The sequence below is a fragment of the Staphylococcus sp. HMSC06C11 genome (genome assembly GCF_001808345.1).
GTDB lineage: Bacteria > Bacillota > Bacilli > Staphylococcales > Staphylococcaceae > Staphylococcus > Staphylococcus capitis.
This window is the reverse complement of the sequence record NZ_KV793038.1, coordinates 179,014-294,356: the sequence shown is the minus strand read 5'-3', so window position 1 is coordinate 294,356 and position 115,343 is coordinate 179,014. Positions and strand designations below refer to the sequence as shown.

Annotated in this window: 109 protein-coding genes, 1 other RNA gene and 2 riboswitches (1 of these 112 running past the window's edge); of the genes, 97 read left to right on the top strand and 13 right to left on the bottom strand. The window is 32.4% G+C overall.

Annotation, left to right across the window (positions count from 1 at the left end; all coding sequences use genetic code 11):
- From HMPREF3154_RS04830 to gcvPB, 26 genes are all read left to right on the top strand, one after another.
- Positions 1-313: the 3' portion of a tRNA (adenine(22)-N(1))-methyltransferase gene (locus HMPREF3154_RS04830; RefSeq protein WP_030063902.1), read on the top strand. Its footprint begins 380 nt before the window's first position; only the last 313 of its 693 coding nucleotides appear in the window; its start codon lies beyond the left edge, outside the window; its stop codon occupies positions 311-313.
- Positions 300-1,400: a Nif3-like dinuclear metal center hexameric protein gene (locus HMPREF3154_RS04825; RefSeq protein WP_070474418.1), complete on the top strand. Its 1,101-nt coding sequence runs from the start codon at positions 300-302 to the stop codon at positions 1,398-1,400. The genes HMPREF3154_RS04830 and HMPREF3154_RS04825 overlap by 14 nt, the downstream gene beginning before the upstream one ends.
- Before the next feature lie 35 nt (positions 1,401-1,435).
- Complete coding sequence (locus HMPREF3154_RS04820) at positions 1,436-2,779, top strand: DEAD/DEAH box helicase (RefSeq protein ID WP_023350193.1); 1,344 nt, start codon at positions 1,436-1,438, stop codon at positions 2,777-2,779.
- Positions 2,780-2,788: 9 nt separating this feature from the next.
- Positions 2,789-3,679: a deoxyribonuclease IV gene (locus HMPREF3154_RS04815; RefSeq protein ID WP_002433664.1), complete on the top strand. Its 891-nt coding sequence runs from the start codon at positions 2,789-2,791 to the stop codon at positions 3,677-3,679.
- 137 nt (positions 3,680-3,816) lie between these two features.
- Complete coding sequence (locus HMPREF3154_RS04810) at positions 3,817-4,620, top strand: metal ABC transporter ATP-binding protein (RefSeq protein ID WP_087671590.1); 804 nt, start codon at positions 3,817-3,819, stop codon at positions 4,618-4,620.
- 30 nt (positions 4,621-4,650) lie between these two features.
- On the top strand, positions 4,651-5,514 hold the full coding sequence (locus HMPREF3154_RS04805) for a metal ABC transporter permease (RefSeq protein WP_002453342.1): 864 nt from the start codon (positions 4,651-4,653) through the stop codon (positions 5,512-5,514).
- Complete coding sequence (locus HMPREF3154_RS04800) at positions 5,501-5,917, top strand: Fur family transcriptional regulator (protein WP_002433544.1); 417 nt, start codon at positions 5,501-5,503, stop codon at positions 5,915-5,917. The genes HMPREF3154_RS04805 and HMPREF3154_RS04800 overlap by 14 nt, the downstream gene beginning before the upstream one ends.
- Before the next feature lie 273 nt (positions 5,918-6,190).
- The gene (locus HMPREF3154_RS04795; protein WP_002433778.1) at positions 6,191-6,790 is read left to right on the top strand and encodes a superoxide dismutase; all 600 of its coding nucleotides are present in this window, start codon (positions 6,191-6,193) and stop codon (positions 6,788-6,790) included.
- Positions 6,791-6,909: 119 nt separating this feature from the next.
- The gene (locus HMPREF3154_RS04790; RefSeq protein WP_037549245.1) at positions 6,910-9,045 is read left to right on the top strand and encodes a peptidoglycan D,D-transpeptidase FtsI family protein; all 2,136 of its coding nucleotides are present in this window, start codon (positions 6,910-6,912) and stop codon (positions 9,043-9,045) included.
- Positions 9,046-9,142: 97 nt separating this feature from the next.
- The gene (rpmG, locus tag HMPREF3154_RS04785) at positions 9,143-9,292 is read left to right on the top strand and encodes a 50S ribosomal protein L33 (RefSeq protein ID WP_002433802.1); all 150 of its coding nucleotides are present in this window, start codon (positions 9,143-9,145) and stop codon (positions 9,290-9,292) included.
- Between the two features lie 148 nt (positions 9,293-9,440).
- Positions 9,441-9,992 carry a 5-formyltetrahydrofolate cyclo-ligase gene (locus HMPREF3154_RS04780; protein ID WP_030063896.1) on the top strand — a complete coding sequence of 184 codons (552 nt, stop codon included), beginning with the start codon at positions 9,441-9,443 and terminating at the stop codon, positions 9,990-9,992.
- Entirely contained in the window at positions 9,993-11,456 is a 1,464-nt protein-coding gene (locus tag HMPREF3154_RS04775; RefSeq protein WP_023350197.1) for a rhomboid family intramembrane serine protease, read from the top strand.
- The gene (locus tag HMPREF3154_RS04770) at positions 11,437-11,640 is read left to right on the top strand and encodes a YqgQ family protein (protein WP_002433937.1); all 204 of its coding nucleotides are present in this window, start codon (positions 11,437-11,439) and stop codon (positions 11,638-11,640) included. The genes HMPREF3154_RS04775 and HMPREF3154_RS04770 overlap by 20 nt, the downstream gene beginning before the upstream one ends.
- Positions 11,637-12,623: an ROK family glucokinase gene (locus HMPREF3154_RS04765; RefSeq protein ID WP_023350198.1), complete on the top strand. Its 987-nt coding sequence runs from the start codon at positions 11,637-11,639 to the stop codon at positions 12,621-12,623. Before HMPREF3154_RS04770 ends, HMPREF3154_RS04765 begins: the two co-directional genes overlap by 4 nt.
- Complete coding sequence (locus tag HMPREF3154_RS04760; RefSeq protein WP_002433945.1) at positions 12,623-12,949, top strand: MTH1187 family thiamine-binding protein; 327 nt, start codon at positions 12,623-12,625, stop codon at positions 12,947-12,949. The genes HMPREF3154_RS04765 and HMPREF3154_RS04760 overlap by 1 nt, the downstream gene beginning before the upstream one ends.
- Positions 12,949-13,572, top strand: a complete 624-nt coding sequence (locus HMPREF3154_RS04755; RefSeq protein WP_023350199.1) for an MBL fold metallo-hydrolase — start codon at positions 12,949-12,951, stop codon at positions 13,570-13,572. Before HMPREF3154_RS04760 ends, HMPREF3154_RS04755 begins: the two co-directional genes overlap by 1 nt.
- A 57-nt stretch (positions 13,573-13,629) precedes the next feature.
- Entirely contained in the window at positions 13,630-14,604 is a 975-nt protein-coding gene (comGA, locus tag HMPREF3154_RS04750; protein WP_070474415.1) for a competence type IV pilus ATPase ComGA, read from the top strand.
- Positions 14,576-15,643 carry a competence type IV pilus assembly protein ComGB gene (comGB, locus tag HMPREF3154_RS04745; protein WP_023350201.1) on the top strand — a complete coding sequence of 356 codons (1,068 nt, stop codon included), beginning with the start codon at positions 14,576-14,578 and terminating at the stop codon, positions 15,641-15,643. Before comGA ends, comGB begins: the two co-directional genes overlap by 29 nt.
- 18 nt (positions 15,644-15,661) lie before the next feature.
- The gene (comGC, locus tag HMPREF3154_RS04740) at positions 15,662-15,973 is read left to right on the top strand and encodes a competence type IV pilus major pilin ComGC (protein WP_029625707.1); all 312 of its coding nucleotides are present in this window, start codon (positions 15,662-15,664) and stop codon (positions 15,971-15,973) included.
- Entirely contained in the window at positions 15,951-16,400 is a 450-nt protein-coding gene (comGD, locus tag HMPREF3154_RS04735; protein WP_023350202.1) for a competence type IV pilus minor pilin ComGD, read from the top strand. The genes comGC and comGD overlap by 23 nt, the downstream gene beginning before the upstream one ends.
- Positions 16,387-16,686 (top strand): hypothetical protein, encoded by a 300-nt coding sequence (locus HMPREF3154_RS04730; protein ID WP_023350203.1) that lies wholly within the window; start codon positions 16,387-16,389, stop codon positions 16,684-16,686. Before comGD ends, HMPREF3154_RS04730 begins: the two co-directional genes overlap by 14 nt.
- Entirely contained in the window at positions 16,604-17,095 is a 492-nt protein-coding gene (gene comGF, locus HMPREF3154_RS04725) for a competence type IV pilus minor pilin ComGF (protein WP_037560565.1), read from the top strand. The genes HMPREF3154_RS04730 and comGF overlap by 83 nt, the downstream gene beginning before the upstream one ends.
- A 169-nt stretch (positions 17,096-17,264) precedes the next feature.
- Positions 17,265-17,774: a shikimate kinase gene (locus HMPREF3154_RS04720; protein WP_029625706.1), complete on the top strand. Its 510-nt coding sequence runs from the start codon at positions 17,265-17,267 to the stop codon at positions 17,772-17,774.
- Positions 17,771-17,908, top strand: a riboswitch (glycine riboswitch). Its footprint overlaps the gene before it by 4 nt.
- Positions 17,909-17,982: 74 nt before the next feature.
- The gene (gene gcvT / locus HMPREF3154_RS04715) at positions 17,983-19,074 is read left to right on the top strand and encodes a glycine cleavage system aminomethyltransferase GcvT (RefSeq protein WP_023350205.1); all 1,092 of its coding nucleotides are present in this window, start codon (positions 17,983-17,985) and stop codon (positions 19,072-19,074) included.
- Between the two features lie 18 nt (positions 19,075-19,092).
- Positions 19,093-20,439: an aminomethyl-transferring glycine dehydrogenase subunit GcvPA gene (gcvPA, locus tag HMPREF3154_RS04710; protein ID WP_023350206.1), complete on the top strand. Its 1,347-nt coding sequence runs from the start codon at positions 19,093-19,095 to the stop codon at positions 20,437-20,439.
- Positions 20,432-21,916, top strand: coding sequence for an aminomethyl-transferring glycine dehydrogenase subunit GcvPB (gene gcvPB / locus HMPREF3154_RS04705; protein WP_023350207.1), 1,485 nt, complete (start codon positions 20,432-20,434; stop codon positions 21,914-21,916). The genes gcvPA and gcvPB overlap by 8 nt, the downstream gene beginning before the upstream one ends.
- Positions 21,917-22,145: 229 nt before the next feature.
- Here gcvPB and HMPREF3154_RS04700 read toward each other — a convergent pair whose 3' ends face one another.
- Positions 22,146-22,532 (bottom strand): rhodanese-like domain-containing protein, encoded by a 387-nt coding sequence (locus HMPREF3154_RS04700; RefSeq protein ID WP_002433796.1) that lies wholly within the window; start codon positions 22,530-22,532, stop codon positions 22,146-22,148.
- A gap of 161 nt (positions 22,533-22,693) precedes the next feature.
- On the opposite strand from HMPREF3154_RS04700, the gene HMPREF3154_RS04695 reads away from it, so the two are divergent.
- Entirely contained in the window at positions 22,694-23,524 is an 831-nt protein-coding gene (locus tag HMPREF3154_RS04695) for a lipoate--protein ligase family protein (RefSeq protein WP_023350208.1), read from the top strand.
- Between the two features lie 55 nt (positions 23,525-23,579).
- Here the strand turns inward: HMPREF3154_RS04695 and HMPREF3154_RS04690 are convergent, their stop codons facing one another.
- Together HMPREF3154_RS04690 and HMPREF3154_RS04685 are read right to left on the bottom strand one after the other, a co-directional pair.
- A complete protein-coding gene (locus tag HMPREF3154_RS04690; RefSeq protein ID WP_002433847.1) occupies positions 23,580-23,798 on the bottom strand; it encodes an SA1362 family protein in 219 nt (72 codons plus the stop codon).
- A 13-nt stretch (positions 23,799-23,811) separates the two neighbouring features.
- Positions 23,812-24,393, bottom strand: a complete 582-nt coding sequence (locus HMPREF3154_RS04685) for a hypothetical protein (RefSeq protein WP_030059019.1) — start codon at positions 24,391-24,393, stop codon at positions 23,812-23,814.
- A gap of 104 nt (positions 24,394-24,497) precedes the next feature.
- Here HMPREF3154_RS04685 and HMPREF3154_RS04680 point away from each other — a divergent pair, with 104 nt between their 5' ends.
- The 17 genes from HMPREF3154_RS04680 to HMPREF3154_RS04600 all read left to right on the top strand — a co-directional run bounded on the left by HMPREF3154_RS04680 (position 24,498) and on the right by HMPREF3154_RS04600 (position 40,984).
- Positions 24,498-25,559 (top strand): M24 family metallopeptidase, encoded by a 1,062-nt coding sequence (locus tag HMPREF3154_RS04680; protein WP_023350210.1) that lies wholly within the window; start codon positions 24,498-24,500, stop codon positions 25,557-25,559.
- A gap of 26 nt (positions 25,560-25,585) precedes the next feature.
- Positions 25,586-26,143, top strand: a complete 558-nt coding sequence (gene efp / locus HMPREF3154_RS04675) for an elongation factor P (RefSeq protein WP_070474412.1) — start codon at positions 25,586-25,588, stop codon at positions 26,141-26,143.
- Between the two features lie 467 nt (positions 26,144-26,610).
- Positions 26,611-27,084: an acetyl-CoA carboxylase biotin carboxyl carrier protein gene (accB, locus tag HMPREF3154_RS04670; RefSeq protein ID WP_002433598.1), complete on the top strand. Its 474-nt coding sequence runs from the start codon at positions 26,611-26,613 to the stop codon at positions 27,082-27,084.
- The gene (accC, locus tag HMPREF3154_RS04665; protein WP_002433804.1) at positions 27,084-28,439 is read left to right on the top strand and encodes an acetyl-CoA carboxylase biotin carboxylase subunit; all 1,356 of its coding nucleotides are present in this window, start codon (positions 27,084-27,086) and stop codon (positions 28,437-28,439) included. Before accB ends, accC begins: the two co-directional genes overlap by 1 nt.
- Positions 28,440-28,450: 11 nt before the next feature.
- A complete protein-coding gene (locus HMPREF3154_RS04660) occupies positions 28,451-28,813 on the top strand; it encodes an Asp23/Gls24 family envelope stress response protein (protein ID WP_002453324.1) in 363 nt (120 codons plus the stop codon).
- A gap of 238 nt (positions 28,814-29,051) precedes the next feature.
- Complete coding sequence (gene nusB / locus HMPREF3154_RS04655) at positions 29,052-29,441, top strand: transcription antitermination factor NusB (RefSeq protein ID WP_002433628.1); 390 nt, start codon at positions 29,052-29,054, stop codon at positions 29,439-29,441.
- A gap of 14 nt (positions 29,442-29,455) precedes the next feature.
- The gene (xseA, locus tag HMPREF3154_RS04650; RefSeq protein WP_030059020.1) at positions 29,456-30,793 is read left to right on the top strand and encodes an exodeoxyribonuclease VII large subunit; all 1,338 of its coding nucleotides are present in this window, start codon (positions 29,456-29,458) and stop codon (positions 30,791-30,793) included.
- Positions 30,786-31,016 carry an exodeoxyribonuclease VII small subunit gene (locus tag HMPREF3154_RS04645; RefSeq protein WP_030059022.1) on the top strand — a complete coding sequence of 77 codons (231 nt, stop codon included), beginning with the start codon at positions 30,786-30,788 and terminating at the stop codon, positions 31,014-31,016. Before xseA ends, HMPREF3154_RS04645 begins: the two co-directional genes overlap by 8 nt.
- A complete protein-coding gene (locus HMPREF3154_RS04640) occupies positions 30,994-31,875 on the top strand; it encodes a polyprenyl synthetase family protein (RefSeq protein WP_070474410.1) in 882 nt (293 codons plus the stop codon). Before HMPREF3154_RS04645 ends, HMPREF3154_RS04640 begins: the two co-directional genes overlap by 23 nt.
- 354 nt (positions 31,876-32,229) lie before the next feature.
- The gene (gene ahrC / locus HMPREF3154_RS04635; protein WP_002433875.1) at positions 32,230-32,682 is read left to right on the top strand and encodes a transcriptional regulator AhrC/ArgR; all 453 of its coding nucleotides are present in this window, start codon (positions 32,230-32,232) and stop codon (positions 32,680-32,682) included.
- 15 nt (positions 32,683-32,697) lie between these two features.
- Positions 32,698-34,374 carry a DNA repair protein RecN gene (gene recN, locus HMPREF3154_RS04630; protein WP_023350215.1) on the top strand — a complete coding sequence of 559 codons (1,677 nt, stop codon included), beginning with the start codon at positions 32,698-32,700 and terminating at the stop codon, positions 34,372-34,374.
- 276 nt (positions 34,375-34,650) lie between these two features.
- Positions 34,651-36,072, top strand: a complete 1,422-nt coding sequence (gene lpdA / locus HMPREF3154_RS04625; RefSeq protein ID WP_070474407.1) for a dihydrolipoyl dehydrogenase — start codon at positions 34,651-34,653, stop codon at positions 36,070-36,072.
- Between the two features lie 14 nt (positions 36,073-36,086).
- Entirely contained in the window at positions 36,087-37,085 is a 999-nt protein-coding gene (locus tag HMPREF3154_RS04620; RefSeq protein WP_023350217.1) for a thiamine pyrophosphate-dependent dehydrogenase E1 component subunit alpha, read from the top strand.
- Positions 37,078-38,061, top strand: a complete 984-nt coding sequence (locus tag HMPREF3154_RS04615; protein WP_023350218.1) for an alpha-ketoacid dehydrogenase subunit beta — start codon at positions 37,078-37,080, stop codon at positions 38,059-38,061. Before HMPREF3154_RS04620 ends, HMPREF3154_RS04615 begins: the two co-directional genes overlap by 8 nt.
- Positions 38,062-38,073: 12 nt before the next feature.
- On the top strand, positions 38,074-39,381 hold the full coding sequence (locus HMPREF3154_RS04610; RefSeq protein WP_023350219.1) for a dihydrolipoamide acetyltransferase family protein: 1,308 nt from the start codon (positions 38,074-38,076) through the stop codon (positions 39,379-39,381).
- 173 nt (positions 39,382-39,554) lie between these two features.
- A complete protein-coding gene (gene brxB / locus HMPREF3154_RS04605; protein ID WP_023350220.1) occupies positions 39,555-39,992 on the top strand; it encodes a bacilliredoxin BrxB in 438 nt (145 codons plus the stop codon).
- Between the two features lie 14 nt (positions 39,993-40,006).
- Positions 40,007-40,984 (top strand): aromatic acid exporter family protein, encoded by a 978-nt coding sequence (locus HMPREF3154_RS04600; protein ID WP_023350221.1) that lies wholly within the window; start codon positions 40,007-40,009, stop codon positions 40,982-40,984.
- A gap of 57 nt (positions 40,985-41,041) precedes the next feature.
- On the opposite strand, the gene prli42 is transcribed toward HMPREF3154_RS04600, so the two are convergent.
- A complete protein-coding gene (prli42, locus tag HMPREF3154_RS11510) occupies positions 41,042-41,137 on the bottom strand; it encodes a stressosome-associated protein Prli42 (protein ID WP_150130644.1) in 96 nt (31 codons plus the stop codon).
- Positions 41,138-41,300: 163 nt separating this feature from the next.
- Here prli42 and HMPREF3154_RS04595 point away from each other — a divergent pair, with 163 nt between their 5' ends.
- The 3 genes from HMPREF3154_RS04595 (at position 41,301) to HMPREF3154_RS04585 (ending at position 45,775) form a co-directional block, all read left to right on the top strand.
- Entirely contained in the window at positions 41,301-42,425 is a 1,125-nt protein-coding gene (locus HMPREF3154_RS04595; RefSeq protein WP_023350222.1) for a M20/M25/M40 family metallo-hydrolase, read from the top strand.
- A gap of 78 nt (positions 42,426-42,503) precedes the next feature.
- Entirely contained in the window at positions 42,504-43,910 is a 1,407-nt protein-coding gene (gene gndA / locus HMPREF3154_RS04590) for an NADP-dependent phosphogluconate dehydrogenase (RefSeq protein ID WP_002433673.1), read from the top strand.
- 212 nt (positions 43,911-44,122) lie between these two features.
- Positions 44,123-45,775, top strand: a complete 1,653-nt coding sequence (locus HMPREF3154_RS04585; protein ID WP_023350223.1) for a glycoside hydrolase family 13 protein — start codon at positions 44,123-44,125, stop codon at positions 45,773-45,775.
- A 104-nt stretch (positions 45,776-45,879) separates the two neighbouring features.
- Here the strand turns inward: HMPREF3154_RS04585 and HMPREF3154_RS04580 are convergent, their stop codons facing one another.
- Both HMPREF3154_RS04580 and zwf read right to left on the bottom strand, forming a co-directional pair.
- Entirely contained in the window at positions 45,880-46,755 is an 876-nt protein-coding gene (locus HMPREF3154_RS04580) for an AraC family transcriptional regulator (protein ID WP_070474404.1), read from the bottom strand.
- Between the two features lie 255 nt (positions 46,756-47,010).
- Complete coding sequence (zwf, locus tag HMPREF3154_RS04575; protein ID WP_002433925.1) at positions 47,011-48,495, bottom strand: glucose-6-phosphate dehydrogenase; 1,485 nt, start codon at positions 48,493-48,495, stop codon at positions 47,011-47,013.
- A 408-nt stretch (positions 48,496-48,903) separates the two neighbouring features.
- Between zwf and rnz the strand changes: the two genes are divergently transcribed.
- On the top strand, positions 48,904-49,824 hold the full coding sequence (gene rnz, locus HMPREF3154_RS04570; protein WP_023350224.1) for a ribonuclease Z: 921 nt from the start codon (positions 48,904-48,906) through the stop codon (positions 49,822-49,824).
- A gap of 57 nt (positions 49,825-49,881) precedes the next feature.
- Here the strand turns inward: rnz and proC are convergent, their stop codons facing one another.
- On the bottom strand, positions 49,882-50,697 hold the full coding sequence (gene proC, locus HMPREF3154_RS04565) for a pyrroline-5-carboxylate reductase (RefSeq protein ID WP_030059028.1): 816 nt from the start codon (positions 50,695-50,697) through the stop codon (positions 49,882-49,884).
- 166 nt (positions 50,698-50,863) lie between these two features.
- Between proC and HMPREF3154_RS04560 the strand changes: the two genes are divergently transcribed.
- Both HMPREF3154_RS04560 and HMPREF3154_RS04555 read left to right on the top strand, forming a co-directional pair.
- The gene (locus HMPREF3154_RS04560; RefSeq protein WP_023350226.1) at positions 50,864-51,619 is read left to right on the top strand and encodes an SDR family NAD(P)-dependent oxidoreductase; all 756 of its coding nucleotides are present in this window, start codon (positions 50,864-50,866) and stop codon (positions 51,617-51,619) included.
- Positions 51,620-51,673: 54 nt separating this feature from the next.
- Entirely contained in the window at positions 51,674-51,916 is a 243-nt protein-coding gene (locus HMPREF3154_RS04555) for a hypothetical protein (protein ID WP_023350227.1), read from the top strand.
- A gap of 177 nt (positions 51,917-52,093) precedes the next feature.
- On the opposite strand, the gene HMPREF3154_RS04550 is transcribed toward HMPREF3154_RS04555, so the two are convergent.
- Positions 52,094-53,002 (bottom strand): aldo/keto reductase, encoded by a 909-nt coding sequence (locus HMPREF3154_RS04550; protein ID WP_023350228.1) that lies wholly within the window; start codon positions 53,000-53,002, stop codon positions 52,094-52,096.
- Between the two features lie 82 nt (positions 53,003-53,084).
- Here HMPREF3154_RS04550 and HMPREF3154_RS04545 point away from each other — a divergent pair, with 82 nt between their 5' ends.
- The 3 genes from HMPREF3154_RS04545 (at position 53,085) to xerD (ending at position 55,157) form a co-directional block, all read left to right on the top strand.
- Entirely contained in the window at positions 53,085-53,627 is a 543-nt protein-coding gene (locus HMPREF3154_RS04545) for an NUDIX domain-containing protein (protein WP_023350229.1), read from the top strand.
- 104 nt (positions 53,628-53,731) lie between these two features.
- Positions 53,732-54,181 (top strand): ferric iron uptake transcriptional regulator, encoded by a 450-nt coding sequence (locus HMPREF3154_RS04540; RefSeq protein WP_002433885.1) that lies wholly within the window; start codon positions 53,732-53,734, stop codon positions 54,179-54,181.
- A gap of 88 nt (positions 54,182-54,269) precedes the next feature.
- On the top strand, positions 54,270-55,157 hold the full coding sequence (gene xerD / locus HMPREF3154_RS04535) for a site-specific tyrosine recombinase XerD (RefSeq protein WP_023350230.1): 888 nt from the start codon (positions 54,270-54,272) through the stop codon (positions 55,155-55,157).
- Between the two features lie 52 nt (positions 55,158-55,209).
- Here the strand turns inward: xerD and HMPREF3154_RS04530 are convergent, their stop codons facing one another.
- Positions 55,210-55,743, bottom strand: coding sequence for a DUF309 domain-containing protein (locus HMPREF3154_RS04530; protein ID WP_023350231.1), 534 nt, complete (start codon positions 55,741-55,743; stop codon positions 55,210-55,212).
- 97 nt (positions 55,744-55,840) lie between these two features.
- Between HMPREF3154_RS04530 and HMPREF3154_RS04525 the strand changes: the two genes are divergently transcribed.
- The 6 genes from HMPREF3154_RS04525 to HMPREF3154_RS04500 all read left to right on the top strand — a co-directional run bounded on the left by HMPREF3154_RS04525 (position 55,841) and on the right by HMPREF3154_RS04500 (position 61,515).
- Entirely contained in the window at positions 55,841-56,572 is a 732-nt protein-coding gene (locus HMPREF3154_RS04525) for a segregation and condensation protein A (protein ID WP_002433782.1), read from the top strand.
- Positions 56,565-57,107, top strand: coding sequence for an SMC-Scp complex subunit ScpB (gene scpB, locus HMPREF3154_RS04520; protein ID WP_002453300.1), 543 nt, complete (start codon positions 56,565-56,567; stop codon positions 57,105-57,107). Before HMPREF3154_RS04525 ends, scpB begins: the two co-directional genes overlap by 8 nt.
- On the top strand, positions 57,100-57,837 hold the full coding sequence (locus HMPREF3154_RS04515) for a pseudouridine synthase (protein ID WP_002433632.1): 738 nt from the start codon (positions 57,100-57,102) through the stop codon (positions 57,835-57,837). Before scpB ends, HMPREF3154_RS04515 begins: the two co-directional genes overlap by 8 nt.
- Positions 57,838-57,972: 135 nt before the next feature.
- Positions 57,973-58,698, top strand: coding sequence for a response regulator transcription factor (locus HMPREF3154_RS04510; protein ID WP_002433904.1), 726 nt, complete (start codon positions 57,973-57,975; stop codon positions 58,696-58,698).
- A complete protein-coding gene (locus HMPREF3154_RS04505; RefSeq protein ID WP_023350232.1) occupies positions 58,682-60,448 on the top strand; it encodes an ATP-binding protein in 1,767 nt (588 codons plus the stop codon). Before HMPREF3154_RS04510 ends, HMPREF3154_RS04505 begins: the two co-directional genes overlap by 17 nt.
- 315 nt (positions 60,449-60,763) lie before the next feature.
- Positions 60,764-60,913, top strand: a riboswitch (FMN riboswitch).
- A 62-nt stretch (positions 60,914-60,975) separates the two neighbouring features.
- Entirely contained in the window at positions 60,976-61,515 is a 540-nt protein-coding gene (locus HMPREF3154_RS04500; RefSeq protein WP_023350233.1) for an ECF transporter S component, read from the top strand.
- 148 nt (positions 61,516-61,663) lie between these two features.
- Here the strand turns inward: HMPREF3154_RS04500 and HMPREF3154_RS04495 are convergent, their stop codons facing one another.
- Positions 61,664-61,912, bottom strand: a complete 249-nt coding sequence (locus HMPREF3154_RS04495) for a ferredoxin (RefSeq protein ID WP_002433578.1) — start codon at positions 61,910-61,912, stop codon at positions 61,664-61,666.
- A 108-nt stretch (positions 61,913-62,020) separates the two neighbouring features.
- Between HMPREF3154_RS04495 and HMPREF3154_RS04490 the strand changes: the two genes are divergently transcribed.
- The 4 genes from HMPREF3154_RS04490 (at position 62,021) to ypdA (ending at position 67,415) form a co-directional block, all read left to right on the top strand.
- Positions 62,021-62,983, top strand: a complete 963-nt coding sequence (locus tag HMPREF3154_RS04490) for a YpbB family protein (RefSeq protein ID WP_023350234.1) — start codon at positions 62,021-62,023, stop codon at positions 62,981-62,983.
- Positions 62,970-64,349, top strand: coding sequence for a RecQ family ATP-dependent DNA helicase (locus HMPREF3154_RS04485; RefSeq protein ID WP_023350235.1), 1,380 nt, complete (start codon positions 62,970-62,972; stop codon positions 64,347-64,349). The genes HMPREF3154_RS04490 and HMPREF3154_RS04485 overlap by 14 nt, the downstream gene beginning before the upstream one ends.
- Positions 64,350-64,592: 243 nt before the next feature.
- Entirely contained in the window at positions 64,593-66,239 is a 1,647-nt protein-coding gene (gene ebpS, locus HMPREF3154_RS04480) for an elastin-binding protein EbpS (protein WP_023350236.1), read from the top strand.
- Positions 66,240-66,428: 189 nt separating this feature from the next.
- Positions 66,429-67,415 carry a bacillithiol disulfide reductase YpdA gene (gene ypdA, locus HMPREF3154_RS04475; RefSeq protein WP_023350237.1) on the top strand — a complete coding sequence of 329 codons (987 nt, stop codon included), beginning with the start codon at positions 66,429-66,431 and terminating at the stop codon, positions 67,413-67,415.
- Between the two features lie 56 nt (positions 67,416-67,471).
- Here the strand turns inward: ypdA and HMPREF3154_RS04470 are convergent, their stop codons facing one another.
- Positions 67,472-68,440 (bottom strand): asparaginase, encoded by a 969-nt coding sequence (locus HMPREF3154_RS04470; RefSeq protein ID WP_002433810.1) that lies wholly within the window; start codon positions 68,438-68,440, stop codon positions 67,472-67,474.
- Between the two features lie 77 nt (positions 68,441-68,517).
- Between HMPREF3154_RS04470 and cmk the strand changes: the two genes are divergently transcribed.
- The 25 genes from cmk to HMPREF3154_RS04345 all read left to right on the top strand — a co-directional run bounded on the left by cmk (position 68,518) and on the right by HMPREF3154_RS04345 (position 93,686).
- Complete coding sequence (gene cmk / locus HMPREF3154_RS04465) at positions 68,518-69,177, top strand: (d)CMP kinase (protein ID WP_002433890.1); 660 nt, start codon at positions 68,518-68,520, stop codon at positions 69,175-69,177.
- A gap of 406 nt (positions 69,178-69,583) precedes the next feature.
- Entirely contained in the window at positions 69,584-70,762 is a 1,179-nt protein-coding gene (gene rpsA, locus HMPREF3154_RS04460) for a 30S ribosomal protein S1 (protein WP_002453288.1), read from the top strand.
- Between the two features lie 212 nt (positions 70,763-70,974).
- A complete protein-coding gene (der, locus tag HMPREF3154_RS04455) occupies positions 70,975-72,285 on the top strand; it encodes a ribosome biogenesis GTPase Der (protein WP_023350238.1) in 1,311 nt (436 codons plus the stop codon).
- Between the two features lie 19 nt (positions 72,286-72,304).
- Positions 72,305-73,303: an NAD(P)H-dependent glycerol-3-phosphate dehydrogenase gene (locus HMPREF3154_RS04450; protein ID WP_023350239.1), complete on the top strand. Its 999-nt coding sequence runs from the start codon at positions 72,305-72,307 to the stop codon at positions 73,301-73,303.
- Between the two features lie 170 nt (positions 73,304-73,473).
- Positions 73,474-73,746, top strand: a complete 273-nt coding sequence (locus tag HMPREF3154_RS04445) for an HU family DNA-binding protein (RefSeq protein WP_002433931.1) — start codon at positions 73,474-73,476, stop codon at positions 73,744-73,746.
- Between the two features lie 434 nt (positions 73,747-74,180).
- A complete protein-coding gene (locus HMPREF3154_RS04440) occupies positions 74,181-74,753 on the top strand; it encodes a hypothetical protein (protein WP_023350240.1) in 573 nt (190 codons plus the stop codon).
- A gap of 1 nt (position 74,754) precedes the next feature.
- Positions 74,755-75,480, top strand: coding sequence for a demethylmenaquinone methyltransferase (locus HMPREF3154_RS04435; protein WP_002433785.1), 726 nt, complete (start codon positions 74,755-74,757; stop codon positions 75,478-75,480).
- A 1-nt stretch (position 75,481) separates the two neighbouring features.
- Positions 75,482-76,441: a polyprenyl synthetase family protein gene (locus tag HMPREF3154_RS04430; RefSeq protein ID WP_023350241.1), complete on the top strand. Its 960-nt coding sequence runs from the start codon at positions 75,482-75,484 to the stop codon at positions 76,439-76,441.
- 144 nt (positions 76,442-76,585) lie between these two features.
- Positions 76,586-77,035, top strand: coding sequence for a nucleoside-diphosphate kinase (gene ndk / locus HMPREF3154_RS04425; protein WP_023350242.1), 450 nt, complete (start codon positions 76,586-76,588; stop codon positions 77,033-77,035).
- 192 nt (positions 77,036-77,227) lie between these two features.
- Positions 77,228-78,394, top strand: a complete 1,167-nt coding sequence (aroC, locus tag HMPREF3154_RS04420; RefSeq protein WP_023350243.1) for a chorismate synthase — start codon at positions 77,228-77,230, stop codon at positions 78,392-78,394.
- A 26-nt stretch (positions 78,395-78,420) separates the two neighbouring features.
- Complete coding sequence (aroB, locus tag HMPREF3154_RS04415) at positions 78,421-79,485, top strand: 3-dehydroquinate synthase (RefSeq protein WP_023350244.1); 1,065 nt, start codon at positions 78,421-78,423, stop codon at positions 79,483-79,485.
- A 9-nt stretch (positions 79,486-79,494) separates the two neighbouring features.
- Positions 79,495-80,796: a 3-phosphoshikimate 1-carboxyvinyltransferase gene (gene aroA / locus HMPREF3154_RS04410; RefSeq protein WP_023350245.1), complete on the top strand. Its 1,302-nt coding sequence runs from the start codon at positions 79,495-79,497 to the stop codon at positions 80,794-80,796.
- 3 nt (positions 80,797-80,799) lie between these two features.
- Positions 80,800-82,044 carry a tetratricopeptide repeat protein gene (locus tag HMPREF3154_RS04405; RefSeq protein WP_002433612.1) on the top strand — a complete coding sequence of 415 codons (1,245 nt, stop codon included), beginning with the start codon at positions 80,800-80,802 and terminating at the stop codon, positions 82,042-82,044.
- 14 nt (positions 82,045-82,058) lie between these two features.
- Positions 82,059-82,625 carry a YpiB family protein gene (locus HMPREF3154_RS04400; protein WP_030059045.1) on the top strand — a complete coding sequence of 189 codons (567 nt, stop codon included), beginning with the start codon at positions 82,059-82,061 and terminating at the stop codon, positions 82,623-82,625.
- Entirely contained in the window at positions 82,622-83,221 is a 600-nt protein-coding gene (locus HMPREF3154_RS04395; protein WP_049307528.1) for a DUF1405 domain-containing protein, read from the top strand. Before HMPREF3154_RS04400 ends, HMPREF3154_RS04395 begins: the two co-directional genes overlap by 4 nt.
- 44 nt (positions 83,222-83,265) lie before the next feature.
- Positions 83,266-83,961, top strand: a complete 696-nt coding sequence (locus tag HMPREF3154_RS04390; RefSeq protein WP_002433625.1) for a zinc metallopeptidase — start codon at positions 83,266-83,268, stop codon at positions 83,959-83,961.
- 170 nt (positions 83,962-84,131) lie between these two features.
- The gene (locus HMPREF3154_RS04385; RefSeq protein WP_002453277.1) at positions 84,132-84,449 is read left to right on the top strand and encodes a nucleotide pyrophosphohydrolase; all 318 of its coding nucleotides are present in this window, start codon (positions 84,132-84,134) and stop codon (positions 84,447-84,449) included.
- A 22-nt stretch (positions 84,450-84,471) separates the two neighbouring features.
- Positions 84,472-85,602 (top strand): N-acetyl-alpha-D-glucosaminyl L-malate synthase BshA, encoded by a 1,131-nt coding sequence (bshA, locus tag HMPREF3154_RS04380; RefSeq protein WP_023350248.1) that lies wholly within the window; start codon positions 84,472-84,474, stop codon positions 85,600-85,602.
- A 1-nt stretch (position 85,603) separates the two neighbouring features.
- The gene (locus HMPREF3154_RS04375; RefSeq protein WP_023350249.1) at positions 85,604-86,806 is read left to right on the top strand and encodes a CCA tRNA nucleotidyltransferase; all 1,203 of its coding nucleotides are present in this window, start codon (positions 85,604-85,606) and stop codon (positions 86,804-86,806) included.
- Positions 86,793-87,764, top strand: coding sequence for a biotin--[acetyl-CoA-carboxylase] ligase (locus HMPREF3154_RS04370; RefSeq protein WP_023350250.1), 972 nt, complete (start codon positions 86,793-86,795; stop codon positions 87,762-87,764). Before HMPREF3154_RS04375 ends, HMPREF3154_RS04370 begins: the two co-directional genes overlap by 14 nt.
- A 27-nt stretch (positions 87,765-87,791) precedes the next feature.
- A complete protein-coding gene (locus HMPREF3154_RS04365) occupies positions 87,792-90,494 on the top strand; it encodes a helicase C-terminal domain-containing protein (protein ID WP_023350251.1) in 2,703 nt (900 codons plus the stop codon).
- Positions 90,495-90,620: 126 nt separating this feature from the next.
- Entirely contained in the window at positions 90,621-91,913 is a 1,293-nt protein-coding gene (asnS, locus tag HMPREF3154_RS04360) for an asparagine--tRNA ligase (RefSeq protein ID WP_023350252.1), read from the top strand.
- Positions 91,914-92,008: 95 nt separating this feature from the next.
- A complete protein-coding gene (locus HMPREF3154_RS04355; protein ID WP_002433943.1) occupies positions 92,009-92,701 on the top strand; it encodes a DnaD domain-containing protein in 693 nt (230 codons plus the stop codon).
- Entirely contained in the window at positions 92,691-93,350 is a 660-nt protein-coding gene (nth, locus tag HMPREF3154_RS04350; RefSeq protein WP_023350253.1) for an endonuclease III, read from the top strand. The genes HMPREF3154_RS04355 and nth overlap by 11 nt, the downstream gene beginning before the upstream one ends.
- 6 nt (positions 93,351-93,356) lie before the next feature.
- Complete coding sequence (locus tag HMPREF3154_RS04345) at positions 93,357-93,686, top strand: YpoC family protein (protein ID WP_023350254.1); 330 nt, start codon at positions 93,357-93,359, stop codon at positions 93,684-93,686.
- A 142-nt stretch (positions 93,687-93,828) separates the two neighbouring features.
- Here HMPREF3154_RS04345 and HMPREF3154_RS04340 read toward each other — a convergent pair whose 3' ends face one another.
- Positions 93,829-96,066: a transglycosylase domain-containing protein gene (locus tag HMPREF3154_RS04340; protein WP_023350255.1), complete on the bottom strand. Its 2,238-nt coding sequence runs from the start codon at positions 96,064-96,066 to the stop codon at positions 93,829-93,831.
- A complete protein-coding gene (recU, locus tag HMPREF3154_RS04335; RefSeq protein ID WP_002433974.1) occupies positions 96,063-96,689 on the bottom strand; it encodes a Holliday junction resolvase RecU in 627 nt (208 codons plus the stop codon). Before recU ends, HMPREF3154_RS04340 begins: the two co-directional genes overlap by 4 nt.
- 370 nt (positions 96,690-97,059) lie before the next feature.
- Here recU and HMPREF3154_RS04330 point away from each other — a divergent pair, with 370 nt between their 5' ends.
- From HMPREF3154_RS04330 to ebh, 9 genes are all read left to right on the top strand, one after another.
- Entirely contained in the window at positions 97,060-97,392 is a 333-nt protein-coding gene (locus tag HMPREF3154_RS04330; protein ID WP_023350256.1) for a DUF1798 family protein, read from the top strand.
- 11 nt (positions 97,393-97,403) lie between these two features.
- Positions 97,404-97,970 carry an SLOG family protein gene (locus HMPREF3154_RS04325; protein ID WP_023350257.1) on the top strand — a complete coding sequence of 189 codons (567 nt, stop codon included), beginning with the start codon at positions 97,404-97,406 and terminating at the stop codon, positions 97,968-97,970.
- Positions 97,971-97,982: 12 nt separating this feature from the next.
- Entirely contained in the window at positions 97,983-98,321 is a 339-nt protein-coding gene (gene gpsB / locus HMPREF3154_RS04320) for a cell division regulator GpsB (protein WP_023350258.1), read from the top strand.
- Between the two features lie 53 nt (positions 98,322-98,374).
- Positions 98,375-98,758: RNase P RNA component class B (gene rnpB, locus HMPREF3154_RS04315), an RNA gene on the top strand.
- 190 nt (positions 98,759-98,948) lie between these two features.
- Positions 98,949-100,085, top strand: coding sequence for a THUMP domain-containing class I SAM-dependent RNA methyltransferase (locus HMPREF3154_RS04310; protein ID WP_070474402.1), 1,137 nt, complete (start codon positions 98,949-98,951; stop codon positions 100,083-100,085).
- A gap of 158 nt (positions 100,086-100,243) precedes the next feature.
- A complete protein-coding gene (locus HMPREF3154_RS04305) occupies positions 100,244-100,882 on the top strand; it encodes an SDR family oxidoreductase (RefSeq protein ID WP_023350260.1) in 639 nt (212 codons plus the stop codon).
- 210 nt (positions 100,883-101,092) lie between these two features.
- Positions 101,093-104,533 carry a dynamin family protein gene (locus tag HMPREF3154_RS04300; RefSeq protein ID WP_023350261.1) on the top strand — a complete coding sequence of 1,147 codons (3,441 nt, stop codon included), beginning with the start codon at positions 101,093-101,095 and terminating at the stop codon, positions 104,531-104,533.
- 20 nt (positions 104,534-104,553) lie between these two features.
- Positions 104,554-105,432 (top strand): 5'-3' exonuclease, encoded by an 879-nt coding sequence (locus tag HMPREF3154_RS04295; RefSeq protein ID WP_023350262.1) that lies wholly within the window; start codon positions 104,554-104,556, stop codon positions 105,430-105,432.
- A 376-nt stretch (positions 105,433-105,808) separates the two neighbouring features.
- A partial coding sequence (ebh, locus tag HMPREF3154_RS11635; RefSeq protein ID WP_256275666.1) for a hyperosmolarity resistance protein Ebh occupies positions 105,809-115,343 on the top strand: 9,535 nt, incomplete at its 3' end.

Sequence of the window (115,343 nt, the reverse complement as noted above, 5' to 3'; positions counted from 1 at the left end):
AAGAAATGTATTAACTTCACTGAATTATGAAGTTATAAACGAGGTTATCCTTGAAGAAAAAGGGCATATTTATGAAATTGTAGTTGCTGAATTTAACCAATCTATAATGCCACTTTCTACAAAAGAAGAAAAATTTGGCCCGTATTTATTAGAGGAAAAAAATGAACATTTCTACAAGAAATGGAATAGAGAACTTGAAGCACTTTATCACATTAAGTCACAATTGAATTCATCAACGCATCATGAGAGACTAAAAGAAATTGACAGTGAAATAAATCTCATACAAGAGGTGTTAGATAATGAAATTGAGTAAACTCATGTCCATTTTAGATTATCATGTCCCATTTTCCACTGCAGAATCATGGGATAATGTCGGATTATTAATCGGTGATGAGAATCAACAAGTAAATGGTATATTAACCGCTTTAGATTGTACTGAAGAGGTTGTCAATCAAGCGATAGATAAAAATATCAATACAATCATTGCACATCATCCACTCATCTTTAAAGGTATAAAAAATATTGTTCAAACTGGTTATGGCAAAATTATACGCAAATTGATTCAAAATGATATTAATCTTATCGCAATGCATACAAATTTAGATGTAAATCCTAGTGGCGTCAATAAAATGTTGGCAGATACACTTGATTTAAATAACGTTAACCAGATTAACCAACTTTACACGACATATTATAAGGTTCAAACTTTTATTCCTAAAGAAAATGTTGAAAACTTTAAAGACCAATTAAACCAACTCGGCTTAGCTAAAGAAGGGAATTACGAATATTGCTTCTTTGAAAGTGCTGGAAAGGGACAGTTCAAACCTGTTGGAGAAGCTAACCCTTACCTTGGTCAACTTGATTGTATAGAATATGTAGATGAGATTAAACTTGAATTTATGATTTCTGAAAATGAAAAGCAAATTACAGAACAAGCAATTATAAACTATCATCCTTATGAAACACCTGTATATGATTTTATTAAACTACAAAAACAAAGCGAATTTGGATTAGGTATTATAGGTGAACTTCCTCATACTATGACTTTAGATGAGTTTTCTAGTTACGCTAAAGAGAAATTAAATATTAATAGTTTAAGATATACTGGTAATTCTGACGCGGTGATTAATAAAGTTGCAATGATCGGTGGTTCAGGTATAGGTTTCGAGTATGAAGCTCACAGTAATGGTGCAGATGTATTTGTTACTGGAGATATCAAACATCACGATGCATTAGACGCTAAAATACAAGGAGTCAATCTACTTGATATCAATCACTATAGCGAATATGTAATGAAGCAAGGGTTAAAATTGTTACTAGAAGATTGGTTATTTGAGTATAAAGATATGTTCCCTATCGAAGCCTCAAATATTGATACTGATCCTTTTACTTATAAATAACAAATTGCTTATTAGACTTTAAAGGAGGCCATAACATGGCAAAACATCCATTTGAGCATTTTAATTTAGACGAAAGTTTAATTAAAGCGGTTCAAGATCTTAATTTTGAAAAACCTACAGAAATACAAAATAGAATTATCCCAAGAATATTAAAAGGCACTAACTTAATAGGTCAATCACAAACTGGTACAGGAAAGACGCATTCTTTCTTATTACCTTTAATACAAATGATTGATGTTGATCTTCAAGAACCCCAAGCCATTGTAGTTGCACCAACACGAGAGCTTGCTCAACAATTATTCCAAGCAGCGAGTCACCTGTGCAAATTTAAACAAGAAGTGAACGTTAAATTGTTTATAGGTGGTACAGATATTGAAAAAGACAAACAACGCTGTAATAGACAACCTCAATTAATTATTGGTACACCTACACGTATTAATGACCTTGCTCAAGGCGGACATCTTCATGCACACCTTGCCAGCAATTTAATTGTTGATGAGGCTGACTTAATGATTGATTTAGGATTAATTGAGGATGTAGATTATATAGCAGCTAGATTAAATGATGAAGCGCACATTGCTGTATTTAGTGCAACGATTCCTAAATCATTGCAACCATTTTTAAATAAATATTTAAGCCAACCTGAATTCGTTGAGGTTGATCATAAGTCTCAAAATAAAAAGAACATTGAATTTTATTTAATACCTACAAAAGGGACTGCTAAAGTAGATAAAACGCTAAATCTAATAGATATTTTGAATCCATATCTTTGTATTATTTTCTGTAATAGTAGAGAAAATGCAAACGAACTTGCAGATTCTCTAAATAAAGAAGGTATTAAAGTAGGTATGATTCACGGTGGTTTGACACCTAGAGAACGTAAACAACAAATGAAACGTATTAGAAACTTAGACTTCCAATACGTTATTGCAAGTGATCTCGCTTCGAGAGGTATCGATATTGAAGGGGTAAGTCACGTCATAAATTTCGACGTACCTAATGATATCGATTTCTTTACACATCGTGTAGGTCGTACAGGAAGGGGTAATTATAAAGGAGTAGCAATTACTCTTTATAGCCCTGATGAAGAGCACAATATTTCATTAATCGAAGATAAAGGCTATCATTTTGAAAATGTGGACATTAAAAATGGAGAACTTAAACCGATTAAAGCACACGACACAAGACGCACTAGACAACGAAAAGATGATCACTTAACAAATGAAGTTAAGCATAAAGTTCGAAGTAAATCGAAAAGAAAAGTTAAACCAGGATATAAGAAAAAGTTTAAGCAAGAAGTAGAAAAAATGAAACGCCAAGAAAGAAAGATTTATAGTAAGAGACAAAATAAACAAAAACGTAAAAACAATAAAGGATAGGTGAATGACATGCTATTAGGTTCTCATGTTTCAATGAGTGGTAAGAAGATGTTACAAGGCTCTGCAGAAGAAGCCCATAAATTTGGAGAATCTACGTTTATGATATACACAGGAGCTCCACAGAATACGAGAAGAAAAAGCATCGAAGATTTAAATATAGAAAAAGGACACGAGGCCATGAAAGAATATGGTTTATCTAATATCATTGTTCATGCACCCTATATTATCAACATCGCAAATACGACTAAACCTGAAGTATTCAACTTAGGTGTCGATTTTTTACAAAACGAAATTGAACGCACGCAAGCAATTGGCGCAAAAGATATTGTTCTTCATCCTGGTTCTCATGTTGGAGCTGGTGCCGACGTAGGTATTAAAAAAATTATTGAAGGACTTAATGAAGTATTAACTCATGACAATGATGTACGAATTGCCCTTGAAACAATGGCTGGTAAGGGTTCAGAAGTAGGCCGTTCGTTCGAGGAAATCGCTCAAATTATTGATGGCGTTACACATAATGATCGTTTATCAATTTGTTTTGACACATGTCATACCCATGACGCTGGTTATAATGTCAAAGAAGACTTCGATGGTGTGTTAAATGAATTTGATAAAGTTATTGGTGTAGACCGTATTAAAGTTGTACATGTGAATGATAGTAAAAATGAAATCGGTGCACATAAAGACCGTCATGAAAATATAGGATTTGGTCATATTGGATTCGATGCGCTAAATTATGTTGTCCACCATGACGCATTTAAAGATATACCTAAAATTTTAGAAACACCATATGTAGGTGAGGATAAGAAAAATAAAAAACCACCGTATAAATTCGAAATTGAAATGTTAAAAGCACAAAAATTTGATTCAGATCTTAAGAATAAAATTTTAAATCAATAAATCGTTTTTACCTTTTAGGTAAAAAATAAATAGGGCGAGACAAAATCATCTATTAATTCGAATGATTTTTGTCTCGTTTCTTTTATTTAGTCGTAAACATTACTATTTACATAACTTTCACGAAGTTGTATAGTATTATGCGAGGTGAAAACATGACAACGCCAGTTTTCGAATTACGAAATATAAATTACTATTTTGATAATAAACATGTACTTGAAAATATTAATATTAAAATCAACAAAGGTGAGTTTCTAGCCATCGTTGGTCCTAATGGAGCGGGAAAATCCACCTTATTAAAAGTGATACTTGGACTATTACCTTTACAAAAAGGCGAGATTTTTGTTGAAGGAAAAATGTATAAAGGAAATAAAACTTCATTAAAAATTAGTTATGTTTCTCAAAAAGCAACAGCTTTTAATGCGGGGTTCCCAGCAAGTGTGAAAGAGGTTGTTCTGAGCGGACTAACAAAGACTAAAAGACTGTTTCAAAGATTTAATAAAGAAGATAATAAGAAAGTTGAACAAGTGCTAAAAAAATTAAATATTGCACATTTAATTAACAAAAACATTGCAGAGTTATCAGGTGGCCAACAACAGCGTGTTTTAATTGCTAGAGCATTAATATCTAATCCAAGTGTATTAGTTTTAGACGAACCGACAAATGGCATTGATGCCAAACATGTTAGTGAGTTTTATGCTACATTAGATACGCTAAAAAAAGAGGGTATTACTATTATTTTAGTAACGCATGATATCGGAGTTGTAGCTGATACTGCTACTGAAGTTGCTTGCTTAAACAAACATCTTCATTTCCATGGTACAACTGAAGATTTTAAATCTTTAGATGAAGTTGAAATTTCAAAAATATATGGTCATCCAATACAATTTGTTGATCATCAACACAATCGTGATTGTTGTAATGAAAATATTGAAACTGGATAAAAATATAATATTTATTGAGGAGTGTAACTTGTGATAGATGCGTTATTAAATTTTGATTTTATGAGATATTCTCTTATTAGCGGTATTTTAATTGGCTTTATCGCACCTTTAATTGGCGCTTTTATTGTTGTTAGAAGACTATCTCTTATTGCTGACGCTTTAAGCCATGTCACTTTAGGCGGTATATCCTTTGGTATGTTTTTACTTACAATATTACCTACACTTTCATTTGTTAATCCCATGTGGTTTGGAATACTTTTTGCTGTTATAGGTGCACTTTTAATTGAAAAGCTAAGAACATCTTTTTCAAATTATCAAGAAATAGCAATACCTATTATTATGAGTGCCGGCATCGCACTGAGTGCCATCTTTATTTCATTAGCAGATGGATTTAATCAAGAAATTGTCGGATTACTTTTTGGATCAATTAGCGCTGTTAATTTAAGTGATTTAAATACCATTATCATAATCGCAATTATAGTTGTATTTTTTATAATATTATTTTATAAAGAATTATTTATCCTATCTTTCGATGAAGAATATAGTAAAGTCATTGGTATTCCAAAATGGATACAATTCTTATTTATTATTATTGTTGCAATGGTTATCTCTGCTTCAATGAGAGTTGTAGGAATTCTGCTAGTTAGTGCATTGATTACTTTGCCTATAGCAATCTCAATGAGAATAACTAAAGGTTTTAAACAGCTCATAGCACTAAGTGTTGCGCTAGGTGAGTTATCCGTAATAATGGGATTAGTACTTGCATTTTATATGAACATTTCACCTGGTGGTGTTATTGTAGTATTATTAGTAATCATGCTTATAATCACGATGGCTTACCAAAAGTTAAAAGTTAAGTTTAAAAAGGGAGCAATTTCAAATGAATACAAATGATGCTATTAAAATTTTAAAAGATAATGGATTAAAATATACAGATAAACGTAAAGACATGTTAGATATATTCGTTGAAGAGGATAAGTATCTTAACGCTAAGCACATTCAACAAAAAATGGATAAAGATTATCCAGGTATATCTTTTGATACTGTATACCGTAATCTTCATCTTTTTAAAGATTTGGGTATTATAGAGAGTACTGAGTTAGAAGGTGAAATGAAGTTTAGAATAGCTTGCACAAACCACCACCATCATCATTTTATTTGTGAAAATTGTGGAGATACTAAAGTCATAGACTTTTGTCCAATTGAACAAATAAAGCAATATTTACCTAATGTGGCAATTCATACCCACAAATTAGAAGTGTATGGTGTATGTGAATCATGTCAAAAAAATGCTTAAATATAGAATGAATTATGATTTAAATATCACAGCAACCTTAGAGGGGTTGCTTTTTTATTTTCAAAAACTTGATTGTTAAAACATAGGCCAATGGTCTGAAAAATTAGTTTCTAAGAATTTTCATGTTTAAATGGCTTTAAACTGAGATATACTAATGATGTAACAAAATAATTAGTAGCTATATATAATAATTACTATGTAAGCATATTCATTGTTGCTATTAAAGCTACTTGTTATGATAATTGTACAGACAATTTAGGAGGATGATTATTTATGGCTTTTGAATTACCAAAATTACCTTATGCATATGATGCATTAGAACCACACATTGATAAACAAACTATGGAAATTCACCATGACAAACACCATAACACATATGTAACTAAATTAAACTCAGCAGTTGAAGGAACAGATTTAGAAGCTAAATCAATCGAAGAAATTGTTGCTAATTTAGATAGCGTACCTTCAGATATTCAAACTGCAGTACGTAATAATGGTGGCGGTCACTTAAACCACTCATTATTCTGGGAATTATTATCACCAAATTCTGAAGAAAAAGGTGAAGTAGTAGACAAAATTAAAGAACAATGGGGTTCTTTAGATGAATTCAAAAAAGAATTTGCAGATAAAGCTGCTGCACGCTTTGGATCTGGTTGGGCATGGTTAGTAGTAAATAACGGTCAATTAGAAATCGTTACTACTCCAAACCAAGATAACCCATTAACTGAAGGTAAAACTCCAATCTTAGGTTTAGATGTTTGGGAACATGCTTATTACCTTAAATATCAAAATAAACGTCCAGATTATATTAGTGCATTCTGGAACGTTGTTAACTGGGAAAAAGTTGACGAATTATACAAAGCAGCAAAATAATTTTGCACATTTGTTAACGGTCTCATCTAGAGACCGTTATTTTTTTGTCAAAATGATAGAAAAATAATCTAATATAATATATCATTTGTATGAGACACGTTGAATAGAGGTAGGTTGTTTTGCTGAAAAGATTAAAAGAAAAATCAAATGATGAGAGAACCAGAAACACCATGAATAAGAGGATTAATTTCGTATTCGGTTTTATCGTGTTAATCTTCGCAATTTTAGTGTTAAGGTTAGGTTATTTGCAAATAGCACAAGGATCACATTATAAACAATTAATTAAGAATGATGAAAACATAACTGTTAACGAATCAGTGCCGAGGGGCCGCATATTAGATAGAAATGGCAAAGTCCTTGTAGACAATGCTTCAAAAATGGCAATTACATATACTCGAAATCGAAAAACAACTCAACAAGAAATGTTAGATACTGCTAAAAAATTATCTGACCTTATTAAAATGGATACAGATAAAATTACTGAACGAGATAAAAAAGATTTCTGGGTACAAATACATCCTGAGAAAGCAAAACGATTAATGAAGAAAGAACAGTCATTGTTAGAGAGTGGTAATATCACTCAAGAACAATATGATAATCAACAAAGAGACAAAATTGGTAAAAAACAATTAGATGAACTTAGTAAAAAAGATTTACAAGTTTTAGCCATTTATCGTGAAATGAACGCAGGATCTACTTTAGATCCACAAACTATAAAAAATGAAGACGTTACAGAAAAGGAATATGCTGCTGTATCCCAGCAACTTTCAAAATTACCTGGGGTAAATACTTCAATGGATTGGGATAGAAAATATCCATATGGAGACTCACTAAGAGGAATTTTTGGTGATGTATCTACTTCAACAGAAGGTATCCCTAAAGAACTAACAGAACAGTATTTATCTAAAGGATATTCAAGAAATGATAGAGTAGGTAAATCATATTTAGAATATCAATATGAAGATGTTCTAAAAGGCACTAAAAAACAAATGAAATATACAACAGATAAATCGGGCAAAGTTATAAACTCAGAGGTCATTAATCCAGGTTCAAGAGGTCATGACTTACAATTAACTATTGATATCGATTTACAGAAGAAAGTTGAATCTTTACTTGAAAAAGAAATTTCAACATTAAGAAGCCAAGGCGCTAAAGATATGGATAATGCACTTATAGTGGTTCAAAATCCTAAGAATGGTGATATATTAGCGATGGCTGGTAAACAAATTAATAAACAAGGTAAGTTAAAAGATTTTGATATTGGTAACTTTACAGCTCAGTATGCAGTAGGCTCCTCAGTTAAAGGCGGAACATTATTAGCTGGCTACCAAAACCATGCAATTAAAGTTGGAGAAACAATGGTTGATGAACCTTTAAAATTCCAAGGAGGTCTTACTAAGCGTTCATACTTTAATAAAAATGGCAGAGTCACAATAAATGATAAAGAAGCCCTAATGCACTCTTCAAACGTATATATGTTTAAAACAGCATTAAAATTAGCTGGAGACCCTTATTTCTCAGGTATGCCACTACCTAATGATATAGCGATAGCTGGACAAAAATTGCGTAAAGGATTAAATCAAGTGGGTCTAGGTGTTAAAACAGGTGTTGATTTACCTAACGAGACTCCTGGACAAATCGAACCATTGACTAATAATCCAGGTAATTACCTAGACTTGTCTATAGGACAATATGACACATATACGCCATTACAACTATCACAATACGTATCAACGATTGCTAATAATGGTTATAGAATTCAACCACATATCGGTCTTGCAATACATGAATCTACAAATAAAGATGATTTAGGTCCATTAAAACGAAAAATTAAAGGAAACGTCTTAAATAAAGTGAACAACTCCGAAAATGAAATTAAAGAAGTACAAGATGGATTTAAAATGGCGTTTAATGAGAAAGACGGTACTGGTTACGCTAGTTTCAAAAATACTGTGGTTCCTTCGGCAGGTAAAACAGGTACAGCAGAGGTATTCCAAAACGGAGAATCTAGAGTTAACTCAACATATATTGGTTATGCCCCTATTAAAGATCCTAAATTATCATTCTCTATTGTTTATACTAACCAGCCTGTACCACCACCTTGGTTAAATGGCGGAGACCTAGGCCGAGATGTTATCAACTATTATTTCAGAGACAGAGACAAAAAAGATGATAAAGATGAATCTCACTCTGACAATAAACAACAAAACGAAAGCACTAATGAAAATAGTAACGCTGATAACAATGATAATTAGATTTGATAATAAATTATTAATAAAATCTTCTTTGCAATTACTTATGTAATTGGTATAATGATAAGGTCGTATTTAGAAAAGGTAAGGAGGAATAATCATGCGCGTAAACGTTACATTAGCTTGTACTGAATGTGGAGATAGAAACTACATCTCAACTAAAAACAAAAGAAACAACCCTGAACGTATTGAAATGAAAAAATACTGTGCACGTGATAATAAACAAACTTTACACCGTGAAACTAAATAATTAGGTTTATCTAAAGTAAACTTAATCTAACTAATCAAGAAACCTCAATTATGAGGTTTCTTTTTTTATAGCTGAGAATACATCTCAACTTAATGACATCATAATTGATTAACGTTATAATATGAGGTGAACAAAGTGGGTGAAAATGTTGAGTAAAAAACATATAAGACGAGCAACAATTGAAAAACTTAAAGGTTTTAATAAAGATAAAAAAAGTATCGCAGATCAATGGTTAGCTAATGAATTATTTAATACACAAGCTTATCAAGATGCTAAATCGATAGGTTTTGTGTTATCAATGCCACATGAGGTCGACACTTATCACTTAATAGAGTCCTCTATAATGAATGATAAGAAAGTCTACGTACCTGAGACAGATTATAAAAATAAGCGTATGTCATTCAAACGCTTATTATCTCTTAATGATATTGAAAAAGATGAAAAAGGAATCTATCATGCTGTTTCAAATACTGAACATACTAATGACATGGATTTATTAGTAGTCCCAGGTGTTGCCTTTGAAGAGAATGGCTATCGTATCGGTTACGGTGGCGGTTACTACGATAAATTTTTAACTCAATTTAAAACTCGAACTGTTAGCTTGCTATATGATTTTCAACTTACTACATTTGATAAAGAATCATTCGATCAACCCGTTGATCAACTAATTATATATAACAATAATGTAGTGGAGGAATAAATGATTATCGATAAACTTTATTGGAAAACCTTATACTACTGGATTAGATATTTAAACTATGATTTGTTAAGCAGTGAAAAGGAAAATAATGAAATTTGGCTAGTACATAAAAGAAAAAAATCTGTAGTGGTTTTTAGAAGAGATGTTACTACCTCACAAGAAATCAGATTTGATAAGTCTAAAGTTAAAGAGAATTTTAACCAATTAGAACAAACTATAGGTTTTAAACCAAAGTCATTCAATTTTTATTATTTCACTGATAAAGACTTTCTAGAAGAAAAAAATAATGAGAGTCATCCTATAAAAATTCAATTTCACATTATTAGAAATGTTAAAGATATAAAAGCAATTACCCCACATTTTGTACTTTACAAAATGCTTGTAAACAACGAGGATAAAAAGACTTATTCTCACTATAAAAGAAAAGTTTTAACCAATAATCCTCTTGATAGACACATGCAAAGATTCACACCGGCTACATATGTCTTAATTATCACAAATGTAATCATATGGTTATGTATGATTTTATATCTTAATCGATTCTCAGATGTTAAATTACTAGAAGTAGGTGGGCTTGTACATTTTAATGTTGTTCATGGAGAATGGTATAGGCTTATTTCTTCGATGTTTTTACATTTTAATTTTGAACACATATTAATGAATATGCTTTCCTTATTTATTTTTGGGAAGATTGTTGAATCAATAGTGGGTTCTTGGAGAATGTTAGTTATATATTTTGTGTCAGGATTATTTGGTAATTTTGTATCCTTATCATTTAATACCTCCACAATTTCAGTAGGAGCGAGTGGGGCAATATTTGGATTAATAGGTTCAATTTTCGCAATAATGTACTTAAGTAAGACTTTTGATAGAAAAGTTATTGGCCAATTACTTATAGCCTTACTAATTTTAATATGTTTATCACTTTTCATGTCTAATATTAATATTATGGCTCACTTAGGTGGATTTATTGGTGGCCTTTTAATTACACTTATAGGATATTACTTTAATGTAAATCGTAATTTGTTTTGGATATTATTAATTGTTTTACTATTGATATTTGTTATATTACAAATCAGAATATTTACTATTAAAGAAGACAATATTTATGACAAACTTATTAAAGATCAAATGCTAGGTGGTCACTACGGAGAAGCGAGAAACGTGGTTAACCAAACATTAAATAAAAATTATGCTGATGATGAAACCTATTATTTGAGCGGTTTAATTACAGCAACTGAAGAATCGCAATCTGAGGCTATCGCAGAATGGGAAAGAGGAATAAAAAAATATCCTAATTCTGGTATACTCAATTATGAATTAGCCATCGCAAATCGCTCATTAAGTGATGACAAAAAAGCATTGAAATATGCTAAAAAAGCTGCAAAGAGCGATCCTAGTAATACAAATTATAAAAATTTACAAAAAGAGTTGAGTGAATCAAGTGACTCGAAAGATAAATAACTTTTATGATGTTTTACAGTTACTAAAAAAATATGGTTTCATCATTTACTTTAAAGATCCAGAAGATATGTATGAAATGATGTTACAAGAGGTAAAATCTTTATATAACTTTCAACTATTATCTAAAGATGAATATCTAAAATGTATTTTGATAATTAATCAGAGAAGGAATGAACATAAATGACAAATATTATTTTAGCGGCCGATATTGGCGGAACAACTTGTAAATTGGGAATTTTTGATACTCATCTAGAACAATTACATAAATGGTCAATTCATACAGATACTAGTGATCATACAGGTGAATTATTGCTGAAAAATATTTATGATTCTTTTGTAGAGAAAGTAAAAGAATTTAACTATGATTTTACTAATGTTCAAGGAGTAGGAATTGGGGTGCCCGGACCAGTTAATTTCGAAACTGGAGTAGTGAATGGTGCAGTAAACTTGCATTGGACAGGAAACGTTAATGTTAGAGAAATATTCCAAAAATATGTAGATTGCCCAGTCTATGTTGATAATGATGCAAATGTTGCAGCGTTAGGCGAAAAGCATAAAGGTGCTGGCGAAGGTTCAGATGATGTTGTTGCTATTACATTAGGTACTGGACTAGGCGGCGGTATCATTTCAAATGGAGAAATTGTACATGGTCACAATGGATCAGGAGCTGAAATCGGCCACATGCGTGCAGATTTTGATCAACGTTTTAATTGTAATTGTGGTAAAGCTGGTTGTATAGAAACTGTAGCATCCGCAACTGGGGTAGTTAATTTAGTAAATTTCTATTATCCTAAACTTACTTTTAAATCTTCAATTTTACAATTAATAAAAGATAATAAAGTAACGGCTAAAGCTGTTTTTGATGCTGCTAAAGCTGGTGATCAATTCTGTATTTTTATCACAGAAAAAGTTGCAAATTATATTGGTTATTTATGTAGCATTATAAGTGTTACTAGTAATCCTAAATATATTGTACTAGGTGGTGGCATGTCTACAGCTGGACCAATTCTAATTGAAAATATTAAAACTGAATATCGCAATTTAACATTTACTCCAGCTCAATTTGAAACAGAAATTGTACAAGCACAACTTGGAAATGATGCTGGAATCACAGGTGCCGCAGGATTAATTAAAACATATGTACTAGATAAAGAGGGTGTTAAGTAATGGCAATTGTAGATGTCGTAGTTATTCCAGTAGGAACAGAAGGTCCTAGCGTAAGCAAATATATAGCAGAAATACAAACTAAACTTAATGAATTTAAAGAAGAAGGTAAAATTGATTACCAACTAACACCAATGAACACACTTATCGAAGGTGATCTAAAGGACCTATTCGAAGTCATTCAAGCAATACATGAATTACCTTTCAACAAAGGGTTAGACAGAGTATGTACAAATATTCGAATTGATGATCGTCGCGATAAATCAAGAAAGATGAATGATAAACTCAAATCTGTTCAAAAACATTTAAATAATAGTGGTGAACAATAATGAGAATTTCAAATTTAACTTTAGGTTTAGTGGATACAAACGCATATTTCATTGAAAATGAAGAAAGTGTTATATTAATAGATCCTTCAAGTGAAAGTGATAAAATCATTAAAAAATTAAATCAAATTAATAAGCCATTGAAAGCGATTCTATTAACTCATGCTCACTACGATCACATAGGAGCTTTAGATGACATCATTTCTAAATATGACGTTCCTGTTTATATGCATCAAGAGGAATTTGATTTTTTACAAGATCCAGAAAAAAATGGTGCATCTAAATTTAAACAATATGGTATGCCTCAAGTTATAAGCTATGCTAAACCTTCAAAATTAGAAGAAGGATCAAAAGAGATTGAGGGCTTCAAATTTGACGTATTACACACTCCAGGACATTCTCCAGGTAGTTTAACTTACGTTTTTGATGAATTTGCTGTAGTGGGTGACACTTTATTTAATAATGGCATTGGTAGAACTGATCTTTATAGAGGGGACTACGAAACATTAGTTGATTCTATTAAAGATAAGATATTTGAACTTGAAGGCGATTTACCGTTATTCCCTGGTCACGGTCCATATACTACTGTTGATGATGAACAATTAAACCCTTTTTTAAATGGTTAATTAAATAAAGTAATTATTTCACCTCCTACGTTGATATATGTAGGAGGTGATTTTTTTATGAAAATATTATTCCAAGAGATAGTTAATTATGCTATAAAGCACGCTGCAAGTGATATACATTTTATTCCTACTGAGCACCATACTTTAATTAAACTAAGAATCAACGTTCAACTTATTAATTACGATACACTGGCACATGCTATTTACAAAAAGTTACTTGTTTATATGAAGTTCAAATCAGGCTTAGATGTTTCGACCCAACAGCTAGCCCAAAGTGGAAGATATACTTATAAATTGCAAAATATGTATTACTTAAGAATCTCTACACTGCCTTTATCTTTAGGTAATGAAAGTTGCGTTATAAGAATCGTACCTCAATATTTCCAACAAAGACGTGACTCATATGAATTTAAAGATTTTAAGCACTTAATGAATAAAAAACAAGGATTATTACTTTTTAGTGGTCCAACTGGCTCTGGGAAAAGCACTTTAATGTATCAAATGGTAATGCATGCCCATCAAAATTTAAATTTAAATGTTATTTCAATTGAGGATCCTGTTGAGCAATTATTAGATGGGATAACTCAAATTTCAGTTAATGAAAAGGCCGGGATAAATTATACTAACTCTTTTAAAGCCATACTTAGATGTGACCCTGATGTCATTTTGATTGGAGAAATTCGTGATGCTTATATTGCTAAATGTGTTATACAAGCAAGTCTAAGTGGTCATTTAGTGCTTACAACTTTACATGCTAATGATTGTAAAGGGGCTTTACTTCGTCTACTAGAAATGGGTGTAACAGTGCAAGAATTATGTCAATCTATAAATTTAATATCTAATCAAAGACTTATCACCACACAAACTAATACGCGTGAATTAGTTTGTGAAGTAATGAACCAAAATCAAGTAGAATACTTTTTTGAACACAATCATGAACTACCAAATAGCTTCACTAAGCTGGCTACACATCTAACTAATCTATCTAAGGAAGGGGTAATTTGTGAAGAGGTTGTTAATAAGTATACTTAAACCTAACAGAAAAAAGAATCTTACCGAAGCTCAATCCATTGAACTACTTCAACGACTAAAACATTTATTTGAACATGGATTCACATTGTATGAAAGCTTTCAATTTCTAAATTTACACTTTATTTATAGAGATAAAAACATAAGTAAAATAATAATAGAATCTATTCAAGCAGGTGGAACATGTTATGAAGTATTGAAGATGATTGGTTACCCCGAAATTATACTTACTCAAGTAAAATTTGCAGAACAGTATGGAAATTTAGAAGTTGCAATGGCAGACGCCATTGAATATATGAGAAGAAACTTGAAGGCTAAAAAGGCATTTCTAAAAACTATTCAATATCCAATAGTGCTGATAAGTATATTTCTAATCATGCTAATCGTGTTAAATATGACTGTGATACCTCAATTTCAACAATTATACGCGACTATGAATGTTCAACTATCTACTTTACAAAATATACTTACCGTTTTCATTACAAAGTTGCCTGCTTTTGTATTATTGCTTACATTTTGTTCAATTGTGATATATATAATTATTTATAAACTTCTAAACAAAATTCCCATAAATAAAAAAATAAAATATATAGTTGAAATCCCCTTTGTCAATTCTTACTATAAAATATTCAGAACTTATCAAATATCTAATGAACTCTCTCTTTTTTATAAAAACGGTATAAGCCTTCAACATATTGTTCATATATATAGAAATGAGCAAAACAATGAATTTTTTAAATATTTAGGTGACTACTTATTAAAAAGTATTGATAAAGGGATGTCACTACCGTCTATATTAAATAGCTTAAAATGCTTTCAACCTGATCTAATCAAATTTATTGAGCAAGGGGAAAAAAGCGGAAAACTAGATATTGAATTAAAGTTATATAGCCAAATGTTACTACATCATTTTGAAGATAAAGTTCTCAAGCAAACTAAATTTATTCAACCAGTCATTTTCTTTATATTAGGTCTATTTATAGTTTCTTTATATCTTGTAATCATGTTACCTATGTTTGAACTAATGCAAACTATCAAATAGGGAGGACTCTTAATGAAAATATTAAAAAAACTAAAAAAATCTAAAGCTTTCACTTTAATTGAAATGTTACTTGTTTTATTAATTATTAGTTTATTACTTATTTTAATTATACCTAATATTGCCAAACAAACAGCACATATCCAATCTACTGGTTGTGATGCTCAAGTAAAAATGGTAAATAGTCAAATTGAAGCATATACATTAAAGCATAATCGTAACCCTAATAATATTGAAGAATTAATTGCTGAAGGTTTTATAAAAGAAGGACAGAAAAATTGTAAATCCGGACAAACTATTAGTATTTCAAATGGTGAGGCTGTTGCGAACTAAACAATATAGTGCATTCACTCTAGTTGAAATGATGTTGGTCTTATTTACCATTAGCGTTTTATTAATGACAACTTTATGGTCAAGAAGTTTTATGAACGTACAAATGATTAATGAAGAACATGAAATTAAACAATTCATTACTAGACTTAATTACTTTAAATCTAAAGCAATTGCCTCTCAAAGATCGATAGCCTTAGTTTTTACAAATAATTCAAATGTTATCCAAGTTGTAGAAGAAAAAGGGAGCAAATATAAATTTAAAGTCCCTCACGGGAAAATCACTAATATTGCTAGAATTAATACGTTGAATTTCAATAGAGAAGGAAATATTAACCGTTTTGGTTCTCTAACAATTGCAATGAATAAAGCTACCTATAAAATTATTTTACATATTGAAAAAGGACGTATTAGATATGTCAAAATTTAAACTAAGAGCTTCATTATTACTCGATAGTTTATTAGGTTTACTAATCATCGGATTAATCACACTTATTTTGATACCAACACTCTCCACAATGAATAATAACTATAATAATAATTTAAAAACCATAGAAATTAAAAAGTCTATTATTACCAGCTTGTATAAATATAGTAAGGAACAACTTAAACAAGGAGTTGTAATGGATCAATATGAAATACAACTATATCAAAAGAAAATATGTGGAAAAGATAGAGACTTTAACATTAAAACATGTGTTTCATTTGAAAATTAAAGCCTTTACTTTCGTTGAAATACTCTTCGCATTATCAGTAACCTTATTATGTCTTTCTTTAACACCTAATATTATTAATCTCACTTCTTACTACCTACATTTAGCTAAAAATAATGATGATTTAGACTTTGAATTTTTTTGTAGAGATATTCTTAAAGATGTACAAACTTCCAAGTATTCGCCAAGTAAAGATAATGATTCAACAATCAAAATTAGAAAAAAGGATGAGGAAATTAGATATATCTATAATAATAAAAAAATATATAAAAATATAAATCAGAGAGGTAACATCACTCTATTAAACAATGTAGTTTCTTTCAAAATAATAAAGACGAACAATAATATTTTAAAAATAAAAATAAAGCAAGGAGATACGAACTATTATAAAGAGAAAAACCTCTATTTATAGCCAAAAAGCGTTCATTAGTTTATATTTAGTAGTAATTTTTTCATTTTATTTATCAATTATATCTTTTTATATTACTCAATATGGTTTAAAATTAAAGACATTACATAACTTAGATATTTACTATGATGATGTTATTGTTAAAACATTAAAAAAGAGGTAGATTAGATTGATTAAAAGTAAAGCACCTATTATATTTGTTGGCTTCATGGGCACTGGTAAAACGACGATTGGACGATATCTTTCTGATTTACAAAATTTAAGTTATGTAGACTTAGATGAATATATCGAGAGAAATGAAAACAAATCAATTCCCGATATATTTCAGGAACATGGAGAACAAAAATTCCGTGATTTAGAATTTAAGTATTTAAAAGAGTGTTTGAATACATTCGAAATTATATCTACTGGTGGAGGAATAATCGAAAATAAAGATTCTTTGAAACTACTTAAAAATGAAAAGAATGTTATATGGCTTGATTGTGATATCAATGTTATTTATCGACGTATAGTTAGTGATCCTCATAGACCCAATGCTAAAGATAAATCTCTAGAACAATTAAATACCTTGTATTGTTCAAGGGTTTCAAGATATAATGAAACCGCATTCATGAAGGTGAATAGCGCACTCACTGTTTCTGAAATATATGAAAAGATTTTACAAAATTTATTTTGCGATTGATCAGTATTAGAGAGAATAAAGCTAAAACATATCTACATAATAATTAATTTAAGAATATTGTAAATATTTAGCTTTATCGCCGAAGGTGCAAGTTATTTAACGAAACTCTCAGGCAAAAGGATAATACTGTAACGCGTTCCTGGATGAATTATTTTAACAGGGTAGCTCTATGCTATCCTGTTTTTTATTAAAAATAGGGGGTTTTCTAATGACAACTGAACTTAAAAAGACACCTTTATATCAAAACTACGTTGATAATGGTGCGAAAATAGTTGAATTCGGTGGATGGGCTATGCCTGTTCAATTCACTAGTATTAAAGAAGAACATAACGCTGTGAGATATGAAATTGGTCTTTTTGATGTAAGCCACATGGGAGAGATAGAAATTACTGGTAATGAAGCATTTAACTTTGTTCAGTATATTTTATCAAATGATGCTAAAAATCTTACAGATACTAAAGCGATGTATACAGCTTTATGTAATGAAGAAGGTGGTATTATAGATGACTTAGTTACATACAAGTTAGCAGAAAACCACTTTTTATTAATAGTAAATGCGGCAAATACTGATAAAGATTTTAATTGGATTTCTAAGCAAAGTAGCAATTTTGATGTTAATGTGAATAATTCTTCAAATATATATGGTCAACTTGCTATTCAAGGACCAAAAGCTAGACATCTTGTGAATGAACATACTGATGTGGATGTTAGTGACATGAGTATGTTTGAATTTAAACAAGATGTGAAGTTTTTTGATAAAAATATCATTCTTTCACAATCAGGCTATACAGGGGAAGATGGTTTCGAAATCTATTGTAAATCTGAAGACACAGTAGACATTTGGAATCAATTATTAGAATATGACGTTGTTCCTTGTGGTTTAGGTGCTCGTGATACTTTACGCCTTGAGGCAGGTTTACCTCTACATGGTCAAGATTTAACAGAATCTATTACTCCTTATGAAGGAGGTATTGCTTTTGCTGCTAAACCTCTTATTGAAGAAGAATTTATTGGCAAATCTGTTCTTAAAGATCAAAAAGAAAATGGTTCCACTAAAAGAACTGTTGGATTAGAGATAATAGGTAAAGGTATTGCTAGAACAGGTTACGAAGTATTTGATTTAGAAGGTAACCACATTGGAGAGGTAACATCCGGAACTCAATCTCCCTCTTCAGGTAAATCTATCGCACTAGCTATTATAAATAGAGATGCATTCGAAATGGGTAAAGAAGTGCTTATACAAGTTCGTAAGCGCCAAGTTAAAGCAAAAATTGTTAAGAAAAATCAAATTACTAAATAATACGGAGGGGTGTAAATAGTGAGTCATCGTTATATACCTTTAACAGATCAAGATAAACAAGAAATGCTAGATACTATTGGAGCAAAATCAATTTCAGAATTATTTGGTGATATCCCAGCCGATATTTTATTAGATAGAAATTTAAATATTGCTAAGGGAGAGGCAGAAACTAGTTTAGTAAGAAGACTTAATCTTCTTGCCAATAGAAATATCACAAAAGAAACTCACGCTTCATTTTTAGGTGCTGGTGTATATGATCATTATGCTCCTGCAGTTGTAGATGCCATGATTTCTAGATCAGAATTTTATACTGCGTACACACCTTATCAACCTGAGATTTCTCAAGGTGAGTTACAAGCAATTTTTGAATTTCAAACTTTAATCTGTGAACTAACAGATATGGATGTTGCAAATTCATCTATGTATGATGGTATGACTAGTTTTGCTGAAGCTTGTATTTTAGCTTTCAGTCAGACTAAAAAGAATAAAGTTGTTGTTTCAAAAGGTTTACACTATCAAGCTTTACAAGTTTTACATACTTACGCTAAAACACGTAAAGAGTTTGAAGTAGTTGAAATCGATTTAAATGGAACAATAACTGATTTACAAAAATTAGAACAAGCAATTGATGATGATACTGCCGCAGTTGCAGTACAATATCCAAATTTTTATGGTTCAATTGAAGATCTTGAAAAAATAAATAGTTTTATTGCAGATAAAAAAGCATTATTTATAGTATATGCTAACCCTCTAGCTTTAGGTCTTTTAACACCACCAGGTACTTTTGGAGCGGATATAGTTGTTGGAGATACTCAACCGTTCGGTATACCTACACAATTTGGTGGACCTCATTGCGGCTATTTTGCTACAACTAAAAAGTTAATGCGTAAAGTACCTGGACGTTTAGTAGGTCAAACTCAGGATGATGAAGGCAATCGTGGATTTGTACTAACTTTACAAGCTAGAGAGCAGCATATTAGAAGAGATAAAGCGACTTCAAATATATGTTCTAACCAAGCACTTAATGCACTTGCATCTTCAATTGCTATGTCAGCTCTTGGTAAACAAGGTATATATGATATTGCTGTTCAAAATTTAAAACATGCTAATTATGCTAAACAACTATTTAAACATAAAGGCTTTGAGGTATTAGATGGTAATTCATTTAATGAATTTGTAGTTAAATTTGATGAACCTATTAAAGAAGTAAATTTAAAATTAGCTGACCAAGGTATTATTGGTGGTTTTGATTTAAGTGAAGTTTCTGATGACTTCAACAATCATATGCTAGTTGCCGTAACTGAATTAAGAACTAAAGAAGAAATTGATAATTTTGTTCAGAAAGCTGGTGAATTAAATGGTTAGTAAATCAAGTCCATTAATCTTTGAAAGATCCAAAAAAGGTAGATATGCGTATTCTTTACCTCAAAGTGATATTGAGGACATTACAATTTCCTCTGTATTGGATGACAAATATATTCGTAAAGATAAAGCCGAGTTTCCTGAGGTAGCTGAACTAGATTTAGTTCGACATTACACAGAACTCTCCAATAAAAATTTTGGTGTAGACACTGGTTTTTATCCATTGGGATCATGCACGATGAAATATAATCCTAAAGTTAATGAAAAAGTTGCTAGAATACCTGGATTTAGTGAATCTCATCCATTGCAAGAGGAAGAACACATTCAAGGTTCACTTGAAATTATTTATAGTTTGCAAGAAGAGCTAAAAGAAATTACAGGTATGGATGAAGTAACACTTCAACCAGCAGCAGGCGCGCACGGTGAATGGACAGCTCTCATGATTTTCAAAGCTTATCATGAGAATAATGGACAAGGACATAGAGATGAGGTTATTGTACCTGATTCTGCTCACGGTACAAACCCTGCTTCAGCCTCATTTGCCGGATTTAAATCAGTCACTGTTAAATCTAATGAGCGCGGAGAAGTAGATATTGATGATTTAAGAAGAGTTGTAAATGAGAATACAGCTGCTATCATGCTAACTAATCCAAATACATTAGGTATATTTGAGAAGAATATTATGGAAATTAGAGAAATCGTTCATGAAGCTGGTGGTCTACTTTATTACGATGGCGCAAATTTAAACGCAATAATGGATAAAGTTAGACCTGGAGACATGGGCTTTGATGCAGTTCATCTGAACTTACACAAAACGTTTACTGGACCTCATGGTGGCGGTGGCCCTGGTTCAGGACCAGTAGGTGTGGTAAAAGAGTTATCTAGCTACTTACCTAAGCCGATGGTCATTAAAGATGGCGAGTTCTATAAGTATGATAATAACATTGAAAACTCAATTGGAAGAGTTAAACCATTCTATGGTAACTTTGGTATTTATTTAAGAGCCTATACGTATATTAGAACTATGGGTGCTGAAGGACTTAAAGAAGTTTCAGAGGCTGCTGTGCTGAATGCTAATTATATTAAAGCACGTCTAAAAGACCATTTCGAAATCCCATATGACCAATATTGTAAACATGAGTTTGTTTTGAGCGGAACGAAACAAAAACAATTTGGCGTCCGTACATTAGATATGGCAAAAAGACTTTTAGATTTTGGAGTTCATCCTCCGACTATTTATTTCCCACTTAATGTTGAAGAGGGAATGATGATCGAACCTACAGAAACTGAATCTAAAGAAACATTAGATCATTTTGTAGATTCACTAATACAAATTTCTAATGAAGCGAAAGATAATCCTGATGTAGTGCTTGAAGCACCGCACACAACCATTATAGATAGATTAGACGAAACAACTGCAGCACGTAAGCCAATTCTTAAATTCGAAGATTTAAAACAAGAAAAAACAATTGAACATTAATATTGAAAATTAATTATACTTAAAATAGTAAAGCTCAATGATGTTTAAGCTATAATACATCATTGAGCTTTTTTCTCTTATTAAGCTAAATAAATTATTTTTCAAAAGATTACCTTTAAAGCCTAAATATTATTTTTTACTGCAATAATAAATACCCTTAAAAAGTTATAATTCAAATTACAACATTTCAAGGGTGAAATTTACTAGGCGAAACGATATGGTCGTAAAATTATTTCTTAGATTTAATTTTACCTGTCCATTTTTTATATCCGCCTTTAAGCATGTATAAATCTTTATAGCCATTTTTTCTTAATATACGAGCAGCACGATAACTCGCTATTCCATTAGCATCACACAAATAAATTGGTTGGTCTTTTCTTAAACCTTGGTAACGTTGTTTAAAAGTTGTGATTGGAATGTTACGCGCACCATTAATATGACCATAATCATAATCCACTTTTTCTCTAACATCTATAACTTGAGCTTTTCTCAAGCCTTTGTGGAATTCATTTTGGTCTAATTCTTTAACAGCTCGTTTATTAAGAATTTGTTGGATGACCATATACGCAATGATAATCACGATGATTCCAATTGCAATGTACAAAGAGATACCCATCTTGCATCCTCCCTAATTAACCGATATTATAATTATAAGACTGTTAGGACAATTTATCAAAATATTTTTTCGGGTTAGTTTATGTTTAAATCATATAAACTAGATATATACAAATATACTTAATAGTTAAGTCTTTAAACATTTTGTTAGGGGTTTTTTTTATGACTGAAACTTGGAACTTTATTAATACAGGAAATCAAGATCCGTACTATAATATGGCTATGGATGAAGCATTACTTAATTTTGTTTCTAGAGGAGAGATTGATCCTGTTATAAGATTTTATACTTGGAATCCTGCGACACTTTCAATTGGATATTTTCAAAGATTACAAAAAGAGATAGATATTGAAAAGGTTAATGAAAAAGGATTCGGTTTAGTTCGACGTCAAACAGGGGGGAGAGGCGTCTTACATGATAAAGAATTAACTTATAGCGTGATAGTTCCTGAGTCCCACCCAAATATGCCTTCAACGATTACAGAAGCCTATAGAGTAATTTCTCAAGGTTTATTAGAAGGGTTTAAAAATTTAGGGTTTGAGACATACTTTGCCGTTCCTCGTTCAAAGGAAGAGCGAGAAAAGTTAAAACAACCTAGAAGTTCAGTATGTTTTGATGCTCCGAGTTGGTATGAATTAGTCGTTGAAGGTAGAAAGATAGCAGGAAGTGCTCAAACAAGACAAAAAGGCGTCATTTTACAACATGGCTCAATTTTACAAGATATTGATATTGACGAACTATTTGATATGTTTATTTTCAAAAATGATCGACTTAAAGCTAAAATGAAGGAAGCTTTCGTTGAAAAAGCAGTGGCAATTAATGACATTTCTGACACTCATATTACTTTAAGTGAAATGGAAAAAGCCTTTGAAGAAGGGTTCAAGACTGGATTAAATATTGAGTTCAAACCTTTAGAATTATCAGAACAACAGCTTGCTGAGGTAAAAGAACTTGAAGAAAAATATCGTTCTGACGATTGGATGTTTCGAAAATAATATCAAAATAGCATTGAAGTTAAGTTTAATTCGCATACTTCAATGCTATTTTTGTTTAATGTTTTCTATTTTTTCGTTTGTACTTTCGAGCAGCTCTCTTATACTTCCTTTGATCTTCAGTTAAGAAAAAGAAATAATAAATGAGATAAATAATTAAAGCTACTACTGCAAAACTTATTAAAGTCTTAATTATTGAAAAAAGAAATTCATCTAAATTCATTATTAATCCAAAAGCAGCAATAGCCAATATAATATAAAAGATGATATAACGCATCTAAAAACTCCTATTAACTACTAATATTTGAACTTACGGTAGTAAGTTTTTGTTGACCTTTTTTAATTTGTTTAGCGTCTTTTGATTGATAGCCGTTTCTAATTTTATTCATCGCACCTGATAAATCTTTATCAAATTTGCTAATCTCTTTTCTTTTCTGTTTATCTTCTTCAGAATTAGAATCATTGTCAACCGAACTTTTATAAGTTGAAAAAGCTTCATTAATTTTATTCGTAATTTTATCTAACTTATCTTGAATATCTTTTTTACCTTTGTTCTTTGTAACATCTGCCTCTATATTCTTATAATCTCCTATAGCCTCAGCTACTTTATCATAAAAATTGGACGATGCTTTTAAATTTTTGATTTTCAATTTGTTAGAGGATGTCTTTTTACTATTTTCTTTATCTTGTTTTAATCCAGCAATTTTTGATTTTTGGTTACTTATATCTTGATTAAGTTGCTGTATATCTAACTTAAGTTGGTGATTATCATCTCGTAATTTAGTAGTCTTATCCTCTAATGGAGCCAAGTTTTGACTTCCACAACCTGCTAACAAACAAGATGCTCCTAGCACTAATATAAATTTTTTCATTGTATTCTCCCTAAACCAAAAACTATTATAATCGTTATTAATTATGCTATCATTTTAATGTATAAAATAAAAATGTACAAACGTTATCATTAGGAGTGATGCAAATGAATAAATTAAAACAAGTTCATGAAATCTTGGAGCATAAACGTTTGGATGCACTTATTGTTCTATCTGATTTTAATCGAAGATATCTTTCAGGATTCACGGGAACAAGTGGCGCTTTGATAATAACCCCTGATAAAAATTATCTTGTAACTGATTTTAGATATATTGAACAAGCGACTAATCAAGCAACTGAATTTGAAATTATTAATCGTCAAAGTGGGTTAATTTCAGAAATAAAACAAATATTAGAAAGTAAAAAGTTAACGAATGTCGGTTTTGAAGGACACTTAATTAGTTATGATACATATGTTGAACTTAATAAAGGTATAATTACTTTGATTAGTATAAGGGATTCTATTGATAAGATAAGAGAAGTGAAAAATAAAGAAGAAATTCAACTTATAAAAAAAGCAGCAGAAATTGTGGATAAAACATATGAATATATTTTATCAATAGCAAAAGTGGGTATGAGTGAAAGAGAAATCAAAGCGCGCCTAGAAAGTAAAATGTTAGAATTAGGTGCTGATGGTCCATCTTTTGATACAATTGTAGCATCAGGTTATAGAGGCGCATTACCTCACGGAGTAGCTAGTGACAAACGCATCGAAAAAGGTGATATGATTACTTTAGATTTTGGAGCGTACTATCGTGGTTATTGTTCCGATATAACGCGTACTTTCGCTATAGGTGAACCTGATCCAAAGATGAAAGAAATATATGAAATCGTGCTACAATCTCAAATTAAGGCAATCGAAGAAATAAAACCTGGTATGACTGTTCAACAAGCTGACGCTTTATCAAGAGATTATATCGAGTCTCATGGTTATGGAAAGGAATTTGGTCATTCTCTTGGACATGGTATAGGTTTAGATATTCATGAAGGACCATTGCTATCTAAGAATAGCGAAGGTGAATTGAAAGTTAATAATTGTGTAACAATTGAACCAGGTATATATGTCGATGGACTTGGTGGTGTTAGAATAGAAGACGATATATTAATCACAGAAAATGGCTGTGATGTCTTTACTAAATGCACAAAAGACCTTATTATTTTAGAGTAAGCGCGTATAATTGAGGAGGAGACTGAATGATTTCAGTAAATGATTTTAAAACAGGCTTAACAATTTCTGTAGATAATGGAATTTGGAAAGTTATTGATTTCCAACACGTAAAACCAGGAAAAGGTTCTGCATTTGTTCGTTCTAAATTAAGAAACTTAAGAACAGGTGCTATCCAAGAAAAAACATTCCGAGCAGGAGAGAAAGTTGAACAGGCGATGATTGAAAACCGTCGCATGCAATATTTATATGCTGATGGAGATAATCATATTTTTATGGATAATGAAACTTTCGATCAAATCGAATTGCCTGGTGATTATTTAAAAGATGAATTAAACTATTTAAAAGCAAATATGGAAGTTCAAGTTCAATCATATGAAGGAGAAATTATTGGAGTTGAATTACCTAAAACAGTTGAATTAGAAGTAACTGAAACTGAACCAGGTATTAAAGGTGATACAGCAACAGGCGCAACAAAATCTGCTACTGTAGAAACTGGATATACTTTAAATGTGCCTTTATTCGTTAATGAAGGAGATGTTTTAGTAATTAATACTGGTGACGGAAGTTACATTTCTAGAGGCTAGACAAATTATACTTATTAACTATCCCCACTTAAAGTGTACATTGAAATTGGTGTGCATTCTTAAGGGGGGTAATATTTTTTGGACTTTTACTTCAATAAAAGTAACATAAAATCAAAATTTATCCACCACTGAACATTTAATTCATGTCGTAGTTTAATTTAACTTAGAATTATTAATCTGAACCACTATTTACCCAACCTCAGAATCATTTTGATAAGCATTCAAACGTCTTCGCATCATTATCGCTACAAAACTTACTAGAAAATATAATGGCATCTATATTTGAGTATTTTTCTTGATTTAATTAATAATTATTACTTAACCCGTTTGTTGCAATTTTTGTTTTTTAAATTATAAGTTACTAAGCCTGTTATCTATGTTTCATCATATGAACATGCTTGAATTGAGTGAATGACTCAAGTAAAATAGACGGGTAGATGAAAACAAACCTAAGGAGTCAGTACGAAATGAACTTTAAAGAAATAAAAGAATTAATTGAAATTCTTGATCAATCTAATTTAACTGAAATTAACATTGAGGATAACAAAGGTAGCGTTGTTAATCTTAAAAAAGAGAAAGAAACTGAAATCATTACACCTCAAGTAGCTCAACAACCTGCACAACAGATTTCTCAACCACAAGCAGCGCCACAACCTCAATCAACTACTCAATCAGGGGAAGAAACTCAAGAATCTGCTAGTGATAATTACGAAACGATTAATGCGCCAATGGTTGGTACATTCTATAAATCACCTTCGCCAGAGGAAGATGCTTATGTTCAAGTAGGGGATAAAGTTTCAAACGACACAACTGTATGTATTCTTGAAGCAATGAAATTATTTAATGAGATTCAAGCTGAAACATCAGGTGAGATCGTGGAAATCTTAGTAGAAGACGGACAAATGGTAGAGTATGGCCAGCCGTTATTTAAGGTGAAATAATGAATAAGATATTAATCGCAAACCGTGGGGAGATAGCTGTTCGAATAATCAGAGCTGCTCATGATTTAGGTATCCAAACAGTAGCTATATATTCCGAAGGGGACAAAGATGCATTACATACTCAAATTGCTGATGAAGCATATTGCGTCGGTCCAACTTTATCTAAGGACTCTTATTTGAACATACCTAATATATTATCTATTGCGACTTCTACTGGTTGTGACGGAGTACATCCTGGTTATGGATTTTTAGCTGAAAATGGCGACTTTGCAGAATTATGTGAAGCATGTCAACTTAAATTCATTGGTCCAAGTTATGAATCTATTCAAAAAATGGGAATTAAAGACGTAGCTAAAGCAGAAATGATTAAAGCTAATGTACCTGTCGTACCTGGTAGTGAAGGACTTATCCAAAGTATCGATGATGCTAAGAAAGTAGCTAAAAAAATTGGTTATCCTGTAATAATTAAAGCTACTGCAGGTGGTGGCGGAAAAGGTATTCGTGTTGCACGTGACGAGAAAGAGCTTGAAACAGGTATTCGTATGACTCAACAAGAAGCAGAAACTGCCTTTGGTAACGGTGGTTTATACCTAGAGAAGTTTATTGAGAACTTTAGACATATTGAGATTCAAATTGTCGGAGATAGTTATGGTAATGTCATACATTTAGGTGAGCGTGATTGTACGATTCAACGTAGAATGCAAAAATTAGTTGAGGAAGCGCCTTCTCCCATTTTAAGTGAAGAAAAACGTCAAGAAATGGGAAATGCGGCTGTTAGAGCAGCTAAAGCAGTTAACTATGAGAACGCTGGTACGATAGAATTCATTTACGATCTTGATGATGATAATTTCTATTTCATGGAAATGAACACTCGTATTCAAGTAGAACATCCTGTTACTGAAATGGTCACTGGTGTGGATTTAGTTAAATTACAACTTAAAGTAGCTATGGGTGAAGCTTTACCATTCAAACAAGAGGATATTTCAATTAATGGCCATGCTATAGAATTCCGTATAAATGCTGAGAATCCATATAAAGACTTTATGCCTTCACCAGGTAAGATTACTCAATATTTAGCACCAGGTGGTTTTGGAGTGAGAATAGAATCAGCATGTTATACTAACTATACAATCCCTCCATATTATGATTCTATGGTAGCTAAACTTATTGTACATGAACCTACTAGGGATGAAGCCATTATGACTGGTATTCGTTCACTAAGTGAGTATCTTGTATTAGGAATAGATACTACTATTCCGTTCCACCTTAGACTACTAAATAATGAAATCTTTAGAAGTGGTGAATTTAATACAAAATTCTTAGAAAAATACAATATTATGGATGATGATCAATAGGAGGTTATCGGATGGTCAATGTAGCAGATTATTCTCAATCGAATTTAGGTAAAATTGAAATTGCGCCAGAAGTTTTATCTGTTATTGCTAGTATTGCCACGTCAGAAATCGATGGAATCACAGGCCATTTTGCTGAATTAAGCAAGACGAATTTAGAGAAAATTAGTCGAAAAAACCTCTATAGAGATGTAAAAATTGAGGCTAAAGATGATGGTATATACATTGATATTTATTGTGCTTTAAAGCACGGAGTAAATATTTCTAAAACAGCCAATAATATTCAATCTGCAATTTTTAATTCAATAACAACTATGACAGCAATTGAACCAAAACAAATTAACATTCATATTACACAAATTGTAGTGGAAAAATAAATAGTACAAAGTAGAGGTATTATAGAAGTAGCATTTATTAAAATTCTAATTCAAAATAAAGCGTCACTTATAAATGTAGTACACTCTATGATATTCCTACTGGTTAGACTGATTTGAATTGAAAAAAACTTAAAAAATTTTTAATTCAGTCATTTTCACCAATATGCTAATTATGGCTGAGACAATGTTTTATGTTTCAGCCTCATTAATTATATAAATACGTTTGAAGGAGTAAAATATGAGTCGTAAAGAATCAAGAATTCAAGCTTTTCAAACTTTATTTCAATTAGAAATGAAAGAATCTGATTTAAGTATCACTGAAGCAATCAACTTTATAAAAGATGATTATCCAGATTTAGACTTTGATTTTATTAACTGGTTAGTTACAGGAGTAAAAGATCATGAAGCTGTATTAGATGAGAAGTTTAAACCATATTTAAAAGATTGGTCAATTGAACGTTTACTAAAATCTGACCGTATTATCTTAAGAATGGCTACATTTGAAATGTTACACAGTGACACTCCTGAAAAAGTTATCATCAATGAAGCTGTTGAACTTACTAAACAATTTAGTGATGATGGTCATTATAAATTTATTAATGGTGTTTTAAGTAATATAAATAATTAAAATGAGTGATATGTATGACTGAATATTTAAGTGTTACTACTTTAACTAAATACATTAAATATAAATTTGATCAAGATCCTCATTTGCAATCTGTTTTAATAAAGGGAGAATTATCAAACTTTAAGAAACATTCAAGCGGACACTTATACTTTAACGTTAAAGATAAAGAGAGTGTGATTAGCGCTATGATGTTTAAAGGTAATGCTTCTAAATTAGGCTTTGAACCTAAAGAAGGTGATGAAGTTCTACTCGAAGCTCGTGTCTCCGTTTATGAAAGAAGGGGCAACTATCAAATTTATGTAAATAAGATGCAACTTGACGGAATTGGAAATTTATATCAAAAGTTAGAAGAACTTAAGAAGAAACTTACAAAAGAAGGTTATTTCGATAGCAGCGTTAAGAAACCTATATCCAAATTTCCCAAAAGAATTGCGGTCCTAACAGCTAGTACTGGTGCTGCAATTAGAGATATTCATTCAACAATTAACAGTCGATATCCTTTAGTTGAACAGATACACATCAGTACATTGGTACAAGGTACGCAAGCAAAACAAGATATTATAGAGAAAATTGAACATGCTGACACACTTGATGTAGACACCATCATAGTTGGGCGTGGTGGTGGTTCTATTGAAGATTTATGGAACTTCAATGAGGAAGAAGTAGTTAAAGCAATATATAGTTGTAATACACCAATTATTTCAGCTGTGGGACACGAAACTGACTTTACTTTAAGTGATTTTGTAGCTGATGTTAGAGCAGCTACTCCTACACAAGCAGCTGTAATCGCAACACCCGACCAATATGAATTAATGCAACAAATTAAACAATATCAATTTTCATTAACTAGGTTTATTAAACAATATATCGAACAACAGAAGAAACAATTAAATCATCTAAATTCTTATTATAAATTTAAGCAACCTTCACTATTGTATGATCAACAAATTCAAAAGCGTGATGACCTTGAAAAACAACTTAAGCAATTGATGTCGACATATCTTGAAAAGCATACTCAAAACCTCAAGCTATTGAAACAACATTTCAATTTAAAAACACTCAATAACAACATTTCTCAAGATAAAATGCATGTGTCCCAATATCGTGAACGTATGACTCAAGCAATAACAAATGAATTATCAAAATTACAAACAGATTTAAAAAATAAAATTGAAAATCTAAATAATTTGAGTCCTACTAATACAATGTTACGTGGCTATGCAATTGTAAATAAGGATGATAAAGTAGTTACAAGTACACATGATATTACTGAGAATGATACAATCACTTTAACAATGAAAGATGGCAACGTTGATGCTACTGTAAAGAAAGTAAGGTGTAATGATGAGTAAAGAAAAGCAAAGCTTTGAAGAAATGATGCAAGAACTAGAAAATATCGTTCAAAAATTAGATAATGAAACAGTTTCATTAGAGGAATCACTAGACTTATATCAAAGAGGAATGAAATTATCAACTGCTTGTGATACAACTTTAAAAGATGCAGAGAAAAAAGTGAACAAATTAATGCAAGAAGAAGCTGAGGAACAAGAAAATGAAGAAGTTAACAATGAGTAATTTAATCGAAGAAGTTAATACTAATCTTAAGCAGGCAATTCCAGAATCTCATCTAAATACCGATTTAGAAGAGAGCATGATGTACTCACTTCAGGCCGGCGGAAAAAGAATTCGACCTGTATTATTATTACTTACATTAAATATGCTAAATGAAGACTATCATAAAGGACTTCAAAGTGCTTTAGCTTTAGAAATGATTCATACATACTCACTCATTCATGACGATTTACCTGCAATGGATGATGACGATTACCGTCGCGGTAAACTAACTAATCACAAAGTCTATGGTGAATGGAAAGCAATATTAGCTGGAGATGCACTTTTAACAAAGGCATTTGAATTAGTCTCAAATGACGATTTAATTGAAGATAATGTTAAAGTAAAAGTCTTACAACGATTATCTAAAGCAAGCGGACATATCGGTATGGTTGGCGGACAAACATTAGATATGCAAAGCGAAAATCAAACAGTTGATTTAAAAACTTTAGAGTCTATTCATAAAGCAAAGACAGGTGCTCTTCTTACTTTTGCAGTAATGGCTGCTGTAGATATTGCACAAGTAGATCAGAAGACGTCTCACAATCTAAATGAATTCAGCGAACATTTAGGACTTATGTTTCAGATTAAAGACGATTTATTAGATGTTTATGGCGATGAGAAAAAAATAGGTAAAGCGGTAGGTAGTGATGAATCGAATAATAAAAGTACTTATGTTTCCTTATTAGGCAAAGAGGATGCTGAAGACAAACTGGAATATCATAAGAATCAAGCTTTGGAATGTCTGAATAATATATCTTCACAATATCAAACTTCAGAATTAATAAAAATTGTTGATTTATTTTACAATAGAGATCATTAAATTTAATAAAGATATTTAGATTTTAATTTATAGCCTATAAATGGATGAGTTCTAGTTCATTTATAGGCTAAATTTTAGATTTGTTTTAGCTATTATATTTTCATTTTGAAATCTTAGATACAAAACCTTATTATTTGATATATATTTTGTTTTCCATATACAAAAAATATTCATTCGCTAATTTTTATTCAATAAATTATTTTATCATGTTAAAGTTTGGATTTTTATAATAAATGCCTTTATCATGCCAAAGATAAAAAATAATAATGTTAAAGTTAAATAGTGTTTAGTAGTAGTTACGAGTCGCTTGTGTTAAAATCATTGTATAAATATTCGTAACTAGAGGTGTTTATTGTGCCAAAAAAATCAGTTAGACATATAAAAATTAGAGAAATTATTTCGAACGAACAAATAGAGACACAAGATGAATTGGTAAAACGATTAAATGAATATGATTTAAACGTGACACAAGCAACAGTTTCAAGAGATATAAAAGAATTACAATTAATTAAAGTTCCCGCACCTTCAGGTCAATATGTTTATAGTTTACCGAATGATAGAAAATATCATCCTTTAGAAAAATTAGGACGATATTTAATGGATTCTTTTGTAAATATAGAGGGAACTGGAAACTTACTTGTACTTAAAACACTTCCAGGTAACGCACAATCAATCGGAGCTATACTTGATCAAATTGATTGGGATGAAGTACTTGGTACCATTTGTGGCGATGATACATGTCTACTTATTTGTAGAAATGAAGAAGCAAGTGAAGAGATAAAAACTAGAATTTTTAATTTATTATAAGGATGCGATGAATTTATGTTACAAACCTTATCAATAAAACAGTTTGCTATCATTGATAAACTTGAAATACAATTTTCAGATGGATTAACAGTCCTAAGTGGCGAAACAGGCTCAGGTAAATCTATCATCATTGATGCAATTGGACAGCTAATAGGAATGCGCGCTTCTTCTGATTATGTGCGTCATGGCGAGAAAAAAGCTATCATTGAAGGTATATTCGATATAGATGAAAGCAAAGATGCAATATCTATTCTAGAAGATTTATCCATTGATATTGATGAAGACTTTTTATTAGTTAAGAGAGAAATCTTTAGTTCTGGTAAAAGCATTTGTCGTATCAATAATCAAATTGTCACACTTCAAGATTTAAGAAAAGTGATGCAAGAATTATTAGATATTCATGGACAACATGAAACTCAATCATTACTCAAGCAAAAATATCATCTTCAATTACTCGATGATTATGCAGAAAATCAATATTCTGATTTGCTACAACAATATAAAAATATTTTCAATCAATATAAAGATAAAAGAAAAGAATTAGAAGATTTGGAATCAGCCGATCAAGCATTGCTACAGCGTCTTGATTTGATGAAATTTCAATTCGAAGAACTTACAGAAGCTTCTTTAAAAGAAGATGAAGTAGAACAACTAGAAGTTGATATTAAACGTATTCAGAATTCTGAAAAATTGAGCCTAGCATTGAATAATGCGCATCAAGTACTAACAGATGAGAATGCTATTCCGGATCGATTATACGAATTAAGTAATCATCTTCAATCTATCAATGATATTGTTCCTGAAAAATACGAAAAATTGAAAGAAGATATTGACCAATTCTACTATGTTCTTGAAGACGCAAAACATGATATATATGATGAAATGGCAAACACCGAATTTGATGAACAAGTATTAAATGAACTTGAATCAAGGATGAATCTTTTAAATAACCTAAAACGAAAATATGGAAAAGATGTTCCTGAACTCATTGCTTATCAAAGTAAGTTAGAGAATGAGATTAATAAAATTGAAAACTATGAACAAAGTTCATCACAATTAAGAGAAGAAATTAACCAACTTTATCAAGAAGTAATTGATATAGGTAAAGCATTATCAAAAGAACGGCGACGCGTCGCTAGGGAATTACGTGACCATATTGTTTCTGAAATTCAAAATTTACAAATGAAAGATGCAAATTTAGAAATATCTTTCAAACCTCTTGATGAACCTAACTACGAAGGAATCGAATTTGTAGAATTTTTAATTAGCCCTAATAAAGGAGAGCCTTTAAAAAGCTTGAATAAAATTGCTTCAGGAGGGGAATTATCTCGAATAATGCTTGCATTAAAAAGCATATTTGTTAAATCACGTGGCCAAACAGCAATTCTATTTGATGAAGTGGATTCAGGTGTTTCTGGACAGGCAGCACAGAAAATGGCTGAAAAAATGAGAGACATAGCTCAATTCATACAAGTCATATGTATTTCTCATTTACCTCAAGTTGCTTCAATGAGTGATCATCATCTTCTAATAAGTAAAGCCTCACATGATGACAGGACAACTACTCAAGTTAAAGAGTTATTAGATGACGATAGAATTAACGAGGTAGCGCGAATGATTTCCGGAGCTAGTGTTACTGATTTAACAAGAGAAAACGCTAAAGAAATGATTGCTCAAAATCACAGGGATTAATCTTTATCCATTTTAGTAGTAGCACATTTAAAATTTTTCTATAAAAGAGTATAATGAATCGATTCTTAAAAATTTGTCATTAATTTTTAAATTTAATAACTATCCGAATTGATGTAAAATAGGAAAGTATTAATTTATAAGAACATCTTGAATTACATCACCTTTAGTTCAATATGTAATTCAATATTAAAATAAGTAATTTTATTAGAGGACTAAGATGTCTTGATTATAAATGTCAGACATATTTAGTCTTCTAAATATTTAAGGAGTAAGACCATGTCAGAAAAACAATATGATTTAGTCGTCCTTGGTGGAGGAACTGCTGGTTATGTAGCTGCTATCAGAGCTTCGCAATTAGGTAAGAAAGTAGCAATAGTTGAAAAATCTTTATTAGGTGGCACATGTTTACATAAAGGGTGTATACCTACTAAATCTTTATTAAAATCTGCTGAAATACATCATACTATTAAAAATGCTAGTACTTTTGGTATTGATGTAAGTAATTTTAATGTTAATTTTGAAAATATTTTAAAACGTAAAAATGATATTGTGAATCAAATGCATACAGGTGTAAACCAGTTAATGCAACACCATCACATAGATATATATAATGGAACTGGTAGAATATTAGGAACATCTATATTTTCACCTCAAAGTGGTACGATTTCAGCGGAATACGAAGATGGTGAGTCTGATTTAATACCAAATCAATTTGTATTAATTGCTACTGGCTCTACACCGAAATCATTACCATTTATTGAATTTGATCATGAACGTATTTTATCAAGTGACGATATCCTTTCAATTGAGTCTTTACCAGAACATTTGGCGATTATAGGTGGTGGTGTCATCGGATTAGAATTTGCTTCACTAATGAATGACCTAGGAACTTCAGTTACTGTTATCGAAGCAAATGACCGTATTTTACCAACTGAAAGTACTCAAATCGCTTCATCATTAAAAAAAGAATTATCTCATAGAGGTGTAACTTTCTACGAGAATATCCAATTAGATGAAAATAGTATTAAAAAAGATGATGATAGTGTTACAATTTATTTTGAAAATAATGCAATTAAAGTAGATAAAGTTTTAATATCTGTTGGTAGAACACCAAATACACAAGATATTGGTCTTAATAATACAAAAATCAAAACAAATAAAGCAGGACATATTATCACTAATGAATATCAACAAACTGAAGATAAGCATATTTATGCTGCAGGAGATTGCATAGGTAAACTTCAGCTTGCTCATGTAGGTTCAAAAGAAGGTTTAGTTGCAGTTGAACACATGTTTGATGGGCGTCCTATACCCGTTAATTATGACCTGGTACCAAAATGTGTTTACACATATCCAGAAATCGCTTCAATTGGTAAAAATATTGAAGAAGCCAAAGCTCAAAACATTAAAGCGCGTGCTTATAAAGTATCATTTAAAGCAATTGGGAAAGCGATGATTGATGATATTGGTGAGCAAAATGGTTTTTGCGAAGTGATTATTAATAAAGAAAATGATGAAATCATTGGTCTTAACATGATTGGACCTCATGTAACTGAATTGATTAATGAAGTTTCATTATTGCAATTTATGAATGGCTCATCTTTAGAACTTGGATTAACTACCCATGCTCATCCATCTTTATCTGAAGTTTTGATGGAATTAGGATTAAAAGTTGAAGGTAGAGCGATTCACGTATAGTAGGAGGTAAAATAATGATTGATTATAAGTCAGCAGGCCTTACTGAAGAAGACCTCAAGATGATGTATAAATGGATGGACTTAGGAAGAAAGGTAGACGAGAGATTATGGCTTCTTAACCGCGCAGGTAAAATTCCTTTCGTTGTAAGTGGTCAAGGACAGGAAGCCACTCAAATTGGTATGGCATACGCTATGGAAGAAGGGGATATTTCTTCTCCATATTATCGTGACTTAGCATTTGTTACATATATGGGTATAACACCCTTAGACACGATGTCATCTGCTTTCGGTAAAAGAGATGATATCAATTCCGGCGGTAAACAGATGCCATCTCACTTTAGTCATAAAGATAAAGGCATCTTATCTCAGAGTTCTCCAGTAGCAACTCAGATTCCGCATTCAGTAGGTGCTGCCCTTGCATTAAAAATGGATAATAAACAAAATATAGCTACCGCAACTGTTGGGGAAGGAAGTTCAAATCAAGGCGACTTCCATGAAGGTCTTAACTTTGCAGGTGTGCACGATTTACCTTTTGTCTGCGTGATTATTAATAATAAATATGCTATATCAGTACCAGATTCATTACAATACGCTGCTGAAAAACTCTCTGATCGTGCTTTAGGTTATGGTATGTATGGTGAACAAGTAGATGGAAATGATCCTATTGCTGTTTATAAAGCTATGAAAGAAGCACGAAATCGTGCTTTAAATGGAGAAGGCGCTACTTTAATAGAAGCTGTTACTTCTCGAATGACACCACATTCTTCAGATGACGATGATAAATATCGTACTCAAGAAGAACGTGATAGTCTTAAAGAAGGAGACTGTAATATTAAATTTAAATCCTTCTTACTTGAAAATGAGATTATAGATGAACAATGGCTTTCTGATTTAGAACAAGAACACAAAGAATTAATTAATAAAGCGACGAAGGCCGCTGAAGAGGCTCCATATCCTTCAATCGAAGAAGCATATGCACACGTTTATGATGAAGGAGGCCAAGAAAATGACTAAATTATCCTATTTAGAAGCAATTCGCCAAGCTCATGATTTAGCACTTGAAAAAAATAAAAATACTTTCATCTTAGGTGAAGATGTAGGTAAAAAGGGTGGCGTATTTGGCGTTACACAAGGCTTACAAGAAAAATATGGAAAAGAACGTGTAATTGATACCCCACTTGCAGAGTCAAATATTATAGGAACAGCAATAGGCGCAGCAATGATGGGTAAACGTCCTATCGCAGAAATTCAATTCGCGGATTTCATTCTACCAGCGACTAATCAAATAATAAGTGAAGCTGCTAAGATGAGATACCGTTCTAACAATGATTGGGGCTGTCCTATAACTATTAGAGCACCTTTTGGTGGAGGTGTTCATGGTGGTTTGTATCACTCACAAAGTATTGAAAGCATTTTCGCTTCAACCCCAGGATTAAAAATAGTAATTCCTTCTTCACCTTATGATGCAAAAGGATTATTATTATCATCAATTGAATCTAATGATCCAGTTTTATTCTTTGAACACAAAAAAGCTTATCGATTTTTAAAAGAAGAAGTTCCAGAAGATTACTATACAGTACCTTTAGGAAAAGCAGATGTAAAAAGAGAAGGCAATGATATCACTGTTTTCACTTATGGTTTAATGGTTAATTATTGTTTACAAGCAGCTGATATTTTAGCTGAAGACGGTATTAATGTTGAAGTTGTAGACTTAAGAACGGTATATCCATTAGATAAAGAAACTATTATTGATCGTGCTAAACAAACCGGCAAGGTTTTACTCGTTACAGAAGATAATTTAGAAGGTAGCGTTATGTCAGAGGTTTCGGCAATTATAGCAGAACATTGCTTATTTGAACTAGATGCACCGATTATGCGTTTAGCTGCACCCGACGTTCCATCTATGCCATTTTCACCTGTCTTAGAAAATGAAATAATGATGAGTCCTGAAAAGATACGAGAAAAAATGCGCGAATTAGCGGAATTCTAAGGAGGGTATCAATTGGAAATTAAAATGCCTAAATTAGGTGAAAGTGTTCATGAAGGTACAATAGAACAATGGTTAGTTGCTGTAGGCGATGAAGTAGGAGAATATGAACCTTTATGTGAAGTAATTACAGATAAAGTTACCGCTGAAGTACCTTCTACAGTTTCAGGTAAAGTTACCGAACTTATAGTTAATGAAGGAGAAACAGTAAGCGTTGATGCAGTAATTTGTAAAATCGATACAGGAGAAGAAAGAGATGATATAGATAGTGAGACAGAAGCAAATCATTCTTATGAAGAACAATCTTCTAGTCATAAAAAAAATTTGTCTCAATCGGAAATAAATGAAAATACTAATGATTCATCTTTACAACCTAAAAATAATGGTCGTTTTTCACCTGTTGTCTTCAAATTAGCTTCTGAAAACAACATCGATTTAACTCAAGTAGTGGGTACAGGTTTCAGTGGACGTGTCACTAAAAAAGATATTGAAAAAGTAATTAATAATCCTGAAATGATTGAAAATACAACTAGCAATTCCACTAGTAATCAGAGTCAAAACAACCAATCATCTCAACAAACTTTACAATCTCAAAGTCAATCTGAGTCCGATATAACATACAATCAAGGAAGTACAATTCCTGTTAAAGGGGTTCGTAAAGCAATTGCTCAAAATATGGTGACAAGTGTTACTGAAATTCCTCATGGTTGGATGATGATAGAAGCTGATGCAACGAATTTAGTTAAAACAAGAAATCATCACAAAAACACATTTAAACAAAACGAAGGTTATAATCTGACATTCTTTGCATTCTTTGTAAAAGCTGTAGCTGATGCCTTGAAAGCACATCCTTTACTAAATAGCACATGGCAAGGTGATGAAATAGTTATTCATAAAGATATTAATATTTCAATTGCTGTAGCTGATAAAGATAAATTATATGTGCCGGTCATTAAACATGCTGATGAAAAATCTATCAAGGGTATTGCTAGAGAAATCAATGACTTAGCTACAAAAGCTCGCAATGGCCAACTTACTCAAGCAGATATGGAGGGTGGCACATTTACAGTAAATAATACTGGTTCATTTGGCTCAGTGTCTTCAATGGGAATTATTAACCATCCTCAAGCCGCAATATTACAAGTGGAATCTGTGGTTAAAAAGCCTGTTGTTATAGATGATATGATTGCAATTAGAAGTATGGTTAATTTATGTATTTCGATCGATCATCGTATCCTTGACGGACTACAAACAGGTCAATTTATGAATCATATTAAAAAACGTATTGAACAATATTCTATTGAGAATACAAATATCTATTAAGATTTCAATCTCACATATCCATATATTACTGTCGACAACTTCATTGATATTGTCGACAGTTTATTTTATTTGAAAATGAGTGAGAATACTTAATCAAGCTTGTTGAACAATATACTTTTAATTAGTAGAATAAAAGAAGTTAAAATTAACAATGAAATGAAAGGTGACCTAATATGGATTTAAATTTCGATTTATATATGAACGGGGTTGTTGAACAAGCACGTAATGAAATTGAAGAAGCAGGTTATGAACAATTAACAACTGCTGATGAAGTAGATAGTGTTTTAAAACAAGATGGCACTTCTTTAGTTATGGTCAATTCAGTTTGTGGTTGTGCTGGTGGTATTGCACGTCCAGCAGCCTCTCACGCATTACACTATGATAAATTACCAGATCGACTAGTCACAGTTTTTGCTGGACAAGATAAAGAAGCAACTCAACAAGCAAGAGATTATTTTGAAGGATATGCACCTTCAAGTCCTTCTTTTGCATTAATTAAAGACGGTAAAATTACTGAAATGATAGAACGTTATCAAATTGAAGGTCATGATGTTATGGATGTAATCAACCAATTACAAGGCTTATTCGAAAAATATTGTGAAGAAAGATAAGAGGCCTAAAACACATGTTAAAGTTAAATCCTTATAAGATTGGATTTAGAACTCTCAAAACTGCAGTAGGAATGACGCTAGGAGTTATAATTTGTAAGTTACTAGGTTTAGATAATTATGCTTCTAGTGCGATTTTAGTCGTATTATGTATCAAGCATACTAAAATGCATTCTGTACAAGCTATTGTTTCACGCCTAGTCTCATGTTTATTAATTTTGTTTTTAGGCTCAGCTATTTTTAGTTTATTAGGTCAACATGCATTAGTTTTAGGTTTAATTGTCCTTTTATTTATTCCTTTAACAGTTGTTCTCAATGCTCAAGAAGGCGTAATAACGAGTTGCGTCATTTTATTACATGTTTTTAATGCTAAAGAAATTAATGGGCACTTGATGATTAATGAAATACTACTTTTAACAGTAGGTTTAGGTATTGCCTTTATTATGAATCTCATGATGCCAAGTTTAGACAAAAATTTAAAACGTTATAAAAATGATATTGAACATCAAATTACAGATATTTTCACTATTTTTAGTCATGCTTGTACAATGCGCAAAGATCAACTAGATATTAAATTCGACGCACTACTATTGAACATCAAGAAAGCAAAGTCCTTAGCTTTTAGGGATGTTAAAAATCATTTTGTCAGAAATGAAAACTCCTACTATCACTACTTTGATATGAGAGAAGAACAAGTAGAGTTATTAAAAAGAATGACGCATCTTATAGAGAGTATTTCTACTGATGACCCTATCCTTGAAAAAATATCTCAATTAATGTCAGAAATAGGCAGCAACGTTAATAGTAACGATTATACAGCATTGCGACTTCACTCACTTTATGAGATTCGACTATCCTTAGATCAATTACCGTTACCAACTACACATCAAGCATTAAATTCACGAGCAAATGTTATACAGATATTAAATGAATTAGAAGAATACTTAAATATCAAATCACAATTTGGTTCGTTAAAATTGCATAGTGAAATATGAAAAATAACCGTTACATTAAACTTATTTTGAAAAAAGTTCGATGTAACGGTTTATTTATTAGTTCATAACTGGTGCCAAACTTGTAAGTAGTAATGCAAGTACTACGGCTACAAGCATAACAATAATAATGATACGTAAAACTTTATTATTCAATTCTTAATTCCTCCGTATATTTATATAAATCGTTTAACAACGACTTAAATACGTCTATATATCGTAACCTTATATGATTTAATTCTAAAAAGCAATCAATTTATTTTTGATAAACTTGAAAGTCAGTTAAAATATATTTATATACGAAAGGGGACTTGCAATCATGATTAACAAAGAACGTATATTGAATACTTTTCTAGAGTTAGCAAAAATTAATTCAGAAACAGGTTATGAACAAACTATTCAACCTATACTTAAAGAAAAATTTGAAAATCTAGGGCTAATCGTCAAGGAGGATAACGCTTCAGAACAAGAAGGATTAGGCGCTAACAACCTAATATGCACTTTACCTAGTAATTTATCAAACAAACAGATACCAAAGCTTTATTTCACTAGTCATATGGATACAGTAGTGCCTGGTGTAAATATACGACCTCAAGTGAAGGACGATGGTTACATTTACTCTGATGGTACAACTATTCTAGGCGCAGATGATAAAGCAGGCTTAGCTGCTATACTCGAAACAATCGAACAGATAAATGAGCATAATTTACCTCATGGACAAATTCAATTTGTCATTACAGTTGGTGAAGAATCAGGTTTATTGGGAGCTAAGGCATTAAATACGCAATTACTAGATGCAGACTTTGGCTATGCCGTTGATGCAAGTAAAGAGGTAGGTACAACTGTTGTCGGTGCCCCTACACAAATGAAGATTTATACTACCATTAAAGGTAAAACGGCTCACGCGAGTACCCCAACTAAAGGTATTAGTGCTATTAATATCGCCGCTAAAGCGATTAGTAGAATGAATTTAGGCCAAATCGATGATTTAACAACTGCAAATATTGGTAAATTCCATGGTGGCTCTGCAACAAATATTGTTGCTGATGAAGTTGTTCTTGAAGCTGAAGCACGATCTCACAATGACCAAAGTATTGAAGTACAAGTTCAACATATGAAAGATACCTTTGAGAGCACTGCTAAAGAATTTGGTGGTGAAGCTCATGTAGAAATAGAAACAAGTTATCCAGGATTTAAGGTGGAAGATCATGAAGACGTGACAAAATATGCAATAGCAAGTGCAGTTGCTTTAGGACTTAATGGTGATACTTGTATTGCTGGCGGTGGTTCTGATGGAAATATAATGAATAGATATGGAATTCCTTCAGTTATTTTAGGAGTAGGTTATGAAAACATCCACACAACATCTGAACGTATCGCTACTAAAGATTTATGTATGTTAGCAAGTCAAATTTTAAAAATTATAGAACTTGTTAGCGAATAATACAGTCTTTTAGTAATTGTTAATATGCGTTTTATGTTACAATATTATTGAAAATTTTGAACAAGAGAGGTAAGTAATATGACACAACAAATAGGAGTAGTAGGTTTAGCTGTAATGGGTAAAAACCTTGCTTGGAACATTGAATCTCGAGGATATAGTGTTTCAGTATATAACCGCTCAAGACAAAAAACAGATGAAATGATTGAAGAATCACAAGGTAAACAAATTCACCCAACTTACTCTTTAGAAGAATTTGTTAATTCACTCGAAAAGCCCCGTAAAATTTTACTAATGGTCAAAGCTGGACCTGCTACTGATGCAACAATTGATGGCTTATTACCTTTACTAGATGATGATGATATATTAATCGACGGAGGCAACACAAACTATCAAGACACAATCCGTCGTAATAAAGCACTTGCTGAAAGTGGCGTTAATTTCATCGGAATGGGAGTGTCTGGTGGAGAAGTAGGTGCATTAACTGGACCTTCATTAATGCCAGGTGGCCAAGAAGACGCATATAATAAAGTAAGTGATATTCTTGATGCAATCGCTGCAAAAGCTAAAGATGGTGCATCATGTGTGACTTATATTGGGCCAAATGGCGCAGGACATTACGTCAAAATGGTTCATAATGGAATTGAATATGCTGACATGCAACTTATCGCAGAGAGCTACGCGATGATGAAAGACTTATTAGGAATGTCTCATGAAGAAATTTCTAATACCTTTAAAGAATGGAATGCTGGTGAATTAGAAAGTTATCTAATCGAAATCACTGGTGATATTTTCACAAAATTAGACGATGATAAGGAAGCACTAGTTGAAAAAATTCTTGATACTGCAGGGCAAAAAGGTACTGGTAAGTGGACTTCAATCAATGCACTTGAATTAGGTATACCGTTGACAATTATTACAGAATCAGTATTTGCGCGTTTTATTTCATCAATTAAACAAGAACGTGTTAATGCTTCTAAAACATTGAATGGTCCTAAAGCTTCTTTTGAAGGTAATAAAGAAGAATTCTTAGAAAAGATTCGCAAAGCATTATATATGAGTAAAATTTGTTCATATGCACAAGGTTTTGCTCAAATGCGTAAAGCAAGTGAAGATCATGAATGGAATTTAAAACTGGGCGAATTAGCTATGATATGGAGAGAGGGTTGTATCATTCGCGCTCAATTCTTACAAAAAATTAAAGATGCTTATGATAATAACTCAGAATTACAAAACTTATTACTAGATCCTTACTTCAAAAATATTGTAACTGAATATCAAGATGCACTACGTGATGTTGTTGCAACAGGTGTTCAAAATGGTGTTCCTACACCTGGTTTCTCAGCAAGTATTAACTACTACGATAGTTATCGTTCAGAAGACTTACCTGCAAATTTAATTCAAGCTCAACGTGACTACTTCGGTGCACATACTTATGAACGTAAAGATCGTGAAGGTGTATTCCACACACAATGGGTTGAAGAATAATTATCAATATTGAATAAATAAAGATACTAGCCTCACTCAAAACTTTAATTTTATGGAGTGAGGCTCTATTTACAATATCTATGCAAGCGCTTGCATAAATGCACACAAAGAATTATAAAATTGTTAAACTACAAATGTATATTAAAAGAGAGTATCAATCCAACACACTTTATAGAGAGACAAACGACAATAACGAATGAGGAGTGAACCAAATGAACAGAAAATGGTGGAAAGAAGCAGTAGCTTACCAAGTGTATCCTAGGAGTTTCAATGATAGTAACAATGATGGTATCGGTGATTTGCCTGGTGTTATCGAAAAATTAGATTACCTTAAAGATTTAGGTATCGACGTGATTTGGTTAAGCCCGATGTATCAATCTCCTAATGATGATAATGGTTATGATATTAGTGACTATAGAGCTATCATGGACGAATTTGGCACCATGGAAGATTTTGATCGTTTACTTAAAGAAGTCCATCATAAAGGTATGAAATTAATCTTAGATTTAGTTGTAAATCATACATCAGATGAACATCCGTGGTTTATAGAGTCTAAATCAAGTAAGGATAACCCTAAAAGAGAGTGGTACATTTGGAAAGATCCTAAAGAGGATGGTTCTGAGCCTAACAATTGGGAGAGTATCTTCAATGGATCAGCTTGGGAATATGATGAATTAACAAACCAATACTATTTCCACTTATTTAGTAAAAAACAACCCGACTTGAATTGGGATAATTCAGAAGTACGCAATGCTGTATTTGAAATGATGAACTGGTGGTTTGATAAAGGTATTGATGGCTTTAGAGTTGATGCAATCACTCATATCAAAAAGACATTTGAAGCTGGAGATTTACCTTTGCCAGAGGGAAAATCATATGCGCCAGCCTTTGATGTTGATATGAATCAACCTGGTATCCAACCATGGCTTCAAGAAATGAAGGATAAATCACTAAGTCAATACGATATTATGACAGTAGGTGAAGCTAATGGTGTAAACCCTGATAACGCTAAAGAATGGGTTGGCGAAGAAGAAGGCAAATTTAATATGATTTTTCAATTCGAACACTTAGGTTTATGGAGTACAGGAGATTCAAAATTTGATGTAAAATCTTACAAAACTATTTTAAATCGTTGGCAAAAAAGCTTAGAAGATGTTGGTTGGAATGCATTATTTATCGAAAACCATGACCAACCACGTCGTGTATCAACATGGGGAGATGACAAACAGTATTGGTACGAATCTGCTACAAGTCATGCTGTAACATACTTTTTACAGCAAGGCACACCATTTATATATCAAGGTCAAGAAATAGGTATGACTAATTACCCATTTGATAGTATAGAAACGTTCAATGACGTTGCAGTAAAAAACGAATACAACATCGTTAAAGCTCAAGGTGGCGATGTTAATGCACTTTTAAATAAATATAAAATGGAGAATCGTGATAATTCAAGAACACCTATGCAATGGGATCAATCAACTAACGGAGGTTTTACCAATGGCACACCGTGGTTCCCGGTCAATCCTAACTATAAAACAATCAATGTTGAACAACAAATCCATGATCCTCAATCAATACTACAATTCTATAAAGATTTAATTCAATTAAAAAAATCTGATGAAATATACACATATGGACAGTTTAATTTAGTAGATGAAGACAATCCTAATCTCTTTGCATACACTCGTACACTGAATAACAAGAAAATACTTGTTGTAGGAAATCTTACTGATCAAGTTTCAAAACTCAATGTCCCTTATCTCATTGAAAATGAACAGCAAGTCATGCTTCACAACTATAGTAGCCATGTTATAGACTTTGACAAAATACAGCCATATGAAGCGTTTGTCATTAAAGTCTAAACACCACGTGAGAAGACGAGCAACAACAGTCTTCCACATAAAGAAAAGGTAAAGTGATGTATTATTCAAAGTTTACATCACTTTACCTTTTATCATTTTCAAATTTAATCTAGTTCATCAAAATCGTAAGCTTCTTGTTTAATAGGCAACCATAATTGTATTTTAGTGAATGGGTCGTCAAATGAAATATCGAATGGATAAACCTCAACATACAAACTATTTCGTTCATAAGGTAACGTGAGTTGTAAGCTCGATTCAATATAGTACCACGCTTCATTCGTAGCGTAATCAATTTCGCCTTGTAAATTAAATGTCGCATAGTGCCGTCCTGGTAAGAATCTACTTTCTAAGTGAGCTGGATAACGTTCGCTAGGAACACCAACGAAAAGTTCTAAACCTTGGTCAAGCGGACAACTAACGACAAATAATTCATATGGACTCACATCATTATATCGTCTAAGTTCTTTAATAAGGCCCTCAACCAATAAATCCTCTAAAAAATCAGGGACATTAAAAGGATTAGATAAGTACTTAGTAGGGATGAACCTAGAGTATCCAACAAGTGAAATATCCTCTGTTTCTTGAAGCCTGTATGTATACGGAGCTCTTTCTGTCGTTGACAATTTTATATATAATCTTTCTTGAAATTTAAGTTCATCTTTTTTTGTTGAGGCTTGGATAGGTGAAATGCCATGAAAATCACTAAAGTCATTAGCAAATTCATTAGAATTAGCATATCTATACTTTTTAGCTACATCCATTAAACGACTTGCGCCGTGCATGACGTCTGTTGCTGCAATCGTCATTCTACGAGCGCGAGCATATTGTTCTGGCGATTGACCAACAATCATTTTGAATGATTGTTCCAAATGATATGGCGAAAGACCAACGTAATCACTGAGTTCTTGCAAATTAAAAGGCTCTAATAGACGATCTTCAATGTATACGATTGCCTGTTGTATTTGCTTGATAACGTCCAAAACTTTCACTCCAATTACTTTGAATCATAATCATTATTGTACATTATTTTCGCCTAAGATACATCTGAAAGCCCTAGTATTTTAAAATTAAAATCAAAAAAGTGAACAACAACGGACTTGAAGGTATAGCTTGCTAAGTATTCATTAGATAAGAACACCTTATGTGCAATACTATAAATAAGTTCGCCATCATTCACTTAAATTTAAATTACTTTCTAAACAATCATTAAAAATCTATTACGTTATCACAGTAAATTAATGAATATCGTCCCACCAGTGATTTCCATCACGACTTAATAATAAATCACTTTCAAGAGGGCCATTAGTACCCGCTTCATAGTTAGGGAAGCATGGTTCAACCATAGTCCACTCATCTTGAATAGCGTCTACAAATTTCCAAGTTGATTTCAATTCTTCCCAATGCGTAAAGTTAGTAGCATCACCTTTAAGACAATCAAATAACAAGTTCTCATATGCATCAACCGTATTCATTTTATCTTGTGCACTCATAGCATAAGATAATTGAACTGGTTCAGTATCGATGCCTTGAATATTTTTCTTAGCGTTTAAATGTAACGAAACGCCTTCATTAGGTTGAATATTAATGACTAGTAAATTAGAATCTAATAATTTATCTGTTTCATAATACAAGTTCATAGGAACCTCTTTAAATTCAACAACAACTTGAATCGATTTCGATTTCATGCGTTTACCAGTTCTAATGTAGAAAGGGACACCAGCCCATCTAAAGTTATCAATTGTTAATTTTCCTGATACAAATGTAGGTGTATTAGAATCCTCGGCCACACGATCTTCTTCACGATAAGACTTAACTTCTTTACCTTCTATAGTTCCTTTACCATATTGACCTCGTACGAAGTTCTTTCTAACTTCTTCAGGTTTAAATTGACGTAATGATTTAAGAACTTTAACTTTTTCAGCACGAATGTCTTCACTGTTCAAGCTAATAGGTGCTTCCATCGCTAATAAGGCAACCATTTGTAGCATGTGATTTTGCACCATATCTTTTAAAGCACCGCTTGATTCATAATAACCACCACGATCTTCAACACCTAAAATTTCTGAAGACGTTACTTGAATATTAGAAATGTATTTGTTGTTCCATAGGGGTTCGAACATGGCATTCGCAAAGCGTAGTACTTCAATGTTTTGCACCATATCTTTACCTAAATAATGATCAATACGATAAATTTCTTCTTCTTTAAATGAACGTCTAATTTGGTTATTTAATGATTCTGCTGATTTTAAATCACTACCAAATGGTTTCTCAATCACTAATCGTTTAAAACCTTTTGTATTAGTAAGGCCAGATGATTTTAAGAAATCAGAGATAACTCCAAAGAATTGAGGTGCCATCGCTAAATAGAATAAACGATTACCTTGTAAACCTAATTCTTTATCCAATTGATTGCTAAATTGTAGTAAGGATTCATAACTTCTTTCATCACTTACATCCGTCTTATGATAGAAGACATGATTCATAAATTCATCAATTCTATTCGTGTCTTTAACATGTTTCTGAATTGATGATTTAACTTGATCACGAAACTCCTCATTTGAATAATCACGACGACCTATACCAATGATAGCAATATGCTCATCTAAATTATCTTGTTGGAACAAATGAAATATAGAAGGGAATAGCTTTCTGTGACTAAGGTCACCAGTGGCACCGAATATTGTTATTAAACAAGGGATGTGTTTACTTTTAGTACTCAAGATCAAAACCTCAATTCTTAAATAGATATATGATGAATATCAATTGACTCACCGATTTATATTAGTATCAATGCTTTCATTTTTAATAAATATATCATTATACTAGATTATTATATTATATGATAATCATTACTTATGGTCATCAAATATGCTTGAAATTAAGCACAATTTATTTTTTTCGAAAATGATTATTCCAATAGCACTAACACTATGAAGTACATTGTTTTAATGTTAACAAAATCATATCATGATTATATCCTATTTAACCATATATCTTTACCATACAAATACATATAAGTGATTAGCAAGTATAAGGATTAAACACAATGTATTGATTATATTTTATTTCTTCATATAGAAAATATGATGACATATGATAGAATATATGAAAGAAAAGGAGGATCATGCATGGAAGTTACATTTTTCGGTACGAGTGCAGGATTACCGACTAAAGAGAGAAACACACAATCCATCGCTTTAAATTTAGAACCATATTCAAATTCAGTATGGTTATTTGACGTTGGCGAGGGAACGCAACACCAAATCCTACATCATTCAATAAAGTTAGGAAAAGTTGATCACATCTTTATTACTCATATGCATGGCGATCATATATTTGGTCTTCCTGGATTACTTACAAGTCGCTCCTTCCAAGGCGGAGAAAATAAACCTTTAACTCTAATTGGTCCTAAAGGAATTCAAAATTATATTGAAACGTCTTTAAAGTTATCGGAATCACATCTTAATTACCCAATTACATATATTGAAATTAATCAACAATTTACATATCATCATGAGGGTTTTACGGTACAAGCAGAAGTGTTAAATCATGGTATTACATCTTATGGCTATCGTATAGAAGCACCAACCACACCAGGAACAATTAATGTGGAAGCTCTAAAAGCCATTGGGTTAGAACCTGGTCCAAAATATCAAGAAGTAAAAATACAAGATACATTTGAACATAATGGTTTGATATACCAATCTGATGACTTTAAAGGAGAAGCGAAACCTGGCCCAATCATTGCTATATTTGGAGATACGAAACCTTGTGATAATGAATATGTATTAGCTAAAAATGCAGATGTCATGGTACACGAAGCTACTTATATAGAAGGGGAAAAGACACTTGCCAACAATTATCATCACAGCCACATAGATGATGTTTTTCAATTGATTAAGAACGCTAATGTTGGTAAAAGTCTTATTACTCATATTAGCAATCGATACAACTTAGAAGATGTAGAATCTATTTATAAAGAAATTAACAATCAATCTCAGATTCCACAATTTTATTTCGTTAAAGATTTCGAGACATATAAAATATAAAAAACGCTTTTTTCCTTACCCTTTAAGCCGGGAAAGGGAAAAAGCGTTTTAGCTTATTTATTCAGATTCTTTATTTGATAATTCTACACTACGATTAACAGCAGAACTTAAACAGTCTTCAAACATTGATACAATATCGTATTGAGATAGGGCATCTAAGCCTGCTTGAGTAGTTCCACCTTTAGAAGTAATATTCTTCCTTAATTGTTCCATACTTAAATCAGAGCGTTCTATCATCTTGCTTGTCCCGATAATTAAATTACGAATAGATTCTTCTACTTGATCTCTTTCTAATCCTAGTTCAGTACCTGCCTTTACATACTGCTCAAATACATGATATAAAAATGCAGGACCACTACCTGTAATCGCAGTCACTTGATGTAAATGATCTTCAGAAACCTCTATAACCGATCCAAATGCGTTAATTAATTCATTAACTTCATCTTTAGATTTAGGTCCAAAATTATTTGAAAAGCTAATTCCTGTTACAGAATGTCCCACTTGCGCATTAGTATTTGGCATAATACGTGCTAATGGGTTATTCGTATCTAATAGCTGTCTAATATAATCAATCGATAGGCCAGCCATAATAGAAATAAAGCGATTATCATCAGTAATATCATCTTTAATTCTTTCTGCTAATGCTTCAAAATCATGTGGCTTCGTTCCAAGAAAAACGTAGTCAGCATTTTTCAATAATTCTTTATCGTCATAACTATAATTAACTCCCAATCTTTCCGCGAAATCTTTCAGAGCTTGTTCATTTGATTTATTTGTTAAATAAATGTCATTGGGATCTAAATTATTAGAATTAATAATTCCTGTAAAAATAGCTTGTGCCATATTACCTGCACCATAGAATACAAGTTTCATTTTAACCACATCACCTTCATCTCTTTTGATTAATCATTTATATTGCCTTAAGATTATAAATACATAGTAACACATATCTATAAGAAGTAATATAACTCGTATAAACGCATGATATTACTTCATTTTCCTTATAAAATGCATTGTTAGTACAAAAAGGATGTTAAATATGATAGGACAACATTATATCGTGACAGGAGGAACAAGTGGTCTTGGATTATCCCTCGTTCACCAACTTCTTAAAAGAGGCGCTCATGTCACTGTTTTAGCTAGAAACATTTCTAAATTTAATCAAATTGATTTCAGAAGTCATTCTAAAAATATAAATGTCATTCAATGTGACTTACAACAACGAGAAGATATTTACCAACTCTCAGAAAAAATAAAAGCGCCAGTCAATGGTTTCATATACAGTTCAGGTTTAGGTTATTTTAAATCCATTAATAACCATACTTTAGACGAAGTCATTGAAACATATGACGTTAATCTCGTAAGTTTTAATTTAATGTACCAAATTCTACGACCAAAGTTAGTAAAACATGCACATATTATCGGCATTTCAAGTCAAGCGGCCTTTGTTACGCAAGCTAACGCGGCACACTATGGCGCTTCAAAAGCTGCATTGACTGCCGTTCTTAACGCATTGAGATTAGAAGAACCTGAATTTCATATTATGGCAGTACATCCTGGACCTATCGATACACCATTTCATAAAAAGGCAGACCCGTCACTTGCTTTTTTTAATAAATATAAACTTATAATGATTGATGCTGAGCAACTTGCCGAGCGCATCATTTTAGGAATTTTAAAGAATAAAAAAGAAATCAATCAACCTGGGTGGATGCATAATATTTTAAAATTATATCACCTTGCACCGAGAACACTGGAAAATTGTTTACCGAATTTATTTAAAAACAAAGAATAGTGATTAATTATGAAGCAGGCTTGCTATAAGTCCTTTTAAAAGGGTGGGCTAAAAATGATATGTAGCATTGATGGTATTATTAATAAAGCAATCGCTAATTCTAAACGACTACCAATTAATAGAAGTTTTACTTTAGAATATTTAGTTGGAACTGAATTTTATAACACGCTCAGTGATGCTGAAATTGAATATATTGAGGCAAAGTTTCATCAACTTGTAATCCAACAGCAGATTCTTGGAATAGAAGTGAATGTAAAAACGACACAAAAGACCCATGTTTACATCAAACAATTTTAATGACCGAAACTTATTTTGAGATGGGTGGCTTTTATTAAGAATGTTTATTGGTTTCAAGAAATCTATAATGAGACTACTCATACTACTCTCGCTTCAGAGTAAGCAAAAAAAGCTTTAAGACCATTTCAGTAAGTTGAAATCATCTTAAAGCTTTTATATTTTAAACTCTCTTATACATTATTTTAGATGTTGAGTATATTCTAAATTCTTCACACGTTCACGCGCAGATTTAATTTGATCTAAACTTACATCCTTATAATAGTTACGCACATTTTCTTCTAATTGTTCTACACTACTTGCGCCGACGATGATTGAACCAAGAGCATCATGAGAAGTTAAATATTTAAATGAAAGGGCACTTAAATTACTTTCAATTTCTTTAACTGATGCAATGGTTTCACCTAACTCATCACGAGTATATTCAAAAATACCATCTTTAAACTTTTTATCTAATGCGTCGACACTATTAGAGGTTAATAATCCCTTAAACACTGGTCCACGCGCTAACACTTTAACTTGTTGCTCATGAATAGTATCTAAAAGACTTTCAGGTCTATTATCTATTAAATTAAATTGAGACATTAAAGTTTCGATTTGACTATGTTTTAAATAGTAATCAATAACGTTTGGACGGATGGATGAAATACCATAAGCTCTAATAATACCTTCTTGTTTTAATTCATCAAAAGCACCGATAGTTTCATCTAGTGGATCATCAATTGTTCCACCATGCAATTGATATAAATCTAAACGGTCTAGTCCTAAACGTTTTAAAGATCCTTTCACACCTTCTTTAATGTGTTTCTTAGAGGGATCCCATGTTACGTTTCCATCGTCAGTTAGTCGATTGCCGACTTTCGTACCGATTACGATGTCATCACGATTTTGATATTTCTTTAAAGCTTTTCCTACAATTTCCTCATTAATTCCTTGATCATACATATCTGCAGTATCAAAATATGTAATACCCTGTTCGATTGCACTTTCAATGATAGGTTGCGCTTTATTAAAATCTGTACCTAAACTCATGCAACCCAAACCAAGTTCAGAAATTTCGATGCCACTTTTTAAAATATTTTTTTGCATGTCCATTCTCCTTTCGATACACTTTAACTGACGCATTCAGTTTATCAATTTATAAATATAAATAAAAGGGACGTGTTTACATATGAGATTAAACGAAAAAACTATTGACCGCACAGTCATTTACAATGGAAAAATTATTGACCTAGAACTACATGATGTTGAATTACCCGACGGCAGTACATCTAAACGTGAATTAGTTTATCATAATGGTGCCGTAGCAGTGTGTGCAGTAACACCTGAAGACGAAGTCCTATTAGTTAAACAATTTAGAAAGCCAGCTGAAAAACCTTTGCTTGAAATACCAGCAGGCAAACTTGAAAAAGGTGAAGAGCGTGAAGAAGCTGCGAAACGTGAATTACAAGAGGAGACAGGATATATTGCTTCAAATCTAGAATTTGTAACAGATATGTATGGATCTCCAGGTTTTTCAAGTGAGAAATTATCAATTTATTTTACAGATCAGTTGTCTGAAGGTGAAATGAATTTAGATGATGACGAATTTGTAGAACTACATAAGGTATCTATTGAGAATGTAAAATCTATGTTAAAAAACAAGGAACTCGAGGATGCTAAAACAATTATCGCTCTACAGCACTTATTATTAAATTATAATCATTCTAAATAACTAGCGTAAACTCTTGCTTTTTATTGAGAATATTGATATTTTATTTAGTGAATCATAGATTAAATTAAAATGATTATAATTCTTAGTAGAGGAGTGAGGCTTCCGTGGAAGAACGTCTCAATCGCGTGAAGCAACAATTACAACAATCATCTTATAAATTAACTCCACAACGAGAGGCTACAGTTAGAGTTTTAATAGAGAATGAAAAAGATCATCTTAGTGCTGAAGATGTGTATTTAAAAGTGAAAGATAAAGCGCCTGAAATTGGTTTAGCTACGGTATACAGAACCTTAGAGTTGTTAGCTGAACTCAAAGTCGTTGATAAAATAAACTTTGGTGACGGAGTAGCTCGTTTCGATTTACGTAAAGAAGGGGCTAAACATTTCCATCATCATCTTGTATGCATGGAATGTGGTAAGGTAGATGAAATTGATGAAGATTTACTACCTGAAGTTGAAAATCGTGTTGAAAATGAATTTAACTTTAAAATACTTGACCATCGTTTAACTTTCCATGGCGTTTGTTCTGATTGCCAAGCGAAAGGTAAAGGCTAATTAGGGGTTTATTTTCACAAATATACTTAAAAATTCTAACGCAATCTAATAAGTTTAAAGAAGCCACCGCTTCAATAGAGGTGCTTATATGAATACAATCATTGAAGAATATTTGAATTTTATTCAAATCGAGAAGGGTTTGAGTAGTAATACCATTGGCGCTTATCGTAGGGATCTAAAAAAATATGAAGAATATCTTGAAGAAAGAAAAATTTCCCATATTGATTTCGTGGATCGTCAAGTGATTCAGGAGTGCCTAGGTCATTTAATAGATTTGGGTCAATCCTCAAAATCACTCGCACGTTTTATATCTACAATTAGAAGCTTTCATCAGTTCGCATTAAGAGAAAGATATGCAGCGAAAGATCCGACGGTGTTAATTGAAACGCCAAAATACGAAAAGAAACTACCTGACGTATTAGAGGTTCAGGAAGTTTTGGATTTATTAGAAACACCAGATTTGAGTAAGAATAATGGTTATCGTGATCGGACGATGTTAGAGCTTTTATATGCTACAGGTATGCGCGTTTCTGAAATTATTCAATTAGAAGTCGAAGATGTCAATTTAATGATGGGGTTTGTCAGAGTTTTTGGTAAAGGAAATAAAGAACGTATTGTTCCTTTAGGTGATGCTGTTATTGAGTATTTAACTACATACATTGAAACAGTTCGCCCTCAATTATTAAAACAAACTGTCACACATGTATTATTTCTTAATATGCATGGTAAACCTTTATCACGACAAGGTATATGGAAGATGATTAAACAGAATGGTTTTAAAGCGAACATTAACAAGACATTAACACCTCACACGTTAAGACATTCCTTTGCTACACATCTACTTGAAAATGGCGCTGATTTAAGGGCTGTCCAGGAAATGTTAGGCCATTCTGATATATCTACGACACAGTTATATACACATGTATCAAAATCTCAAATTCGAAAAATGTATAATCAATTTCATCCTAGAGCTTAATTGTAATTTAAAAGACCAATAAACGTAGTGATTTAATGTAGCTATCATACGTTTATTGGTCTTTTAATGTATTATAAGGCCGTTGAGTATGTGAACGACGTAATTGTCTTGCTTCTTCACGGGCTTGTATAACTTCTGTTCGATCACGTTTTATATGATGATGAACAATGTAAGGCTCTGATATTACAAATTGAGTAAAATTATAATCTTGATATACACGTTTAATAACTTTCTCAAATGATGTGTGTATAGGTAGTTTGACAGGTACAAATGCATTATGATCTTTAATAGAATTTATTTGATGTAAAATCATGCTTTGATACTCATCTATATTTAAATGTAATTGAGTTTTATCTTTTGCTTGTTTAATAACAGACAGTGACTTTTTATATGACTTTAAAGCACCTTTAATATTATCCCGGCGGTAATGATAACAAGCTGAGGCAAATAGTATCAAACTCACTACCGCGTCATTTTTAGAGAAAGAGGGATTTAATTTCCAAGCTTCTTCTAAAATATCATGACATAAAAAATAATGTTGATGCTTATGAAATTGATAATAGAAATGAATTAACGCGTCATCCATGGCAATCCACCCAAAATTTAAAAGTTATATGTATTCATGCTATAATATTTGTGTGAAATATGCACTAAAGATGCAACACGAGATTGAGGTAGATACGATGTATGAAGTGAAACTAGATGCGTTTAACGGACCATTAGACTTGTTATTGCATTTAATACAGAAATTTGAAATAGATATTTATGATATTCCCATGAAAGCTTTAACTGAGCAATATATGCAATATGTTCATGCGATGAATCAACTTGAAATTAATATTGCTAGTGAATATTTAGTCATGGCTTCTGAACTTTTAATGATTAAAAGTAAATTATTGCTACCTCAAACGAGTGTAGAAGATGACATTGAAGAAGATCCCCGTGAAGATTTAGTAGGGCGTTTAATCGAATATCAAAACTATAAAGAATATACTGAAATACTTAATGATATGAAAGATCAACGAGAACTTTATTATACGAAGTATCCTACTGATTTATCACATTTGGAAACTGATGAATCATGGGATCCAAATCAGACTATAGATTTAACAGAACTCATCGTAGCTTATCAAAGAGTTAAAAATCGAGTAGAACTCAATACTCCTAAATCTGTAGAAATTAAAAAAGAGACATTTACAATTCAACAAGCAACCGAACAAGTTACAAATCGTCTAAAAGAGCATGAATCATTTAATTTCTTTAGTTTATTTACTTTCCACGAACCAGTAGAACAAGTAGTAACACATTTTCTAGCTATATTAGAAATGTCTAAATCTGGTATCGTCAATATTAATCAAAACAATCAATTTGAGGACATCGATATCATTAGAGGAGTGAATTACAACATTGGATAACCAAGGAATATTAGAGGCTTTATTATATACTTCTGGTGATGAAGGATTAGAGCAGAAGCAATTATTGGAAATTTTGGAGTTGAATGAAAATGAACTCGACCAGTTAATCGATACCTATCAATCTCCTGGTTTGGTTATCCAAAAATTTGGTACAACATATGTTTTAACAACGAAAAAAGACGCATCGTCTTATATTGAACAGCTTATTGAACAAAAATCTAAAATGAAGTTATCTCAGGCAGCTATGGAGACACTTTCTATTATCGCTTATAATCAACCACTCACTCGTAGCGATATAGAAATGATAAGAGGGATTAATTCCGATGGCGCTGTTAAAACACTTATAGCTAGAGGTTTAGTAGAAGCTAAAGAGGTCGATCATTCTAGAAGTCATCATTTAATAACTACCGATTTATTTTTAAATGTATTTGGTATAGAAAGTCTTGAGTCATTACCAACGACTGAAGAGGATGATGCTGAAATGGATGAATTCTTTAGTAATTTAGTTAATCAAAAAGGAGATTCAAATGAGTAAAGAATTAGAGAGACTACAAAAAAGAATTGCGAATAGTGGTTATACATCACGACGCAAAGCTGAAACACTCATAACCGAAGGAAAAGTCAAAGTAAATGGACAAGTTGTGACTGAATTAGGAACAAAAGTGTCTCACTCAGACACAGTTGAAGTAGAGGGCATTAAAATAGAACAAGAAGATAAAATGTATATCTTATTTTATAAACCTACTCAAGTTATTACGAGTGTATCTGATGATCGTGGTCGTAAAGTTGTGACAGATTATTTTGAAGATATTGAAACTCGTATATATCCAGTTGGACGTTTAGATTATGATACATCAGGTGTTTTATTGTTAACAAACGACGGAGAATTCACTAACTTAATGACTCATCCACGTTATCACATTAAAAAGAAATATGTTGCTAAATTAAAAGGCTATTTAATGAGAGAACAAGTTAAAGAATTAGAACAAGGCATTGAATTAGAAGATGGTTTCACTCAACCGGCTCAGGTAAAAATAAAAAGACAAGATAAAGAGAAAAACACTACATTAGTCGAAATTACTATTAGTGAAGGTAGAAATCGTCAAGTGCGCCGTATGTTTGAATATTTTGGTCATGAAGTGAATAAATTAACACGTATTCAATTTGGTCCTTTAGACTTGAAAGGTTTAAATGCCGGAGAAGGTCGTGTGTTGACTCCTCATGAGGTGAAAACGTTAAGACATTTAGCCGAAAATGGTAAATAAACACAAAAAATATGTTTTTACCAATAAGATTGAGATTTTTTTCACATAGTTTTAACTATCAGTCACTTAATATGTTCAACCTGTGCTATAATAACAAATGAATTTGAACAGCATGTGTAGGAGGTAAAAAGTAATATGGCTAACGAAATTTTAATCGTTGATGATGAAGACAGAATCAGAAGATTGCTTAAATTATACTTAGAAAGAGAATCTTTTGAAATCCATGAAGCTAGTGATGGTAAGGAAGCTTATCAACTTGCGATGGATAATAACTATGCGTGCATTCTTTTAGATTTAATGCTACCAGAAATGGATGGTATAGAAGTCGCATCTAAACTAAGAGAACACAAAGATACACCTATTATTATGCTTACGGCAAAAGGAGAAGAAACTAACCGAGTTGAAGGTTTTGAATCCGGTGCCGATGACTATATTGTTAAGCCTTTTTCACCTAGAGAAGTTGTATTAAGAGTTAAAGCTTTATTAAGACGTACTCAATCTGCAAACTCAGAACAAAGCGAACCACATGCACGTGATATTATTGAATTCAATCATTTAGTGATTGATAATGATGCACATAGAGTACTTGCAGATAACGAGCAAGTGAATTTAACACCTAAAGAATATGAATTACTCATATATCTAGCTAAGACACCTAATAAGGTGTTCGATCGTGAACAATTACTTAAAGAAGTATGGCATTATGAATTTTATGGCGACTTGCGAACAGTAGATACACATGTAAAACGTTTAAGAGAGAAATTAAATCGTGTATCTAACGATGCAGCTCAAATGATTCAAACTGTTTGGGGTGTAGGCTATAAGTTCGAGGTCAAAGCCAGTGATGAACCGACTAAATAGCGTAGTTATAAAACTGTGGTTAACTATTATCTTAATAGTAGCGACAGTTTTAATTTTATTAAGTGTATCCTTAATTACCTTTATTCAATATTATTTTACGCAAGAAACTGAAAATTCTATTAAAGAAGATGCCAAAAGAATTAGTTCACTCGTTGAGAAATCTCACAATAAATCACTTGCTATCCAAAACAGTCAAAAACTTGTAGATGGTCCTGGTGGTTTAATCATTATGAATAATTTTAATGATAAACCACACGCATCATATAATAATACTAAAACTCAAATGCTCAATGAAATTAAAAAGAGCCCTAAATTTAAAAGAGTCTTCAATAACGGCGAATTTGAAACTCAAAACGTCACAATTAAAAATAACGGTAATACACAATCATATATACTATTAGGTTATCCAATGAAACCACAAGAAGATGCTAGTAGTAAGCATAGTGGTGTGTTTATTTATAAAGACTTAAAATCTATTGAAGATACAAATAATGCTATAACTATTATCATTTTGATTACTGCAATTATATTTATAGCAGCTAGTACAGTATTTGCATTCTTCTTATCGAACAGAATTACGAAACCCTTGAGACAATTAAAGACACAAGCACAAAAAGTTTCTGAAGGTGATTATAGTCAAATATCTTCAGTCTCTACTAAAGATGAAATTGGCGACTTATCAAGAGCTTTCAATAATATGAATTACGAGATTCAAGAACATATTGACGTTTTATCATCATCTAAAAGTATTCGTGACAGTTTATTAAACTCCATGGTCGAAGGTGTATTAGGTATAAACGATCAAAGAGTCGTTATCTTTTCTAATAAAATGGCTGATGATATCATCCATTTTATTGATGATTTTTCAAAAGAATCAATCGAACAACAAATCGAAAAAACATTTGAATCCAAAGGAACTGAATTTCTCGAAATAGAAATTAGTACGCGTTATTACGTCTTTATCACAAGTTATATCAATCGTATTCAGCCAAATGGTAGAAGTGGTATTGTAGTGATTATTCGTGATATGACAAATGAACATAATTTAGATCAAATGAAAAAAGACTTTATCGCTAATGTATCCCATGAATTACGCACACCCATTTCCTTATTACAAGGTTATACGGAATCAATCGTTGATGGCATAGTCACTGAACCAGATGAAATTCGTGATTCGCTTGGTGTTGTATTAGATGAATCTAAGCGATTAAATCGTCTAGTTAATGAATTATTAAATGTTGCACGAATGGATGCTGAAGGTCTATCGGTTGAGAAAGAAGTACAACCAATAAAAAATCTTTTAGATAAAATGAAAGCTAAATACCGTATGCAAGCAGACGATTTAGGATTAACAATGGAATTTAACTCTGGCAATGATCATCTTCTATGGGATTATGACATGGATCGAATGGATCAAGTTTTAACTAATCTCATTGATAATGCATCAAGATATACACAACCAGGTGACACAATTGCAGTAACTGCAAGTAAAGATGAGCAATATAATATTTTATATATTAGCGATACAGGTACAGGTATTGCTCCAGAACATTTACAACAAGTGTTTGACCGCTTCTATAAAGTGGATGCCTCACGTAAACGTGGTAAGCAGGGAACTGGTTTAGGTCTCTTTATTTGTAAGATGATTATTGAAGAACATGGTGGACAAATTGAAGTAAAAAGTGAGCTCGGTAAAGGTACCACATTTATAATTAAGCTCCCTCAACCTAAAAATTATGTAGCAGAGTAAACAAAATTTTAAAATACGAATTCGATGTGCATCTCATTAAGTTGGAGATTTAATCTAACTATTGGGGTGCATTTTTGTGTTTCTAATATGTTCTAACTTCACATCAACGATAAAGTTTCATTTTTGATTTATAGAAAATTAGGTCAATTGAATGATTTGATGAAAGGAAGCACTTTTATATTGATCGAATATCTTTTTGATAATAAATAACTAAGTACTTTATACTAACGATTTTATTTTTTAATAAGAAAGCAGAGTCATTGAGTTTATCACCTTTATCGTGTAATATAAAAATTAAATAAAAACATTATCAATATTCATCTTCGGGGTCGGGTGCAATTCCCAACCGGCAGTAAATTTAAGCCTGCGACGAAATAATTCGATAACACACGTAGTTGTCATATTATTTCTTGATTCAGTGAGATTCTGAAGCCGACAGTATAGTCTGGATGGGAGAAGATGGAGGTTTTTTGTTGTGCAAATTTCCTCCTTTTCTAAGCAAGATGAATGGAAGGAGAAAATTAAATATGCAACAAAATAAACGTCTTATAACTATAAGTATGTTAAGTGCGGTTGCGTTTGTATTAACATTTATAAAGTTTCCGCTACCATTCTTACCACCATACTTAACGTTAGATTTTAGTGATGTGCCAACGTTACTTGCTACTTTTTTATTAGGTCCCATTGCAGGTATTATTGTCGCATTCATTAAAAATATCTTAAACTTTTTATTTAACATGGGAGACCCTGTTGGGCCTGTAGCAAACTTTTTAGCCGGGGCAAGTTTCTTATTATCAGCTTATTATGTATATAAAAACAAACGTTCAACACGCACTTTAATTTATGGTCTAATAGTTGGTACGATTGTAATGACTATTGTACTTAGTATCTTAAATTACTTTGTATTACTTCCATTATATGGAATGATATTTAATTTAGGAGATGTCGTTAAAAATCTTAAAATTGTTATTGTCTCCGGTGTAATACCGTTTAATATTATCAAAGGTATCATCATTTCAATTATCTTTGTTTTACTATATAAAAGACTAAAAAATATTTTAAAATAAATAAATGCTCTTGATACTAAGTTATCTCAAAATATCTTAGTATCAAGAGCGTTTTTGATATCATTCTTAAATAAAAATAAGGCAAGTAGTAATCAAAAATAAAAACTCGAATTCCTAACAATTATAATTAAGAATTCGAGTCAATTTATTATTCAAATTTAAGCGCGTCACCATCAAATGGTTCGTCTTCAATTTTAATTGAATCAGTAGGACAACCTTCTAGTGCATCTTCCATATCTTCGTATAACTCTTCAGGCACTTCTGCAGTACCTTGGTTATCATCAAGGATTACGAAAGCAATACCTTCGTCGTCGTAATCATAAATATCTGGAGCTGCTGCACCACATGCACCGCATGCTATACAAGTATCCATATCAACGATTGTATATTTAGCCATTTTCATTCGCCTCCTTTGATAAAAATGCTACACTAGTATTACTAATACAATTGTAGACATCGACATTTTTCATTTCAATATATTCGTTTTATAGAGTGAGGGTTTAATTTGTACGATATATTATCTTATGCTATTGATCATGCATTTAACTACAAAACAAATAAAAGTATTTATAATATTTTAATAGGCAAGAAGTCTCATCAAACTTTTTTTGACGCTTCGAGCCAACAACTTTTGTCATTATATCATAGTTTACCCAATTTAAAATATCCTACTTTTGAGCGATTTATACTACAAAAGGATGATTTTAATCATGAATTAGATATCAAAACGCATCCTCGATATACATATGATAGTTTAACCCGAACATTTAGTTGTATACAACTACTTATCCAAACATTATCGAATACTCGCAAAGATACATTTAAATTTATTCCAGTAGTTCAAAATACTTACGTACAACAGAAAGTGAAACAGCTATATAATCATATCAAACTCTCTCAATTAGAAGCGTCATTTATATCAGAAATATATTCACTATTCGACGCAATAGAACGTCGCAATAATAAGAATGTGCTACATTACTATCTACAAGGGTATGAGGAACCTATGTATACTCGTCAGCAAATTAGTTTGATAGAGGATATAAAGCAATCTGAACTATTTGAATTAGAGATGAATCAACTGATAGATTTATTAGATGAGATTGAAGACGAATCTAATTATCCTATACTATCTCAAACAATTATCTTACCTCAGTTGTTAAATCAAACTTTTCTAAGTTATCAAAAATTACTACACGGTATGAATATGAACGAAATAGCAGAACATCAAAACGTTAAAATAAATACTATTGAAGATCATGTATTGGAAATATTTATTAAAGGTTATCAGAATGATTACAACACTTATGTCAATCAAAAACAAATTGATCAATTTATTCAATATTATGATCATCACATAGGCCTAAGATTAAGAGAATACAAACAAGCATTTGAAGACTTAACTTATTTTCAAATAAAATTAATCATCGTAGGTATTGAGCGAGGTGACTTACGTGTTAGAAGATAAACTTAAAGAATGGTTTGGATTTGAGACTTTTAAACGTGGCCAAAAGGAGATTATTGAAAGCATATTAGCAGGTAAGCACACCTTAGGTATTTTACCTACAGGAAGCGGGAAAAGTTTATGTTACCAACTTCCTACATATTTAATTGAGAAACCAACGTTAGTCATATCACCGTTAATTTCTTTAATGGATGATCAAGTGATGCAAATGAAACTTAATGGTGAATCTCACGTCTCATATATACATTCAGGTATGGATGAAATCGAAAAGAGAAACCATATTAATCAAATTTCACAAAGTCGATTCATTTATTTAAGTCCCGAATTTCTATTACAGCCACAGAATTTCAAGTTAATATCACATTTAGACTTTGGTTTAATAGTTTTAGATGAAGCTCATTGTCTATCAGAATGGGGTTATGACTTTAGACCACATTATGCCCTTATTGGACAAATCACTTCTCACTTCAAAAATGCGCGTATACTAGCGTTAACTGCGACAGCTCCACCACATTTAGAAGAAGATTTATCACATATTCTTAGTATTGATTTAAATGTCATTAAAACGAGTATGAATAGAGATAACATTTCTTTACAACATAAGAATTTTAATGATGATGATGAGAAAATAAAGTGGCTCATACCTTTTTTAAGCTATTCAGGACCCACGATTATTTATATTTCCTCTAAGAAAAGATGTCTAGAATTAGCTAAATTAATTTATGAGGCGGGATTCTTAACGGGCATTTATCATGGTGATTTGAGTTATCAAGAACGTCAAACTGTTCAACAACAATTTTTAAATAATGATATACCTATTATCGTAGCCACAAGTGCTTTTGGGATGGGAATAAATAAAAAAGATATCCGAACTGTCATTCACTTTCATTTATCTTCAAGTCCTTCCAATTATTTACAAGAAATTGGTCGCGCAGGAAGAGATGGTAAACCGAGTCAAGCCATTAGTTTGTATCAACCCGATGATAGTTTCATTTTAGAAACCTTATTGTTTGCAGATATGATGACTGAAGAGGATATCTCTATGTTTGAATTAGGTGAATTTTTACCACCCGTTAAAAAGGATATTCTAGATACGTTATATCGTCAGTTTACAATTAATGACCTTAAATCAATATTTAAAAAATCATTTCAACGTAAACGTTTAGGATACATGCGCATACTAGGCTATAAAAATTTAGATCAATGTCGCCGTAATTATTTACTCGAGTTTTTTGGTGAACATCCGGATAAACCTGTAAGATGTTGCGACAATGATACTGAATTGGAAGAAATAAAAACTTTTAATCGCAAAAAAGTAAAAAGGAAAATGAATTATAAAGAAAAATTGCAAAACTTATTTGAAGATTAACTTCAGATAATTATATCTAGTTAAAATGATTATGAAGCATCATTTATTTCTGACTAAATTGGCAATCTTCATTCTCAGGCTAGCTATCGCTTTACTTAAAGAATTTTATCAAGCTATAATTAAAATGTAAGACTTATTTAAATGTATTAAATATTTTTAAATTTCATACATATTCACACTTATTCGTGGGTATATTAAATGTAACGTTATTAAATTCACTTAAACAAAGAAAGGATGATGTTTGTGTCTAATAATAGTTTCAAAGATGATTTTGAAAAAAATCGTCAATCTATTGATCCAGAAGAACACAACAATCGTGTAAACGATGAACAGCAAGATGAATCAAAAGAAAATATCGAGGATAAATCAAATCAACAATTTCCTCCTAGAAACGCACAACGTCGTAAGAGACGTCGTGATGTTGCTACTAATCATAATAAACAACAAGATGACCGTAACGACAACTCGAATGAAAATAATTCACTAGATGATCGCTATGATGAAGCATCATTACATAATGGTGAAAACGATAATTACGACACAGCATCTCGCACAGACCACGGTCAACACGATCATGATGGAAATTTAAACCGTTCAAGTAATAACGTGCGTGAAGACCAAGGTGCACAAGATGATAGATTAGGTAGCGGAAAAGATGCAACTATAGCTGGTGGAGCTGCAGGTGCTGGAGCTACTGGTAACGCTGCTCAACATTCTAATAAAAAAGCAGGTGCTCGTCCTGGACCTAAAGTTAATGAAGGTCATAATAATGATCTAACTGATGACAATCATCGTCGTCAACAAGACCACGAAGAGCGAGACTTTGATGAAGATAGAGAACGTCATGATAAGAAATCTGGTAAAGGTAAAAAAGCTGCTGCCGCAGGTGCAGGTGTTGCTGGCGTTGCGGGTGCTGCCGGTGTTGCTAAACATCACCATGATGAGAAAAATAAAAATCATGAAGACAAACATGCTAGTCATGATCAACATCATGACACTAATGACAAACGCAATAACCAACATGACAAAGATTTCGATCATGAACGACGTAACAATGATAATAAAGATCATGATAAGAAATCTGGTAAAGGTAAAAAAGCTGCTGCTGTTGGAACTGGCGCTGCAGGTGCCGCTGGAGCTGCTGGATTAGCAAAACATGAACATGACAAACATAAAGATAATCGCAATCAACATGACCATGGGCGTAGAGACGATAGAAACAACAATAGAGACGACCGCAATTATGACCGTAGAAATGATAACCGTGACAATAAGAAAAAAGGTGGAATAATGAAGATATTATTACCACTGATTGCTGCAGTGCTTATACTTGGTGCAATTGCTATCTTTGGTGGAATGGCATTAAACAATCATAATAATAGTAAAAACGATGATAATAAAGTTTCTGACCAAAGTAAGAAAGATTCTGATAAAAAGGCAAATGATAAAGATAAAGCTTCTTCAGACAAAGACAAAGATAAAAATAAAGATGGCAATAAAGACAGCGACAAAGATAAAGCTTCTTCAAATAATAGCGCTTCAAATTCAGATGAAAATGGTAATAGTGCTAACGGTGGTGCTGCTGGTTCAGATCAAAATGCAAATAGCACAGATAATTCATCTAACCAAAACGGTACTGCTAACAACCAAAACCAAGGTACACAAAATAATCAACAAAATAATGGTAACTCTACACAAGGTAACAATAACAATCAACAAAATACCCAAGGTCAACAATCTCATACTGTAAACGGTAAAGAAAACCTATACCGTATCGCAATCCAGTATTACGGTGAGGGTACTCAGCAAAATGTTGATAAAATCAAACGTGCTAATGGTTTAAGTAGTAATGACATTCATAACGGTCAAACGTTAGTTATTCCTCAATAGAAACCATAAAGCACACTAAAAAAAACGTTCTCTCGGCAATTGCCAAGAGAACGTTTTTTAATTTAACTTCATTCTTTTATATTTATATTCACATGAATATACTCAATTTTTTTAATTTTATTCTTTTCATGCTTAGCTAAAATCATTAATAACTGATATAATAATTTGGTGATTAAAGGAGGGCAAATCATGCAAAGAGTTGAAAGCATTATAATTGGTGGTGGCCCATGCGGTTTAAGCGCTGCTATAGAGCAGAAGAAAAAAGGGATTGAAACTTTAGTAATAGAAAAAGGGAATGTTGTAGAATCAATTTACAATTATCCAACTCATCAAACTTTCTTTTCATCAAGTGATAAGTTGAGTATCGGAGATATTCCATTTATTGTCGAAGAAAGTAAACCGAGACGAAATCAAGCGCTCGTCTATTACAGAGAAGTTGTTAAACATCATCAATTAAACATACATCCATTTGAAGAAGTTTTAACAGTTAAAAAAATTGATAATAAGTTTACCATTACAACAACTAAAGATGTTTATGAATGCAAATTTTTAACTGTCGCGACAGGTTATTACGGCCAACATAATAAATTAGAGGTTGAGGGCGCTGAATTACCTAAAGTATTTCATTACTTTAAAGAAGCACACCCATACTTCAATCAAAATGTGGTAATTATTGGTGGTAAAAATTCTGCAGTAGACGCAGCTTTAGAGTTAGAAAAAGCTGGAGCAAATGTAACAGTCATTTATCGTGGTGAAAGATATCCAAAAGCGATTAAACCATGGATATTACCAAATTTTGAATCACTCGTTAACCATGAAAAAATAACTATGGAATTTAACGCTAATGTAACACAAATTACTGAAGATACAGTCACTTATGAAAAGGATGGACGTACAATTGAGATTCCAAATGATTACGTGTTCGCAATGATTGGTTACCATCCTGATTACAATTTCCTAGAATCTATTGGTATAGAAATCAATACTAATGAATATGGTACAGCACCTGTTTACAATCGTGAAACGTATGAAACAAACGTTGAAAATTGCTATATCGCAGGAGTCATTGCCGCAGGTAATGATGCTAATACTATCTTCATTGAAAATGGTAAATACCACGGTGGCATTATTACACAAAGTATACTTAGTAAAAAACAAACACCACTTGAGTCATAATAAAATAAACGAGTTGTATACCTTGACTTAGAGGAATACAACTCGTTTTTTATAAATTATTCTTCAAAATAATTTTTTAATTTTTGATGATTCATATTTTGACTTAGACCAACTAATAATTTAAGTCTTGCTTTAGGTCCATTTAATCCATTTGAAAATATAACACCCTTTTCAAACAAATCAGCACCGCCACCTTCATAAGCATAGACAGGACTTACAATACCGTTAAACGATCTTGAAACAAGAACGATAGGGATGTCGTTATCAAGGATTTGCTTAAGTCCATGTAAACATGTAGTGGGTAAGTTACCTTGCCCGAGAGCTTCTACGACTATACCGTCGACACCTTGGTTCGCATAAAACTCTAAAAGGTCACTACCCATTCCCATATAAGACTTAATAAGAGGCACATACAATTGATGGTTTATCATCTTAAAAGAAGATTGACGATAGGGATGATGATGAAATTGTACTCTATCTTTTGTTAAAACCCCAAGAGGTCCATGGTTAGGGCTTTGAAATGTATTGATATTAGAAGTGTGGGTTTTGGTTACATTTCGAGCTGTATGTATTTCATCATTAAAGACCACCATTACGCCTTTTCCTGAGGCATCATTAGAAGAAGCAACTCTTATTGCAGAAATGAAATTATATAAACCGTCAGAACCAATTTCATTAGAGGATCTCATGGCTCCAGTAATAACAACAGGTTCTTCAATTTCAAGTAATAAGTCGAGTAGAAATGCTGTTTCTTCCAAAGTATCAGTTCCATGAGTAATAACATAACCATCATATTCACTTATTTCAACGCATTGAATAATTTTATGTTGAAGTTGAGTAACTTTTTCTATAGTCATGTGGGGAGAAGGAACATTAAATAAATGTGTTTCTTCCACTTGAGCGTATTGACCAATGATATCTTGATGTTTTGATATAGGATTATCATCATTGGTTACAACTTTATTTGAAGCATCTTGTGACATACTAATAGTGCCACCAGTATGTATAACAAGGAGTTTTTTCATTGTCTTTCCTCCTATTAATCTTTTACTTTTTTATGATAAAATAATATTTACAAAACAACAAGGAAGGTTAATGAATAATGAGTTCAATCAATATTGCATTAGACGGTCCAGCAGCTGCAGGGAAAAGTACCATTGCTAAGCAAGTTGCTAGCCGTTTAACTATGATATATGTTGATACAGGAGCAATGTATCGTGCCATAACATATAAATACTTACAAAATGGCAAACCGAGTAATTTTGACGAGTTAATTCAAAGTACTGAGTTAGAATTAACTTATGATAAAGAAAAAGGACAAAGAATTATTTTAGATGGGAAAGATGTGACTGATTATTTGAGAGAAAATGACGTCACTAATCATGTTTCTTACGTTGCTTCAAAAGAACCTGTTCGTTCATTTGCAGTACAAATTCAAAAAGATTTAGCAGCCAAAAAAGGGATTGTTATGGATGGAAGAGATATAGGTACGGTTGTATTGCCTAATGCTGAACTTAAAGTTTACATGATTGCTTCCGTTGAAGAGAGAGCAGAACGTCGTCAAAAGGAAAATGAATTACGTGGTATTGAATCTAATCTAGAGCAATTAAAACAAGAAATTGAAGATCGTGATAACTACGACATGAATAGAGAGATTTCACCTTTAAAGAAAGCTGACGATGCAATCACATTAGATACAACTGGAAAGTCTATTGAAGTAGTAACTAACGAAATTTTATCTATGGTAGATCATCTTAAATAAGTATAAGTTATTAAAGACTATAATTGATGTACCACTTGGTATATGATTATAGTCTTTTTATTAAGCATATCAGTTTAACTAAGTATTAATGTTCTATATAATTAACTTGGAAAATAAGATTTGCATCCGTGAATAGTTACAAACTATATTTTTTCAAATTTATAATTTAACATATCTTAATAAGTAGATATCATTGAAATAATATTAAGGAATTGATGGATGCATTTAAAAGATTTAAATCATAATCTAAGCCATAATATTAAATGAAGTGGTTGGCTAATGACTGACAGTCAACTTTCTTAAGTGATTAACTTGAATAAGAAAGTATATTTAAAGTAGAATTTCTTGACAATTCTGTCAGTTTATAAGATGTTATAATTATGTAGTGTATAAGGAGGCAAACAAGATGACTGAAGAATTCAATGAATCAATGATTAATGATATTAAAGAAGGTGACAAAGTCACTGGTGAGGTTCAACAAGTTGAAGATAAACAAGTTGTTGTGCACATCAACGGTGGTAAATTTAATGGTATCATCCCAATCAGTCAACTTTCTACTCACCACATCGAAAATCCAAGTGAAGTAGTTAAAGTCGGCGATGAGGTTGAAGCTTACGTCACTAAAATTGAGTTCGATGAAGAAAACGACTCAGGCGCGTATATTTTATCTAAGAGACAGCTTGAAACTGAAAAATCATATGAATATTTACAAGAAAAACTTGATAATGATGAAGTGATTGAAGCTGAAGTTACTGAAGTAGTAAAAGGTGGATTAGTCGTAGATGTTGGTCAAAGAGGATTCGTACCAGCTTCACTAATTTCAACTGATTTCATTGAAGATTTCTCTGTATTTGATGGACAAACTATTCGCATTAAAGTGGAAGAGTTAGATCCTGAAAACAATAGAGTCATTTTAAGCCGTAAAGCTGTAGAACAAGCTGAAAATGATGTTAAAAAAGCATCATTATTAGATTCATTAAGCGAAGGTGACGTTATTGACGGTAAAGTAGCTCGCTTAACTAACTTTGGTGCTTTCATTGATATCGGTGGTGTAGATGGTTTAGTTCACGTTTCAGAACTATCACACGAACATGTTGAATCACCTGAACAAGTTGTATCTGTAGGTGACAATGTAAAAGTCAAAGTCAAATCAGTCGAAAAAGATTCTGAGCGTATCTCATTATCAATTAAAGACACTTTACCAACACCTTTCGAAAATATCAAAGGTAAATTCCACGAAGATGACGTTATTGAAGGTACAGTTGTACGTTTAGCTAACTTCGGTGCATTTGTAGAAATTGCACCTGCCGTACAAGGTTTAGTTCATATTTCTGAAATCGACCATAAACATATTGGTTCACCTAGTGAAAAATTAGAACCAGGTCAACAAGTTAACGTTAAAATCTTAGGAATAGATGAAGAAAATGAAAGAATTTCTTTATCAATTAAAGCTACATTACCTAAAGAAGATGTTATCGAAAGTGATGAATCTACAACACAATCTTATTTAGAAAATGATAATGATGAAGATAACCCAACTTTAGGGGATGTTTTCGGAGATAAATTTAAAGACCTTAAATTTTAATATTATCGATTAATTTTCTTGTATATTTTATATTATAAAACTCCAATTAAGTCTTAGAACTTTAAGTAGTTCTTAGAACATTAATTGGAGTTTTATTTTTTATGAAATTGGAAAAAGCCCTTTATACATGACGATAAACATCTAATGAAGTTTTGAATAAGCGCATTCATGTGATAAAATTATAGAGATTAAGAAAGAGAGGAAGTTACCTTATGACTAAACCGATAGTTGCAATTGTAGGCAAACCTAATGTTGGTAAATCTACAATTTTTAATAGAGTAGTGGGCGAACGTGTATCGATTGTTGAAGATACCCCAGGCGTAACACGTGACCGTATCTATTCTTCTGGTGAATGGTTAACTCATGAATTTAATATCATTGATACGGGTGGTATTGAAATTGGGGATGCACCTTTCCAAACTCAAATACGTGCACAAGCAGAAATTGCTATCGATGAAGCGGATGTTATCATTTTCATGGTGAATGTAAGAGAAGGACTTACACAAAGTGATGAAATGGTTGCACAAATGTTATATAAATCTAAGAAACCTGTTGTATTAGCAGTAAATAAAGTAGATAATCCTGAAATGCGTAATGATATTTATGATTTCTATTCATTAGGTTTTGGGGATCCTTATCCAATATCTGGGTCACATGGCTTAGGACTTGGGGATTTACTTGATGTCGTAGTTGAGAACTTTGGCGAAGAAACCGAAGATCCTTATGATGAAGATACAATTAGACTTTCTATTATAGGTAGACCAAATGTTGGTAAATCTAGTCTAGTTAATGCAATTCTAGGGGAAGAGCGTGTTATCGTTTCAAATGTTGCAGGTACAACTAGAGATGCTGTGGATACTGAATATTCATATGAAGGACAGGATTATGTTCTTATTGATACTGCAGGTATGCGTAAAAAGGGGAAAGTCTATGAATCCACTGAAAAGTATTCAGTATTACGCGCTTTAAAAGCAATCGAACGTTCAAATGTCGTACTTGTCGTCATCGATGCTGAACAAGGTATTATTGAACAAGATAAACGTGTAGCTGGATATGCTCATGAAGAAGGTAAAGCAATTGTTATTGTTGTAAATAAATGGGACACCGTTGAAAAAGATAGCAAAACAATGAAAAAGTTCACTGAAGATGTTAGAAATGAATTTCAATTCTTGGATTATGCTCAAATTGCATTTGTATCAGCTAAAGAGAGCTTACGTTTAAGAACACTTTTCCCATACATAACTGAGGCAAGTGAAAATCATAAAAAACGTGTTCAAAGCTCAACACTTAATGAAGTCGTAACGGATGCAATTTCAATGAATCCAACACCAACAGACAAAGGGCGAAGATTAAATGTATTCTATACAACACAAGTTGCAATAGAACCACCTACCTTTGTAGTTTTTGTTAATGATGTAGAATTAATGCACTTCTCATATAAACGTTATCTAGAGAATCAAATTAGAAATGCGTTTGGTTTCGAAGGAACGCCAATCCATATTATTCCTAGAAAGAGAAATTAATTAAAAAGGGGATTTAATTATGACAAAAATAACAGTTTTTGGCATGGGTAGTTTCGGTACTGCACTTGCTAATGTTTTAGCCCAAAATGGTCACGACGTATTAATGTGGGGAAAAAACAACGATAGTGTTAACGAATTAAATACGCACCATATGAATAAAAATTATTTAAAAGATGCTAAATTAGATGAAACGATTCAAGCAACAACTCATCTTGAAGAAGCAATACAACATGCAGATGTTTATCTAATGGCTCTACCTACGAAAGCAATGAGAGAAGTAGCTACTAATATTGATAAACTGCTTACTTCTAAAAAAACATTTATACACGTTGCTAAGGGAATTGAAAATGGTACATTTAAACGTGTGTCTGAAATGATAGATGATTCTATTTCATCAGAACACAATGCGGGTATTGGTGTTCTTTCAGGTCCAAGTCATGCAGAAGAAGTAGTTATTAAACAACCCACTACTGTAGCAGCATCTTCTAAGGATGAGAAAATCAGTGCTTTAATCCAAGATCTATTTATGAATGATTATTTACGTGTTTATACTAATAATGACTTGGTGGGTGTTGAACTTGGAGGCGCACTCAAAAATATTATAGCCGTTGCTAGCGGTATTGTAGCGGGTATGGGCTTCGGTGATAATGCTAAAGCTGCGCTAATGACGCGCGGTTTAGCAGAAATTAGTCGTCTAGGAGAAAAATTAGGTGCTGATCCAATGACTTTCTTAGGATTAGGAGGTATTGGTGATTTGATCGTGACATGTACCTCAACACATTCAAGAAACTATACGCTTGGCTTTAAATTAGGACAAGGTAAAACAATGGATGAAGCTTTACAAGAAATGAAAATGGTAGTCGAAGGTGTTTATACGACTAAATCTGTTTATCATTTAGCTAAAAAAGAACATGTAGATATGCCTATTACAAGTGCATTATATCGTGTACTATTTGAAGATGTACCCGTTAATGAGAGCGTTAAAGAGCTTATGGGTAGAGATAAAAAAGCTGAATAATAAGTGTATAATTACACTTTTAGAAGGAATATTCAAAAAATTCATCATGAAACGCGTAAAATCAATGTTTCTGACGCATAAATCGTTGCGATGACAGTAATCAGTGTGTTAAAGTCAAAACATAATGATATTTAATATATCATTATAAAACCTCAGGAGGTGAATTCATAATGAATAAAACAGATTTAATCAATGCAGTTGCAGAACAAGCAGACTTAACTAAAAAAGAAGCTGGTTCAGCAGTTGACGCTGTATTCGAATCAATCCAAAAATCACTTGCTAAAGGTGAAAAAGTACAATTAATCGGTTTCGGTAACTTCGAAGTACGTGAACGTGCTGCTCGTAAAGGTCGTAACCCTCAAACAGGTAAAGAAATTGACATTCCTGCAAGTAAAGTACCAGCATTCAAAGCTGGTAAAGCATTAAAAGATGCTGTTAAATAATTTTACTTACAAAAAGCCCCACAGGGGCTTTTTTTATTTTTAGAACACCTTTATTTATTAATAAATAGGTGTTCTTATGCATTAGTCAAAGACTAATGCGTTCATTTTACAACTGTGTTGTTATTAGTTGGTTTTATGCATTAGTCAAAGACTAATGTATTCCTAATATTATTTAATAGTAGGTATTCTTTTTTACATACTTAATTTTCTTTTTAAATAAAATAAATTGACTAAATAGGGGTAGAGTAATGAAGCTAACAAAGGAATTAGTTTTTTATTCTACTCCCAATTTTTTTACATATATAACATTAAGAGTAATATTTACATCAACACTTTTAAACAAATGGAGTTTTACATAAAAGAACAACTCCTATAGATTTTAATTTCATACATATAATGTTAATATTATTATGATAATATCGTGAGGTGTGAACATGGAAACGACAATAAGCAAACTAAATAAACAAATAGAACAAAGGCTTAAAGGTATAAACGATTACGAATCAATTCATATTAATTCTTCTTTAGGAAATTTACTTGATTCATATTCTATTCCTGAAAAAGCTAAGCTTGCTTGCCTCACTATTGACACTTCAATGAGTCATCTAGATGATATTGCTAAGAATAACTTATCTAAAAATGGAATTTTAATTGGAGATTTGCTAAGTGCTCATTATTATACGTTATTAGCAGAAATTAATGATCTTTCTTATCAATTATCAATGAGTGAAGCTATTGTAAAAGTAAATGAATTAAAATCTTCACTTCATCAGCAAACATTGTCAGAATATGAGATAAGTGAAGCTATCATTGATATTGAAGTACTTTTCCCTTATATTACGCTTGCTCATTTTGGAAAGAAAGTTGATAAGTACGCTTTATTCTATGAATTAACTAACAATGATGATGGCTATTATCCTTCATATTTAAATCAATATGATGAACAAGCAATCGACCAATATTTCAATACAATTAATCAAAGCTATATAAAAAGAAGAGGTAATTAACATGGGTGAAAATCAAGCAAAAAAAGAACAAGTACATACAGTATTCCAAAATATTTCTCAAAAATATGATCGATTAAATAATATTATTAGCTTTGAACAACACAAAGTTTGGAGAAAACACGTGATGAAACACATGCGTGTTAAAGAAGGTAGTCAAGCATTAGATGTTTGTTGTGGCACTGCTGATTGGACAATCGCATTAAGTAAAGCAGTCGGCAACAAGGGACATGTGACTGGATTAGATTTTAGCGAGAACATGCTAGAAGTTGGAAAAGAAAAAACATCTTCATTAAACAATGTGAAACTTGTTCATGGTGATGCTATGAACTTACCATTTGATGATAATACATTTGATTATGTGACAGTTGGATTTGGACTTAGAAATGTACCAGATTATCTTGTTGCATTACAAGAAATGCACCGTGTACTAAAACCAGGTGGTATGGTAGTATGCCTTGAAACAAGTCAACCTACTTTACCATTATTCAAACAAGTTTATAGCTTATACTTCAAGTTTGTAATGCCTATATTCGGTAAAATGTTCGCTAAGTCTAAAGAAGAGTATGAATGGTTACAGCAATCAACATTTAATTTTCCTGATAAGCAAACGTTAAAACGTTTATTCTTTGAAGCAGGATTTAATGATATAACAGTACGTAGCTTCACAGGTGGCGTTGCTGCAATGCACCTTGGCTATAAAGAAAAAGATTCTACCAAAGGTGATTAACGTGGCAAAGTTAAACATTAATAATGAAATAAAAAAAGTTGAAGAACGTTTGGAACGTGCGATTCAAAGTACGGATCAAACTCTAGAAGAGGCTTCTTTCCACTTATTATCTTCAGGTGGTAAAAGAGTACGTCCTGTTTTTGTAATTTTAAGCAGTCAGTTTGGCACAAGTGAAGGTACTTCAGAAGATACCTATCGTGTGGCTGTAGCACTAGAACTCATTCATATGGCTACTCTCGTCCATGATGATGTTATTGATAAGAGTGACAAGCGTCGAGGACGTCCTACAATTTCTAAAAAATGGGATCAAACCACTGCTATATTAACAGGAAACTTCCTACTTGCATTAGGTCTTCAACATCTATCTGAGATTAAAGATGCTCGCGTTCACTCTATTATTTCTAACTCTATTGTAGACGTATGTAGGGGAGAGTTATTTCAATTTCAAGATCAATTTAATAGCGAACAAAATATTACAAATTATTTGCGTCGTATTAATCGTAAAACTGCTTTACTGATTCAATTAGCTACTGAAGTAGGTGCAATTACTTCTGGTGCTTCTAAAGAAACTATACGCAAATTGAAACTTATTGGTCATTATATTGGAATGAGTTTCCAAATCATTGATGATGTTTTGGATTTCACAAGCTCAGAAAAGAAATTGGGCAAACCTGTAGGTAGCGATTTGATGAACGGTCATATTACTTTGCCAGTACTTTTAGAAATGAGAAAGAATAAGGATTTCAAACAAAAAATCACTAACTTAAATGCTCAAAGTCCTCAATCTGATTTCGATACATGTATTCAAACTATTCGAAAATCCGATAACATTGAAGAATCTAAAGCAATAAGTGAGAAGTATTTAAATAAAGCAATTGCTTTAATTGAGGAATTAGAAGAGGGACCTAATAAAAATTTATTTAAAAAACTCATTAAAAAAATGGGCAGTAGAAATAAGTAAGTTCTGTGAAAAGTATTGAAAGCGCTTCACTATCCTGTTACTATGAAATGGTGGCAGGATAAAAGCTTATCTTGTTCGATAGGAAATAAACCTATACATATTTCGGTAAATGAATGAAACACAACTTACGGGGGGACACGCAAAGTGGAACGTACATTTTTAATGATCAAACCAGATGCAGTACAAAGAAATTTAATTGGAGAAATTATTTCAAGAATTGAAAACAAAGGGTTAAAACTTGTTGGTGGTAAATTGATGCAAGTACCTACTGAATTAGCTGAGAAGCATTACAGCGAACATGAAGGTAAACCTTTCTATGAAAAATTAATTTCATTTATAACTTCAGCTCCTGTTTTTGCGATGGTTGTAGAAGGTGAAGATGCTGTCGCAGTATCTCGTCACATTATCGGTAGTACTAATCCTTCTGAAGCCGCACCTGGTACGATTAGAGGCGATCTTGGTTTAACAGTTGGAAGAAACATTATTCATGGTTCTGACTCTGTAGAATCAGCGCAACGTGAAATTAGTTTATGGTTTAATAGCAATGAAATTGCTGATTATACATCACCAAGAGAAGACTGGTTATACGAATAAAAAATATAAATAAATGAATTTCATTTTATCCACTAAGAACCGATTTAGCGAAAGTTAAATCGGCTCTCTTTATTTTCACCAATGAAGTTACATGACGCTAAAGTTCAAGACTTATGTTGTGTGTATGAATATGATAATATATTAAACATATTACAATTTAATGCATTAAAGAAGAGAAAGGAGTGTGCGCTCATGAGATACCTCACTTCAGGTGAATCACATGGTCCACAACTTACAGTCATCATTGAAGGTGTACCAGCTAATTTAGAAATTAAAGCTGAAGATATTAATAAGGAAATGTTTAAACGTCAAGGCGGATATGGTCGAGGACGTCGTATGCAAATCGAGAAGGATGCAATTGAAATTGTTTCTGGAGTAAGAAATGGTTATACGCTTGGGAGTCCAATTACTTTAGTCGTGACTAACGATGACTTTACGCATTGGAGAAAAATTATGGGCGTAGCACCAATAAGCGATGAAGAAAGAGAAAACATGAAGCGTACCATTACAAAACCTAGACCTGGACATGCTGATTTGGTTGGAGGAATGAAATATAATCATCGTGATTTAAGAAATGTATTAGAGCGTTCATCTGCTAGAGAAACCGCAGCACGCGTCGCTGTAGGAGCTGTCTCTAAAATACTCTTAGAACAACTAGATATTCATATGTACAGTCGTGTGGTTGAAATAGGTGGCGTTAAAGATGAAGGCCTTTATGATACTGAAACTTTCAAAGCCAATATTGACAAAAACGATGTACGTGTAATTAATGAAGATATCGCACAACAAATGCGTGATAAAATTGATGAAGCAAAAAAAGAAGGCGACTCAATTGGTGGTGTAGTTCAAGTTATGGCAGAGAATATGCCTGTTGGCGTAGGGAGTTATGTTCACTACGATCGTAAATTAGATGGTCGCATCGCGCAAGGCGTGGTAAGTATTAATGCTTTTAAAGGTGTTAGTTTTGGCGAAGGATTTAAAGCCGCTGAAAAACCAGGTAGTGAGATTCAAGATGAAATTCATTACGATAGCGATAGTGGTTATTATAGAGCTACGAATCACCTTGGAGGATTTGAGGGTGGTATGAGTAATGGGATGCCAATCATTGTAAATGGAGTAATGAAACCTATTCCAACACTCTATAAACCTTTAAACTCAGTAGATATCAATACTAAAGAGGACTTCAAAGCGACGATTGAACGTTCTGATAGTTGCGCGGTTCCTGCTGCAAGTGTGGTATGTGAACATGTTGTAGCTTTTGAATTGGCAAAAGCATTACTGGAAGAGTTCCAATCTAATCACATCGATCAATTAAAATCACAAATCGAAGAACGTCGTCAGTTAAACATTGAATTTTAAATACACCATCCTTAAGAGGTGATAAGATGAAACTTGAAACAACTTATGAAAATAACAACTATCCAATTATTGTGGAGCACGATGCAATTGAATACTTGGATTCTTTTACCAAAGATTATGACAAAGTATTCTTCATTATTGACGCTAATGTGTATCACCAATTTTCAAAGAAAATAGATACCTTAACTAAAAAGCATCATGCGCAGAAAATTATCATTCCTGCTGGCGAACAAACTAAAACATTTGCCCAATACAATCAAACAATGGAGTCATTGTTAAGTCATCAATTAACACGACAAACATGTATTATCGCTTTAGGTGGAGGGGCAACAGGTGATTTCGCCGGTTTCATTGCTGCAACTCTATTAAGAGGTGTAGGATTTATCCAAGTTCCTACTACGATTCTCGCACATGATTCAAGTGTTGGCGGAAAAGTAGGTATTAATTCAAAGCATGGTAAAAATCTTATCGGTGCCTTTTATCGACCTAAAGCTGTCATCTATGATTTAAATTTCTTAGAAACGCTACCTTATACTGAAGTTTTGAGTGGTTATGCTGAGGTCTATAAACATGCATTATTGAATGGTAAGGAAGCTACGCAAAATATAGAGGCGCATTTTAGTTCTGATAAACAGTTAAAATCTTTAAATCAACTAGACTACTACTTATTTAAAGGCATAGAAACGAAATTGCACATCGTTGTTGAAGACGAAAAAGAAAAAGGTATGAGAAAATTTCTTAACTTAGGTCACACTTTTGGTCATGCTGTGGAATATGAACATAAAATACCACATGGTCATGCAGTAATGATAGGCATACTCTATCAATTTATTGTAGCTAATCAAATGTTGCATACCGAATATGATATTCAACATTTCATTAATTATCTCCAATGTTTAAATTATCCTTTAGAGATTATCCCTAAGCTTAATTTTGAAGACACATATCAATTTATGTTACTTGATAAGAAAAATAACAGTGAAGGTATTCAAATGGTCTTACTTCAAGATTGGGGTAGTCCTATTGTACTTCATGTTGATAAAACGAGACACCTTAAAGCATTTAATCAATTACAGTCATATTTTAGGTAGGTGATAAACATGACTAATAGTGAAGTTATCGACATCAATGGCCCTTTAAAGGGTGAAATAGAAGTTCCGGGAGACAAGTCCATGACACACCGAGCAATCATGCTTGCATCTCTAGCGACAGGTCAAACTACAATTTATAAGCCTTTACTTGGAGAAGATTGTCGCCGTACTATGGAAATATTTGAGTTATTAGGTGTTAAAATAACTGAACATGAAGAGACAATCATTATTGACTCACCTGGTTATCAACAATTTAAGACACCACACCAAGTGTTATATACGGGGAATTCTGGAACAACAACACGTTTATTAGCGGGACTACTTAGTGGTTTAGGAATTGAAAGTGTACTATCTGGTGATGTTTCTATTGGTAAAAGACCTATGGATCGTGTCCTAAAGCCATTGTTACAAATGAATGCTCATATTTCAGGTATTGAAGGAAATTATACCCCTTTAATTATTAAGCCATCTATTATTAAAGGTATAGAATATCAAATGGAGGTTGCTAGTGCTCAAGTAAAAAGTGCAATTTTATTTGCGAGTATCTTTTCAGAGGAAGCAACAACCGTCACTGAAATTGATGTGAGTAGAAATCATACAGAGACAATGTTTGAACATTTTAATATTCCAATAGAGATTGAGGGTAAGACGATTCGAACTTCACCTCATGCAATTCAACACATCAAAGCACAGGATTTCCATGTGCCTGGAGATATTTCGTCAGCAGCGTTCTTTATTGTAGCCGCGCTAATTACACCTGGAAGCGATATTACAATTCATAATGTTGGCATTAACCCGACACGTTCAGGTATCATAGACATCGTTGAACTTATGGGGGGTAATATTGAATTAAACAACGTGACTCACGACGCTGAACCTACAGCTTCTATTCGAGTTAAATACACCCCAACTTTAAAGCCAATTACTATTGAAGGTGATATAGTACCTAAAGCGATTGACGAACTTCCTGTAGTCGCATTATTATGCACTCAAGCTTCAGGTACTTGTATTATCAAAGATGCAGAAGAATTAAAGGTAAAAGAAACGAATCGAATAGATACAACTGCTGATATGCTCAATATGCTAGGATTCAGCCTACAACCAACAAACGATGGATTGATTATACATCCTTCTGAATTTAAAGCGAATGCAACAGTAGATAGTCAAACGGATCATCGTATAGGTATGATGTTAGCTGTAGCTTCGTTACTAAGTTCTGAACCTTTAACAATAGAGCAATTTGACGCAGTTAATGTATCTTTCCCAGGTTTCTTACCAAAATTAAAGCTTTTAGAAAATGAGGGAAAATAAATTATGGAAGATATCTATAAATTAATAGACGATATCAATCTACAAAAATTAGAGAATTTAGACTCTCGTGTAAACGAAGCATTAAGTTCAAATAACGATGACGCGTTATTTATCTTAGGTGAAACATTATATAATTTCGGTTTAACACCTCAAGGTTTAGAAGTGTTTAGAACGTTATATCATAAATATCCTGATGAAAGTGAATTACTTATTTACTTTATTGAAGGATTAATGTCTGAGAATCAAACTGATGAAGCATTAGAATATTTAGCTGAAGTTGAAACATCAACTGAAAAGTTAATGCTAGAAGCTGATTTATATCAACAAATTAATATGTTGGAAGTTGCCATTGATAAGCTTCAAGAAGCGTTAGAAATTGAACCTAACGACCCAATTATTCATTTCGCTTTAGCTGAATTACTATACTTTGATGGACAATATTTACGCGCTACAACTGAGTATGAAACAGTATTAGAGACGGGCGAATATCAAGTGAATGGCGTTAATTTATTTTCAAGAATGGCCGACTGTAGTTTACAAAGTGGTAACTATACAGATTCTATTGGATTATTTGATGAAATTAGTGAAGATGAAATGAACTCTGAGGATTATTTTAAGAAGGCTATTGCTTATGAAAAGAACGATTTAACGCAAGAAGCGATAAAAATCATGAAAACATTATTGTCTAAAGATCCTGACTTTATTCAAGGTTATTTCTACTTACAATCATTATATGAAAATGAAAAGAACTACCCAGATGCGATTGAAACAGGTAAAGAAGGGCTTAGACTAAGTCAGTTCTACAAAGAGCTTATGGTGTCTACAGGTAGCTTAGAAATAGAGCATGGCGATGCGAATGAAGGTGTTGAATTATTAAAACAAGCACTTGAAGTCGACAATGCCTATCATGAACCATTGCTAATATTAAGTGATTTATACCGAAATGAAGAAGATTATGAAGCAATTATTCAACTTCTTACCTTTGTAGATGAGGAAGACTTAGACCCTGTGTTTATGTGGCATTTAGCATATGCTTATGGTCATGAAGAACGCGATAAAGAAGCTCAACATTTCTTTGAATTAGCATACCCGACTTTAAATACACAGTCTGAATTTTTAAGCGATTATTATTTCTATCTATTAGAAATTGGACATAAAGACAAAGCAAAATCAATTTTAGATAAATTATTAGAAATTGACCCTAGTAATGAAACTTGGCATGATGAAGCTATGAGAATCCAATCTTAAGTGGGTGAATACTAATGAATGAATCGCTCATACGAATGAAACAAAGCTTTTTAGAGTATTTACTATTTCAATACCGTTTCAAATCACGCATTACCGTTTGGGTACTTAATTACTTAAAAGCAAATCATGACAAACTGAACCTTGTTCATTTCGTAAGCGAAAAAATTAAACAACATCATACTTTAGAAATTGCAGAAGTAAACGCACATGCTTCTGCAATTCAATTTACTAAAGACGATCAAACATACATTAACACGAACGAAATCTTTGAATATATCGCTAATAATACAATTCGTCTAGATATTCAAATACATTTTGCGGATAATCATAAGAATGAACCTCGCTACGACGATTTAATCTTGGCACAGTTGATCCATTCACCAAGTTATTCCGCATACGTTCAAGATTTATATGCGATTTCAATGAATCAAAGAAAGCAATCTTCTTTGATTGAAAATTTACAAGAAAATATTGATTTGAGTTTACAAATGAATGAACCAGAGAGATTTTATCAACTTACACAAATTTTAAATGCATTGAAAATGAAAGACGTTGATGCTATACACGAGGAAGAACAATGAGTGACTATAAATGGATATGGGAAATGACACTTTATAGGAAATGGGTGCTTATTTTCTTAATTATATGTAATGTGGCAGGAACGATTTACGGCTATGATTGGTATAGTGGACAACTATATATTACTCCACGTTATTTTAAACCATTTGTACCTGATAGCCCCACAGCATCACTTTTTCTAAGCTTATCTATCATGCTCATGTTGTTTAACAAACGTTCCGCAATTTTAAATGCTCTAGCCTTTGTAACTTTAATTAAGTATGGCGTGTGGGCAGTTATCATGAATATTCTTATGTTTGTTGAGCAGGGTGAAGTGACAATTAACGGTATTATGTTAATTGTATCCCACGGTATTATGGCCGTTGAAGCTATCTATTTTTATCCACGCTTTAAAGTAACAATGACTGGGTTCTTAGTCGCTTTAATATGGGTATTGATTAATGACATAATCGATTATGGTTTCGGTCAATTTCCTTATTATGACTTTATTGCTTCACATACATTTCAAATCGGAGTATTATCAGTATGTCTGAGTATAAGCGCCTTAATTTTATACTTAGTTTTACAACGTTTTATGAAAGTTAAAACATTTGATTAAACATTATTTTGTCAGTAAAATAATACTAGAGGAGAGTGAGTTTAATGTCTTTAATATCTATGATTATATATTTCGTAATATTAATGGTCATCCCAATGTGGGCTCAACATAAAGTTAAATCTAATTATGAAAAGTATTCACAAGTGAGATCCACTAGTGGTAAAACAGGTAGAGAAGTTGCTGAAGAAATACTACATGCAAATGGTATTTACGATGTTGATGTCGTTAAAGGTGACGGATTCTTAACAGACCACTATGACCCTAGTAAAAAAGTTGTTTGTTTATCTCCTGCAAACTACGATAGACCTTCAGTTGCTGGTACAGCAATTGCAGCCCATGAAGTTGGGCACGCAATTCAACACCAACAAGGTTATGCACCATTAAGATTTAGAAGTGCACTTGTACCACTTGCTAATATCGGTAGTTCTTTAAGTTACATGGTTATCATGTTAGGTATCGTGTTAACTGCTTTCGGAAGTGCATTTGGTTCAACTGCATTATGGATTGGTGCTGGATTAATGTCACTTGCAGTATTATTCTCAATCGTGACATTACCTGTTGAGTTTAATGCTAGTTCAAGAGCAATGAAGCAAATCACTGCTTTAAATATCGTAAATGAGAAAGAATACAAACACGCTAAGAAAGTGTTATCTGCAGCAGCAATGACTTATGTTGCTTCAACAGCAGTAGCATTAGCTGAACTTGCACGTATCATTTTACTTGCAAGATCAAGCGAATAATTTAATAAATACTTTTTATAAACCTGGTTAAGATTACATGTAGATGTAATACTTACCAGGTTTTTTATTTTCAACATAAAATTGCAGTTTCTATTATTGCACTTGAAATGCATCAACTAACAAATTGTAATATACTATATGAGAAACGCATTAAAGGAGAATACCATAAAATGAAATCGATGGAACAAATGCAAAAAGAAGTTGACGAATATATTGGTCAATTCAAAGCAGGCTACTTCTCACCACTAGCAAATCTCGCTAGAATGACTGAAGAAGTAGGAGAGTTAGCAAGAGAAATTAATCATCATTATGGTGAAAAGAAGAAAAAAGATTCTGAAGCTGACAATACCATCAAAGCTGAATTAGGGGATAACTTATTTGTATTATTATGTATCGCTAATTCACTAGATATAGATATGACTGAAAGTTTTAATGAAACGATGGAGAAATTTAATACACGAGATAAAGATCGTTTCGAAAGAAAATAATATATAGAAAGGATGGGCACAGATGAAAATCGGTATTACTTGTTACCCGTCCATGGGCGGCTCTGGAATCATTGCAACAGAGCTTGGTATAAAGATGGCTGAACGTGGACACGACGTTCATTTTATTACCTCGAATATTCCTTTTAGAATACGTAAACCTTTACCGAATATTACTTTCCATCAAGTTGAAGTGAATCAATATGCAGTATTTCAATATCCGCCATATGATATCACATTAAGTACTAAAATATCTGACGTCATTAAAGAATACGATTTAGACGTTTTACATATGCATTACGCCGTACCACACGCGGTTTGTGGCATTTTAGCAAAGCAAATGTCTGGCAAAGATGTAAAGATCATGACTACACTTCACGGCACAGATATTACAGTGCTTGGTTATGATCATTCGCTTAAGAATGCTATTAAATTCGGTATCGAACAAAGTGACATTGTTACCAGTGTGAGTCATTCTCTCGCACAACAAACATATGAAATTATTGATACAAATAAAGAAATTGTACCTATTTATAATTTTGTTCGTGAAAATGAATTCCCAACACGACATAATGAAGAATTAAAGGATTGTTACGGCATATTACCTGAAGAGAAGGTACTCATTCATGTATCAAACTTCCGAAGAGTAAAACGTATTGATACAATCATTGAAACATTCGCCAAAGTACATGAACGAATTCCTAGTAAACTAATATTACTTGGAGACGGTCCAGAATTACTAGATATGCGCCAAAAAGCTCGCGAACTCAATGTAGAAGAGCATGTACTATTTTTAGGTAAACAAAATGATGTAAGTGCATTTTATCAACTATCAGATCTCGTGCTACTTTTAAGTGAAAAAGAAAGTTTTGGTTTAACTTTATTAGAGGCAATGAAGACGGGTGTATTACCAATTGGTACAAATGCTGGAGGTATCAAAGAGGTAATTAAGCATGAAGAGACGGGCTTTATAGTAAATATTGGTGACAGTGAACAAGCAGCGCAATATGCGATTCAGCTCTTAGAAAATCCCAATTTATATAAACAAATGCAATCAAAAATGCTTGAAGATATTCGTGATCGCTTTGCTTCAGAATTGATTACTGATCAGTATGAACATTATTATAAAAAAATGTTAGAACAAGGTGAAAATTAAGATGAGTAACGAGTTATTTGAACGTGCCAAACCAATATTAGATTATATTCAGCATCATGGATTTGAAGCATACTTCGTTGGGGGTTCAGTGCGTGATTATCTCATGGGACGAGACATCCATGATATTGATATTACTACCAGTGCAACGCCTAATGAAATTGAAGATATTTTTGAGAAGACCATTCCAATAGGTAAGGAACATGGTACTATCAATGTCGTTTATCATCATGAAAATTATGAAGTAACAACATTTCGTGCTGAAGAAGATTATGTGGATCATCGTAGACCGAGTGAAGTGCACTTCGTACGTGATTTATACCAAGACGTACAACGTCGAGATTTCACTGTAAATGCCATTGCAATGGATTCTAATTATAAAACATATGATTATTTTGAGGGTGAACGCGATTTAAAAGAACGGCTGATTCGTACAGTAGGTGAACCTCGTGAACGATTTGAAGAGGATGCGTTACGTATCATTCGAGGACTACGTTTTCAAGCTCAACTCGATTTTAAGATTGTAGACAATACATTTGATGCGATGCGCAAGCAGATTGCTGATATTCAATACCTATCTATAGAACGCATTGTTGTTGAACTAAAGAAACTCATTAAGGGTATCAATGTTGCTCAAAGTTTTAATCTAATGAAGGAGATAGATGCCTTTAAGCACATTCCATTCTTTAATTCATTTAATATGCAACGCGTTCATATCGATGAACCATTAGAATTTGAAATGTGGATCGCTATCATGCTAGCTCAGCAACCGATTACTGATACACTTAAATTACTAAAGATAAGCAATAACGAAAAATCTAATATTCACACCTTAGCGAATTTAATTAAAACATTACCACAGGTACAATCTAAGCAGGATTTAATTATTGTGATTTATGATAATAACATTAAAAATATTAAAAATGTATTAGCTACTAAGGAAACAATCAAGAAAAACAATCTTAACACACCTAATCCTTTAATCTTAAATGAACGTTCTATTGAAGAAGTTTACAACCAGCTACCTATCCATCATCGAAAGGAAATGGCTATCAATGGTGGTGATATTATCCAACACCTTAATACGAAATCAGGACCGTGGTTAAAAGATGTGTTAAGACAAATAGAAGTGGCAATTATCACACAACAAATTAAGAATACTAAAGTTGAAATACTAGAATGGGTGGATGCGAATGTCAAAGTATAGTCAAGACGTAGTAAGAATGTTATATGAGAATCAACCAAATTACATCTCAGGGCAATTTATAGCTGATCAACTTAATATATCACGAGCAGGCGTTAAAAAAATTATCGATCAATTAAAAAACGATGGTTGTGACATCGAATCCGTCAATCATAAAGGTCATCAGCTCAATGCACTCCCCGATCAATGGTACAGTGGCATTGTTCAACCCATCGTAAAAGATTTTGATTCAATTGATCAGATAGAAGTTTATAACTCAGTTGATTCAACACAAACTAAAGCTAAAAAAGCATTAGTAGGCAACAAATCATCATTTTTAATTTTAAGTGATGAACAAACAGAAGGACGAGGACGCTTTAATCGTAATTGGAGTTCATCTAAGGGTAAAGGTCTGTGGATGTCTCTAGTATTAAGACCAAATGTTCCATTTGCAATGATTCCTAAATTTAATTTATTTATCGCATTGGGAATTAGGGATGCCATTCAACAATTCTCTAATGATCGTGTAGCAATTAAATGGCCTAATGATATTTACATTGGGAAAAAGAAAATTTGTGGTTTTTTAACTGAAATGGTAGCTAATTATGATGCTATAGAAGCAATTATATGTGGTATAGGTATTAATATGAATCATGTTGAGGACGACTTTAATGATGAAATACGTCACATTGCAACAAGTATGAGGTTGCATGCTGATGATAAAATAAATCGTTATGATTTTCTAAAAATACTACTCTATGAGATTAATAAACGTTATAAACAATTCTTAGAGCAACCATTTGAGAAGATTCGAGAAGAATATATTGCAGCAACAAATATGTGGAATCGTCAATTAAGATTTACCGAGAATGGTCACCAATTTATAGGTGAGGCATTTGATATCGACCAAGATGGTTTCTTACTTGTGAAAGATGACGAAGGGAATTTACATCGACTAATGAGTGCAGATATAGATTTATAAACACTGAAGACAAGGAGAGAGGGCGTTATGGGAATTGCAACCTATGCAGTTGTTGATTTAGAAACAACTGGTAATCAACTAGATTATGATGAAATTATTCAAATAGGCATTACTTTCGTACGCAATCATAAAATTATTGATACTTATCATTCAATGATTCGCACTGATTTAGAAATTCCTCCATTTATTCAAGCTTTGACATCTATTGAAGAGGACATGCTCGCTCAAGCACCTTATTTCAATGAAGTTGCTGAGGATATTTACGACCAAATTAAAGATTGCATTTTCGTGGCACATAATATTTCTTTTGATCTTAATTTCATTAAAAATGCTTTCAATAACTGTGACATTCAATTCAAACCTAAGAAAGTGATGGATACACTTGAATTGTTTAAAATCGCGTTCCCAACAGATAAAAGTTACCAGTTAAGCGAGCTCGCTCAAGCACATGATATACCCTTAGACAAAGCACATCGTGCCGATGAAGATGCTACAACGACTGCAAAGTTAATGATTAAGGCCTTCAAAAAGTTTGAAAGTTTACCTTTAGATACGCAAAAGCAACTTTATTATTTAAGTAAAAATCTTAAATATGATTTATACAATATCCTTTTCGAAATGGTAAGAACAAATCAATCGAAACCATTGGATGACCAATTTGGTCAATTCGAACAAATCATATATCGTAAACAAGTAGATTTAAAAGGTCCACAAACAAAGTTTGAAGGTTCTCTTAAAACACTTTATAAAAAAGCTACGAAAGCTCTAAATATGACTTATCGTCCTCAACAACTTTATCTTTCAGAAATTATTCTTGATCAACTGATGCATAGTGATAAAGCAATGATTGAAGCGCCTCTAGGAAGTGGTAAGTCCCTTGCATATTTACTTGCAGCACTCATGTACAATATTGAGACTGGGCGACACGTGATGATATCTACAAATACTAAAATACTGCAGAGTCAGTTACTTGAAAAAGATATTCCTGCATTAAACGAGGCATTAAAATTTAAAATCAACGCATCTCTGATCAAAAGTAAAAATGATTACATTTCACTTGGTTTGATTAGTCAAATCTTAAAAGATGATACTAATAACTATGAAGTTAGCATTCTAAAAATGCAATTATTAATTTGGATTACAGAAACAACTACAGGTGATATCCAAGAATTAAACTTAAAAGGCGGACAGAAAATGTATTTCGATCAAAAGATTGAAACTTACGTTCCTGTACGTCATGACATCCATTACTACAATTTTATAAAACGTAACGCTCAAAATATTCAAATCGGTATTACGAATCACGCACATTTAATTCATTCGGATGCAGAAAATTCAATATATCAATTATTCGACGATTGTATCATTGATGAAGCACACCGATTACCAGATTATGCCCTAAATCAAGTTACTAATGAATTGAACTATTCTGATATTAAATATCAATTAGGCTTAATCGGTAGAAACGAAAATGAAAAACTACTTAAAGCTATAGACAAATTAGAACAGCAACGTATTCTTGAGAAATTAGATATAGCACCTATTGATGTATTCGGACTTAAATCAAACATCAATGACATCCACGACTTGAATGAGCGTTTATTTACAACGATTTATGAAATTATTCAGTCATCTGAAGTCTATGACGATGAAGTTCATAAGTATCATTATGTTTACCAATTTGAGACTGATAATATATTAAAAGATTTACACGCTCTCATTGATAAACTAAATAAAACGTTGGAAATTTTTAATGGCATTAGCCATAAAACAATTAAATCGATTCGCAAACAGTTACTTTATCTCAACGATAGATTTAAACAAATAGAGCAAAGTTTAAAAGATAATCATACAAGTTATATTTCAATCAAAAATCTAACTCAAAAGTCTACAATTCGTTTGCTTGTTAAAGACTTTGCAGTAAAAGATATTTTAACAACTCAAGTTCTTGATAAATTTAATTCGCTCACTTTTATTTCCGGTACGTTAACTTTCAATCATTCATTTGATAACTTTAAGAATTGGTTTAACGATCATACCGAATTTAATACATTTGAAGTATCAACATCGATGAAAGCCTCTAAAAATACGAGCGTTTTTATTCCTACTGATGTAGCTTCTTATAATTATAAGAATATTGAAGACTACGTGGCATCAATTGTGGATTATCTTGTCGAATATGTCACTATGACTCAATCAAAATGTCTCGTCTTATTTACAAGTTACAAGATGATGCATATGGTTCAAGATATGTTAAACGAATTACCACCATTTGAAGACTACGTGATACTCACTCAACAACAGAATCAAAATTATAAAATTGTTCAACAATTTAATAACTTTGAAAAATCTATCTTGTTAGGTACATCAACATTCTTTGAAGGCTTCGACTTTCAAGCTGATGGTATTAAGTGTGTCATGATAGCTAAGCTACCATTTATGAATAAACACAATACGAAATATTGGCTTATGGACACTGAATTTACGTCAACGTTCAAAGATTACGTCCTTCCAGACGCTGTCACTCGCTTTAGACAAGGATTAGGTCGTTTGATACGTAATGAGGATGATAAAGGGCTTATAGTGTCATTCGATGATCGTTTAATCAATAGTAATTTTAAGAATTTCTTTGCTCAAACCTTGGAAAATTATCGCCAGAAAAAAGGGGATATTCAACAATTCAATAAATTACTAGGGCACATTCAGAAATCAATTAAAAAAGGAAAATAGAGTTTAATTTGACGTAGCGAAGTCATTTTCAAGAAAGCAATCACAGAAGTCAACATGTAGAAGTTAATAGAAGATTTTGTTAAAATAAATAAGTATTAAAAAGAATAGAAAAATAGGAGTTTGGTTATGAAGACTACGATTAAACAGGCGAAACAACATCTAAACCAAGAAGTAACGATTGGTGCTTGGTTAACAAATAAACGTTCTAGTGGTAAAATCGCGTTCTTACAATTACGTGATGGTACTGGATTTATGCAAGGGGTTGTAGTGAAATCAGAAGTTGATGAAGAGACCTTCCAATTAGCTAAAGAGATTACTCAAGAATCTTCATTATATGTAACAGGAACAATTACTGAAGATAATCGTTCTGATTTAGGCTATGAAATGCAAGTAAAATCAATTGAAGTCATTCATGAAGCGCATGATTACCCAATCACACCTAAGAATCACGGTACTGAATTCTTAATGGATCACCGTCATTTATGGTTACGTTCTAAGAAACAACATGCCGTGATGAAAATTAGAAATGAAATTATTCGTGCAACATATGAATTCTTTAACGACAATGGCTTTACTAAAATTGATCCACCAATTTTAACTGCAAGTGCACCTGAAGGTACAAGTGAGTTATTCCATACTGAATACTTCGACCAAGATGCATTCTTATCTCAAAGTGGCCAGTTATATATGGAAGCTGCAGCGATGGCACATGGTCGCGTATTTTCTTTCGGTCCAACGTTCCGTGCTGAAAAATCTAAAACACGCCGCCATTTAATTGAATTTTGGATGATTGAACCAGAAATGGCATTTACGAATCATGCTGAGAGTTTAGAGGTACAAGAACAATATGTCACTCATGTTGTACAATCAGTACTTAAAAATTGTGAATTAGAACTTAAAGCACTTGACCGTGATACGACTAAGTTAGAAAAAGTAGCAACACCATTCCCAAGAATTTCATATGATGATGCGATTGAATTCTTAAAAGAACAAGGCTTTGATGATATTGAGTGGGGCGAAGATTTCGGAGCACCTCATGAAACTGCAATCGCTAATCATTATGATTTACCAGTGTTTATAACTAATTACCCAACTCAAATTAAGCCGTTCTATATGCAACCTAACCCTGACAATGAAGATACAGTATTATGTGCTGATTTAATTGCACCAGAAGGCTATGGCGAAATTATTGGCGGTTCAGAGCGTATTAATGATTTAGATTTATTAGAACAACGTATTAAAGAACATGAATTAGATGAAGAAAGTTATAGTTATTATTTAGATCTTCGTCGTTATGGCAGTGTACCACATAGTGGTTTTGGTCTTGGTTTAGAGAGAACAGTTGCGTGGATTTCAGGAGTGGAACACGTACGTGAAACTTCACCATTCCCACGTTTATTAAATCGTTTATACCCATAATAGAGGCGAAGTAAGAACTTCATTTTCAAATGATGCCAAAACGTCCAGTCAATTGATACGGCTGGGCGTTCATTTTAAATAGGAGGGGAAAACACTTGGATTTGTTTCAACTTAAAACACGTCCTGTCGTAATTCGAAGAGAATTATTAGATCATTATGCGGAATTAGGTATAGATGAACAAGATTTAGTGATTTTGATTAAATTGATTTACGCATCAGAGACGTCTAATAAGCAGCCCTCTATAGAATTGCTTCAAAAAGGGTCTCATATGCAACCTCGTGAAATCACTGCCGTCATTCAAAATTTAATACAACACGAATTATTAGAATTAAATGTGAGTAAAGACGAAGAAGGTAAATTCACTGAGTATATGAATTTAGATCCTTTTTATGAGAAATTAAGCCTAATACTAAAGAAACAAAATTTAAATAACCAAGAGCAAGATAGTAAAGAGCAATTTAAACAACTATTTCAATTGATGGAACAATCCTTTGGGAGACCACTTTCACCCTACGAAATAGAAACATTAAACCAATGGATAGATGTGGATCAACATGATTTATCCGTCATTCAAGCAGCATTAGACGAAGCACTGAGTCAAAACAAATTAAGTTTTAAATATATAGATCGCATACTGTTAAATTGGAAGAAGAACAATGTTAAAACAGTAGATGACTCCAAAAAAATAAGAGAACAATTTAATCAGAAGCAACCTAAAATGAAACATGTAGTCAAACAAGTTCCTAAATTTGATTGGTTAAATGGAGAGAAACCAGATGATAAGTAAAAAGAAAGCATTAGAAATGATAGATGTCATTGCGAATATATTTCCAGACGCAGAGTGTGAATTAAAGCATGATAATGCATTTGAACTCACTATTGCTGTATTACTGTCAGCTCAATGTACGGATAATTTAGTCAACCGTGTGACACGTTCACTCTTTGAAAAGTATAAAACACCGGAAGATTACCTTAATGTTAGCGATGAAGAGCTTCAAAATGATATACGTTCAATAGGACTATATCGTAATAAAGCGAAAAATATAAAAAAATTATGTCGTTCATTACTCGATCAATTTGATGGACGTATACCAGAGACTCATAAAGAATTAGAAAGTTTAGCAGGTGTCGGACGAAAAACTGCAAATGTGGTGATGAGTGTAGCATTTGGAGAACCTTCTTTAGCTGTGGACACGCATGTTGAAAGAGTTTCTAAACGTTTAGGTATTAATCGATGGAAAGACAATGTTAGACAAGTTGAGGATCGTCTTTGTGATATCATCCCACGTGAAAGATGGAATAGAAGTCATCATCAACTTATTTTCTTTGGAAGATATCATTGTTTAGCTAGAAAACCTAAATGTGATATATGTCCTTTATTAGATGATTGTAGAGAAGGTCAGAAACGTTATAAAGCTAGTTTGAAGGAAGCGTGATTTATAGTGATTAAGAAAGATGATTTCGAACAATTAGAAACACTACTCGATAAGTTAGCGAGTCAGAAGAAGTTAAAATCTCAAGAGGCTCAACCTATTATTGATGATTATTTTGAGATGATACTTAATTACTTTAAACAAATTAATGAAATCAGTGAAATCAATTTTGATCACTTAAATGAGTATCCCGTAGTACCTATGAATTTTGATGAACGGTATCATTATATGATTGCTAGAAAATATCATTTTATGGGATATAGACAAATGAAAACGTTAAAAAGTGAGTTAATTAAAATGAATGCCTCTTATCAAATAAGGAAGCAGCGCAATCGTTAACTAAGCCTATTTAAAAATTTAAGAGTCAAATTGTGTTGTTATGAAAGGGAAGATGTTCCTCCAAACAATGCAATTTGACTCTTTTAATATATAAAAAGAGTCCCAATTTCAAAACATGAAATTGGGACCTTTGCTATATCAATTATGATGCTTTGTTATCAAATATAGCATTTAAGTTAAATAAACGAGTTAGTGCGTTACCAGAGCTACTTTGAGAAGAGCTACTGTTATTGCTAGAACTATTACCTGAGTTTGAAGATGAGCTATTGCCTGATGACGAATCACTATCTCCGTGAACACTACGGTTAGTAGTGTCGTTGTCTGGGTGACCTTTAACAGATAAGTTATCCGCATCACTACCATTAACATCATTAGGTTTCTTGAAGTCTTCACCATCTTTAGAAGAGATATCAGACATTACATCTTCGAATAAATGTTGTGGATATTCTTGCTCAGTATGTCCTACAAATGAGTTAGTACCGTATTGTTTAACTTTATTGAAGCCCATCCAAATTGACATTGAATATTGAGGGCTGAATCCGTTAATCCATACGTCCTTGGCTGCACTGTCTGGTAAGTTATATTTTTGATAAATTTCAGAACCATAAGTACCAGTACCAGTTTTAGCACCCATATTAACTCCTGAAACACCGTGTCCATAAGCTGAACCGTATGCTTTGAATGTACCTTTCAAGATTTCAGCTAACATATAAGCTGTATAATCTTTCATCGCTTTGTGACTAGTATGATCATATTCAATAGTGTCACCATCATTAGTGACTACTTTTTGAATAGAGTGAGCATTGTTATAAGTACCACCATTAGCAATTGCAGCGAACGCTGAAGCTAATTGAGTAGGTGAGAATTCAGAAGATGAACCACCAAGTACTTCAGATGGACCTATTTTACTGTTGTAATCTAAGCCAACCTTAGAAGCGAATTTCTTAGGCGCATCGTTACCTGCTTGTTTCTTAACTTGTTGCCAAGTTTTAAGAGCAGGAATATTGAAACTTTGACGTAAAGCATCATAAGCAGAAACTTTACCATGACTTTTAGTATCATAGTTTTTGAATTCTGAACCATCAACCCAATATGAAGATTCGTCTTGGATTGCGTGGTTAGTAGCCCATTGCATATTTTCAATAGCTGGACCATAAGCTAAGAATGGTTTTAATGATGAACCAGTAGGGTGAGCATCTGTAGCTTGGTTACGTTCTACGACATTTTTGTAGTCACGTCCGCCTGAAATAGCTACAAGACCACCAGTTTTACTATCTAAGATCGTAGCACCAACTTGTTGGTCATCATTTTTATAGTAGTTAGAACCACCATTATTAACACGATCTTGAAGCGTTTTTTGAACGTCTTTGTCCATGTTAGTGTAAATTTTAATACCACTTTGTAGGACGTTGCCTAAGTTCTTGTCTTTGAAGTATTTATTATTCATTAATTCTGATTCAACGAAGTTAACGTAAGAATCATACTCTGAATCATTATTATTAGCGTTCACTTGACGATCTTTCTTAGAGCGTTCTACTAAGTTCGCTTTTAGATCAAGTTTCTTAGCATCAGCATATTCTTTATCAGTAATTCTGTGATGTTTATGCATTAAATAGAGCACTGTGTCTTTACGGCTATTCGCTTCTTTAGGGTTATTGTAAATATTATATAAGTTAGGAACTTGTGGTAAACCTGCAAGATAAGCTTCTTCAGCTAAGTTTAAGTCCTTCAAGTCCTTGTTAAAGTAATATTTAGCTGCAGCTTTGACACCAGTAACACCATCAGAATAGTAAATTTTATTCAAGTAAACTTGGAATATTTCATCTTTACTATATTCTTGTTCAAGACGGTATGAAAGGTAAGCTTCTTGAGCTTTACGACCGATAGATTTTTGTTGTGTTAAGAATGAATCTTTAACAACTTGTTGTGTTAAAGTTGACGCACCCTGAGCACCAAATCCACCAGTTAAGTTCTTCCCAATAGCACCAAATAAGCGTTTATAGTCTAGCGCACCGTGATGATAGAATCGATTATCCTCTGTTGCTAAAACGGCATATTTCATGTGTTTTGGTACGTCTTTAATGTTGACGTGTTCATGACGTTGACCGTTATCTAACGTTTTAACTAGATCCCCATTCTTATCATAAATCTTAGCCGGAATTGGGTCTTCTAGTTTCGACTCAGTAAATGCTGGCGCTTTCCATGCATAGTAAGCAAACAACAAGATACCAAGTAACAACAGAACGAAAAAGGCGATAATCATAAAGCCGATTATCTTGATAATCGTTCTCTTAACATTCCTATTCTTTTGTTCGTCGGACTTCCCACCATTTTTACTATTATTTTTTTTAGGTTGGGAAGACCCTTTATTTTCCGTCATACGCGGTCCTCACTTTCATCTAATATCAACTTATCAACTGCCTTGAGGTAATTCAATCTTGGTTGATATTGATAAGGAATATGGTAACCATTTTTCCGAATTTCTTCAACTGTAATCGATTTTTTGATTTCTTGAGTATATCTTTCCCAGAAAAATTCAAACTTAGAATATGGCAATATATAGACTTCATCAAGTGTTTTGAAACGTATCATAAGAAAAACAATTCCCTTTTGAAGATATGTATTTTTCATATGTTCAACTTGATGTGCATGTATATTATTAAGGGGAAAAGAAGTTTTATTCTTGGTTTCCTTTGCCTCGAAATCGATATAATACCCATTATAAACGCCGTTATAATCGGTAGTTGAAGGTGTACGAAAATAAGCTTCATTAATCACAGCCTTACTACGTTTAGGATAGTGAACATTGACTATCTGAACGGGAGTAGGCTTCTTGTGAATGACTGCTATGCCACTTTTTAAATAGAACGTATTGGATTGTTCTATATCTTTTTCAAGCGACATTCCGCGTCCACCATATTCAATGTTACTTGAAAAGGGTGAAGGCTTTCGTCCGTCCGAAGACTTATTTTTTGAGTATGGCTTACCATTAGGATAATTCATAATATTCACCACACAAGTTTGATGAGAAAACTTTAGATATGTAAATGAAAAAACTCAATCAAACTCTAGTATTTGAATGTATATGTTATTTAACAAACATACATCATTCATTATTTTAACGTGATTAGCCTATTCTGTCACGATTTCTTTCATAAATGAAAGATAAACGTAATCTATAATTTATTATTTATTAAAATTATAGTTATTTAAACGAGACTTAAATGATAAAAGTAACATAAATCTTTCAAAACAAATTCACCGATAACAAAATTTTTTATAAATCCAATCATGTCTAATATATGAAAGAATGATACTTTGCATGACTTAAGCTTTCTTATTGTGTTAAATTAACTTTGTAGGAGGCATCCTAATGCGAAAACTAATAGAACAACTTATCTCGGATATTGATGAAATGAATCATCGTTTTGAAAGAGTAAAATCTTCAGAAGTTGATTATGACTTTTATAAGGTAGTAAAACCTTATGCACATTCGATTGATTCAAAACTTAATGAATTAAACAATTATTATCATCAAATCATTAATACGCCGTATATGACACCATTAAAATTTAATTTACTTATATCAAACATTCAATCGCTATCTGTAGAATGTCATTTTAAACGTACGAGTAGAAAGCTTTTCACAGAAAAAATAAAAAGCGTACAGTATGATTTAAAAAATATTTTAACGTATCATGTTTAATGAGGGAGAATATGGTTAAAACTGTATATGTTACTGGATACAAATCTTTTGAATTAAATATATTCAAAGATGATGCACCAGAAGTTTCATATTTAAAGAAGTTTATATCTCATAAATTAGAACAATTATTAGATGAAGGTCTAGAATGGGTGCTGATTCAAGGTCAAATGGGTATTGAGTTATGGACAGCTGAGGTTGTTTTAGACTTAAAGAAAGATTATCCAGAATTAAAGTTAGGGATTATCACACCTTTCTTAGGTCATACGCAACGTTGGAATGAACAGAACCAAGCTAAATACGCTTCAATCGCTCAACAAGCAGATTTTACGGAGAGTATTCATCATACTGATTATCAAGGGCCTTTTCAGTTTAAACAAGCAGATCAATTCATGCTAGATCATACCGACTGTACCATTCTAATTTATGACGAAGAACAAGAGGCAAGCCCTAAATTCTTCAAGACTATGTTAGTTGAATTTATGGATAAAACAAACTATACTTGTGATATTGTGACGTTTGATGAACTCACTGACTTCATCAACGACTTGCAGTGGTCTCAAGATCAAAGTTTCGAATGAGGTGGATAAAAGATGTCAGATGTTTCATTAAAATTATCAGCAAAAGATATTTATGAGAAAGATTTCGAAAAAACTATGGCTCGTGGCTATAGAAGAGAAGAAGTAGACGCTTTTTTAGACGATATTATTACAGATTATCAAAAAATGGCGGACATGAATAATGAAGTTGTTAAGCTATCAGAAGAAAATAATAAATTAAAAAAAGAACTTGAAGAGTTAAGACTTCGCGTTGCTACAACAAGACCACAGGAAAATAAAAACTTTTCTTCTAATAATGGCAACAACTCATCAAACAATGTAGATATTTTAAAACGTATTTCTAATTTAGAAAAAGCAGTTTTCGGTAAGTAATATAAATTTTTGTTACTTATTCACATGAAATTGTGTTATAATCGCAAAAGTGATATTTCGGGTAATCGCTATAGCAATATAGAGGAAAGTCCATGCTCACACAGTCTGAGATGATTGTAGTGTTCGTGCTTGATGAAACAATAAATCAAGGCATTAATTTGACGGCAACGAAATAACCTAAGTCACATGATATGGTTAGAATAGTTTGAAAGTGCCACAGTGACGTAGCTTTTATAGAAATATAAAAGGTGGAACGCGGTAAACCCCTCGAGTGAGCAATCCAAATTTGGTAGGAGCACTTGTTTAGCGGAATTCAACGTATAAACGAGACGACTTTCACACGAGCGTGAAAGTATGTAGACAGATGGTTACCACCGACGTACCAGTGTAACTAGTACACGTGATGAGTACAACGGTACAGAACATGGCTTACAGAAATATTACGACTAGTTTAGCTCTCCCTTATATATGGAGAGCTTTTTTATTGTTTATATTTATGGGCGCAAATGCTCTCATGAAAGCTATTTGTTAAATCATTTTCAAAAAATAAAAATGAGTTTATCCTTATATTAAAAAAAGATGATGAATTTGGTAAAATAGACTCAATATGAATAAAGGAGCAATGAAATGTTTCAATTATTAGCAGTCTGTCCAATGGGACTGGAAGCAGTCGTGGCTAAAGAAATACAAGAACTTGGTTATGAAACACAGGTTGAAAATGGGCGCATCTTCTTTGAAGGTGATGAAGCAGCAATCGTTAAATGCAACTTATGGTTACGTACAGCTGACCGCATTAAGATAGTAATGGGGCGCTTTGATGCTAAAACATTTGATGGTTTATTCGAACAAACGAAAGCTTTACCGTGGGAAACAATTATCGATAAAGAAGGTAATTTCCCCGTTCAAGGTCGAAGCGTAAAATCAACATTGCACAGTGTACCTGATTGCCAAGCAATTACTAAAAAAGCCATCGTCGAGAGACTTAAAAAGGCATACGATGAAAAAGGTTGGTTAAATGAGACTGGTGCAAAATATCCTGTAGAAGTTGCAATACACAAAGATAACGTTTTATTAACTATTGATACATCAGGTTCAGGATTAAACAAACGTGGTTATCGTCTAGCACAAGGGGAAGCACCAATCAAGGAAACATTAGCTGCTAGTTTAATTCGTTTAGCAAATTGGAAAGGTGATTCTCCTCTGATTGATCCATTCTGTGGTTCTGGGACGATTGCGATTGAAGCATGTTTAATTGCACAAAACATTGCCCCTGGATTTAATAGAGATTTCGTATCTGAAGAATGGAATATCATGCCTCCAAATATTTATGATGAATTGCGTGATGAAGCAGATAGAATGGCAGATTATGATAAAGAAATTGAAGTTTACGCATCTGATATTGACCCTGAAATGGTAGAAATTGCTAAACGTAATGCTGAAGAAGTTGGACTGGGCGATATTATTCAATTTAATGTTAAAGACGTTAATACTTTAACTATTGATTCAGAAGGACCAGTAGCATTAGTAGGAAATCCGCCATATGGTGAACGTATAGGTGATCGCGAAGAAGTAGAAGAAATGTATCGCTATATTGGTTCACTAATGAAGCAACATCCTTATTTATCAACATATATTTTAACTAGTAATAAAGAATTTGAGTATTTAGTTAACCGTAAAGCAACTAAACGTCGTAAATTATTCAATAGTTATATCGAATGTACGTATTATCAATATTGGGGTAAAAAACCCGATTTTAAAAATTAAGGTTTACTTTTTATTATTTCCGTGTAATAGTAGTAACCTAAATATTCAATTCATTCGCACTCTTATCTCGACTATAGTACAGTTGAATAGGAGTGTTTTAATTTTAAAAAATACTAAAAAATAAAATATTGAAGATGTTTAGAAAGGGGATTATAAATATGAAAACAGTATTAATCATCGGAGCTAACGGTAGAGTGTCTATCGAAGCAACTAAAATTTTCCTTGAAAACTCTAGTTTTAATGTAGATTTATTCTTAAGAAATGCGCACCGTATCCCTGACTATGCTTCTAACCGTGTAACAGTATATGAAGGCGATGCAAAAAACTTAGAAGATCTTGAGAAAGCATTAGATGAAGTTGATGTAGTCTTTGCAAGTTTATCTGGATCACTTGATAGACAAGCTAAGACAATTGCTGAAGCTATGGCTAATAAGAATGTTAAACGTTTAATATTTGTGGCAGCACCTGGTATCTATAATGAATTACCTGAACAATTTAACGAATGGAATAAAGAACAATTTGGTGATAAATTAAATCTATATCGCAAAGCGTCTGACATTATTGAAAATTCAAATTTAGATTATACTATCATCCGTCCAGGTTGGTTAACTGATAAAAATGAAAATGTCTTTGAAGTTACTACTAAAGATGAGACATTCAAAGGTACAGAAGTTTCACGTAAAAGTGTTGCTTCATTAGCTGTTCAAATCGCTAAAAATCCAGAGCTACATTCTAAAGAAAATATTGGTGTTAATAAACCTGGAACAGAAGGCGATAAACCTGCATGGTTTGATTAATAAATATGCTATTTAAACATAGGTTTTACTTTGTCTATGTGATAAAATTTAAAATATCATAACTTTTGAAAATTAGGGTTTGTCTTCTAGACTAACCTAATTTTTTTAATTTTTTTGAAGTTGATATACATAAATTTCTTACACTTTTGATAATAATCAGAGTAAAAACCTCTATTACATATCGAGGGATCTAAAGGGGATTCAAAACACATGGATAACACTGAACAATTAGATATTTTATATAAGTTGAAAAAGGAAGTTGAGAAATCGAACAACTATGCTTTAGTTAACACTATTAACCAAGTAATAAAAAAAGTATATCTTAATCAATTTACCGCTTCTTTCGTAGGTCACTTTTCAGCAGGAAAATCAACGTTAATTAATCTATTACTTGAACAAAATATTTTACCTAGCTCACCAGTACCTACAACAAGTAATACTGCAGTCGTGTCAGTCGCTGAAGAACCAGGAATCATCGCGAATTTACCTCACCAACAATACACTAAATTAAAAACTTATGATGATGTGAAACAAATGAATCGTCAAAATGTGGATGTTGAATCAGTAGAAATTAACTTCCCATCAAATAAATTTAACAACGGTTTCACACTACAAGATACACCTGGCGTAGACTCAAATGTTGCCACACACCAGTCTAGTACTGAACAATTTATGTATACGAGCAACATTCTCTTCTATACTGTAGATTACAATCACGTACAATCTGCATTAAACTTTAAATTCATGCGACGTATTAATGAAGTAGGTATTCCTATCGTGTTTGTCATTAATCAAATCGATAAACATAATGAGGACGAAATATCATTTGATACATTTAAATCACGCGTAGAGAAATCAATTAAAGATTGGGATATTGAATTAACAGATACTTATTATGTATCTAAATTTGAGCATCCAGAGAACCAAATTAATGAATTATCTGATTACCTCGTTCAAATGGATAATCACCGAGAATCTGTCGAAGATTACGTGAATCGTACTATCGATTTTATTACTGAAGCACAACTTGCTTATATCCAAAATGAAATCCAAGACATCATCGATACACTTGATATCGAAGAGGAAGACTTTGAGCAAGCTTACATGAAGTTTCAACAAAATCAAGAAGTAAGCGAAGAAGCTCAACTATTAAACGACTCTGATAAATTACTCAATTATTTAAAGCAGAAACGTAAAGATATTTTAGATAACGCTTATATCATGACACATGATATGCGAGAACAGTTAAGATCTTATCTTGAAAGTAAATCTGAAGACTTTAAAGTAGGCGGGCTTTTCAATAAGAAAAAGAAAAAAGAAGAAGAACAGGAACAACGACTGAATCAAGCTACTGATGCGTTACAAGATAAAGTGAACCAACAAATACGTCAGCCACTTCGAGAAGACATGTCATTCTTAACACGCTTTATAAATGACAGTGAAGTTAATAATCAAATCCTAAACCAAGATTACCTTATAAAGCCATCATTAATTTCTGATTTATATCAACCTCAGACAAGTATTAGCAATACGTATGTTCTTACATTCTCAGATGAAGTAGTGAAAGCTTTAAATAAACATATTGAACATGAATCAAACCCTATCTTCAAAGATGCTGTGAATCACGCTCAAGCAAGCGAGTTAACAACAGAAGATAATGAGGATAAACAGGAATATGAAAAATTCATTGAGTTGAAAAATTTAAGAGAATCGTTAACTACTCATAATTATCAACATTATTACATCCATTTAGATGATTCACTGGATAAATTAATCGGAAGAACTGAAGCAAATTTCGAACTTAAAGAGGAAAATTCAACGGCTTACCACCACAAACATGAACAGGTCAACCAAGATGAAGCAGAAACAGCAAATCAAGTTGATATTCAGAATGCACTTCAAGTAGTCGAAGATGTCCCTCTATTTGATCGTACGAAAAAGGACATCAAAGACACAATGCATCGCCTCAATAATCAAATCACTAAAATTGGTGTATTCGGAACTTTCAGTGCAGGAAAAAGTAGTTTAATCAATGCTTTATTAGGCGGTCAATATTTAGTAAGTTCACCAAATCCTACAACAGCAGCGACAACTGAATTATCATACGGCGAAGAAAGCCAAATCACCTTAAAATCATCTGAGCAATTATTAGATGAGGTCAACAACGTTCTTGAATATTACAATGCGTCATATGATTCATTAGAATCATTTATTAACAGTGATTTGAAGAAACTTAAGACACAACTTGAAAAGAATCAACTCGCATTTATTGATGCCATTGAGAAACATTATGATATGTATCTAGACATGTTAAACGAGGGAGAAGTCCATACCGTTTCTCAAGAAGACGTTAAAAAATGGAGCGCAGAAGATGAATACGCTACATTCGTTAAGACCGTGCATCTTAACCTTCCACTTGAATGGTTAAAAGGTAAAATTATCGTCGATTCATTAGGTCTTCACTCTAATAATCAACGACACACTAATGAAACTGAGCAGATTCTTACTTCTTCAGATTTAATCTTATACGTAAGTTATTTTAACCATTCATTCACGGATAACGATAAAGCGTTTATCGAGCACATGAAAGCGATGAATCAATTAAACGAGAATCAAGCATTCAAGATGGTTATTAATGCAGTAGATTTAGCTGAAAATGAAGACGACCTCAACGCAGTGCGTGATTATGTTGCAGATGCACTTGGACAAGTTAACCTTCATTCTGAGATATTTAGCGTTTCAAGTCGTAAAAGCTTAAAAGAGGGCGATCAAGGTATAGATCAATTGCGCGATAGCGTTCAGCGATTTGCTGATGTCGAATCTAAAACCATTTTAGAACAACAGATGGTTCATCAAATTCAACAAATGAATGATTCCTATAAAGAAATGATTGAAGAGTTCCATAATAATAAGGAACAAATACAAGCTAGACAAGAAAAATTATTAAACATTAAAGACCAAGATAGACTTAATAGCCAATTGATCAATACTACATCGCAACATACTAATAACGAAGTTGATGAACAAATCTATCATTTAAACAATAGACTCAATCTTCAATTATTAGACGAAGTGAAATCAGTTTATAACAGTCAAATGACTCAAAATAGTGATTTTAATGAAGAGAAAAAGATTTCTACTAAAACTTATCTTGATCAAATTCATCAACGATTATATTTAGAACAATCATTAATTACTGAAAGAATCAAAAAGTATTTTAATTCACAATTAGAAGAGCAAATCGCACCAATTATCAAGAAATTGAATCACATACACGTTCTAGTTAAAGCACAATTCGATGTAGAACCTGATGTAAAGGAAACACCATTTTTAAAAATAGATTTAAATGATATGATTGCAGCCTTACCGAAGCAATTAACAAAACGTAAAATACTAAATCCTAATTCACAGCGTGATATCCAAGAACAAATTTCAAATGTAACATTAGAATTGTTACAAGATGGTTTGAGTGAATTAAAACAAGAACTGAACGACTATGTTCAGCAGATGTCACTTCAAGCTGAAACGCAATTCAAACAATTAGAGCAACAAATTCAAGAACAAATTGATGAATTACTATCATTCAAATTAGATGATACGCTCATCCAACAACTCGAAACAAAATCGAAACAACTTGATGAAATCATATAAGAAGAAAGAAGGACGCTATCATGACAAATAGAGTATTACTCGTGGACGGAATGGCTCTACTATTTAGACATTTTTATGCAACGAGTCTACACAATCAATTTATGTATAACTCTAAAGGTATTCCTACAAATGGCGTTCAAGGCTTTGTAAGACATATCTTCAGTGCAATTAAAGAAATTAATCCTACACATGTTGCAGTATGTTGGGATATGGGGCAACAAACCTTTCGTAACGAAATGTTTGAAGGGTATAAACAAAATCGGCCAGAACCACCAGCAGAACTTATACCACAATTTGATTACGTTAAAGAAATCTCACAACAATTTGGATTTGTAAATATTGGTGTAATTAATTATGAAGCTGATGATGTGATTGGGAGCCTCGCTCAAACTTATTCTGATAACAATGAAGTTTTTATCATTACAGGAGATAGAGATATTCTCCAATGTATAAACGAGAATGTAGAAGTTTGGCTTACTAAAAAAGGATTTACTATTTATAATCGCTATACTCTAGATCGATTTAAAGATGAATACGGATTAGAACCCAAACAATTAATAGATGTTAAAGCATTTATGGGAGATACGGCAGATGGTTATCCTGGAGTAAAAGGTATCGGCGAGAAAACAGCTATTAAATTAATTCAAAATCATCATAGCGTTGAAAACGTAATTCAAAATATATCTGCATTGACACCAGCGCAACAAAAGAAAATTAACGATAACATTAACAATTTACATTTATCAAAATCATTAGCTGAAATTCACACTCAAGTGCCACTTGAATCAGAACAGCTCTTTAATGAAATGGCATACGCACATGAACTAAATAAAATACTTTCAATTTGTAACGAACATGAGTTGTATGTTTCAGGAAAATATCTAGCAAGCAACTTTTAATCATTAAACCAAATGGACTTATCGAAATTAATTCGTAAAGCCATTTGGTTTATTTTATACCCATCATCTACGCAACATAAAATTTATTTTATATAAATATTGTGAATTAATTTCACTTTCTTTATATAAAGTGATATTATTGTTTAGAACAAATAAAATATTGTTCGAAACTCTATTGTGATAGATGAGTGAGCATGCCGCATTCAAATTATGATTTTATAATCCGACATTAGCTCTAAATTTTATTAAACTCATTTTGAATGGTATTCATTTCATTTTTTAAATATCGTCAATATGGTCAATTTCAAGCACACGATATATTAAATCACATCAAACAACAAAGACATAACATCTAGAATAGGAGTGAACAATAGCTTTGAATAATCGAGATAAATTACAGAAATTTAGTATCAGAAAATATGCCATTGGAACATTTTCGACTGTAATCGCAACCCTGGTATTTATTGGTTTTAATGCGGGTCAAGCTCAAGCAAATGAATCAGATCAACCTGCTACAATAGTTAAAAAAACTGCACTTAATGGAGATGAAAAAGACTCCACTGCAAAACAACAAACTAACTCTAAAATTGACCAAAATAAAAATGATGTCTATACAATTTCAGAAAATAATACTGAGCTTTTAACAAATGTACAAACATCTATTAGCAATAGTGATGAAACTCAAAAGAGCGCGAAAGAAAATACTAAGAACTCACCATCTAACTATCTTAATGATAAAAACAGCCATAAGGTAAAAACACAAGCTGTAAAATCTTTAATAGATGATAAAGAAAAACAAAAAGATAATTTAAAAGAAAAATCAATTACCAATAAACAATCTACTAAAGAAGATTCAAATAATAAACAAATTGAAGATACTTACAAACCAAAATTTGTTCAACCGCCTTTGGATAAGACTAGACTACAAGCTTTATATGATGCGTCATATCATGAATATAGAATGATAGATACTGATAAAGCTAATACAGATGAATATAATAAAGTTAAAGCTACTTTTGACAAACTTAATGATTATCTTGGTAATAATGATAATCCTGAATCAAAACAGCTTGATTTGATGTACCAACAATTAGAACAAGCGATTGAATTAGCTCGTACACTACCAACGCGTACAACTAAAATAAATAAAAACAACCGTTCTACTAGAAGTGTTAATAAAGATCGGGCTAGTAGTAAATCTAATTCAGCTTATTTAGATGCATGGACTGAATATTATGTATCGAGCGATGATGATGGTTCAGGATATCCAATAGGAACATTTTTACACGCTTCTAATAAAGGGGCGCCTTATCTATTACCATCAACACCTTATAACACATTACATGCATCAGATGTCAAAGGTATCGCTTATATAACTGCTAAAAGGGTTAAAGATGGTTACGAGTGGGATATACTATTTAACAAAGGACACTCAAATCATGAAAATATGATTTATTGGTTTGGAATCCCACGTGATCAAACACCGGTAGGTCAAGTGACATTTTCTATCATAAACAAAAATGGAACAAGCACAGCTTATGGTGGTGTGGGCTCAGGTTCAGGCGCACCTCTGCCTAAATTTTGGCAAACCGCTGATGGAATTAAACCATCTGTGGCTAATTATTTTAGACATGGTGCCGCTCATGGTTACCCATTTTATAATACGCCTACCGTTCATATAAATAACTTTTGGGATTTTGCTCGAGGTAGCAATGAATATGATCGTAATTCTTATTTCAACCGAAATGGTGCATCATCCACAGCGCGTTATTATGGTGACGAAAACTTTGCTTTCTTAAATGGTGAGAAACCTGAACAAGGACAAGGTCTAGATTCAATATATAGCTTTATTGGTAAAGGGGACGTAAGTTATAGAATTTCCTTTAAAACTAATGGTCTCCCAACAGAACGTCTTTATTATGCAGCAGGCGGTCGTGCACTAGAATTTAGACAATTATTTAATTACAACCAATTATATGTTGAACCAATGAAAGAATATCAAAATCGTATTCAATCTTTCGTAGAAGTTAAAAATCGTACTATGCATTTAGGTAATACTAAGTATGTATATGATCCATCTATAGGTAAAAATACCGATCGAGCTATATTGGACTCTGATGGAGATCATACTATTGATTATGCCGACGATCCTTTAAGTTATGTAAAACATATAAGTCAATCTATCTTTGGATTCATGCAATATAATGATGCTTACGACCAAGTACGCATTTTCGGTGCAGATGAATTAAATCCAGTTGAAATCGAGAGTACATTCTCAAAGAATAATCTGGAGGAAGCTGCTCGCACAGGAAATCCAATTAAGCTAATGATTGGATTTAACGCGCGAGATCGTCACCATAACCCAGAAACTCTAGTTCCAGTAAATTTGTATGTTAAACCAGCTCTTAAACAAAAGATTTCTTATTGGCATAACAATGAAGGACAAAGTATTGAAAGTTATTCAGAATCTAAAAAAGCTGGTCATCCAGTATACGAAGTTATGGCTGGAAATATGCATAATAATTCGCCTAAACAACAAGATATACGTGTTCAACTAACAAGTAATGAACCTATTAGAGATAATACTTGGTCGGTATATGGCTACCCAAATACATTGAGATTAGAAGAATCTAAAGGTCAAACTAATAATGCCAACGAGAAAAACTTCTCTTTAGTGGGAACATTAGCACCTGGAGATTATTTTATTACAGTAAGATTAGGAGATAGAGAAGAACAATTCGAAGTACGTGCTAAACCTAATCCTCCGACAATTGAAACAACTGAAATGCAACTTAGAGGCAAAGCAGGTCAAAAACCAGAAATTATAGTTACTAATGTGCCACACGAAACTAATGCTAAAGTTTTACTTGTTGTTGGAGGACAAAACGGTTCAACTGATCCTTTCTCAGATCCTTATACTAAACCTGAGAACTATACAGTGATAGCAAGTGCAGATGCTACGCATACTGGAACGGTTACTTTTACAGCTAGCGATTATATACAAGGTCTTCCAAGAGCTGCTGAATTAAAAGCTATCACTTATTTTAACGAGAATGTTCAATCTAACTTTAGTAATATCATTACTTTATCAAGTGATAGCACGCCTCCGACATTTGGAGAACCTGTAGGATTAAACGCAAAATATTATAGAGATAATCATGTCTCATTCTCTATACCTGTAACTGAAAATCACGGAGGTTCTGGACTTAATCAAGTACGTGTAGAGGGATTACCATCTGGATGGACTCAGACCTTTGTTAAGAATTCTAATAACGAAACTGGTACTTTAACAGTTTCAGGTACTATCAGTCGTAGTCAAGCTCTAAATAGTGTTATTTCTCTTAGATTAACAGCTACTGATAATGATAATAACCAACAAACTAAAACTATCAATGTAAATGTTGGGAGCTTAGCGACTGACTATCCACTTACTCCTTTGTCTGCTGGTAATAGAATTCTTGTAGTAAATCCTACTAATTTTACTACACAAGAAAAAAATCAAGGTAAAGATAAAGTACAAAGACTAAATACTAACAAATCGACTTACTTAGCAAGCTCAAATGCTTTAGTTCCTCAAGATAACGGTAACATTCTTGTGAATTATAAAGATGGGTCTCAAGGGACAGTGAATGCTGGTAACATCTACACATATGATCCAATTCGTAAAGACATATATGCTGATACAGATGTCACTGACCCTAAAATTGCAACAATATTCGTACCTAAAGGCTCAAGATATGAAATAGGACGAGATTTAAGAAAGTACTTCTCATTGAGTAATGGTCAAGATATTCCAACAAATACGACATTTACAGTTATGTACCCTAATGACACATTACCAACAGGCGATCAGATAGCTCATTTTGGAAATGAAACGCATAGTTATAGTATTACAGCGGTCAATGCATATAATCAAAATGCAACAACACTTACATTGCGTGTTAAAGCTGTGGATGTTATAGCGCCATCTGGTAATTTACGAGTTTATAGATTAAATCCATCAACACTAAGTGATGAAGAGGTTAACAAGGTTAAACAAGCTTTTGTTGAAGCCAATCGAAGATTAGACATCCAACTTAGTGATATTACTGTAAATAACCCAACTAGTGGTGGTGCAAGTACTGTAAATGTTGTAGTTCGAAAAGATAAATATAATAAAACTTTTACATCACATCCAGGTGATATGAACTTTTTACGTTGGACAAATATTCGAGATGATTATACTATCTCATGGTCGAATGATAAAATAGCTCACCGTGATACAGATGGAGGTTTATCATGGTCTCCAGATCACAAATCGATTATTTATAGATACGATGCAACTAAAGGATCATCAATTACTTTAAATCAAATATTGCCTTTATTAACTGCTCGCACAAGCATACCTTCATTGAGAAACGACATATCAGGTGACGATAAGGCTTTAGCAATTGCTGGAGGAACACCTAAATATAAAACCACTGGTTTCTCAACTAAACTCAATACTTTAGATAACTTGCGTTTTTATACTAAAGATGGTCAAGTAATACAAGTATTAGATTTAGTTCAGGCTAGTACTGGAATTGAAAATGCTGAAGTAAGTCACTCTAATAGCATTTATAATGAAAGAAACTCTCAAGTTTCAAGTGGGGAAGTACCTGCTGCTAATGGTGCTCAAGCATTCAATGTCGACAAAGTTATTAAAGCTAATGGGTCTAACAATGGAGTTATGGGTGTTATATACAAAGCTCAACTTGTACTAACGCCATATGGAGCTAAACAATATATTGATAACATTACAGATTCAACAGATGACTCTGCTAATCTCATGGAGGTCACTAATAATGTAATAGATGTTTATTTCGTGCCAAGTGATAACGTCAAACCTGTAATAAGCTTTGGTAATTATAATAACCACGTCGTTTTTTCTGGTGAAACATTTAGAAATAATATGACTGTAACAGATAATTATGGAGTACAATCAGTCTCAATTCCGCAAACTAGCGATATCGCAGTGTCAAAAAATAACAGCAATACAGAAATAACAGGCACAGCTCCTAATGTAACGAGTCAAACTACTAAGGCAGTAAAAGTTATTGCCACTGATAAAAGTAATAATCAGACAGAACAATCATTTAATGTGCTTATTAAACCTTTAAAAGATAAATATCATGTTACTAGTAGTTCAACAATTCAGAACCCTATTAGAATTAGTAGTATACGAAATGGTACCACTTTAACTCAAACTGAAAAGAATACTGTAATTAATTCATTAACAATTACTAATAATGAACCTAATAGAACTTATGTCACAGCTCCAAAAAATGAAATTCGTTCTAAAGAAGTCAGTAACGTCACAAATACAAATAATAATTCAAGTGTTACAGTTACAATCACTTACGCAGATAATACGACTTCTCAAATAAATGTATTAGTTAAACAAATCATACCGGAAATATTTGCAGAACCTAGATACACTGTACAGGGCCAAAATTTCCCTGAAGGAAAAGGTGCTAACCCTAAAGACTTCTTTAAACTAAAAAATGGTAGTCCTATAGAAGCTAGACTAACTTGGGTTAATAATAGAGGTCCAAATATAAATAGTAATCAAATTGGCGTCGAACAAAATTTAGAAGCAGATATTTTATTTGACGGAGAATCTACGCCAATACGTAAAAGTACTTCCTATAAAATTGTCAAATCTCAACCTAAAAGGATTTTTGAAACGACGATAAATGGACAATTTGTTTTTCGTCCAGATAATGCTGATTTTGCTGGTTCATATGTGCAACCATTCAATCATTCATGGACACAAGGTATGAACTTTGAATGGGGAGACAACCTAGGAACACCAAGTTCAAGAACTCCTGGGGCATTTACTCGAGTTGCAACAGTCATTTATCCTAATGGCGAAAGAGAAAATGTGAATGTACTTTACGAAGTTAAACCTAATAAACCAGTCATAGATAGTAATAGCGTTATTTATAGAGGCGGATTAACTCATCAGCAAATTTTAGTTAGAAACGTACCAAATAATGCTAATGTATCTCTATACCAATCTAATGGTTCAATTATTCAAAATACAACGCAAACAGTAGATTCTAATGGTGTGGCTACTGTAACTATTCAAGGCATATTACCTACAGGTAATATAACAGCAAAAGTCTCAATTACTGAAAATAATTTAACTTACGCAAAAGTCACTAGTAATGGTGTAAATAATGTGACTGAGAATATTACTGTTACCTCTGATGCTAGTAATCCTGTTAATGTTACAGAAGGTATACATGCTAAAAATGGTGGTATTAAATTTGTAAAAGGTTCTAATTTCAATTTTAATAACTTTAATAACTTTATAAGTAATGCTCCATCAGGTTCACAGTTCTCTTGGGTCGACAGTCCTGACACTTGGAAAAATACTATCGGAGAATCAGAAAAAGTTATAAATGTCACTTTACCGAATCATCAAGGTACACGAACAGTTAATATTCCAGTAATGGTTTATCCAACAATATCTGCTGTTACACCAAATAGAGATAAATTTGGTATTGATTTAAGTCGAGGAACTGATGTAAACAACTATATAATTTTTGAAGGTAATAATAGATATGGAGCAACAACTTCTTGGAAGGATAATCGCCAACCAGACAAAAATGTTGCAGGTATACAAAACTTAACTGCTTTAATTCATTATCCAGGTATTGACACACCAGTAGAAGTACCAGTAAAAGTATGGGTGTATAAATTTGACTTTGCTAATTCAGTATATAAAATTCAAATTGGCCAAACCTTCCCTGGAGGTACTTGGGTTAAAAAATATGTACATTTAGAAAATGGAGACGACTTACCTACAAACGGCTTTTTATTTTACTGGAACCCTAAAACTACAGGTTCAAATACTTCACAATGGCAAAGTTTAGCTTATACTAGTCAAACGTTTGTAAAGACAGGTACTTACGATGTATTAGATGCTGGTGGTCACCCTTGGCAAGAATCACAACCTGGTACATTCATAGTAACGAGTGCTCAGCCTAACAATGCAATTATCACTGAATCTAATTCAGGAGAAGTTACCATAACTCCAGGTGCAGTGAGAGAAGTACCAATTGAAGGCACAACTTCTCACACTCAATCGATTGCAGATAAGATTGTAATTAATAAAAACGGCCACAAACTAACAACATTTATTAAAAATAATGAAGGTCGATGGATTGTTCAAAATGGTGAGCCAAATGTAAGAGGAGTATTGGCTAGCGATAATGGTAGTTCAATATTAATAAATAGACCTGCTATCGCGACAGGAGACACACTTCAAGCATTAGCTACTGAAGGATCTGGGGAAACTATTAGTCCAACAGCAGAGAGCGGGTTATTCACTGTAAAAGCTCCTCAGCCAGAGCAAGCAAGTGCTAAAGTATGGGAAAACGGTACATTTGAAATAACACCAGATAATAGAGCTCATTCTAATAATCCAACTGCTAAAGTAGAAGTTACTTATACAGAAAAATTAGAAAATAGCCATGAGTTATCTAAATCATTTACAGTTACTCATAATAATAATGGCACTTGGTCAATTACTAACAAACCTAGCTATGTTTCCTTCAATCAAAGCAACGGAATAATTATTTTCAATGCTAATAGCATTAAACCTGAATCACAAGTAACAATTATCTCTAGAGCAGGAAGCGGAAACACTGAGAGCAGCAGTACTAACACAGTAGCTGCACCTCCACTTCACACCGTAGTTATTAATGAAATCATTAAAGAACAAGGTCAAAATGTAAGTAATGAGGATGTGAATAATGCTGTTCAAGTAGCCAATAAACGTAATGCAGTAATTAAAAGGGGTGCAACACTTCCCACTCACCTTGCAGGAGGAAGTACAACTCAAATACCTGTAACCATTAACTATAATGATGGTAGTACGCAAGAGATCACAGAAACTATTAGAACAAAAGTTAATAAAACTGAATTAATTAATGCTCGTAATCACTTAGATGATACTATCAGTAAAGAAAATAAAACACCGGCTAGTATTAGAAACTTTGACCAAGCTATGGCTCGAGCTCAAGCTCAAATTAATCAAGCTAAAAATGAAGCTGATAAAGTTATTAATACAGAATTTGCAACACCTCAACAAGTAAATAACGCTTTGAGCCAAGTTAAAGCAGCACAAGCAAAGATTAATGAAGCTAAAAGTTTACTACAAAATAGAGCTGATAATAGTCAATTAGTAAGAGCTAAAGATCATTTACAACAAGTTTTACAACCAGCTGCCTCTACGAATGGAATGACTCAACAAAGTGCTCAAAATTATAATGCTAAACGTCAAGCAGCTGAACAAGCGATCCAAAATGCTGCTAATGTAATTAATAATGGGGATGCAACTGCTCAACAAATTACTGAAGCTAAAAATAGAGTTGACCAAGCCGAAAGAGAGTATACAGAAGCTAAAAATAATTTAAGAGCAGATAAAACTCAATTAGAAACAGCTTATAATCACTTAAATCAACAAGTGAACTTAACAGATAAAACACCGTCTTCTGTTACAAGATATAAACAAGCCTTAGAAGGTTTTAAAAATGAATTAAACGCTGCAAAATCTGAAGCTAGTGGTGTACTTAACAATAACAATCCTACAGTCTCACAAGTTAAAAACGCTTTGGATAAAGTTAATGCTGTTCAAACAAAAGTTAATCAAGCTGAAGCTTTATTACAAAATAAAGAGAATAATTCTGCACTTGTAAATGCTAAACAACAATTGCAAAATGCCGTAAATCAAGTTCCTTCAACTACAGGAATGACTCAAGAAAGTATTAATGTATATAGAGCAAAACAACAAGCTGCTCAAAACGAAATACAAGAAGCTCAGAATGTAATTAATAATGGCGATGCTACTGCTCAACAAATTGCTGCAGAAAAAACTAAAGTCGATCAGGCTTTACAAGCTCTAAACGACGCCAAAAGTGGTTTGAGAGCTAATAAAGAAGAATTACAAAGCGCTTATAATCAATTAATTCAACCGGCAGATACAAATAATAAAAAACCTGCTTCAATAGAAGCTTATAATAATAAATTTAATCAGTTTAAAAATGAATATAATAATGTAAAAGCACAGGCAGATAATGTTCTCAAAGCTAGTAACCCAAGCGTAGCAGATGTAAGAAACGCATTAAGTAAAGTTAGAGAAATGCAAACTAAAGTTAATGAAGCAAAAGCTTTATTACAAAATAAAGAAAACAATACTGCATTAGTTCAAGCTAAACAGCAATTACAAAATGCCGTAAATCAAGTTCCTTCAACTACAGGAATGACTCAACAAACTGTAGACATTTATAACGCTAAACAAGCAGCAGCTCGTTCAGAACTCAATAATGCTCAACATGTAATAGATGATGGTAATGCTAGTGCTCAACAAATTGCTGCAGAAAAAACTAAAGTCGATCAAGCGTTACAAGCTTTAAATAATGCAAAAGATGGTTTAAGAGCCGATAAATCTCAATTGCAAACTGCTTACAACAAATTAACTGAACATATTAGCACAGAGGGTAAAACACCAGCTAGTATTCATAAATACAATGATGCTATTGCTAAAATTCAATCACAAATTGATTCTGCTAAAAATGAGGCAAAACATGTATTAGATAGCAGTAACCCAACAGTTTCGCAAGTTAATGATGCTTTAAATAAAATTAAAGCTGTTCAACCTAAAATAACTAGTGCCAATAACTTGCTAGAAAATAAAGCAGATAATAGTGAATTAGTTTCTGCTAAAAATCAACTACAACGAACATTACAAACAACTGTATCAACTGATGGTATGACAGCACAAAGTACTCAAAACTTCAATAATAAACATCAAGCAGCTGAACAAGCGATTCAAAATGCCACTAATGTTATTAATAATGGGGATGCAACTGCTCAACAAATTA

Coding starts and splice junctions, on each gene's coding strand:
- comGF (WP_037560565.1), top strand. CDS start 16,604: ATGAAATACAACTATATCAAAAGAAAATATGTGGAAAAGATAGAGACT.
- recU (WP_002433974.1), bottom strand. CDS start 96,689: ATGAATTATCCTAATGGTAAGCCATACTCAAAAAATAAGTCTTCGGAC.
- nusB (WP_002433628.1), top strand. CDS start 29,052: ATGAGTCGTAAAGAATCAAGAATTCAAGCTTTTCAAACTTTATTTCAA.
- gcvPB (WP_023350207.1), top strand. CDS start 20,432: ATGGTTAGTAAATCAAGTCCATTAATCTTTGAAAGATCCAAAAAAGGT.
- HMPREF3154_RS04470 (WP_002433810.1), bottom strand. CDS start 68,440: ATGAAAAAACTCCTTGTTATACATACTGGTGGCACTATTAGTATGTCA.
- HMPREF3154_RS04815 (WP_002433664.1), top strand. CDS start 2,789: ATGCTATTAGGTTCTCATGTTTCAATGAGTGGTAAGAAGATGTTACAA.
- proC (WP_030059028.1), bottom strand. CDS start 50,697: ATGAAACTTGTATTCTATGGTGCAGGTAATATGGCACAAGCTATTTTT.
- HMPREF3154_RS04685 (WP_030059019.1), bottom strand. CDS start 24,393: ATGAAAAAATTTATATTAGTGCTAGGAGCATCTTGTTTGTTAGCAGGT.
- HMPREF3154_RS04445 (WP_002433931.1), top strand. CDS start 73,474: ATGAATAAAACAGATTTAATCAATGCAGTTGCAGAACAAGCAGACTTA.
- HMPREF3154_RS04600 (WP_023350221.1), top strand. CDS start 40,007: ATGTTAAAGTTAAATCCTTATAAGATTGGATTTAGAACTCTCAAAACT.
- HMPREF3154_RS04695 (WP_023350208.1), top strand. CDS start 22,694: ATGACTGAAACTTGGAACTTTATTAATACAGGAAATCAAGATCCGTAC.
- HMPREF3154_RS04405 (WP_002433612.1), top strand. CDS start 80,800: ATGGAAGATATCTATAAATTAATAGACGATATCAATCTACAAAAATTA.
- HMPREF3154_RS04595 (WP_023350222.1), top strand. CDS start 41,301: ATGATTAACAAAGAACGTATATTGAATACTTTTCTAGAGTTAGCAAAA.
- comGD (WP_023350202.1), top strand. CDS start 15,951: ATGGTGAGGCTGTTGCGAACTAAACAATATAGTGCATTCACTCTAGTT.
- HMPREF3154_RS04375 (WP_023350249.1), top strand. CDS start 85,604: ATGAGTAACGAGTTATTTGAACGTGCCAAACCAATATTAGATTATATT.
- HMPREF3154_RS04820 (WP_023350193.1), top strand. CDS start 1,436: ATGGCAAAACATCCATTTGAGCATTTTAATTTAGACGAAAGTTTAATT.
- HMPREF3154_RS04325 (WP_023350257.1), top strand. CDS start 97,404: ATGGTTAAAACTGTATATGTTACTGGATACAAATCTTTTGAATTAAAT.
- HMPREF3154_RS04440 (WP_023350240.1), top strand. CDS start 74,181: ATGGAAACGACAATAAGCAAACTAAATAAACAAATAGAACAAAGGCTT.
- HMPREF3154_RS04390 (WP_002433625.1), top strand. CDS start 83,266: ATGTCTTTAATATCTATGATTATATATTTCGTAATATTAATGGTCATC.
- HMPREF3154_RS04395 (WP_049307528.1), top strand. CDS start 82,622: ATGAGTGACTATAAATGGATATGGGAAATGACACTTTATAGGAAATGG.
- bshA (WP_023350248.1), top strand. CDS start 84,472: ATGAAAATCGGTATTACTTGTTACCCGTCCATGGGCGGCTCTGGAATC.
- HMPREF3154_RS04400 (WP_030059045.1), top strand. CDS start 82,059: ATGAATGAATCGCTCATACGAATGAAACAAAGCTTTTTAGAGTATTTA.
- HMPREF3154_RS04560 (WP_023350226.1), top strand. CDS start 50,864: ATGATAGGACAACATTATATCGTGACAGGAGGAACAAGTGGTCTTGGA.
- efp (WP_070474412.1), top strand. CDS start 25,586: ATGATTTCAGTAAATGATTTTAAAACAGGCTTAACAATTTCTGTAGAT.
- rpmG (WP_002433802.1), top strand. CDS start 9,143: ATGCGCGTAAACGTTACATTAGCTTGTACTGAATGTGGAGATAGAAAC.
- HMPREF3154_RS04310 (WP_070474402.1), top strand. CDS start 98,949: ATGTTTCAATTATTAGCAGTCTGTCCAATGGGACTGGAAGCAGTCGTG.
- HMPREF3154_RS04340 (WP_023350255.1), bottom strand. CDS start 96,066: ATGACGGAAAATAAAGGGTCTTCCCAACCTAAAAAAAATAATAGTAAA.
- HMPREF3154_RS04810 (WP_087671590.1), top strand. CDS start 3,817: ATGCGAGGTGAAAACATGACAACGCCAGTTTTCGAATTACGAAATATA.
- HMPREF3154_RS04700 (WP_002433796.1), bottom strand. CDS start 22,532: ATGGGTATCTCTTTGTACATTGCAATTGGAATCATCGTGATTATCATT.
- HMPREF3154_RS04760 (WP_002433945.1), top strand. CDS start 12,623: ATGGCAATTGTAGATGTCGTAGTTATTCCAGTAGGAACAGAAGGTCCT.
- HMPREF3154_RS04450 (WP_023350239.1), top strand. CDS start 72,305: ATGACAAAAATAACAGTTTTTGGCATGGGTAGTTTCGGTACTGCACTT.
- der (WP_023350238.1), top strand. CDS start 70,975: ATGACTAAACCGATAGTTGCAATTGTAGGCAAACCTAATGTTGGTAAA.
- HMPREF3154_RS04825 (WP_070474418.1), top strand. CDS start 300: ATGAAATTGAGTAAACTCATGTCCATTTTAGATTATCATGTCCCATTT.
- HMPREF3154_RS04530 (WP_023350231.1), bottom strand. CDS start 55,743: ATGGATGACGCGTTAATTCATTTCTATTATCAATTTCATAAGCATCAA.
- HMPREF3154_RS04615 (WP_023350218.1), top strand. CDS start 37,078: ATGACTAAATTATCCTATTTAGAAGCAATTCGCCAAGCTCATGATTTA.
- HMPREF3154_RS04385 (WP_002453277.1), top strand. CDS start 84,132: ATGAAATCGATGGAACAAATGCAAAAAGAAGTTGACGAATATATTGGT.
- HMPREF3154_RS04510 (WP_002433904.1), top strand. CDS start 57,973: ATGGCTAACGAAATTTTAATCGTTGATGATGAAGACAGAATCAGAAGA.
- HMPREF3154_RS04505 (WP_023350232.1), top strand. CDS start 58,682: ATGAACCGACTAAATAGCGTAGTTATAAAACTGTGGTTAACTATTATC.
- HMPREF3154_RS04640 (WP_070474410.1), top strand. CDS start 30,994: ATGAAGAAGTTAACAATGAGTAATTTAATCGAAGAAGTTAATACTAAT.
- HMPREF3154_RS04365 (WP_023350251.1), top strand. CDS start 87,792: ATGGGAATTGCAACCTATGCAGTTGTTGATTTAGAAACAACTGGTAAT.
- gcvT (WP_023350205.1), top strand. CDS start 17,983: ATGACAACTGAACTTAAAAAGACACCTTTATATCAAAACTACGTTGAT.
- HMPREF3154_RS04585 (WP_023350223.1), top strand. CDS start 44,123: ATGAACAGAAAATGGTGGAAAGAAGCAGTAGCTTACCAAGTGTATCCT.
- gndA (WP_002433673.1), top strand. CDS start 42,504: ATGACACAACAAATAGGAGTAGTAGGTTTAGCTGTAATGGGTAAAAAC.
- HMPREF3154_RS04775 (WP_023350197.1), top strand. CDS start 9,993: ATGATTATCGATAAACTTTATTGGAAAACCTTATACTACTGGATTAGA.
- HMPREF3154_RS04300 (WP_023350261.1), top strand. CDS start 101,093: ATGGATAACACTGAACAATTAGATATTTTATATAAGTTGAAAAAGGAA.
- rpsA (WP_002453288.1), top strand. CDS start 69,584: ATGACTGAAGAATTCAATGAATCAATGATTAATGATATTAAAGAAGGT.
- aroB (WP_023350244.1), top strand. CDS start 78,421: ATGAAACTTGAAACAACTTATGAAAATAACAACTATCCAATTATTGTG.
- HMPREF3154_RS04515 (WP_002433632.1), top strand. CDS start 57,100: ATGAGTAAAGAATTAGAGAGACTACAAAAAAGAATTGCGAATAGTGGT.
- xerD (WP_023350230.1), top strand. CDS start 54,270: ATGAATACAATCATTGAAGAATATTTGAATTTTATTCAAATCGAGAAG.
- accC (WP_002433804.1), top strand. CDS start 27,084: ATGAATAAGATATTAATCGCAAACCGTGGGGAGATAGCTGTTCGAATA.
- lpdA (WP_070474407.1), top strand. CDS start 34,651: ATGTCAGAAAAACAATATGATTTAGTCGTCCTTGGTGGAGGAACTGCT.
- HMPREF3154_RS04545 (WP_023350229.1), top strand. CDS start 53,085: ATGAGATTAAACGAAAAAACTATTGACCGCACAGTCATTTACAATGGA.
- recN (WP_023350215.1), top strand. CDS start 32,698: ATGTTACAAACCTTATCAATAAAACAGTTTGCTATCATTGATAAACTT.
- HMPREF3154_RS04330 (WP_023350256.1), top strand. CDS start 97,060: ATGCGAAAACTAATAGAACAACTTATCTCGGATATTGATGAAATGAAT.
- rnz (WP_023350224.1), top strand. CDS start 48,904: ATGGAAGTTACATTTTTCGGTACGAGTGCAGGATTACCGACTAAAGAG.
- HMPREF3154_RS04525 (WP_002433782.1), top strand. CDS start 55,841: ATGTATGAAGTGAAACTAGATGCGTTTAACGGACCATTAGACTTGTTA.
- HMPREF3154_RS04295 (WP_023350262.1), top strand. CDS start 104,554: ATGACAAATAGAGTATTACTCGTGGACGGAATGGCTCTACTATTTAGA.
- cmk (WP_002433890.1), top strand. CDS start 68,518: ATGAGTTCAATCAATATTGCATTAGACGGTCCAGCAGCTGCAGGGAAA.
- HMPREF3154_RS04305 (WP_023350260.1), top strand. CDS start 100,244: ATGAAAACAGTATTAATCATCGGAGCTAACGGTAGAGTGTCTATCGAA.
- comGA (WP_070474415.1), top strand. CDS start 13,630: ATGAAAATATTATTCCAAGAGATAGTTAATTATGCTATAAAGCACGCT.
- HMPREF3154_RS04645 (WP_030059022.1), top strand. CDS start 30,786: ATGAGTAAAGAAAAGCAAAGCTTTGAAGAAATGATGCAAGAACTAGAA.
- gpsB (WP_023350258.1), top strand. CDS start 97,983: ATGTCAGATGTTTCATTAAAATTATCAGCAAAAGATATTTATGAGAAA.
- HMPREF3154_RS04620 (WP_023350217.1), top strand. CDS start 36,087: ATGATTGATTATAAGTCAGCAGGCCTTACTGAAGAAGACCTCAAGATG.
- brxB (WP_023350220.1), top strand. CDS start 39,555: ATGGATTTAAATTTCGATTTATATATGAACGGGGTTGTTGAACAAGCA.
- HMPREF3154_RS04370 (WP_023350250.1), top strand. CDS start 86,793: ATGTCAAAGTATAGTCAAGACGTAGTAAGAATGTTATATGAGAATCAA.
- HMPREF3154_RS04800 (WP_002433544.1), top strand. CDS start 5,501: ATGAATACAAATGATGCTATTAAAATTTTAAAAGATAATGGATTAAAA.
- HMPREF3154_RS04765 (WP_023350198.1), top strand. CDS start 11,637: ATGACAAATATTATTTTAGCGGCCGATATTGGCGGAACAACTTGTAAA.
- aroC (WP_023350243.1), top strand. CDS start 77,228: ATGAGATACCTCACTTCAGGTGAATCACATGGTCCACAACTTACAGTC.
- HMPREF3154_RS04680 (WP_023350210.1), top strand. CDS start 24,498: ATGAATAAATTAAAACAAGTTCATGAAATCTTGGAGCATAAACGTTTG.
- ypdA (WP_023350237.1), top strand. CDS start 66,429: ATGCAAAGAGTTGAAAGCATTATAATTGGTGGTGGCCCATGCGGTTTA.
- HMPREF3154_RS04690 (WP_002433847.1), bottom strand. CDS start 23,798: ATGCGTTATATCATCTTTTATATTATATTGGCTATTGCTGCTTTTGGA.
- HMPREF3154_RS04755 (WP_023350199.1), top strand. CDS start 12,949: ATGAGAATTTCAAATTTAACTTTAGGTTTAGTGGATACAAACGCATAT.
- HMPREF3154_RS04435 (WP_002433785.1), top strand. CDS start 74,755: ATGGGTGAAAATCAAGCAAAAAAAGAACAAGTACATACAGTATTCCAA.
- HMPREF3154_RS04500 (WP_023350233.1), top strand. CDS start 60,976: ATGCAACAAAATAAACGTCTTATAACTATAAGTATGTTAAGTGCGGTT.
- asnS (WP_023350252.1), top strand. CDS start 90,621: ATGAAGACTACGATTAAACAGGCGAAACAACATCTAAACCAAGAAGTA.
- HMPREF3154_RS04795 (WP_002433778.1), top strand. CDS start 6,191: ATGGCTTTTGAATTACCAAAATTACCTTATGCATATGATGCATTAGAA.
- accB (WP_002433598.1), top strand. CDS start 26,611: ATGAACTTTAAAGAAATAAAAGAATTAATTGAAATTCTTGATCAATCT.
- HMPREF3154_RS04730 (WP_023350203.1), top strand. CDS start 16,387: ATGTCAAAATTTAAACTAAGAGCTTCATTATTACTCGATAGTTTATTA.
- HMPREF3154_RS04495 (WP_002433578.1), bottom strand. CDS start 61,912: ATGGCTAAATATACAATCGTTGATATGGATACTTGTATAGCATGCGGT.
- nth (WP_023350253.1), top strand. CDS start 92,691: ATGATAAGTAAAAAGAAAGCATTAGAAATGATAGATGTCATTGCGAAT.
- HMPREF3154_RS04660 (WP_002453324.1), top strand. CDS start 28,451: ATGGTCAATGTAGCAGATTATTCTCAATCGAATTTAGGTAAAATTGAA.
- HMPREF3154_RS04555 (WP_023350227.1), top strand. CDS start 51,674: ATGATATGTAGCATTGATGGTATTATTAATAAAGCAATCGCTAATTCT.
- aroA (WP_023350245.1), top strand. CDS start 79,495: ATGACTAATAGTGAAGTTATCGACATCAATGGCCCTTTAAAGGGTGAA.
- xseA (WP_030059020.1), top strand. CDS start 29,456: ATGACTGAATATTTAAGTGTTACTACTTTAACTAAATACATTAAATAT.
- HMPREF3154_RS04550 (WP_023350228.1), bottom strand. CDS start 53,002: ATGCAAAAAAATATTTTAAAAAGTGGCATCGAAATTTCTGAACTTGGT.